The sequence below is a fragment of the Enteroscipio rubneri genome (assembly GCF_963929405.1).
In the GTDB taxonomy this organism is placed as follows: Bacteria; Actinomycetota; Coriobacteriia; order Coriobacteriales; family Eggerthellaceae; genus Enteroscipio; species Enteroscipio rubneri.
Window position 1 is genome coordinate 385,519 of the sequence record NZ_CAWVIN010000003.1, and the last position, 115,343, is coordinate 500,861.

General features: G+C 62.7%; 73 protein-coding genes (2 of these 73 only partly in view). 23 read left to right on the plus strand and 50 right to left on the minus strand.

Translation table 11 applies throughout. The features are described 5' to 3' along the window. The 9 genes from purB to ABGT83_RS08925 form a co-directional block, all read right to left on the minus strand. Window positions 1–410, minus strand: the start of a protein-coding gene (gene purB / locus ABGT83_RS08885) for an adenylosuccinate lyase (RefSeq protein WP_346687096.1). Its footprint begins 934 nt before the window's first position; 410 of the gene's 1,344 nt are visible here — the first part of the coding sequence; the start codon lies at window positions 408–410; the stop codon falls past the left edge of the window. A 138-nt stretch (window positions 411–548) separates the two neighbouring features. Further along, window positions 549–1,220, minus strand: a complete 672-nt coding sequence (locus ABGT83_RS08890; protein ID WP_346687098.1) for a potassium channel family protein — start codon at window positions 1,218–1,220, stop codon at window positions 549–551. A 44-nt stretch (window positions 1,221–1,264) separates the two neighbouring features. Continuing rightward, the gene (locus tag ABGT83_RS08895) at window positions 1,265–1,924 is read right to left on the minus strand and encodes a potassium channel family protein (RefSeq protein ID WP_103264706.1); all 660 of its coding nucleotides are present in this window, start codon (window positions 1,922–1,924) and stop codon (window positions 1,265–1,267) included. A gap of 232 nt (window positions 1,925–2,156) precedes the next feature. After that, window positions 2,157–2,951, minus strand: a complete 795-nt coding sequence (locus tag ABGT83_RS08900) for a CMP-2-keto-3-deoxyoctulosonic acid synthetase (RefSeq protein WP_346687099.1) — start codon at window positions 2,949–2,951, stop codon at window positions 2,157–2,159. A 332-nt stretch (window positions 2,952–3,283) separates the two neighbouring features. Continuing rightward, window positions 3,284–4,327: a PspC domain-containing protein gene (locus ABGT83_RS08905; RefSeq protein ID WP_346687101.1), complete on the minus strand. Its 1,044-nt coding sequence runs from the start codon at window positions 4,325–4,327 to the stop codon at window positions 3,284–3,286. Continuing rightward, window positions 4,324–5,658, minus strand: a complete 1,335-nt coding sequence (locus ABGT83_RS08910) for a hemolysin family protein (RefSeq protein WP_346687103.1) — start codon at window positions 5,656–5,658, stop codon at window positions 4,324–4,326. Before ABGT83_RS08910 ends, ABGT83_RS08905 begins: the two co-directional genes overlap by 4 nt. A 134-nt stretch (window positions 5,659–5,792) precedes the next feature. Then, entirely contained in the window at window positions 5,793–6,422 is a 630-nt protein-coding gene (gene trhA / locus ABGT83_RS08915; protein WP_346687104.1) for a PAQR family membrane homeostasis protein TrhA, read from the minus strand. Between the two features lie 209 nt (window positions 6,423–6,631). Beyond that, entirely contained in the window at window positions 6,632–8,689 is a 2,058-nt protein-coding gene (locus ABGT83_RS08920) for a PH domain-containing protein (protein WP_346687106.1), read from the minus strand. Continuing rightward, window positions 8,689–9,177 (minus strand): PH domain-containing protein, encoded by a 489-nt coding sequence (locus tag ABGT83_RS08925; protein ID WP_103264701.1) that lies wholly within the window; start codon window positions 9,175–9,177, stop codon window positions 8,689–8,691. Before ABGT83_RS08925 ends, ABGT83_RS08920 begins: the two co-directional genes overlap by 1 nt. A gap of 298 nt (window positions 9,178–9,475) precedes the next feature. Here ABGT83_RS08925 and ABGT83_RS08930 point away from each other — a divergent pair, with 298 nt between their 5' ends. Further along, window positions 9,476–9,919 carry a GatB/YqeY domain-containing protein gene (locus ABGT83_RS08930; protein WP_346687108.1) on the plus strand — a complete coding sequence of 148 codons (444 nt, stop codon included), beginning with the start codon at window positions 9,476–9,478 and terminating at the stop codon, window positions 9,917–9,919. An 82-nt stretch (window positions 9,920–10,001) separates the two neighbouring features. Here ABGT83_RS08930 and ABGT83_RS08935 read toward each other — a convergent pair whose 3' ends face one another. From ABGT83_RS08935 to ABGT83_RS08980, 10 genes are all read right to left on the minus strand, one after another. Beyond that, window positions 10,002–11,363 (minus strand): DUF4190 domain-containing protein, encoded by a 1,362-nt coding sequence (locus tag ABGT83_RS08935; RefSeq protein WP_346687109.1) that lies wholly within the window; start codon window positions 11,361–11,363, stop codon window positions 10,002–10,004. A 196-nt stretch (window positions 11,364–11,559) separates the two neighbouring features. Then, the gene (gene cydB / locus ABGT83_RS08940) at window positions 11,560–12,597 is read right to left on the minus strand and encodes a cytochrome d ubiquinol oxidase subunit II (protein ID WP_103264698.1); all 1,038 of its coding nucleotides are present in this window, start codon (window positions 12,595–12,597) and stop codon (window positions 11,560–11,562) included. Between the two features lie 2 nt (window positions 12,598–12,599). Next, window positions 12,600–14,057 carry a cytochrome ubiquinol oxidase subunit I gene (locus ABGT83_RS08945; RefSeq protein ID WP_103264697.1) on the minus strand — a complete coding sequence of 486 codons (1,458 nt, stop codon included), beginning with the start codon at window positions 14,055–14,057 and terminating at the stop codon, window positions 12,600–12,602. Window positions 14,058–14,225: 168 nt separating this feature from the next. Beyond that, a complete protein-coding gene (locus ABGT83_RS08950) occupies window positions 14,226–15,071 on the minus strand; it encodes an amino acid ABC transporter ATP-binding protein (RefSeq protein WP_346687110.1) in 846 nt (281 codons plus the stop codon). Between the two features lie 12 nt (window positions 15,072–15,083). Next, on the minus strand, window positions 15,084–16,511 hold the full coding sequence (locus ABGT83_RS08955; RefSeq protein ID WP_239926381.1) for an amino acid ABC transporter permease: 1,428 nt from the start codon (window positions 16,509–16,511) through the stop codon (window positions 15,084–15,086). 15 nt (window positions 16,512–16,526) lie between these two features. After that, window positions 16,527–17,333: an ABC transporter substrate-binding protein gene (locus ABGT83_RS08960; protein WP_103264695.1), complete on the minus strand. Its 807-nt coding sequence runs from the start codon at window positions 17,331–17,333 to the stop codon at window positions 16,527–16,529. 237 nt (window positions 17,334–17,570) lie between these two features. Next, window positions 17,571–18,968: an SLC13 family permease gene (locus ABGT83_RS08965; protein WP_346687112.1), complete on the minus strand. Its 1,398-nt coding sequence runs from the start codon at window positions 18,966–18,968 to the stop codon at window positions 17,571–17,573. After that, entirely contained in the window at window positions 18,881–19,162 is a 282-nt protein-coding gene (locus ABGT83_RS08970) for a hypothetical protein (RefSeq protein WP_346687114.1), read from the minus strand. Before ABGT83_RS08970 ends, ABGT83_RS08965 begins: the two co-directional genes overlap by 88 nt. Before the next feature lie 340 nt (window positions 19,163–19,502). Beyond that, window positions 19,503–20,630 carry an aldo/keto reductase gene (locus ABGT83_RS08975; protein ID WP_346687116.1) on the minus strand — a complete coding sequence of 376 codons (1,128 nt, stop codon included), beginning with the start codon at window positions 20,628–20,630 and terminating at the stop codon, window positions 19,503–19,505. A 173-nt stretch (window positions 20,631–20,803) separates the two neighbouring features. Then, a complete protein-coding gene (locus ABGT83_RS08980; protein ID WP_346687118.1) occupies window positions 20,804–21,682 on the minus strand; it encodes a LysR family transcriptional regulator in 879 nt (292 codons plus the stop codon). A 232-nt stretch (window positions 21,683–21,914) separates the two neighbouring features. Here ABGT83_RS08980 and ABGT83_RS08985 point away from each other — a divergent pair, with 232 nt between their 5' ends. Continuing rightward, entirely contained in the window at window positions 21,915–23,006 is a 1,092-nt protein-coding gene (locus ABGT83_RS08985) for a TDT family transporter (RefSeq protein ID WP_346687120.1), read from the plus strand. Here ABGT83_RS08985 and ABGT83_RS08990 read toward each other — a convergent pair. From ABGT83_RS08990 to mazG, 3 genes are all read right to left on the minus strand, one after another. Beyond that, window positions 22,945–23,688 carry a GTP pyrophosphokinase gene (locus tag ABGT83_RS08990; protein WP_239926375.1) on the minus strand — a complete coding sequence of 248 codons (744 nt, stop codon included), beginning with the start codon at window positions 23,686–23,688 and terminating at the stop codon, window positions 22,945–22,947. The two genes, ABGT83_RS08985 and ABGT83_RS08990, sit on opposite strands and share 62 nt — an antisense overlap. A 136-nt stretch (window positions 23,689–23,824) precedes the next feature. Further along, window positions 23,825–27,181 carry an EAL domain-containing protein gene (locus ABGT83_RS08995; RefSeq protein WP_346687123.1) on the minus strand — a complete coding sequence of 1,119 codons (3,357 nt, stop codon included), beginning with the start codon at window positions 27,179–27,181 and terminating at the stop codon, window positions 23,825–23,827. 205 nt (window positions 27,182–27,386) lie between these two features. Then, complete coding sequence (mazG, locus tag ABGT83_RS09000; RefSeq protein WP_103264690.1) at window positions 27,387–28,373, minus strand: nucleoside triphosphate pyrophosphohydrolase; 987 nt, start codon at window positions 28,371–28,373, stop codon at window positions 27,387–27,389. Window positions 28,374–28,463: 90 nt separating this feature from the next. Here mazG and ABGT83_RS09005 point away from each other — a divergent pair, with 90 nt between their 5' ends. The 4 genes from ABGT83_RS09005 (at window position 28,464) to ABGT83_RS09020 (ending at window position 31,585) form a co-directional block, all read left to right on the plus strand. Next, entirely contained in the window at window positions 28,464–28,937 is a 474-nt protein-coding gene (locus ABGT83_RS09005; protein ID WP_346687125.1) for a hypothetical protein, read from the plus strand. Window positions 28,938–29,084: 147 nt separating this feature from the next. Beyond that, on the plus strand, window positions 29,085–29,981 hold the full coding sequence (locus ABGT83_RS09010) for a VIT1/CCC1 transporter family protein (protein WP_103264688.1): 897 nt from the start codon (window positions 29,085–29,087) through the stop codon (window positions 29,979–29,981). 114 nt (window positions 29,982–30,095) lie between these two features. Further along, window positions 30,096–30,740, plus strand: coding sequence for a cysteine hydrolase family protein (locus tag ABGT83_RS09015; RefSeq protein WP_346687127.1), 645 nt, complete (start codon window positions 30,096–30,098; stop codon window positions 30,738–30,740). Continuing rightward, complete coding sequence (locus ABGT83_RS09020) at window positions 30,737–31,585, plus strand: TrmH family RNA methyltransferase (protein WP_103264686.1); 849 nt, start codon at window positions 30,737–30,739, stop codon at window positions 31,583–31,585. Before ABGT83_RS09015 ends, ABGT83_RS09020 begins: the two co-directional genes overlap by 4 nt. 237 nt (window positions 31,586–31,822) lie before the next feature. On the opposite strand, the gene ABGT83_RS09025 is transcribed toward ABGT83_RS09020, so the two are convergent. Next, window positions 31,823–33,652 carry an MDR family MFS transporter gene (locus ABGT83_RS09025; protein WP_346687128.1) on the minus strand — a complete coding sequence of 610 codons (1,830 nt, stop codon included), beginning with the start codon at window positions 33,650–33,652 and terminating at the stop codon, window positions 31,823–31,825. A gap of 249 nt (window positions 33,653–33,901) precedes the next feature. On the opposite strand from ABGT83_RS09025, the gene ABGT83_RS09030 reads away from it, so the two are divergent. Both ABGT83_RS09030 and ABGT83_RS09035 read left to right on the plus strand, forming a co-directional pair. After that, a complete protein-coding gene (locus ABGT83_RS09030; protein WP_204600459.1) occupies window positions 33,902–34,423 on the plus strand; it encodes a rhodanese-like domain-containing protein in 522 nt (173 codons plus the stop codon). A 158-nt stretch (window positions 34,424–34,581) separates the two neighbouring features. Beyond that, window positions 34,582–35,985, plus strand: a complete 1,404-nt coding sequence (locus ABGT83_RS09035) for an FAD-dependent oxidoreductase (RefSeq protein WP_103264684.1) — start codon at window positions 34,582–34,584, stop codon at window positions 35,983–35,985. A gap of 72 nt (window positions 35,986–36,057) precedes the next feature. Here ABGT83_RS09035 and ABGT83_RS09040 read toward each other — a convergent pair whose 3' ends face one another. Beyond that, window positions 36,058–36,489, minus strand: coding sequence for a universal stress protein (locus tag ABGT83_RS09040; protein ID WP_103264683.1), 432 nt, complete (start codon window positions 36,487–36,489; stop codon window positions 36,058–36,060). Between the two features lie 513 nt (window positions 36,490–37,002). Here ABGT83_RS09040 and ABGT83_RS09045 point away from each other — a divergent pair. The 3 genes from ABGT83_RS09045 (at window position 37,003) to ABGT83_RS09055 (ending at window position 39,550) form a co-directional block, all read left to right on the plus strand. Next, window positions 37,003–38,379, plus strand: coding sequence for an FAD-dependent oxidoreductase (locus tag ABGT83_RS09045; protein WP_346687130.1), 1,377 nt, complete (start codon window positions 37,003–37,005; stop codon window positions 38,377–38,379). A 192-nt stretch (window positions 38,380–38,571) separates the two neighbouring features. Next, window positions 38,572–38,721 (plus strand): DUF5679 domain-containing protein, encoded by a 150-nt coding sequence (locus ABGT83_RS09050; RefSeq protein WP_170042437.1) that lies wholly within the window; start codon window positions 38,572–38,574, stop codon window positions 38,719–38,721. A gap of 106 nt (window positions 38,722–38,827) precedes the next feature. After that, on the plus strand, window positions 38,828–39,550 hold the full coding sequence (locus tag ABGT83_RS09055) for an aquaporin (protein WP_346687132.1): 723 nt from the start codon (window positions 38,828–38,830) through the stop codon (window positions 39,548–39,550). Window positions 39,551–39,571: 21 nt separating this feature from the next. On the opposite strand, the gene ABGT83_RS09060 is transcribed toward ABGT83_RS09055, so the two are convergent. Continuing rightward, a complete protein-coding gene (locus ABGT83_RS09060; RefSeq protein ID WP_346687134.1) occupies window positions 39,572–40,507 on the minus strand; it encodes a LysR family transcriptional regulator in 936 nt (311 codons plus the stop codon). Between the two features lie 395 nt (window positions 40,508–40,902). Here ABGT83_RS09060 and ABGT83_RS09065 point away from each other — a divergent pair, with 395 nt between their 5' ends. The 3 genes from ABGT83_RS09065 to ABGT83_RS09075 are packed head-to-tail and all read left to right on the plus strand — an operon-like array spanning window position 40,903 to window position 44,208. Beyond that, a complete protein-coding gene (locus tag ABGT83_RS09065; protein ID WP_239926371.1) occupies window positions 40,903–41,916 on the plus strand; it encodes an acyl-CoA dehydratase activase-related protein in 1,014 nt (337 codons plus the stop codon). Continuing rightward, entirely contained in the window at window positions 41,906–43,174 is a 1,269-nt protein-coding gene (locus ABGT83_RS09070) for a 2-hydroxyacyl-CoA dehydratase (RefSeq protein ID WP_346687136.1), read from the plus strand. Before ABGT83_RS09065 ends, ABGT83_RS09070 begins: the two co-directional genes overlap by 11 nt. After that, window positions 43,171–44,208, plus strand: a complete 1,038-nt coding sequence (locus tag ABGT83_RS09075) for an acyl-CoA dehydratase activase (RefSeq protein ID WP_346687138.1) — start codon at window positions 43,171–43,173, stop codon at window positions 44,206–44,208. The genes ABGT83_RS09070 and ABGT83_RS09075 overlap by 4 nt, the downstream gene beginning before the upstream one ends. Before the next feature lie 74 nt (window positions 44,209–44,282). Here ABGT83_RS09075 and ABGT83_RS09080 read toward each other — a convergent pair whose 3' ends face one another. The 18 genes from ABGT83_RS09080 to ABGT83_RS09165 all read right to left on the minus strand — a co-directional run bounded on the left by ABGT83_RS09080 (window position 44,283) and on the right by ABGT83_RS09165 (window position 99,871). After that, the gene (locus ABGT83_RS09080; protein WP_103264679.1) at window positions 44,283–45,068 is read right to left on the minus strand and encodes a glucose 1-dehydrogenase; all 786 of its coding nucleotides are present in this window, start codon (window positions 45,066–45,068) and stop codon (window positions 44,283–44,285) included. A gap of 297 nt (window positions 45,069–45,365) precedes the next feature. Next, entirely contained in the window at window positions 45,366–47,321 is a 1,956-nt protein-coding gene (htpG, locus tag ABGT83_RS09085) for a molecular chaperone HtpG (protein ID WP_346687140.1), read from the minus strand. Window positions 47,322–47,460: 139 nt separating this feature from the next. Then, window positions 47,461–47,676 carry a helix-turn-helix domain-containing protein gene (locus ABGT83_RS09090; RefSeq protein ID WP_346687141.1) on the minus strand — a complete coding sequence of 72 codons (216 nt, stop codon included), beginning with the start codon at window positions 47,674–47,676 and terminating at the stop codon, window positions 47,461–47,463. Window positions 47,677–47,695: 19 nt separating this feature from the next. Beyond that, window positions 47,696–48,625: a PfkB family carbohydrate kinase gene (locus ABGT83_RS09095; protein ID WP_346687142.1), complete on the minus strand. Its 930-nt coding sequence runs from the start codon at window positions 48,623–48,625 to the stop codon at window positions 47,696–47,698. 70 nt (window positions 48,626–48,695) lie between these two features. Beyond that, complete coding sequence (locus ABGT83_RS09100; protein WP_346687144.1) at window positions 48,696–49,031, minus strand: cupin domain-containing protein; 336 nt, start codon at window positions 49,029–49,031, stop codon at window positions 48,696–48,698. A 211-nt stretch (window positions 49,032–49,242) separates the two neighbouring features. After that, the gene (locus ABGT83_RS09105; protein WP_346687145.1) at window positions 49,243–50,253 is read right to left on the minus strand and encodes a peptidylprolyl isomerase; all 1,011 of its coding nucleotides are present in this window, start codon (window positions 50,251–50,253) and stop codon (window positions 49,243–49,245) included. Continuing rightward, window positions 50,250–50,606: a hypothetical protein gene (locus ABGT83_RS09110; RefSeq protein WP_346687147.1), complete on the minus strand. Its 357-nt coding sequence runs from the start codon at window positions 50,604–50,606 to the stop codon at window positions 50,250–50,252. The genes ABGT83_RS09105 and ABGT83_RS09110 overlap by 4 nt, the downstream gene beginning before the upstream one ends. Continuing rightward, a complete protein-coding gene (locus ABGT83_RS09115) occupies window positions 50,594–51,001 on the minus strand; it encodes a hypothetical protein (RefSeq protein ID WP_103265816.1) in 408 nt (135 codons plus the stop codon). The genes ABGT83_RS09110 and ABGT83_RS09115 overlap by 13 nt, the downstream gene beginning before the upstream one ends. Before the next feature lie 26 nt (window positions 51,002–51,027). Beyond that, window positions 51,028–51,567 (minus strand): hypothetical protein, encoded by a 540-nt coding sequence (locus tag ABGT83_RS09120; protein WP_103265817.1) that lies wholly within the window; start codon window positions 51,565–51,567, stop codon window positions 51,028–51,030. A gap of 1 nt (window position 51,568) precedes the next feature. Next, entirely contained in the window at window positions 51,569–52,093 is a 525-nt protein-coding gene (locus ABGT83_RS09125; protein ID WP_103265818.1) for a hypothetical protein, read from the minus strand. Beyond that, complete coding sequence (locus tag ABGT83_RS09130) at window positions 52,093–53,151, minus strand: carboxypeptidase regulatory-like domain-containing protein (RefSeq protein WP_346687149.1); 1,059 nt, start codon at window positions 53,149–53,151, stop codon at window positions 52,093–52,095. Before ABGT83_RS09130 ends, ABGT83_RS09125 begins: the two co-directional genes overlap by 1 nt. Before the next feature lie 153 nt (window positions 53,152–53,304). Next, window positions 53,305–54,060, minus strand: a complete 756-nt coding sequence (locus ABGT83_RS09135) for a hypothetical protein (RefSeq protein WP_346687151.1) — start codon at window positions 54,058–54,060, stop codon at window positions 53,305–53,307. Between the two features lie 183 nt (window positions 54,061–54,243). Then, the gene (locus ABGT83_RS09140; protein WP_346687153.1) at window positions 54,244–54,858 is read right to left on the minus strand and encodes a hypothetical protein; all 615 of its coding nucleotides are present in this window, start codon (window positions 54,856–54,858) and stop codon (window positions 54,244–54,246) included. A 1-nt stretch (window position 54,859) separates the two neighbouring features. Further along, window positions 54,860–56,959 (minus strand): hypothetical protein, encoded by a 2,100-nt coding sequence (locus ABGT83_RS09145; protein WP_346687155.1) that lies wholly within the window; start codon window positions 56,957–56,959, stop codon window positions 54,860–54,862. A 59-nt stretch (window positions 56,960–57,018) separates the two neighbouring features. Next, the gene (locus ABGT83_RS09150; protein ID WP_346687157.1) at window positions 57,019–96,057 is read right to left on the minus strand and encodes a hypothetical protein; all 39,039 of its coding nucleotides are present in this window, start codon (window positions 96,055–96,057) and stop codon (window positions 57,019–57,021) included. A gap of 720 nt (window positions 96,058–96,777) precedes the next feature. Then, window positions 96,778–97,635: a LytTR family DNA-binding domain-containing protein gene (locus ABGT83_RS09155; RefSeq protein WP_103265884.1), complete on the minus strand. Its 858-nt coding sequence runs from the start codon at window positions 97,633–97,635 to the stop codon at window positions 96,778–96,780. Between the two features lie 705 nt (window positions 97,636–98,340). Beyond that, window positions 98,341–99,573: a tyrosine-type recombinase/integrase gene (locus ABGT83_RS09160; RefSeq protein WP_346687159.1), complete on the minus strand. Its 1,233-nt coding sequence runs from the start codon at window positions 99,571–99,573 to the stop codon at window positions 98,341–98,343. A 31-nt stretch (window positions 99,574–99,604) separates the two neighbouring features. Next, complete coding sequence (locus ABGT83_RS09165) at window positions 99,605–99,871, minus strand: helix-turn-helix transcriptional regulator (RefSeq protein ID WP_083551354.1); 267 nt, start codon at window positions 99,869–99,871, stop codon at window positions 99,605–99,607. 929 nt (window positions 99,872–100,800) lie between these two features. On the opposite strand from ABGT83_RS09165, the gene ABGT83_RS09170 reads away from it, so the two are divergent. Then, window positions 100,801–102,507 carry a DNA primase family protein gene (locus ABGT83_RS09170; protein WP_346687162.1) on the plus strand — a complete coding sequence of 569 codons (1,707 nt, stop codon included), beginning with the start codon at window positions 100,801–100,803 and terminating at the stop codon, window positions 102,505–102,507. Window positions 102,508–102,573: 66 nt separating this feature from the next. On the opposite strand, the gene ABGT83_RS09175 is transcribed toward ABGT83_RS09170, so the two are convergent. The 6 genes from ABGT83_RS09175 to ABGT83_RS09200 all read right to left on the minus strand — a co-directional run bounded on the left by ABGT83_RS09175 (window position 102,574) and on the right by ABGT83_RS09200 (window position 107,598). After that, window positions 102,574–103,650 carry an SAP domain-containing protein gene (locus tag ABGT83_RS09175; RefSeq protein ID WP_346687164.1) on the minus strand — a complete coding sequence of 359 codons (1,077 nt, stop codon included), beginning with the start codon at window positions 103,648–103,650 and terminating at the stop codon, window positions 102,574–102,576. Between the two features lie 650 nt (window positions 103,651–104,300). Then, window positions 104,301–104,579, minus strand: coding sequence for a hypothetical protein (locus ABGT83_RS09180; RefSeq protein ID WP_278852473.1), 279 nt, complete (start codon window positions 104,577–104,579; stop codon window positions 104,301–104,303). Beyond that, a complete protein-coding gene (locus tag ABGT83_RS09185) occupies window positions 104,576–104,914 on the minus strand; it encodes a cAMP-binding protein (RefSeq protein ID WP_278852475.1) in 339 nt (112 codons plus the stop codon). The genes ABGT83_RS09180 and ABGT83_RS09185 overlap by 4 nt, the downstream gene beginning before the upstream one ends. Window positions 104,915–105,079: 165 nt before the next feature. Beyond that, window positions 105,080–105,796, minus strand: a complete 717-nt coding sequence (locus tag ABGT83_RS09190; RefSeq protein WP_346687167.1) for a hypothetical protein — start codon at window positions 105,794–105,796, stop codon at window positions 105,080–105,082. Then, window positions 105,797–106,642, minus strand: coding sequence for a hypothetical protein (locus ABGT83_RS09195; protein ID WP_346687169.1), 846 nt, complete (start codon window positions 106,640–106,642; stop codon window positions 105,797–105,799). 164 nt (window positions 106,643–106,806) lie between these two features. Then, window positions 106,807–107,598, minus strand: a complete 792-nt coding sequence (locus ABGT83_RS09200; RefSeq protein ID WP_278852481.1) for a hypothetical protein — start codon at window positions 107,596–107,598, stop codon at window positions 106,807–106,809. 160 nt (window positions 107,599–107,758) lie between these two features. Between ABGT83_RS09200 and ABGT83_RS09205 the strand changes: the two genes are divergently transcribed. From ABGT83_RS09205 to ABGT83_RS09225, 5 genes are all read left to right on the plus strand, one after another. After that, window positions 107,759–108,109, plus strand: coding sequence for a helix-turn-helix domain-containing protein (locus ABGT83_RS09205; protein WP_290996626.1), 351 nt, complete (start codon window positions 107,759–107,761; stop codon window positions 108,107–108,109). 407 nt (window positions 108,110–108,516) lie between these two features. Further along, window positions 108,517–109,773 (plus strand): tyrosine-type recombinase/integrase, encoded by a 1,257-nt coding sequence (locus ABGT83_RS09210; RefSeq protein WP_346687172.1) that lies wholly within the window; start codon window positions 108,517–108,519, stop codon window positions 109,771–109,773. Between the two features lie 54 nt (window positions 109,774–109,827). Then, window positions 109,828–110,172: a type II toxin-antitoxin system RelE/ParE family toxin gene (locus ABGT83_RS09215; RefSeq protein WP_346687174.1), complete on the plus strand. Its 345-nt coding sequence runs from the start codon at window positions 109,828–109,830 to the stop codon at window positions 110,170–110,172. After that, window positions 110,165–110,437, plus strand: coding sequence for a helix-turn-helix domain-containing protein (locus ABGT83_RS09220; protein WP_346687175.1), 273 nt, complete (start codon window positions 110,165–110,167; stop codon window positions 110,435–110,437). Before ABGT83_RS09215 ends, ABGT83_RS09220 begins: the two co-directional genes overlap by 8 nt. Window positions 110,438–110,536: 99 nt before the next feature. Beyond that, window positions 110,537–112,198, plus strand: coding sequence for a hypothetical protein (locus tag ABGT83_RS09225; protein ID WP_346687177.1), 1,662 nt, complete (start codon window positions 110,537–110,539; stop codon window positions 112,196–112,198). Window positions 112,199–112,279: 81 nt separating this feature from the next. On the opposite strand, the gene ABGT83_RS09230 is transcribed toward ABGT83_RS09225, so the two are convergent. After that, complete coding sequence (locus ABGT83_RS09230; RefSeq protein ID WP_346687179.1) at window positions 112,280–113,401, minus strand: WYL domain-containing protein; 1,122 nt, start codon at window positions 113,399–113,401, stop codon at window positions 112,280–112,282. 165 nt (window positions 113,402–113,566) lie between these two features. Between ABGT83_RS09230 and ABGT83_RS09235 the strand changes: the two genes are divergently transcribed. From ABGT83_RS09235 to istA, 3 genes are all read left to right on the plus strand, one after another. After that, a complete protein-coding gene (locus ABGT83_RS09235; protein ID WP_346687181.1) occupies window positions 113,567–113,986 on the plus strand; it encodes a hypothetical protein in 420 nt (139 codons plus the stop codon). Window positions 113,987–114,069: 83 nt separating this feature from the next. Then, on the plus strand, window positions 114,070–114,315 hold the full coding sequence (locus tag ABGT83_RS09240) for a hypothetical protein (RefSeq protein WP_346687183.1): 246 nt from the start codon (window positions 114,070–114,072) through the stop codon (window positions 114,313–114,315). A gap of 161 nt (window positions 114,316–114,476) precedes the next feature. Then, window positions 114,477–115,343: the 5' portion of an IS21 family transposase gene (istA, locus tag ABGT83_RS09245; RefSeq protein WP_346687185.1), read on the plus strand. It continues 603 nt past the right edge of the window; 867 of the gene's 1,470 nt are visible here — the first part of the coding sequence; the start codon lies at window positions 114,477–114,479; its stop codon lies off the right edge, out of view.

Consider the following 115,343-nt stretch of genomic DNA (forward strand, 5'->3'; position numbering starts at 1 on the left):
CGGCGCTTGCACGTCTCGCCCAGCTGCTTGATGTCTTCGAGGATGATGTCGATCGCCTGCGTGATCTGGTAGGACAGCGCCGTGTCGCCCAGGTCGGACGAGGTCATGCCGTAGTGCACCCAGCGGCTGGGCGGCTCCTGCCCCTCGGGCACATCGGCGTCGATGTACTCGGCCATGTTCGTGGTGAACGCGATGACGTCGTGGTTCGTCACCTTCTCGATCTCGTCTATGCGCTCCACGGTGAAGTCGGCATGCGCGCGGATCCACGCGGCCTCCTCCTTCGTGATGCCGGACTGCCCCAGCTCGGCCTGCGCCTCGCACGCCAGCACCTCGATTTCCTTCCAGATGTTGAACTTGTTCTCAAGCTCCCAGATGGCGCCCATCGCCGGGCGCGTGTAACGGTTGATCACGCTGCTTCCTCTCCCGCTGTTTTTCGACGCAGCTATGATACCACGCGCCATGGCGGAAAGCGGATGCATGCGAGCGCCTTGCGCCTTGCGAACAGACGCAGTATCGGCAGATTCCACCATAGGGAGACTTGCGGAACCCTACAGCCCCTTGAAGAGCGCCCGCACCTCGTCGAGCACGGAAGCATCAGCCACGACGACGGCCTTATCGCCGGGAAACAGCACCGTTTCCTCGCTCACCACTTCCACGTCGTCTTTGGTGCTCACCGCCGCGATCAGGCTGTTGTCGGGCATTGCAATGGACGACGCCAACACGCCTGCTTCATTCGAGTGGTGGCGCATGCGAGGTACGACGACCTCCGACAGCAGCACGTCACCATGCGTGAGCGACGAAGCCACGCTCACGCTGCCAAGCAAGGTTTCCTCCTCGATGAGATTGGCGATGAGCGTCGTCGACGATACGCATTCGATGCCGACCTCCTTGAAGATGCGAAGGTTTTTCGGGCTGTTCACACGCGCAATGCAGCGCGGCACGTTGAACACGCGCTGAGCGATCTCGCACGATACGAGATTGTTGTCGTCTTGGCCGGTGGTTGCTACGAACACGTCGGCGCGACGGATGCCCGCATCCTCTTGATACTTCGAATCGCATCCATCGCCGTGAATAACCAAGTAGCGGCCCTCCAGCACCACCGAAAGCCTGTTTGCAGTGGTGAGATCCTTGTCAATGACAGCCACATCGTTGCCGCTTTGCAACAGCACCGAGGCCAGATACTCGCCGACTTTTCCGCCGCCCGCAATGACGATGTACATACCGCATCCTTTCGTGACGGGCGCAGGACGCCCTCATCCGGAGGTCAATCTTGAATGTACTTCGAGAACGACTCGATCAGCTCATGGCGCACGCAGGCGAGCACCGAGTCGCCGTTGTAGAGGATGGAATCGCGCGTAGGGATAGAACTTGCCGAACCATCACCGCGCTCGAACGCGATGATACGGATATCGTGGTCGCGCTCCAGCTCGGAGACGCGTATAGTACGTCGGTCCATCCACGTGAGATCGAGGGAAAAGCGCAATACCTCGAACTCGCCAAACGTATCGAGGTGCGATCCATGGCCTGATACGATCTTGCTGAATACATCCTCGGCCACGAGCGAGGTTCCGCACACGTAGTCGATGCCAAGCTGCATATAAGCGCGTTCGTGATCGGGGTTGTACAGGCGCGCGATGACATGCGGCACGTCGAACAAGCGGTTCCCTACCTCGGCCACCATCAGGTTCGTGTTGTCGGACTGGGTAACCGCGGCCATGACGTCGCAATCCTCGACGCCGGCCTTGATCAGCGTCTCCTCGTCAAAGCCCACACCTTGCACGGTGGAGCCGTTGAAGGAGCGGCCGAGGTTCGCGAACGCGTCGGCATTGCGGTCGATGACGCACACGTTGCTGCCGTTGTCCGAAAGCATGTTCGCCAACTGAGATCCTACGCGGCCGCAGCCGACAACGATCACGTTGTTCATGCAAGTCCTTTCATAAGGCGCCGAGCGGCGCCGCCTATGCTGTGTGCCATAGCATACTGCATATGCCGCACACGATGCCAGCGCCGGCATCGAACGGCAACGATCGCGAAAGACGCAGAATGCAGCCGCCTATGCTGCGTCCGCAAGAGAGTACCGCCATCATGCGCTGCGTCCGCAAAGAAAAACGGCAGCCGAACGACCGCCGCATACGCAAGGCCTCGCGCACAAAGCGCTAGATCATCTTCATTTGGGAGAGAGTGTCTTTGAACCAGTTATCGTAGTTCGGGGGGCAGTACTTCTGAGCGTTGCCGTATGAAATGGTGTAGCCATACATAGACGCGAGGCCAGCCACATGGGCGTTGATAGCTTCTTCCCAACTCGACCAACCAGATTGGCCCCAGCCCCATGCGTTGTAGGGCTTGAAGCAGTTCTCGCCCTTCGAGCTTTCGGTGTTGGAAATAGCGGGCGACCAGCGCGGATCCACGCTATTGTTCCAGGCGGCCTCCGCAAACACGGCCCCTTGTCCCGCAAGAGGCGATCCAGCCAGGTAGGAATCGATACGAGAGGTCCACTCGGCAAGGAAAGCATCTTTGCCAACCGACCAGTCGACGTCGCCAAGGGAGCCCATGGCCGATTCGGCCGACGTCTGCCGGGCGGCAGCCTTTGCCTGCTCGGCCGCGGCGATGCGCGCCTCTTCCTCGGCACGGGCAGCTTCCTCGGCAGCGATGCGCGCGGCTTCTTCCTCGGCCTCAATAGCGGCGATGCCTTGGGAAATATCGCGCGATGCCGTTTTGGTAAGCGACTCGCTCGCAGACGTGTCGGAGATAGGGGAAGACGCCATCGCATCCTCGTTGGAAGCGGCGACGTTCGATTCGAGGCCAAACGATGCGGCATCCTGAGAGGCTCCACTACCCGCGGAAGCGAAGCCGATGCCGATGCATCCCGCCAGAATACTCGAAGCGCATCCGACTGCGATCACCCGCGCGGCGAAACTCGATTTCCGTTGTTTGAACCGCTTCTGTGCCAAAACGTCGTTTCCCTTTCAGACCACAGCGCAGCACCCCAAACCGCCGAAGCGGTTGACAGCGTGGTTTGTTGTAAGGGAGGTTGCTGCCGGAATGGGCGATATGCTGTTGTGACGACGTCCATTTTAGCCGAGCGGCGGCCGAATATCAAAAAAGTGTGAAGAGGTGGTTCACGGTTTGTTCGCTTGACAAATCGCATTTTCCCAAAACTGCAGATGGCTCTGCACACGGAAAACATGGCAAACAAGCGAACGAACTATGCATCGTCGGCAGGCGGCATCCTGACTGAATCGAGAAGCGAACGGCAATCCGAACGACGCCCGGATGAAAAGGCTCAACCGAAGAAGGGAAACCGGTATTCGCGGCCGTACGGAGCCATGAGCACGAGCTCTCCCACGGGTCCCGGCACTCCGAACAACAGTAATCCCGCCGCGCAGAACACCGCGAACACCAGTGATGCCGCAAGCTTGAGGACGGACGATTTAAGAACGCAGCCCAGAACGAAGCACCCGAGCGCGATACAGAGCAACGGCCATACATGGGCGATCATAACGCCGATCGTGCGCCATGCGACGATGCCCAGGCTCATCGGCATCAAGGTCGCTCCGACGCAGAACACCACGAATCCGCCGGCGAACCCGTCCAGACGCCAACCCTCGGAATCGGGGAGCACCATGCGCAGAATGCCCAGGACAACGAGCACAAGCGGCCAGAACTGCCACCAGGATGCGCCGAGGACAAACTCGGATGCAAGCACGCTCACGCCAAGGGTCAGCAGCAACGATCCGATCAGGAGCGCAGTCCTCACGTGAACGTCCGCAGCCTCCCTGCGGTCGGACTCGTCGCGCTGGGGCGCGGGAACCCGCTCCTCTTGGACGGGCGCCGTATGCCGCGCAGACGCAACCTGCTGCGGGGCGAATCCCGGCGCAGCGGTATCGGGATAGGAGGGTACGTACGATCTCGGAGGGGCCGGCGCTCCACCCGGCATCGGCCGCGACCGAGCCATCGCCGGCGGCGGCTCGGGAGGCACATGCCCTGCACCGGGGTAGCCCGACAGGGAGCACCCCGTCATCGAGGCGGGAACGGACGGACGGGGAACCGCGGATGGATGTGATTCCCCGCAATCGACAGAGCCGTACGTGTCCGAGCGCACCGCGTGCGGCTCGACGTCCAAAGGCGCGAATACCTCGGGGGCCATGGGCACGGCGATCCATAAACCGACGTAAGCAAGCGCCAGCACGCCGCCCGAGGCAAGCGTCAGCACGATCGCCAGGATGCGTACAACCAGCGGGTCGACGTTGAAATACTCGGCGATACCGGCGCACACGCCCGCAATGAGCCTCTCGCGCGATCGATACAGCCGCTTCTCGTCTGTCACGCTTCCTCCTGATCGTGCCTTTCGAGAACGTTTTCCTCATCCGAACCGGACATGCGCTCGACCCGGATGGTCATAATGCGGCGGCGACGCATCTCCTGGATCTTGAAACGGTACCCGTCGAATTCGAACTCGTCGCCAGTCTGGGGAACCGAGTCGAGCATGCTCATAAGCCAGCCCGCAATGGTTTCGTAATCGTCGGAATCCCGAACAGGCCACCCGAGCTCTTCCGCCTCTTCAACAGGGAACCGACCGTCCACGATCCAAACGCCATCGCCCACCTGCTTGATGAATGGATTCTCGCGATCCGTTTCGTCCTCGATCTCGCCGACGATCTCCTCCACGATGTCCTCGATCGTTATTAAACCATCGGTGCCGCCGTACTCGTCAACAACGATAGCCATCTGTTGACGTTTCGTTTGCATCTCGGCAAGCAACGGGAAGATGTCCTTGGTCTCGGGCACGAACATTGCCTGATACGCGTATCCGACGATCGGGTCGTTCTCCTTGCCGTCCATGAGGGGTCCCACGAGATCCTTGTAATGGACGATGCCAACGATCCGATCGATATCCTCGTGGTATACGGGTAGGCGCGAGTAGCCCGTCCCGCGCATGCGATCAACAGCCTGGCGCACCGTGTCGTCGTCTTCGACGAGGATCATATCCACACGCGGCTGCATGATCTCGCGCACCGTCATGTCGCCGAGGTCGATAATCTCGTGGATCATGCGCTTCTCGTCCTCGAGCAGTTCGTCGTTGTCGGCGACCATGAACCGAAGCTCGTCTTCCGATACGCTCTGGCGCTCGTCGGCGCTCTTAATGCCCAGCAGGCGCGACAATCCATTCGCAGAAGCTGATGTGAGCGCTACGAGCGGCGACGCGACTTTCTGGAATATGGCGAGCGGCCCGGCGACAGCCTTGCTCACGCGCTCTGCATCAGCCAGCGCAATGCGCTTGGGCACGAGCTCGCCCACCACGATGCTCAGATACGACACGGCCAGGGTGATAAGAACAGGCGCGAGCGCAGGCGCGGCGAAGGACAGCCATCCAATGCCGAAGCCCGACAGCCATGAGGCGAACGGTTCCGAAAGATTCGTTGCCGCAGCAGCCGACGCAAAGAATCCCACGAGCGTGATGGCCACCTGGATAGTGGCGAGAAGCTGTCCTGAATCGCTCGCCAGATCGAGCGCGCGTCGAGCGCTCTGATCTCCCTCGTCCGCATCCTTTTGCAGCAGCACATGCCTGACGTTGACGAGGGCCATTTCCGACATCGAGAAATACCCATTGATGAGAACCAGCACGAACGTGACGACAATACTGACCCAAACTTCCATAGGTACTGCGTTCAACTCCTTCATAAGCGGTGGACGGCGCCGTCTACCTCCCTTATCGACGCCTGCGCCCGGCGACATCGGGCCTCCGGGGAATCATGGGGCTGTCATGCCCGCGCGCTCTTGCACGCGGCCGCCTACATGACGTACAACATGATTGCCAGGAATTGCAGAATGCTTCCGGCAAGGACCCAGAGATGGAATATCGAATGCATGTAGGGCACCTTCTTCAGAACGTAGAAGATGCACCCGATTGAATAGCAGACCCCTCCGCCCACGAGCAGCCATAGGCCGGGAGCGGGAATGGCTTGAACGAGAGCCGGCAAAAACCAGATGACGCACCAGCCCATGAGCAGGTACAGCACGGCCGACACCCAGCGCGGGCGAAACACCCAGAACGCTTCGCACGCAACCCCGACGAGAGCCACAATCCACACGAACGCACACAAAGCCGTCCCCCCGGCATCGGCAAGCGAGATGAGGCAGAAGGGCGTGTAGGAGCCTGCGATGAACAGGTAGATGCAGCTATGGTCGAGAATCTTGAATATCTTCTTCGCTCGCTCGGCGGTGAAAGCATGATACAGCGTCGACATCGTGTACTCGAGCAGCATCGTGAAGGTGTATACGAGCGCAGCGAACAGGTACACTCCGCCACCGTCGTCCAGAGCCCGCGCGACGAGCACGGGAATGGCCGCGATGGCAAGCAGCACTCCGAGACCATGCGAGACGGAGTTGGCCACCTCCTCGCCCGCCGTGTACTCGCGCACGCTGTGCTTCGTTGCGGCACGCGCTGAAACACCGGGAGTTCGATGTCCGTTCTCATGTGCATCATCTTCGGGCTTGAGCTGCGACGGTACCCAAACCGAAGGCGGGTGCGCCAATCCGCTAGACTCAGCCGATCGTTCGGGAGCAAGACTGCCCCGGTCGGCGCTCGAAGCGCCCCGCTTTTCGGTTGTCGCAGATTCGTTCATACTCGTCACTCTATCATAGTTCCCCGCGGCTTGATCCATTCGAGCCAGGCGGCCGCATCCTCTTCTCGAGCATCGATGAGTCTGATGGTCGTGCCTCCGATGCCCGCCGCCGTCCTCACGTTGATTGTAGCCGTACCGGCACGGCGCTGGAACGGATTCGTCTTCGTGTAGCCGAACTGTATCTTCTTGCGCGGGAAGCTGATGGTCTCGCGCGAGAAGCCGCCGTTGCTCACCTGCATGAAACGGCGATTGTACGCAAAACCCGAACCGCGATACCACAGTACGGCTCCCACCGCGTCCAGCGCGAACAGCACAAGGCACAGTGCGTAGCCGATGATGGCCCCCATGTTCGCAAGCCACACGACGAACACGTCCTTGGAGGAGGAGGACGATCCCATGAGCGCATTGATCGAAATTTGAGCGACAATGACGACGACGGCAAGCCAAAAGCCCGATCCCTGCAAAATACAGCGGCGGATGAGGGCGCGGCGCAACGCCACCCGCGCGACTGGCGTGTTCTCGGCCGGTACGTCGGAGAACTCGGGAATGATGCCCGCGAGTATCTCGGGCACGCGGCTGAGCTTCACGAACGGATGGATGACCAGTCCCTGCTGATTGAGGCCGTTTTGCTGCTCCTGCCCTTCCTCGGCAGCGTCTATCTTGCCAAGCGAAAGTTCGCAGTATCCGAGCAGACGGCGAACGAAGCCCTGTTTCACCACAACGGACTGCACGCGGTCGACATCGACGCCTTGGAAACGATGCTGCAGAAGACCGTGCTCTACTTCGATGCGGTTCGAACGTCGACAGGCGCGAAACCCACCGTAGGAAATACAGGTGCCCACAGCTGAAAGCAACCAGAGCACCACAGCCGCCACCACGAACGCGGCGATGCCGGCTGCCACGATGTTGCCGCCGAATAGACGCGCGCCAAACGTGGTCACATTTCCCACCATCGGTTCGAATGCTCCGAACAGCAACGGCGCGATCTCGCCGGCGAACTGCGCAACCGCACCGAAAATGCCGAGGACCACGACGATGAACGCCGTATTGTTCGAGAGCCCCGTAAAGACGAGCTCCTTGTTGGACATGCCGTATTCGAAGGTGACGCGACCGGTATCGACGGCGGCCCCTCCGAACACGCCGCGCACATCCTGCCAGATCTCGGCGGGAGCGTCCAAGACGTTTCCGTCGGCCACGCCGGCGCCTGCGTGCGCCGCAGCGGTTGCGGTTGGCACAGGGCCACCTTGAACCGCGATGCCGCTCTGTACGGCTGCCTGATACTGCTTGCGGGCGAACAGCTCGCGCCGCAGCTCCTCAGCCTTCGTCTTCTGCACGTACGGGACGGTGACAGCTTTGTTCGACGCACCGCCTGCCGTGTCGATGCTGACCGTGCACACGCCGAAGATGCGCTGCAGCAGCGTCGCGCGCTGGTCCACCGACTGGATGCGCTGATAGGGAACGTGGACGCGCTTCTTGTTGAAGATGCCGCGGAAGAGGTTGAACTCCTCGGGGCCCAGCTCGTAATAAAGATGCTTGTACGCGACCACCTGGTAGGCCGCCGTCAGCCCGACCACCAGAACGAACACGAGCACGACGCCGCCGATGATGAATATGAGCATAGGGAGGTCACCGCGCGTTATCGATTCCCCATCGGCCAGCGCGCCCACGATAGCCGAGAAGCCGGAGAAGAACATGATGACAAGCACCATGAACGCCGTGCTCAGGCTGCCGAGCCAGATATAACTATGGTGCACATGCTGACGCTCCGGCTGACCGAAAGGCGCTCCTTGCTGGCCGGCAGACGCAGCCGCAACGCCGATCGGAGGAAATCCAGGCTGAGATTGCGCGCCAGGTTGAGGCGGCAACGGCATGCCGGGCAAGGGCTGGACGCCGGGCTGATAGCACGGTTGCGCGCCGACCGGCATGCCGGGTTGGGATTGCGCGCCGGGCACCGGTTGAAGCGGCATGCCAGGCTGGGGCTGAGGCGTGACGGGTTGGGGTTGGGGCGGCATGCCGGGTTGACCGAACTCGCCGGGCTGGTGCTGCTGATGCGAATCCGTCATCACACGTCCTCCTGGGCCAAACGCGCAAGCTCGGCTGCACGATCGCGCAGCTGTTCAGCTTCTTCCATGCCAAGACCGGGTATCTCATGTTCGCCTGCGGCTGTAGCCACGGTGACGCTCGACAGGCCGAACGCCCGCAAGACAGGTCCTTGCCGCGTATCGGTGTTCTGAACGCGAATGAAGGGGATGATAAAGCGCTTGCGCCATATGATGCCGCGCGCGATGTCCAAATATTCGGGAGACATCTCGTAGCGCCACCGCACATACCGGATGGGCGGCAACACAACGAGCCATACGACCAGGGCGACGACGTAGGCGATCGCAACCGCAGCCAATACGATGAATATCCAGCCCGCAGGCTCCGCAACCGCCGCGATGGCAAACGGGATGAAGCAACCCAGGAACACGACGGTGAGCCAGATTGCGTCGTTGATGCGCCACACATTTTTGATCTTCGGATCGAGCTGGTTGGTGGGCAGGTCTCTCATAATCGTCCTTCGATCGCCTGTTTTCAGATAATCTAGACATACTACCAGAGCCACCGGACATGATTGAATCCGCTCGCGCATTGTCGCAAGGATTTTACGAGCCGCCCTTTTGGCTTGCACCGTTCATACCCCTGCGCACGCGGCGGTCGGCCACCGGACGCATCCGCAACGACGATCGGAGGCATACGGCGGTGCCCGCTGCGCACGCGACAGCAGACGGCGCACATGCCCGTCCGGCGTAAGGTATACTCGAAGCCGAAACGCATACGCGCGCAATCGGACAGGAAAGCGAGGATCTATGCGCTACGAGGAATTGAAGGACGAGATCAAGGCCGCCATGAAGGCGAAGGACAAGGTGCGCTTGTCGATCCTGCGACAGGTGCATGGCGAGATAAAGAACATCGAAGTGAACGAACGACGAGACATCCAGGATGCGGACGTAGACGCCATGCTCAAGCGCCTCATCAAGCAAACCGGGGAGACGCTCGAAGGCTCCATCAAGGCCGGAAACGACCAGGAACGAACCGACATGCTGGCCAGGCAGGTGGCCATCTTGGAAAGCTATCTGCCCGAGCAAGTATCGGGAGCTGCGCTGTCAGCCCTCATCGACGACGTTCTGAAGGAGACCGGAGCGACCACGAAGAAGGACATGGGCCGCGTCATGGGCGCGCTTGGAAAGCGCACTGCCGGCAATTTCGACAAAGCGGAGGCCGCCAAGGAGCTGGGGCAGCGCCTGGGTTAGGCACAGCGCCTCGCAGTCACACCACGCGGAGCGGAGGCGGGTCCTGACCGCCTCCGCTCCGCATCTAGGCGAACGCGGAAGATCAGTACAGATTGAACAGGTATTCCTCTTGCTCCGCCCATGCGTCTTCATCGATGACCCATTCGCCGTTCTGCTTGACAAACTCGATGCTCACATAGTATGTGGTCAAGTCGGTCGTTGATTCCATAGTGCTTTTGAGTATCTCGCCGATGCTTGCCATCGCAGCCGCTTCGTCCGTCCTGTCTATCTCGCCAGCGTCGACGGCGGCCTGGACGTTGTCCGAGAACTGCGAGGCCAGTTCATTGCCGTCGCGCTGCGTCACATCGGCGTAGACGGTGCCGGCATCGTCGAAGGGGTACGCGCCGTCCAGCTCGTAATCAAAATCAGAGACCATCCATTCGGCCAGCATGGAGGCTTCGACGCCCAGGTCCGACAAGCTGAAGCCGTTATCGTCCAGAAAGGACTGATCGATATCGGCGGCAAGTCGCTCCACAACGGCGGCGTCGACGTTCTTGTACGTATCGAGCCGTGCGCTCGCGGCGGATTCAAGAGCCGCTTCTTCCTCGGCGGCATCCGAGGAACCGCCGGCCGATCCGCTCGACGAATCGGCGATCAGACCGGAGGAAGAGGACGATACGGACGAATCGATCGCCTCATAGAAAGCGGTGCAACCGGCCACCATACCGACGATGAACCAGATGATCGAGAACACGATGCCGATGATGCCGCATACCTTGCTCGCGGTAGTCTTGCCATCTTTGCCGCTCAACTTCGCAGCCTTTGACGCAAGCACGATGGCAACGATGCCGAGCACGATGCCCACGATGGGCAGACCGCAGAAGATGATCGCCAGAATACCGCAGACAAGCGCACCTGTCGCCTTGCCGCTGCCGGACTGAGCTGGCTGGTAGTAGGGTTGAGGCTGGCCATAGCCGGGTGCGGGCGGTTGACCAGGCTGCTGAGGATAGCCGGATGCAGGAGGCTGGCCGTATGCCTGGGTGGGCTGGCTATAGGGTTGCGCGGGCTGGCCGTACGCTTGCGCGGACTGATCCGAAGCGGGCGGCGTTCCGTACGATTGCGTGGGCTGACCTGCGAATCCGGTCGGCTGCTGCGGCGCGCCGGCCGTGAAGGGCTGCGGTACCGTCGGCGGTACCGGCGCGGTAGGCGACTGAGGAGCGGCATCGCCCGGCTGGAAGGACTGGGCGGTCTGTGCGGACGGCGCGTCGGCGCCGGCAGCCTGCGCGGTCGACTCTGCAGGCAGCGACTCGTCTGCAGCGGCTTCGACCGCAGGCAGCGACTCGTCCGAGGCGGGCTCGGCTGCCGCGGCGGGCTCGGCCGGTTCGGCGGGAGCAGCAGGCTCGGCAGGCGGCTCGGGCGCCGGCTGCTCCGGCGCAGGCTGGTTGGGCTTGTTCTGATCGTCCATGGTTCGTCCTCACCTGTTGTCGTCGACGGCGCTGCGCGCCTACGATGATTAGATAGGGCCAGTATACCTTAACCGCGCCCATAAAAGATGGAAGTCGATGCGCCGGCCGATGCGCAGCGTCCATGCAGAAGGCCGCACCACGGCGGCCTTCTGCATGGCTTCGGCTCAAAGCCGATCGTGAGGTTTCATTCGCACATCAGTAGTGCGCAAGATCCTCATCGCTGACCCGACCACGGAACGTGCGGTAGATAATCACGTGGTACAGGAGCACGAGCGGCAGGCCGACGCACGTGATGATGGTCATCCACATGAGTGTGAGTTCGGACGACGACGCGTTCATCGCCGTGAGAGACGCTCCGACGCTCTCGGCCGAGGCCACCACGAAATTCGGAAACATCGACGTAGCCAACAGCCCGACCAGCATAAACGCAGAAGCCGACTGTGCGATGAACGCACCGAGATCGCACTGCTTCTTCAGTGAGAAGAAAAGCGAGACGCCGATGCCGGCAAGCACGAGCACCGCGAACACCCAACGCAGCGCGCCGAGCGCCGGGTCCATGGCAGGCTGGATGACGGCCAGCGCGTACACCGACACCAGCGCGAACAACACAACAGCCGCAATCTGCAAAGGAAGCCGCAGCTTGGCTGCACGCGCCTGCAAATCGGAAGGCTTCGGAGCCTTGAGCGAAAGCCATGCTGCGCCTTGCGCCATGAACATCGCCAAGCCCAGCAGGCCGCACAGCAGCGTGAACGGTGAGATCAGCCCAAGCAGCGGAAAGCCCGAATAATCGCCGTTGGCATCCATCGGAATGCCGGCGAAAACGTTGCCAACAGCCACGCCGAACAACAGCGCCGGCACCAGGGATCCGACAAAAAAGCACCCGTCCCACAACCTGCCCCACTTGGGATCGTGTCCGCGGTATTCGAGCGACACCGCACGCACGATCAGCCCGAACAGAACGAGCATGATAGCAAGGTAGAATCCGGAGAACGTCGTGGCGTAGGCGGCCGGAAACGCCGCGAACAGCGCACCGCCGGCCGTGAGCAGCCATACCTCGTTGCCGTCCCACACCGGCCCGATGCTGCGGCGCACGACGGCCTTTTCGGTATCGCCCTTGGCGACAAAAGGATATAGCACGCCCGATCCCAAGTCGAAGCCGTCAAGAACAAAGTAGCCCGCGATGAGAACGAATATGAGCATGAACCACAAGCCCTGGAAGAATGTAAGTTCCATTGCTACTCACCTTCCTTCGCCAGATCGTCGGAAACGCCGATCGCAGACGCCGTCTCGTCGCTGCCTGCAGGAACTTCCGCAGGCGCCGTGCTCGCTACGGGGCCCTCCTTGATGAAGCGTCCCATGACCCGCGCCCAGGCGACAATGAGGAGCAGGTACACGAGTAGGAACAAGGTCATGGTGATAAGCAGCTCAACGTTGGATACCGATTGCGATACGCCCTCGTTGGTCAGCAGGCTCACGCCTTCGGGGCCGGTCGCAGATGGATAGACCACCCACGGCTGGCGGCCGAGCTCGGCGGTGAACCAACCGCACTGAATGGCGAGCAGCGGAAACACCGGCGATACGACGATGAGCCGCTGCAGCCACTTCATGGATTTAATCTTACCTTTGCGTTGGAACAGAAGCGCCAAGAACACCGTGATCGCGATGAGCCCAAACATGGCCACCATCAGATGGTAGGTCTGGAACACGAAATTCACCGGAGCACCCTCAACATCGAGAGCTCCGTACTGCTCGCTTTTCGCAAGGTCGTTGAGACCCTGGAATTCGGTGTCCCACGTGCCCGTAGCCAAGAAGCTCGTGCCTCCGGGGATCGAGAACGGAGTGACAACCTGCTGGTTCTCTTCATCGACCCAGCCGAAGAGGTACAAATCGGGCGCTTCGCCTTCGTACATGCCCTCCATCATGGCGAGCTTGGTGGGCTGCTCTTCCGACACGACGACGGCCGACGAATGGGCGGTGCCCAGCATGACGACGGTCGTGACGATGCCCACCACGGCGCCGATCTTGAGCGTTTTCATGGCGAAGTCCTGATGGCGGCCCTTCAGCAGGTACCATGCGGCCACCGCCATGGCCACGAACGCGCCCATGATGAGCAGCGCCACCACGACGTGCGAATAGCGGGCAAGAAGCGACGGGTTGAACGCCGCGGCGAAGAAGTCGGTGATGACGGCCTTCGATCCGTCGGCAGCGAGTTCGGCGCCGGCCGGCGTCTGCATCCAGGAGTTTGCAATGAGAATCCACAGCGCGCTCAGGCAGGAACCGAGCCAAACGAGCCAGGCCGAGACAAGATAGAACTTCGCCGAAACACGCTTGCGGCCGAACAGGAGGATGCCCAGGAATACCGATTCGAGGAAGAAGGCGAGCAACGCTTCAGCGGCCAGCGGCGCACCGAAGATATCGCCGACGAAGCGGGAGTAGTCTGCCCAGTTCGTTCCGAAGGAGAACTCCATCGTGATGCCCGTGGCAACGCCGATCACGAACGTCGCGGTGAAGATCTTCACCCAGAACGTGGTGGCCGCAGCATCATGCTCGTTACGCGACCGATAGTACCGAGTTTCGTTGATGGCCAGGATCAGTCCTAAACCTATGGTCAGCGGCACGAAGAAGAAGTGGTACGCCGCCGTGCACGCGAACTGCACGCGCGCGAGCAACACAGGATCGGAGAGGAAATCCATTGCACACCCCCTTACTTTCTCAGTCGAAAGAACCTTTTGAGGGGTATTGTACCACCATTCGTGGATTTATGTTACTGATTTTATATCAATTTAGACTGCGCCGGTACCGCCCGCGAAAAACCCGTGTCCGCTGCGTCTCTCGTACCAGGCGAGCCGAAACCCCCGTCCTTACGAGATATGGCCGAGGAAGTCCTTCGTTCGGTCGGATTTCGGATGATCGAACACCTCTTCAGGAGAACCCTGTTCCACGATGAAGCCGCCATCCATGAATATGACGCGATCCGCAACGTCCCGCGCGAAGCCCATCTCGTGCGTGACGACGATCATGGTCATGCCGCCCTTGGCCAGGTTCTTCATGACACCAAGCACGTCGCGCACAAGCTCGGGGTCGAGAGCACTTGTAGCTTCATCGAACAGCATAACGTGCGGGTCCATGGCAAGCGCACGGGCGATGGCGACGCGCTGCTGCTGGCCGCCTGACAGTTCGGCAGGCTTGTAATCGATGCGATCCCCCAGGCCCACGTGCTCAAGCTGCTCGATGGCGACGCGCTCGGCTTCGGCCTTGCTCCGCTTGAGCACCTTCTGTTGGGCCAGCATGACGTTGGCCTTGGCGGTGAGGTGGGGAAACAGATTGAAACTCTGAAACACCATGCCCACTTTGGCACGCACGTTGTTGATATCGGTCTTCTTGGCGGTGATCTCGGTATCCTCGAAGAATATCTTACCGTCGGTGGGTGTCTCGAGCAGGTTCACGCAGCGTAGGAGTGTGGACTTGCCCGACCCCGATGGCCCGAGGATAACGACCACTTCGCCGCGGCGGATATCGAGGTCGATGCCCCGTAGCACCACGTTGTCGCCGAACGATTTGCGCAGGCCCTCGATGCGCACAACCGGTTTGTCGTTGGCTGCTCCCCCGTTGACCTGTGTCGTAGGAGCTGCGGACGAGCCTTCGGCGGCCCGGGCTCCTCCGCCTGCTTCGGACGCGAGGGCGTTCTCGTTGTTCGGTTTGCTCATGACCGCACCTCCCTAGTGGCTGATCCGGCCGCTGCCGGGAACCAGATCGTCGTCGATGGGCCCGGCGAACGTCTCGGACATGCGCATGCTGCGCGCCACGGCCACATCGGAATCGGGCACGACCGACGCCTCGGATGTGATGCTGCGATCGCCGGGGCCGCTCTTCTTGCGCTTGCGCTTACCGCGAGCGAGGCGCGCCTCCATCGAGTTGATGAGCTTCGTCATGGGAATGGTCACGATCAGATAGAAGCCAGCAGCCACGATGTAAGGCGTCACATTGCCTGTTGCGGCCGTGATGGTCTTCGCATACATCATGATCTCCATGACGCCGACGGCGGCCAGAAGCGAAGTGTCCTTGTACATGAGGATGAATTCGCTCGTCATCGTGGGAATGACGCGCCGCACGGTCTGCGGGATGATGACATAGAACATGGTCTGCGCACCATTCATGCCCAACGAGCGCGCAGCTTCGAACTGTCCTGTATTGATGGACTGAATGCCGGCGCGGAAGATCTCGGCCAAGTACGCGCTCGAATTGAGCACGAGCACGATGACGCCCAGCATGAACAGATCCATGCTGATGCCCATGAGCGGCAGCCCGAAGAACGCGATGTATATCTGGAGGAACAACGGCGTGCCGCGAACCACATTGATGTAGGTGGCCCCAATAGCACGCGGGATACGGCTTTTCGCCATCCGCAGAAACGACCAGAGCAACCCGAGCGGAATGGCCAGCGGGAAGCTGACCACAACGAGGCCAAGCGCCAGCAGCCAGCCGCTAAATACCGCGGGCACCGATGTGACGATAATGGTGGGATCGAAGAACAAGTGGAGGAACTTGTTCGAGTTCCACGCCTTCACCCAATCCTGCTCGCTCAGCATACTCGACAACTGCTCGGCAGGAGTGGAGCTGACAATGTCGATGACCTGGTCGGATGACGGCATGGCGAGGGTCTGTCCCTCGGCTGTGACATAGCTGCCCGCAGGCCCGTACGAGCCTCCATCGGCGGGCAGGAGCGTTCGGTTGCACTCCACCATGATAAGCGCACCGGCCGGCGTCGGCTCGGGGAACGACACAACGACCCGCGTCCCGTCTTCCACTGAAACTTCGGAACCGACGTCGAGCCGATCGAGCCCGTTGAGCACGGTCGTCTTCACGTTTGACGCCTCGACCGTCGAGCCGCCTGGCAGCTCGATGGTCACTTGCGACAGCGACTCGCCCTCATCGGACTGACCCTGCCAGGTAACACGGGTGGGCGTGGCCCCTAGGACGGCGTTTTCTCCATCCTGGTTCGATTTGGCCGTCCAGCGCTCGATCGTAAGCGCCTGCGCTTGCGCGGAAAGGGCGAACGACAGGACGAGCGCCGCGGCGAGGATGATCGCCGCGGCGCCGAGCGAGCGCTTCGTCGCGCTCTTCATGTGGTTACAAGTGGCGAGCATCGCGTGCAGACCGGCTTATCGGATCCACTGATTGGCGATTTCGTCATACTTCCCGTTATCGCGCACCGCCTGCAGCGCTTTGTTGAGCGCCTTCGTGAGCTCAGGATTGTCCTTGCTGACTGCGATGGCGTACTGTTCGCCCGTGGGGATCTCTTGGATTACTTCGCAATCGGTGTAGGCGTTTTTCACATAGTAGTTTGCAACCGGCAGATCGACGGCAACAGCATCGATACGGCCGGACTGCAGCGCGGCGAACACGGCCGTCATCTCGTCGAAGCCTACAACCTCGACGTCCTTGATGTTCTCGGCAGCCCACTCGTAGCCGGTCGTACCGGTCTGGGCGCCCACCTTCTTGCCGGCAAGGTCCGCGGCGCTCGTGTAGCCCGAGCCGGTCAGCACCGTAAGGCTCTGGTTCACGTCGCACACCGGATCGGTGAAGTCGACATCCTCGAGGCGGTCGTCGGTGATGGTGATGCCCGAGACGCCCACGTCGGCCTTGCCGCCGGTCTGAATGAGCGGAACGATGGTGTCGAACTTGGTGGAGGGCAGGTAGTTGCACTCCAGGTCCATCTCCTCGGCGAGGGCCTTCATGAGGTCGACCTCAAAGCCTTCGGGCTGGTCGCCGTTAAGATTCTCAAACGGCGGGAAATCGAGCGAAGCGGCAACGGTCAGCTTGCCATCCTCGATGAGCGCGTAGCCGGTATCGGATGAAGCGCTCGACGAATCCTGCTCGTTCGAACCGCCCGACGAACATCCGAAGAGGGCGAGCGTTGCGGCAAGCATGCCGGCAGCGACAAGCGCACCCCATTTCTTGATAGCCATGATCCTCCCCTTTCCACCGCGTCCACAAATCGGAACAAGAATGACGCAGCTACTTTACTATAAAACGCACCCCTTCAGTATAGAAGAGGTAACTTCCCCGAACGGGTGCTCGAAGCGCCTCCCGTACCCGCGAACGGTCGATTCTTGCGTGCGTACGGTTTAGCGCACTAAAGCGCTAGAGCGCATCGGACAAGCGAGCGACCAACCGATGACGCCGGCATAGTCGATGTGCGCCGGTTAGACAAGCGGCCAACAGACGAGCAGCAGCACTGCAAGGAACGCGACGTTGTATGCCGTGAATCGCGCAAGAAAGGCGCCCGAAGTATTGCGGGCAAGTTCGGGACGGTGCGGAAACGACGCGAGCACGGTGCGGTACTGGTTGAACGTGATGAGACTGGCAAGCGAGGCAACGAGCGTGCCCGCGCCGCCAATGTTCACGCCCACGAGCAACGCCTCGTAGCCGCCGGCGAAGTGCGAGAGCAGCACAGCGGCGGGCACGTTGCTGATAATCTGGCTCGTACCCACGCTCGCCAGAAGCGCGCTTTGTCCCATGAGTCCTGAAAGCAGGCCTTCTATCACGGGTATGCGCGCCATGTTGCCGGCAAACACAAAAAAGCATGCGAAGGTGAGCAGCAGCCCGTAGTCCACAGTCCGTAGCGCGCGACGGTCGAACACCGCAAGCACAAGCACAACGGCCGCAAGCGCCACCGGATAGGGCACGAGTCGAAACACCGAAGCAATGACGAGCGCAAGCAGCGAGAAGTAGACGACGACCCGCCGGCGCTCACGGGCGGTGATGCGCAGACGCGCGTCAGGATCGGAGCGGTCGGCGGACGCAAGACGGCCGCCGACAGGCTGCGGATGGGTGGCCAGATGCGGCTGGGCGGCTGGGTGCGGTTGGGCGGCTGGGTGCGGTTGGGCGACGGGCTGCGGATGGGTGGCTGGGTGCGGATGGGTGACGGGGTGCGCGCTCGCCCTCCCCTGTTTGGAAACGAATGTTTCACGCGAAACATTCGTTCGATACGATGGCACAGCGCGGATCTTCGCTTCTGCGCGATTCGCTTCCGAGGGGTTCCCTTCTGAGGGATTCCCTTCCGGTCGGCGCTTTGCTTCCGAGGGGTGCGCCTCCGCGTTGCTCGCTTTCGCTTCTCGCCTCGCTTCCGCGGGGTTCGCTTCCGATCGGTTCGCTTTCGCTTGTTCTCCGATCGCTTTCTTCTCTGGAGCTTGCGGCGGATCGGGCTTCAGGAATAGCGCGCAACAGAGCGCGATGAGCGCAACCGATACACCGAAGGGCAGCGCCATCGCAGCCAGGAAGTCACCCAGCGGGATAGAGAAGCGCTCGTAGAGGTACAGGTTTTGAGGGTTGCCGAAGGGCAGGATCATACCGCCCAGATTGGCCGCGAGGTTCTGCATGATGAACGCGAACGGCAGCGCACGCTCCCAGCCAGCCTTGATGAGCGTTGCTGCCGCCAGCGGCAGCATCATGATGAGGGCCATGTCGTTGGTGGCGAACATCGACAGCGCAAGCGTGGCTCCCACGAGCGCGGTCACCGCCGCGCGGCACGTCGCGAAACGCGCCACCACGAGGCGCGCGGCATGCTCGAAGAGCCCGATGCCGCGCAGCGCACCCACCACAGCCAGGATGCCAAACAGACACGCAAGCGTTTTGACGTCGAAGTAGCCAAATAGGCCTCGTCGAACGGCACGAACACCATGGTGATGAGCGCAGCCGCCGCCGACACGATGAGCACCATGCGAGTACGGACAAATCGGATGAGCGAGTCCATGGGCGCGCGCACGCGAAAACGCCCCCGAGCGTCGTTCGTCATCGGGAGCGTTCCGTCTTGCTGTGCCACCATGCATGCATCATGGGATCAGTGTAGCATGCTCGTGTACCGTGCTGCGGGAAGCGGCCGCGCACGAGCGCGCACACTCAGGGACTGCTGCGGGAGGCGGGCCTCGCACGAGCGCGCGCCCAGCGGTTGCAGCAAGAAACGAACCCCGCCCGGCGGTTGCGGCAAAAACCGAACCCCCACCAGAGCGCGCATGTTCCGTTGCGGCGGAGGCCAAGTCACATCCGAACGCATGCCCAGCGGTTGCGGCAGCGGGAGCCGAACCCCGAGCGCGCGTATCTTGCTGCTGCCCGGACGGAGCGATCGCGTCGTGGCGCTATCCTTCGAAGTGCTCGGCGGCAACCTCCAGCTGGCGGATGATATCGATGCCCTGCGGGCACATGGCCTCGCACGCGCCGCAGGCGCTGCAATCGGAAGCGCGACCGGGTACCGCCTGCCAAGAGTACAGGCTCTTCGCGAACGAGCGGTTTTCGGTCATGAGCTCGAGGTTGAGCAGGCCGAGAATAGCGGGGATAGCCACGCTCTGCGGGCAGTCCTTCACACAGTAGCGGCAATTCGTACACGGGATGGACGCCATACCGCGCAGAATCTCGGCCGCCTGGTCGAACGCCCGCTGCTCATCGGGGGAGAAGGGGCGGCTCGCACGGTAGTCGGCCACGTTCTGTCGTACTTGCTCGAGCGTAGACATGCCGGCAAGCACCGTGAGCACGTTCGGCATGTTGTAGCAGAAGCGGTACGCCCACGAGGCCAAGCTCGCTTCCGGGTTCGCCGCGCGCAGCACCTCAGCCACCCGATCGGGCAGCTCGACGAGCCGTCCTCCGCGCGCAGGTTCCATAATCACCACCGGAACGTTGTGCCTTTGCGCTACTTCCATGCAGCGACGCGCTTCGATCACCGGGTCGTCCCAGTCCAGATAGTTCACCTGCAACTGTACGAAATCCATATCCGGATGAACGGCGAGCAGCTCGTCGAGCGTGTCGGCTCCGTCGTGCATCGAGAAACCGACGTTCCTGATGAGGCCCTCCTCCTTCTTCTGTCGCGCAAAATCCCACATGCCGTACTCGTCGAACTTGGCGGTGCGCTCGCCGCCTACGTTGTGCAGCAGATAGAAGTCGACGTAGTCGAGTCCCATGCGCTCAAGCGATGTGCCGAGGTTGCTCTTCGCCTCCTCCGCATGGGGACTCGCCCATGCTAGGCACTTCGTCGCCACCGTATACGCATCACGCGGATAGCGCTTGACCAACGCCTCGCCGAGCGCCTTCTCGGACGCGCCTTCGTGGTAGACGAAAGCGGTATCGAAGTACGTTCCGCCACCCTCGATGAACGCATCCACCATCTGCGTAAACTGCTCGAGGTCGATGCTCTGCTGGTCGTTCGCGTCGAGCAGCGGCAACCGCATGCACCCGAAACCCAGCTTCGCTATGTTCTGAAAATCTGATCGCACCTGTGCTCCTCTCGTCGTGTGACGGGAGCAATCATAATTCCTGGAGCGTACTCCAAGTCAAGCGAAAAGCGGAACTTTATGGGCGAAGCGTTGTTTCACGTGAAACAATCGGGTGTTTCAGCACGCCTGTTCCATGTGGAGCATCGCATCGCTTCCCCGAGAGCGGCAGCGCTTCAGCGAACCTCGTCGAAGAGACGGCGGAATTCGGCCTCGAACGCGCTGTTCTTCAAGCGGATGAACGAGATGTCGTGCTCCACGCGAAAGCCCTCGAGCGGAACGACTCGCAAGCTGCCGGCTTCGAGTTCGCGCGCAACCGCCGCCTCGTAGAGAAACGCGATTCCCAAGCCGCGCGCAGCGAAGATCTTGATGACGTCGAGGCTTTCGACCATGCTTGTCTGCCGAAAGCCCTCAAGGGACAAATTCCGTGCAGCCAGCGCATGCTCAAGCACCGCGCGCGTGCCCGATCCCGGTTCGCGCACCAGCAGATGCTCCGACAGCAGATCCTCGATGCAGTACGCTCCGCACGTCAGCACATGCTCCGCCGCACACACGCATACAAGCCGTTCCCGCTGATAGACGTCGCATTCGTAGGCGCTCCGATCGAACATTCCCTCGACGAACGCGCAATCGATCTCCCCTGCCTCGAGCAGTGCCAGTAACTCGCGTGTGCCGCCCGAGCGCACGGTCGCGCGGATGTCGGGGCGTTTCGCCAGGTAGTCAGCAAGGGGCGCAGCCACCAGATACTCGCCAGCCGTGAGGGTCATCCCCACGCTCATGTCGATGCGAGCGCCCGAAACCGCGGCAGCAACCCTCTCGCGCAGCAGGCGCTCATCATGGTCCATGATGGACAACGTCGAACGCACAAGCTCGCCGGCCTCGGTCAACGTGAGCCGCTTGCCGCGGTAGTCGAACAGCCGCGCACCGTACGCCTTCTCCAAGTGGGCGATATGCTGCGAGACGGCGGGTTGCGTGATGTTGAGCGCTTTGGCGGCCCGCGTGTAGTTCATCGTTCGGCACACCGTCAAGAACGTCTCGACGCGAAAATCCTGCATAGCCGCCTTCCTCTGATTTCGTCCAACCGCCGCGTGCTCAACCGCGCCCGTTCTGGCGCAGCTCGATGCGCGTGCGTCCTCCGCCTCCGTATTCGCTTTCTTAATCATAATACAAATTTATTGATACATAAATATTTATTAGTTTTCTTTCTCCACGGCTCGTGAAAGAATAGCGCCTACGCGATTGAGTCGAACCCGCCGAGCGCTGCTCGACGACGAGAAAGGATCCGCCGTGCGCACCCTTATCGAACACGTTCCCATTCCCATCGCCGGTGTGGCTCTTGGATTTGCAGCCCTCGGCAATGTGCTTGCGCCTTCGGCAGAGGCGGCGCACATCGCATGCGGCGCGCTCTCGACAGCGCTCATTGCGCTCCTGATCGCGAAGATAGCACTGTTCCCTGCTTCGATCCGCGACGACCTGCGCAACTCCATTCTCGCCAGCGTAAGCGCCACCTTCTTCATGACGCTCATGCAGCTGTCCACCTACATGGCGCCTCTGGCCTACGTCCCCGCATTTGCGCTTTGGGGAGCCGCCATCGCGTCGCATCTCGCGCTTATGGTCGGGTTCTCGGTGCGCTTCATGACCCGCTTCAAGCTATCCGAAGTGTTCCCCACGTACTTCATCTGCTATGTGGGAATCATCGTGGCGTCGGCCACTTCCCCAGCCTTCGGAATGGAAGCCCTCGGACACGCGCTGTTCTGGATGGGATTCGCCTTCTATCTCGTACTGCTGGTCATGGTCACGTACCGGTACGTGAAACACGAGATACCCGAACCCGCTCGGCCTCTGTTCTGCATTTACACGGCCCCGATGAGCCTGTCTATCGCAGGCTATCTGGCCACAGCAGCAGACCCCAGCCCGCTGTTCGTCGGCATCCTGCTTGTGCTCGCGCAGGCGTTCTACCTGCTCGTGCTCACGCGCCTGCCGCGGCTTTTGCGCTTGAAGTTCTACCCCAGCTTCGCCGCCATGACGTTCCCCTTCGTCATCACGGCCACTGCGCTGGGGCAGGCGTCCGCATTTTTTGCATCGTCCGGAACACCGCTGCCGACCTTCGTCGACGCGCTGATCGCCGCCGAGACGGGGATCGCTACCGTGCTGGTGGCCTACGTGTTCGTGCGCTACGCAGTCTTCCTGCTCGGCCATGCCGAGCTGCCCGAACGCGGAACCGTAGGAGACAGTCGGCTGCTCACGCGCCTCGCAGCCCGCTTCGAGCGCGAACACGCCGATGCAGAGCCTCTGTCGGAAGCCGTTGCAGGCGAGGTCATTCCTCCATTTCCAGCGCGCGGGCCAGTATCTGCATACGCGCTTCGACATCCTCGATGATGCGGCTGCAATCCTTGAGCTCATCGTAGGAGTCGATACCCTCCACCTCGCTCACGGCCTTGTACTTCAAGTCATGCTCCAAGCTGGCCCAGAAGTCCATGGCGATGGTGCGCAGCTGCACCTCCACCGGTATGTACTCCTTCTTGTCGAGGAAGTACACCGGGATGCGCACGATAACGTGCAAACTGCGGTAGCCGTTCGGCTTGGGGTTCTTGATGTAATCCTTCACGGTGACGATGGCAAGGTCGTCTTGTTTACGCAAAAGCTCGAGCAGGTTGTACACATCGTGGATATACGAGCAGATCACACGCACGCCCGCAATGTCCATGATGTACTTCTCCATGTTTTCGAGCGTCGGCTCCTTGCCATAGCGCTCGAGCTTCTCGAAAATGCTCGCGGGTTTTTTGATACGCGACTCGATATGATGGATGGGATTGCGGTGCTTCTTCAGGCTGAGATCCTGATCGATAATCTCGAAGCGCACCTTCATCTCGCGCATCGCGGCTTGATACTTCTGGATGATCTCGCGCGTCCTTGCCTCGGCGCCATGCAAGCGCGCAAGCTGGCTCATGGATTCGCGCAGGTCCTCTTTCTCGGTGAATACCCCGCGCACGACATCGCGCGAAGGCGCGTCTTTGACCGATAGGCTTCGGCTCGCTCGGCGCTGCTTTCTTCCTGGCATGCTCCCGCTCCTCATACGTACGCTTTCGTATCATGATAGCCCCACGGCACCAAAGAAACGAACCGCGCACGCGATTTTGCCCAAATCGCCAGAACTGCTTTCCGCAGCGCAGGCTCGAAGGGAGGGGAGACGGGGCTCAGCCGACTCTCACCTGGTTCTTACCGGCGCGCTTCGCCTCGTACAGCGCCTTGTCGGCGCGGGAGAAGACACTGCGATACTCCCGATCGTCGGCAACCGTCTGCGTGGCCCCCACGCTCATGCTGACGGAAATCGGAGCATCCGGCGAACTCAGGCATATGCCTTCGACCGCATGGCGCATGACCGAAAACACCCGCAGCGCCGCCTTCATGTTGATATGCTTCAGCAGCACGACGAACTCGTCTCCCCCGACGCGGCCGACGATGTCGGTCTCACGGCAGTTCGCACGCAAGATGCTCGCGACCTCTCGCAAAAGCTCGTCGCCCTTCAAATGGCCGCACGTGTCGTTCACGACCTTGAAGTCGTCGAGATCGACTACGGCGAACACGCTGCTGGCCGCCAGATGGGAATCGGAGAGAGCGTCGTTGACAAGGTCGCGCGTTGAAGCGTGGTTGGACAGACCGGTGACAGCATCGCACTCGGCCTTCAAGCGCAGATCGCGTTCGGCCTGGATATTGTCGATAAGGCCGACGAGGTGCCACGAACTGCGTGCGTCCCCGACAACGAACAGGTTCGCTCGGTACCATCGGTACCCCGTACCGTAGTAGTCGGCGCGGTACTCGATGATCTGGTTGCTGGATCCCGCGCGCACCTGCTCGAACATCGACTTGACCGCCGCGACGTCATCTGGATGCACCTCGGTGCGGCCCGCCGTGCCGAGCACTTTCAGATACGAAGGAATGACCTGCAGTTCCATGCCGTTTCCCGTACGGTCAATATAGAGCTGCACCGTGTCGGACTCCGAATCGTAGTCAAAACTGATAGCGTGCGCGAGCTCGCTCAGAATGCGGAACCGCTCGTTTTGCCAAGCGCGCTCGCGGCGCTCACGCACGGCGTCCGTGACATCATTGAAGGCGCACTGAACGACGCCCGGGCCCTCCGTCTCATCAGCCAGGGCGAGAACGCCCTCGACCCACCGCTCTGTTCCGTCGCCACGACGCACGGAGCTGGTGAACGGGATAGGATCCGATCCCGACGTCAAACGCTCGACGGCGCTTCTCAAGGCCTGCGTGCCGCCCCTGCCAAACGGACTGCGCGACCCTTCGCGCGCAAGTTCGCGAAACTCGTCGTAGGATGCACAGCCGAATACGCGCCAGGCGGCGCGATTCGCCGACACGATAACGGGATCCCGCTCGACCGTAAACCGCAGGATGCCGCACGGGATAGCCTCGTAGAGCTGCCGCTCGCGCTCGGCTTGTCGCTTGAAGCGCAGATCGCGCTCCTTTTCTTCGGTTACATCCATAAGCGCGATCACCACATACGTCGACGTGGGGCCGCAATGCGCGAACGCCGCTGAAAGCAGGAGATAGCGCAGCTCTCCGTTGGCATGCCGCACGCGCACCGTGCACTCTGCCCGTCGTGCCCCCGCGCGGAGCTTTCCGATCACGTCGGCTACGACCGGACGATCGGAGGGTTCCGCGATCTGAAGTGGGTCGATACCGCAGAGCCGCTCGAACCTTTCGCGCGTCGTCCCAAGCAGTTCAAGGGCGGTGTCGTTGCAATCGAGCAGTGCAGCCTTGTGCTCTTCGATACGGAAAAACGCCAAACCGCCCGGCACGCCGTCCATCGCCGCGCGCAGCCGATCGCGCAACGCACGCTCCTCGGTGATTTCGCTCAGCGTGACGAACAGCGTCGACGTCACGCCGTCGCTCGACATCCGGCGCAGGCTCGTTCGTATCCACATCTCCCCGCCCGAGCGATGCACAAGCAGCTCGCTCACCCCTGCTCCCGCTTCGCCTACGGCGCGCTCCAGCGCCTCATCGAAGCTTTCGCGATCGATTGCGTCGAGCGGGCCGAACAGATCGTCGGGCGTGCGCGCAAACGCATCGGCCGAGAGGTCCAAAGCTTCGTGAAACTCGTCGTTCGACCTGATTACCTCGAACCGTTCGCCGTCATACTCCACGAGCGCAGCAGGACCTGCGAAATGGGCGAACACAAATCCCGCAAGCGATTCCGCATCCCATAGTACAGACGCTTCCGTGTTGAATCGACGTGCGGCGCGCGAATCGAAACGGCCGTGTTCGGCGTTTGCCATGAGCTCTTCAAACGAAGCGCGGTCGATCGGCTTGGAGAACAGAAAGCCCTGCATCATATCGCACCCGACGCTCGCCAAGAATTGCGCTTGAGATTCCGATTCCACGCCTTCGGCGATGACCGGCAGATCGAGCCATCGAGCCATGCGCACGACCGACGCGAGAATGACCCCGCCGCGCGTGTCGTTGCGCGCATCGAGGAACCGCAAGTCGAGCTTGAGCACATCCACCGGCACGTCTTTCAGGGCGTTGAGCGATGAATAGCCGCTTCCGAAGTCATCCATCTCGATGACGAAACCCGCCTGCTGGAGCAGCGCCACGGCTTCGGCCAGCTGTTTCGGATCCTCCATGTACGAACTCTCAGTGATCTCCAGATGGAGCAGATCGAAGGGTATATCGTGTTCTTCGACCAGGCTCACCAGGTATTCACATAGGTCCGACCGATAGATGTCCTTGCGCGAGACATTCACCGACAGCCGCGGCACGGAGCAAGCACCATCCGCTCCGGCAGCATCGAGCCAGGTGCGCAGGCAGCGACACGCCTCAGCGAAGATATAGTAGTCCAGATCTGAAACGAGGCCGGTACGTTCGAACACGGGAATGAAGTCGCTGGGGCCGATGATGCCCTTTTCTGGATGATTCCAGCGCGCGAGAACCTCGGCGCCCACAAGCCGGTTCGTGCCGTGCTGATACTGCGGCTGAAAATACAGCTCGAATTGGCCGGCCTTGAGCGCGTCTGCCATCTGGCCAGCCAGTTCCTGCTCCTGTACCACCGACTCGCGCAGAGAATCATCGTACATGGCGTACCGCTCGGATCCCGACTTTGCGGAGCGCAACGCCAGCAGCGCGCGGTCAGTCATGAGGCTCACATCCAATGACGGGTCGTCCACCCGGTACATGCCGATCCGCACGAAGAACGCAAAATCCAGCGGATACGCGCTCAGCCAGGAATCCAGCATCCCAAGCACGTGCTCGGGGTTGCCGGCATGTTCCGGCAGGCAGCAGACGAAATGGTCTCCGCGCAGATGAGAGGCGACGCTCTTCGCCGGCAGCGCCTGCCTGATCGAGGAGCCGATGGAGCGGAGCAACCGATCGCCTTCCTCGGTTCCGTAGCGATCGTTGAACACCTTGAAGCGATCGATATCTCCGTACAGAACCACAAACCGCTCGGAAGGATACGCGTCGATAAGCTCTCGTGCAGCCTGGTTGAAGCCCTGCCTGGTGGCGAGCCCTGTCAACGGATCGCGTTCGAACGCACTCAAGTAGGTGCGCCCCCCCCCCGGCTCATTCTGCGCGCAAACGAACCTCGGCTGCACCGTCTAACTGATCCGCCGCGTTGTTGCGCTGCAACCGTGCCGTCCACCCTCTTCCAGCTTCGCGACCGAGTTTCTTCTATCGCGTTGATCGCCTACTCATCTTGTCATTTTATACGACGCGCAGGCAATTCGGAACAGGATTGCCCTAGGCTCAACAGTTCTTTTTGGCTTCCTCCCACAACGCTTCGCGCTCTTCAGCTGCAAGCTCCTCCACCGAGCGACCGTCGACCTGCGCAGCGCTCTCCATGTAGGCCCAGCGTCGACGGAACTTGCCGCAGGTCGCGCGCAGCGCGCTCTCCGCGTCGACGCCCATGCGCCTGCCCACGTTCACGAGCGAGAACAGCACGTCTCCCAGCTCTTCTTCCACAGCGGCCACAGCGGCCTCTTGGATGTCGGCTCGGGCGGTTTCGTATGCGGCGTTTGCGTCGACCTTGCCGTTACCCGCCTTCGGCGCAGCCGCGTAGGCCTCGCGCAGTTCGCCAATCTCCTCGCGCACCTTGTCCCAGACGTCGTCGAGCGAGTCCCACTCGAACCCCGCCGAAGCGGCCTTGCGCGATATCTTTTGCGCCTGCATAAGCGCGGGAAAGCTCGTCGGCACGCCGTCGAGCAGGCCTTCCAACGATGACTGAAAGGATACGGACATGACGGAGCCTTCGGAAGCCGGTAGGGCGGAAGCCCCCTCTTGAGCCGATGCCCCGTCCGCGCCCGATTCGCCATACTCGCCGGCAGAGCCCGTGGAGGCTGCAGAGCGCTCGGCCAGCTTTACCCGGTCCCACAAATCGAGTACCTCGGAAGCGTTCGCGGCTTGCGCCTCGCCGAAGACGTGCGGATGGCGGCGCACCATTTTTTCGCTCACCTCAGCGCATACGTCGTCGATGTCGAACTCGTCCGAATCTGCAGCTATCTGGCTTTGCAGCACCACCTGTAGAAGCACGTCGCCCAATTCCTCGCGCACATGCGCCGTATCGCCGCGCTCGATGGCGTCGACAGCCTCGTAGGCCTCCTCGATCATGTTGTGCGCGATGCTTGCGTGCGTCTGTTCGCGGTCCCATGGACAGCCGTCGGGCGCGCGCAGGGCTGCGATGATGGCGACGAACCGGTCGAACGAAGGATGGTCGACGGGATCGATGGAGGGCATGGCGGGCTTCCTTTCTTCAGGTGATTGACAGCAGTATACCCCCGTGCGGGCAGCGTGGTATGCTGCACGACAAGGTGAAAGGACATTGGCATGCTCTCTACCCCCGATACGAACGCCCCAGCCGCGTGCAGATCCGGCGTGCAGCGCTCCGCGTGGTTCGCACGCCTCGCTTTTGCGGCAGTGTTCGTTGTGAACGTGCAGTGCGCGGTGCAGTTCGTGCTGTGGCCCGAGGCGTACACCAGCGGCTTTGAGCTGGCGGGCGTACCGGGCGCTACCGCCGTGCGCGGCCTCGGCATCGCGTTCCTCATGTGGAATGCCACCTACCCCGCCGTCATCGCAAGCCCCGCACGGTTCCGCGCGCTCGGCGTCGTCGTGCTGGCGCAGCAGGCAATTGGCCTCGCCGGCGAGTCGTGGATACGCCTATCCCTGCCCGCCGGGCACGAGGCACTCGCAGCCAGCATCGATCGCTTCGTCGTCTTCGATGCCGCCGGTCTCGCGTTGATGGGGGTTGCGTTCGCGTGGCTTCTGGTTGCCGACCGGCGCGCACGTCACGCCGCCCCTTAGACGGCTCCCGCCACCTATGCACGTGCGGGTTCAACGCGAAGTGTGACGGCCACGTCGCCCTTAGACGGCTCCCGCCACCCTTATGCAGATGGTTTCCGTTTCCCGTATACTGTGAAGTTGTTCGCACAAGAGATCGAGGAGCATCGCATGGTAACGGCCGAACAACCGCAACAGCTATCCGCATCGGCGCTCGCGCAGATCCGCGCGTTCCAGCAGAACGAGGCCACGGAGGCCGAGGTGTACCGTCGCATCGCCCAGCGCACGAAGGACGCGGGCAACCGCGACACCCTTCTGCGCATCGCCGACGAGGAGGCCAAGCACGCCGCCATCTGGCAGCGCTACACCGGCGAGGAGATGCGCCCGCAAGCTGGCAAGGTGCGCCGCTACGCGCTGATCGCGCTCGTGTTCGGCTTCACGTTCGCCGTCAAGCTCATGGAGAAGGGCGAGGCCAAGGCGCAGATCTCCTACGAGGAGCTGGCGCGCGAGGCCCCCGAGGCGCTGGACATCCGCGCCGACGAGGAGGCGCACGAGCAGGCGCTCCTGGCGATGCTCGACGAGGAGCGCCTGTCGTACGTGGGCAGCATGGTGCTGGGCATGAACGACGCCATGGTGGAGATGACGGGCACGCTGGCGGGCCTGACGCTGGCCATGCAGAACACGCGCCTCATCGCGCTGTCAGGCCTGATCACCGGCATAGCCGCCACGTTGTCGATGGCGTCGAGCGAGTACCTTTCGTCTAAGAGCGAGGGCCGTCCGGACGCGCTCAAGTCGGCCACGTACACGGGCATCGCCTACCTGGTGACGGTGGCGCTGCTCATCCTGCCGTATCTGTTGTTCGACGAGGCGCACTACCTGTGGGCCATGGGCACCATGATCGTTATCGTGCTGCTGATCCTGGTGGTGTTCAACTACTACATCTCCGTGGCGCAGGACCTGCCGTTCAAGAAGCGCTTCGGCCAGATGGCCGGCATCAGCTTGGGCGTGGCCGCGCTGTCGTTCGTCATCGGCATCCTGGTGAAGCAGTTCCTGGGCGTGGATATCTAGGAGCGAAACGACGGCACGTAGCTCGGGAGCCGCGTGCCGCAGCAGAGGCGCACCTGACGCGCCTCTGCCATGCGACGGCATAAGTGATGACGCAATTGTCTGAAGGAGCATTCCATGATCGACCCCCGCAAGGCAGCTCTGATCATCATCGATATGCAGCACGGCTTTCTCGACGCCGACTCCGCGCTCTGCGTGGCGGGTGCAGCTGCCACGGTGCCGACCTGCGCCCGCGCGCTCAGCCATGCGCGCGAACTAGGAATGCCCGTGATCCATGCCGTGCGAGCGTACGCCGCCGACGGCTCGGACGTGGAAGCATGTCGACACGAACTATGGCTCACAGGCGGACGACCCGTATCTCGAGCCTGCGACGAAGGCCGCTCGCTTGCCGAACCCGAGGCGCTCAAGCCGCAGCCCGGCGACCGCGTGGTGGTGAAGCCGCGGTTCTCGGCGTTCTTCGGCACGGGGCTCGATGTGATGCTTCGCCGCCTGGGTGTGAGCACGGTGGTGCTCATCGGCACGACCACGCCCAACTGCATCCGCACCACCTGCTACGACGCATTGTCGCTCGATTACAATGTGGCGGTCATCGAGGACTGCACCTCGTCGCGCACGCCGGCCGTGCAGGCGGCAAACATCGAGGACATGGCGCACATCGGCGCGCAGATGCTCACGTGCGACGCGTTCTGCAGGCGCGGCTTGGAAAGCGTGCGCGACGTGGTAGCCGAGGTGGCCGCGGCCGTGCGGGAGGCGCGCCCATGATCGTGGACGTGCAGACGCTTGACGACCCGCAGCTCGACGCATATGCGCGGCTGACCGAGACGCAGCTGCGCAGCCGGCTGGAACCGGAGCGCGGGGTGTTCATCGCTGAGTCGGGCAAGGTGATCGAGCGTGCGCTGGAAGCCGGGATGGAACCATTGTCGCTGCTCATGGAGGCAAAGTGGCTGCCCGCGATGCAACCGATGGTCAACAAGATAGGCGCGCGATGGGGCGACGGCGTGCCTGTGTTCGTAGCCCCGCACGACGAGCTGGCAAAGCTTACCGGGTTCGAGCTAACACGCGGGGCGCTCGGCGCGTTTCGTCGTCCTGCGCTGCCGAGCGTGGCCGACATCGTGCGCGAGGCGCGGCGCATCGCCGTGCTTGAAGACATTACTAACCACACGAACGTCGGAGCCATCTTCCGCTCGGCGGCCGCACTCGGCGTGGAGGCCGTGCTGGTGACGCCGTCTTGCTACGACCCGTTGTATCGCCGCGCCGTGCGCGTTTCGATGGGAACCGTGTTCCAAGTGCCGTGGACGCGCATCGGCGAGGAAACCGGCGCGGGCGCCACCGGTACGGGCGGCTGGGCCGGGGCGGGCGTGCCGTTGCTGCACGAACTGGGCTTCAAGACCGCGGCCTTTGCGCTGACGGACGACTCCGTGCCGCTTGACGACGCGGCGCTCAACGCCGAAGAACGCCTCGCGCTCGTGTTCGGCACCGAAGGCGACGGCCTTGCGCACGACACCATTGCGCGCTGCGACTACACGGTGCGCATCCCCATGGCGGCAGGCGTGGACAGCCTGAACGTTGCCGCCGCCAGCGCTGTCGCTTTCTGGCAGCTGCGATAGGAACGGGAGGCGTCGATTTTGCATAACACCTTCCGCCCTCCTCCTCGGGATAGCAGGCGGTTCGACGACATCAGGCGGCGTCCAGCAAAAGCTCGCGAACGCCTTCCATCCCCTGGAGCCGGATGTTAAACGGCATCCTGAAACCGGATGTCGGACGGCATCTCGAGGCAGGCTGCGATGGGCAGGGCATGACAGAGATTCCTTCGCCCCCCTTTGAAAACCGCACACTTCGAAACGCTACAGCGAGTCGTCGGAGACGTGGCCCGTGTGGTTTACGCTCTTGGCCAGCGGGTTCTCCTTGAGGGTGAGCATGAGGAGAAAGCCCACCACCAGCAGGGGCACCACGTACAGGAAGATGGGCACGAGCGCGTCGGAGTAGGCCGTGGTGATGATGTCGCGCACGGGGCCGCTGAGGTGATCGATGAACTGGGGCGTGATGCGGTTCATGCTGATGTTGTCCACACGCGGCAGCTGCGCAGCCAGATCGGCGGCGAGGCGCGACGTGAACAGCGCGCCCACGAGCGACGCGCCCAGCGTGGAGCCGATCTGCCGGAAGAAGTTGTTGGCCGCAGTGGCCGTGCCCACGATGGCATGCGGGAACTCGTTTTGCACGATGAGCACGAGGATCTGCTGCCCCAGCCCTATGCCGAAGCCCAGGATGAACAGGAACACGCCCGTCATCAGCAGCGACGTGTCGGGCGTCAGGCGCGACAGCAGCACGAAGCCCACCGCCGCCACGGCGCACGACGCGATGGGCATCCACTTGTAGCGCCCGGTCTTCGTGGCCAAAAAGCCCGTGCCCACAGCCGTGAGCAGCACGCCCGCCATCATGGGGAACGTCATGAGCCCGGCCTGTTCGGGCGCGAGGCCGTCCACGATCTGGAAGTACGTGGGCAGGTACGACACCGTGCCCATCATGCCCAGCATGATGAACATGCCCGTGATGGTGCACACCACGAAGTTGCGGTTCTTGAACAGCAGCATCGGGATGATGGGCTCCTTCGCCCGCCGCTCCACCAGCACGAACGCCACGGCTGCAACCACGAACAGCGCGAACAAGCCGATGATCTGCCACGACAACCAGGGATACAGCGTGCCGCCCCATGCGGTGGCCAGCACGAGCGACGATACCGAAACGGCCATGGCCATCATGCCGCCCACGTCCACCGGCGGGCGATCGTCGCGGCGCTCGGGGTTCGTGAGGAAGAACGCCACGGCGCCGATGGCCAGAAGCGCGAGCGGGATGTTGAAAGCGAACAGCCAGCGCCAGCCCGTCACCTGCACGAACCAGCCGCCCAGAAGCGGCCCCACCACGGTGGACACGGCGAACACCGATCCCATGACGCCCATGTACTTGCCGCGCTGCCGGGGCGGAATGATGTCGGCGATGGTGGCCTGCGCCAAGATGATGAGGCCGCCGCCCCCGAGCCCTTCCACGGCGCGACCCGCGATGAGGCCGTCCATGCTGGGCGCGAGCCCGCAGGTGGCCGAGCCCACGATGAACACCGAAAGCGCCACGATGAACAGGTACTTGCGGCCGAACAGGTCGCCCAGCTTGCCGTAGATGGGCATCATGATGGTGGACGCCAGGATGTAGGCCGTGGTCACCCACTGCATGTGATCGACGCCGCCCAGGTCGCCCACGATGGTGGGCAACGCCGTGGCCGTCACGGTCTCCGACAGCGTGGACACGAACATGGCCAGCAGCAGGCCCGCGAACACGGCCGCCACGCCGCGCTTGCGCGCGGGCTTGGGTTCGGCGGCGGGCACGTCGCCTTGGCGTGCTGAGGCGGCGGCCAGCTCGCTGGCGCGTTCGGCGGCGGCCTGCTCGGCGGCGGATGGATCGTCGGCTCGCTTGGCGGACTGAGCGCCGGACCGACCTGCAGGTTGATCGGCAAGCGGGTCGGCGGACTGCCGCACGGAGGCTTGCTCAGCGGATGGATCGGGGGCAGCACCCTTTGCGCGCGGATTGGCAGCCAACCCGCTTGCCGCTGTCTCCGGTTCTGCCGCCTCGCGCACCCGCGCTTCGTCTGCCGCTGTTGTACCCGTTCGGTCCACGCCTTCCATACCTGCTCCTTCGCCGTCGCATACCTGTAGCAAGTATCGATGAAGCGGCTAAGAAGATGATGGAGCGCAGCCCGCCGGAAAACGCACCGTGGCGGTTTTGAGGACGGAAGGACACGTGCGAAACTCGAACACAAGAACCCGCATGCTTTCGCTTGACTTTTCAATCTGTACTCTATATAGTTACAGTTATGAAATGTACACAAAGCTAGTACATTGAGCGATCGGCACGGGCAACGATAAGGAGGCGCAATGGACAGGCGCATGAAAAGCGAGACCCGAACAGGTATGACGGTTTTTACGTGCGCAGCGATAGCGGCGCTCGCGCTGACGGGAGCACTCGCGCTATCTGCCTGCTCGAACGCGCCGGCGGATTCCAAGGAGACGACGATGGAAGAAACGGGAGCCGGAAGCGCCGCCTCGCAGGCTGCAACGTCCAACGGCACGGCAGGAGCTTACCGAGCAATCACGGCAGGCGAGGCACAGGATATGATGGCCGGCGGCGACGTTACCATCGTGGATGTCCGCACACCGCAGGAATACACCGAGGGTCATATCCCAGGAGCCATCAATATACCGCTTGATCGCATCGGGACCGAGCAGCCAGCTGAACTCGCCGACCCCGGCGCGGAGCTTATCGTGTACTGCCGCACCGGCGTGCGCAGCAAGCAAGCATCGGACAAGCTGGTCGATCTCGGCTATGAGCACGTCAACGATATGGGCGGCATCGTCGACTGGACCGGCGACGTCGTTACCGGAGACCAACCGAACTAGCCTTGCGACGTTACCGGCGAACGCCTGGACGAGTCCGGCGACGTTGTTGCCGGCGACCAGCAGAACGAGCCCGGCATCGCCTCGAATACGAGCGCAGGACATCGAGCGAGCGAGCATCCGGCTTCGCGCCATCAGCAGCACAGACGGAAAGGATCATCATGGATCGATACGACGCGGCCATCATCGGCTTTGGAAAAGGCGGGAAAACCCTGGCGGCAGCGCTTGCGAAGAGCGGGCAGCGCGTTGCCCTCGTCGAACAGTCGCCAGAACGCTACGGCGGCACCTGCATCAACGTCGCCTGCATCCCCACGAAAACGCTCGTGCACGCCGCCGCCCTCTCGCAGGCGCGCGGCGGCTCGTTCGACGAGCGGGCAGAGCGCTACGCGGCGGCCATCGACGAGAAGAACCGCGTGACAGGCATGCTGCGCGAAAAGAACCGACGTAAGCTGGCCGACGATCCACAGGTGGACCTCATCGACGGCCGGGCGGCTTTCGTGAGCGCAACGCTTCTGGCCGTGCACCCCACCGCGTCCTCCGCCGACGATGATTGCGCGAACGGCTCGAATGAACCGCTCCTCATAGAGGCGAACCGCGTGTTCGTCAATACGGGAGCGCGCGCATTCGTTCCCCCCATCCCTGGCGTCGATGGGCCGCGCGTACATACCAGCGACACGCTGCTGAACGTGCGCGAGCTGCCGAAGCGCCTCGTCATCATTGGCGGCGGCTACATCGGTCTTGAGTTCGCCTCGATGTTCGCCAACTTCGGATCGACGGTGAGCGTGGTGCAGAACGAGGAAACGTTCCTCCCGCGCGAGGATGGCGACATTGCCGCAGCGGTGCTTGCCAGCTTGGAGGACCGAGGCGTGCGCGTCGTGCGCGCAGCCGCCATCGAGCGGATCGACGAGGGCGCTGGCGAGGCAACCGTCGTTATCGCGACCAAAGGCGAACGCGAGCAGTTGGCCGCCGACGCGGTTCTCGTCGCCACCGGGCGCCGCCCCAACGTCGAAGGCCTCGATGTTGAAGCGGCCGGCATCGAGCTCACTGACCGCGGGGCCGTGCGCACCGATGAGCGGCTGCGCACGAACGTCGAAGGGGTCTCCGCGATGGGCGATGTGGCGGGCGGACTGCAATTCACCTACATCTCGCTCGACGACAGCCGCATCGTGCTGGACGATATACTGGGGTCGGGCGAGCGCACCACCGAGAACCGCGGTGCCGTACCGTACAGCGTGTTCCTCGATCCACCGTTCTCCCGCGTAGGAATGACGGAGCAGGAAGCCCGCAGCGCAGGCTATGCGGTGCAGACGGCCCTACTCCCAGCGGCGGCCATTCCGAAGGCCCAGGTTCTGGGCAAGCCGGTTGGCCTGCTGAAAGCCGTCATCGATGCCGAGACCAATCTGGTGCTGGGCGTGCATCTGTTCTGCGAAGAATCGCACGAGATGATCAACCTGGCGAAGCTCGCCATCGATGCCGACCTCCCCTACCAGCGCCTGCGCGACGCCATCTACACCCATCCGACAATGAGCGAGGCATTCAACGACTTGTTCGCGGCAGTCGGCTAGGCAGCATCCCGGCATGCAGCGCGGCCCTGGCATATGCCAGGGCCGCGCTGCATTCTATCTTCGTTCGAGCTCCTACTTCGCAATGAGCACCGGTATCTTCGAGGCGTGCAGCACTTTATGGCTGACGCTTCCCATGTACTCTTTGAGGCCGCTCAGCCCCCTGTTGCCAACGATAAGAAGGTCGTAGGAACGCTGATCGACCAGTTTCACGATCTCCGTTGCCGGGTTCGCTCCCGTGAGCAGCAGCGAATCCACCCTTCCATGCAGGTCCTCCCCCATCTTCTCCTGCGCCTGGGCAACCATATCCTCGCCATCCTCGATCATCATGTCGAGAATTTCCTTGAAGTTCGCCATCTGCGCCTCATCAAGCAGCGGAATGGGGATGACGTAGACGATGTCGACATGCGCATGAGGATTGACGCGAGCCAGGTCGGCCGCGATCGCAAGCGCTCGATCGCCGCCCTCGGATTCGTCGTAGGCGACGAGCAGTTTGTCCATGGCCATGTGCGGTCTCCCTTCGGTCAGACGGCGCGTGCCGCCATGCGTGCACCTCCAGTATAAAGCTTTCTTTCCAGATCAGCTATACACAACACGCCAACAGCTTCGGCGCGATTGAGCGAACAGCATGAGACGGCCGCGGCCGGCGCCGGCCTCCCTCTGCGCCCGCAGGCACCTGCCTCCCCTGCAGCCGGCGCCCGCCTCCCTCTGCGCCCGCGGAGGCCCGCCTCCCCCTACTGCGGCGCGGGGATCCGCGAGCGCGAAGGCCCATGCGTGCGCATGGAACCCGCGAGAGTCGAACCCGGCGCCGCATGCCACGCGTCGGCGAGGCGGGGTGCGCGAAACGCTTCGCTGACGACTGCGCAACCGCTTCTGCGCGGACTCGAACCACGGCCGAAGAGGGCGTGCAGCTGGCCTACCATACAGAACCTGAGCCGGCGCGGAGGGCGCGCTTGGCGTACGTGCAGCACAGAGCATGCGCGAAGCCGCAAAGCGGCGCTCTGACGGAAAGGATCTTCCATGGAACACTTCGATGCAGCCATCATCGGATTCGGCACGGCGGGCCGCGCACTGGGCGCCGCGCTTTCAGACGCGGGGCACACGGTTGCCGTCGTGGAGCAATCGGACACGATGTACGGAGGAGCATGCGTGAACGTCGCCTGCATCCCCACAAAAGCGCTCGTGCATGCAGCGCGCGTATCGGCAGAGACCAGCGAGCTCGTCAGCCACCAGGAGGAGCGCTACGCAGCCGCCATCGACGATATGAACCGTATCCGCACCGCGGCCCGCGAGCGCAACTACCACTCCCTCGCCGACCGGGAAAACGTGCGGGTCGTCAACGGAACGGCCTCGTTCGTCGACCAGAACCGCCTGCGGGTGGCCGCGCAGGAAGACGCGTTCGAGCTCGAAGCGGACCGCATGTTCATCGACTCGGGCTCGTTGCCTCGAAAGCCCGATATCCCTGGCATCAACAGCCCGCGCGTGTACACGAGCGACGAGCTCATCGACGTGCGCGTGCTCCCTCGTCAGCTCATCGTCATCGGCGGCGGCTATGTGGGCTTGGAATTCGCTTCGATGTACACCGACTTCGGAGCGCAGGTCACGGTTCTCCAGCGCGGGGAGGCCATTCTCGAGGGAGAAGATGCCGAAACGGCGCAGGCCGTCCAGCGCAGCCTTGAGGCGCGCGGCATCAAGATACTCTGCAACGCCGACGTCCAGCGCATCGACGACGAGCACGATCAGGTGCTGGTCATCGCGAAGGTGCAGGGCGAAGAGAAGCGGCTTCCCGCCCATGCCGTTCTGGCAGCCATCGGGCGCGTGCCCAACACGGACGGCCTCGATCTTAAGGCGGCGGGTATTCGCCTGGACAAGCATGGCGGCGTTGCAGTTGACGAGCACCTGCGCACGAGCGCTGCGAACGTATGGGCCATGGGCGACGTGACAGGCGGCGCGCAGTTCACCTACCTCGCGTACGACGACTTTCGCATTGTGGCATCCGACGTGCTCGGCGATGGCGAGCGCACAACCGAAAACCGCGGATCCATACCGCACTGCACGTTCGTGCATCCCCCGTTCGCGCGCATCGGCGTCACTGCCGAGGAGGCGCGCGCTGCAGGTTTCACGACGCGCGTGTTCACCTTGCCAGCCACGAGCATATCGCAAGCATCCATCCTCCAGGACGAGACAGGCCTCATGAAAGCCGTGGTGGACGCGAACTCAGATCTCGTGCTGGGCATGGACCTGTTCTGCGAGGACGCCCAAGAGCTGGTCAACCTCGTCAAGATCGTCATGGACGCGCGCATTCCCGCCTCCGTGCTGCGCACGGCCATCTTCTCGCATCCTTCCATGACCGAGGCGTTCAACAACCTGTTCTCCGGCAGTCCCGTGCAAAACTGACCACGTGCACGCAAGCGCACAGCGGGGGTCGCATGTCGACCCCCTTCAACTTTATTTTACATTATTGACATGGGGTTTTTCCAAGCAGAGTATGGGTGTGTCCCAACCGCCCAGACACCCGAACGCAACTGCACAGGCGCTGTCGCGCGCAGCCGGGTTCCTGCGCGCCCAGACAAGAAAGGAAGACTCGCGATGACAATCGAAGCTTACTGCATGAAGTGCAAGGAAAAGCAGCACATGCAGAACCCCGTGCAGGGCACTACGAAGAACGGCAAACCTATCACGAAAGGCACCTGCCCGGTGTGCGGCAGCACGATCTGCCGCATCGGCGCCGCGAAGTAGCGCGCCCGGCGCTTCGCCGACGGAGCGCTTTCGAAGAACACACGAGAGCAACGAGCCGCGCGCCTGGGGAAGGGCGGTGCGGCTCGTTCGACGAGGAGGAACGACCATGGAAGCACCATCTATGAAGAAGTATGCGGCCGAGTGCCTTGGCACGTTCGTGCTGACGCTGTTCGGTTGCGGCAGCGCAGCCATCGCCGGAGCCGTGCTGGGCACGCTGGGCATCGCGATGGCGTTCGGTTTGTCCATTATCGCCATGGCATTCGTCATCGGCAACGTTTCGGGCTGCCACATCAATCCGGCCGTGTCGCTAGGGCTGTTCCTCGACAAGCGCCTGAGCGCTCGAGACCTCATCGGCTATTGGATAGCCCAGTTCATCGGCGGCATCGTCGCAGCTGCGGTGCTGGCGCTCATCATAAGCATGTGCGATCTAGGCGGCGTGCTGGTCACCGGCCTTGGCTGCGACGGCTACGAAGCCGCATCGGCCGTGGGCATCACCGTGGTGGGCGCGGTGATCGTTGAGATTATTCTCACCTGCATATTCGTGCTATCCGTGCTGGGCTCGACGGCCGACGAGCGCACGGCGCCCTTCGCGGGCATCATCATCGGCCTCACCCTCACGTTCGTGCACATCATGGGCATCCCGCTGACGGGGACGTCTGTGAACCCGGCGCGCAGCTTCGGACCTGCGCTCTTGATGGCATTGAACGGCGACATGACTGCGCTTTCGCAGGTATGGGTGTTCATCGTGTGCCCGCTTGTGGGCGCCGCCTGCGCCGCGGGCATCTGGGCGGCGTTCAAGAAGAAGAGCAAGGCCGCGTCCGCCGCGTAGGGCCTCTACGCCTAACCCGGCTCAGGCATCGCGCCCGCCACCTACCTGCATCGGCCCTTTACCGCGGCTGATGACCAGGAAGGCTCCGAGAAGAACCTGGTAGAGCCTCGTCAGCATGGGAGAGATTCGCTTCTCCATGCTGACGAGGCATACCGGTACCAGCATCGTATCGTCAGGCGCAAGGGGAATGATCGCCGTGTCGAGATGCATTTTGGCCATGACCTCGATGCCCGTCGTGAGGATGATGCCATCGCGGTTGAACATATGGTCGGTTATGTTCTCAAGATCCACGGAGGCGAATGCCAATCTGGGCGAGCGCTCGCGATACAGGGAAGCGATCGTGCGATTAGAATCGCTGAACCATGTGGGGTCCGCCACGATATAGGGTTCGAGGTCGGCGAGAGAGACGGTATGCTGCTTGGCGAGCGGATGGCTTTTCCTCATCATCGCCGCAGGCGCCAACATCCCAACGGTCTCGCATCGCACATCCGGATGCCGGTAGGAACCCAGAGTAATGAGGGCGTCGAGGGCTCCGCCGCGCAGATTCGCGAAGCCGCGCTCGCCCATGGCGAGCTCCATCGATGTTCTGCATCCCATCTGGCTTTCGACGAGTTGCGCAACGCTCTCGCGCAACTGCTCGTTGCCGTTAAACGGAGGCGTGTTCAAACCGAGGCACAGGCTTTCGCCCGCCTCGCGGCTCCGATACGTCTGCGAGAACACCTCGAGTTCGTCGAAACACGTGATCGCATCGAGAGCCCTCTGGTAGAACGCCATGCCGTATTCCGTGGGCTTCACGCCGCGGCAGCCACGCTCTAGCAGATCACCCCCAAGCTCGGTCTCAAGATTGGCGATGGCCTTCGAGATAGCCTGCACCGTCACGTACAGGTCTTTGGCCGCAGCCGACAGGCTTCCCTTGTCGACCGCCCCGACGAAGTACTTCACTTGTTTTATGTTCAAAACAGGTCCCCTTCGAAGAAGAATGCTCGATGACCGCCGCCCCTCGAGCGACTCTCGCTGTCAGATTCTATCGCTCATGCTCATTGATCGACGGGGGGCCGTTCTTATTCAACTTCTTTTTTAAACCTCCTGGTCACACGAATAAAATCCGGCGCCGGACCGCACGCCGCACCCCATTGCGCGCCCGTGCGCCCATGCGGGCCGGACCTCGGCCGCGCTTAGCCTGCTTCCGCACGCGTCTTTTCGCACCTGCGCGCCCATGCGGGCGGATGAGCGCTCGCGCTCGTTCTGTGCCGGATGCCAGCGCACGACGGGCGGTCTGCTATGCTATCGTCGCAACCTGCTCGCATCGCGGCGAGCCGAGACAGGGGCGTACGACAGGAGGACAAACGCGCGTGAACCCGCTCGAACTACTCAACCGACCGACTTTCGCCGACGTCGAGCGCATCGGTATGCCGCGCGCTCTGCTGCACTATCGCTACGGAACGCTCTGGACGACGTTCTTCGAGTCGCTCGGGCGCGAGGTGGTGCTGAGCGCCCCCACCACCAAGGACATCGTTGCGCAGGGCGACGCCCTGTCGCATGACGAATGCTGTTTGGCCTCGAAGATTTTTCTTGGGCATGTGGAGTCCCTTATTGGCGCGTGCGACGCCGTATTCATTCCGAGCATCGGCAACCTGGGACGGTTCAAGATGTTCTGCACGAAGTTCCAGGCCCTGCCCGACCTGGTTGCCAACACGTTCGCCGAGCGCGGGCTCAGGCTGGTTTCGTGCCTTGTGAACGAACTTGAAGGCGTTGGCATGCGGGAAGCGCTCGTCGGACTCGCGGCCGAATTCGGCGCCACGTCGCATGAGGCGAGGCGCGCATGGAAGACGGCTTCTCGTGCCCAGGAACACGCCGAGCGCGCAAAGACGGCGGCACAGAACCGCCAGCTCCTTCTGTTGGATCATGCACGGCGCAAACCGACCGGAGAAGAGAGGGCATCGGTCTCCATCCTGCTGGCCGCCCATCCCTATATCGCACACGACCCGTTCCTGGGCGGAGAGCTTGCGGACATGCTCGATCGACTGGGCGCGACGGTATTCCATGCCGACGCGGTCGACCGCGAGCAGGCTACGCGGGAGAGCTTCGAGTTCTCGCAAACGTTGCCCTGGATCGTGAACCGAGAAATCATTGGCGCCATCACCGCGTGCTACGAGCAGGTGGACGGCATTGTGCTGATGAGCGCCTTCCCTTGCGGCCCGGACTCCATGACCGACGACGCCATTGTTCGCTGCATGCAAGGCAAGCCCATCCTGAACCTCACCATCGATGCGCAAAGCGGCACCGCCGGCCTCGAAACCCGCGTGGAAAGCTTCATCGACATACTGCGCTACCAGAAGAAAGGGGGCTACGTGCATGGCTCGTGACGATGCAGAGGATGCACGCCGCAGCGCCGGCAATCGTTCGGAACCGTCGCGCTTCGCCGCGCGCCGCGACATCGGCCCGCTGCACACCGACCGAGGCCAGGAAGCGCGCGGCGTGCGCGTGGTCGTCGGCGGCGAGCGCGGCCCCTTCAAGCTGCTCCCCCAGAAGAAGCGGACCAAGCGCGACCGCCACGCGCGCACCCGCGTGGCGTTCTTCCGCTACAGCTATTACGACATCGCATTCAAATTTTTCGTAGAGCAGGTGCTCGATGCCGATTTCGTCACCCTTCCGCCCGCCACCAAGCGCACGATCGAGCTGGGTTCGCGCCACTCAAGCGACTTCGTGTGCGCGCCGTTCAAGCACATCCTGGGAGATTACATAGAGGCACTCGAGTTGGGCGCCGATGTGCTCGTGCAGTTCGCGGGGCCGTGTCGCCTGGGCTACTACGGCGAGTTGCAGCAGTCCATCCTGCGGGATCTGGGCTACGAGTTCGACATGCTCAATTTCGCGATGCTCACGGGCAAGCCCTTGACCGAGTACATCTCGACGTGCAAGAAAAAAGTGAACCCGGACGTATCGGTGCCTCACGGGGCGCGCAACATGCTGGCCGTGTTCAAGATGATCGAGAACCTGGACGAAGCGAACGACTACTACCTGGCAAACGCAGGGTTCGAGGCTGTACCTGGCTCGTTCGACCGCGCCCGCGCCGCGTACTTCGACGCCATGCGCTTGGCTGCCTGCGAGCGCGATATCGCAGAAGCGCATCGCGCGGGCATGGAGGCCTATCGCGCCCTGCCGACGAACCGCCCCGGTCGGGTGCTGCGCGTGGGCATCGTGGGCGAGTACTTCACCGCAGCCGATCCGTCCAGCAACCTCGATCTGGAGCGAAAGCTGCTCGGCATGGGTGTGGAGCTGCACCGGATGCTGAACATGACGAACCGCAACCTGCGCTACAACGAAAAGAACCTGCGCGCGAGCATCTCTGACTACGTGACGTACGACATGGGCCCTACCTCGAGCATGACCATCGCAGCTGCCCTCAAGTACGCGCAGGAGGGCTTCGACGGCGTCGTGCATCTGAAATCGGCAGGCTGCACGCCGGAAGTCGATTGCATGCCGGTTCTCCAGCGCATCAGCCGCAACACCGGCATGCCCGTACTGTACTTGAGCTACGATTCGCAAACGAGCGATACCGGCCTGGATACGCGGCTTGAAGCGTTCTACGACATGCTGGCTATGAAGAAGGAGCGGACACGATGATGGACTGCTACCTGGGCATCGATATCGGCTCTATCTCCACGAAGGGCGTCATCATCGATGATCGGCGGCGCATCGTCGCGCGCACGTACCTGTGGACCGAAGGCAACCCGGCCGACGCCGCGCGCCGCGTGGTAGCCGACTTAGGATCGCAGGTGGACCGCAACGCGGTGCGCGTGGGCGCCGTGGGAACCACGGGCAGCGCGCGACGGCTGGTGGGCGCCATGTGCGGCGCGACCGTGGTGAAGAACGAGATCACGGCGCATGCTGTGGGCACGACGTTCCTCCATCCCGACGTGCGCACCATCCTCGAAATAGGCGGCCAGGACTCCAAGATCATCTGCGTGGAGAACGGCATCGCCGTGGACTACGCCATGAACACGCTATGCGCCGCCGGCACCGGCGCGTTTCTGTCGAGCCAGGCACACCGCCTGGGCGTGGAGGTGGAGGAGTTCGGAAGCATCGCGCTCACGTCGAAGAAGCCTGCGAACATCGCAGCGCGCTGCACCGTGTTCGCCGAAAGCGACCTCGTGCACAAGATCCAGGTGGGTTATGCGCGCGAGGATATCATCGCCGGGCTCTGTCGCGCCGTGGCCACGAACTACCTCAACAACGTGGGCAAGGGCAAACAGATCGTCGCGCCGGTGGTATTCCAGGGCGGCGTGAGCAAGAACGCCGGCGTGGTGCGCGCCTTCGAGGACGAGCTGGGCATGGACGTGATCGTGGACGCCGACGGCCACCTCATGGGCGCGTTCGGCGTGGCGCTGCTGGCGGCCGAGGCCGCCCCGCGCATCACGAGCGCAGGTGACGCGAGCGGCAACGCCGGTGCGCAAGCCGAGGCGTTCGACTTCGACGCGCTGCGCTCGTTCGAGTTCGCAACGCGCGAAGTGGAATGCCAGAAGTGCGCGAACCGCTGCGAGATCATCTGCGTGTTCCGCAACGGAGCGATCATCGACTCCTGGGGCAACCGCTGCGAACAAGGCGCCGTCAAAACGGAAACGTGCGCGAAGGCGCCTTCGAGCAGCCTCCTTCCCTGACGAAGGGCATGCGACGGCGCCTTCGGGCAGCCTTCTTCCATCCGCGGGCGCTGCCGGGCGCCCAGCGGAAAGCTCTAGCCCTCGCCGTATTGGAAACCGGGGTAAAGCGTCATGCCGCCGTCGACGTAAAGCGTGATGCCGGTCACGTACTTTGCCTGTTCGGAGGCGAGCCATGCGGCTGCCGCAGCGACATCCTCGGGCTCGCCGATGCGATGCATCGGCACGAGCTTCTCGGTGGATGCGAGTGCTTTCGGGTCGGCGAACTTCGCCGCGTTGATGGGCGTGTTCATGGCGCCGGGCGCGATGGCGTTCACGCGGATGCCGCGATCGGCATACTCGAGCGCAAGCGTTTTGGTGAGCATGCCCACCCCCGCTTTGCTGGCAGCGTAGTCCGCGAAGTGCGGCCACGGAATGGCCTCGTGCACTGACGACAGGTTGATGACGACGCCCGACATGCCGAACTCCAGAAAGTGGCGAACCGCACAACGGCTGCCGATGAACACGCCGGTCAGATTCACGTCGATGACGCGCTGCCATTCTTCGACCGTGCGCTCATCCGACGGCATCTCGCTCTCGACTCCCGCGTTGTTCACCCATACGTCGATGCCTCCGAACGAGGACAGCGCATGGTCGCGGAGCGCCTGGATACCCGCTTCGGAAGAGACGTCCGCCTGAATCGCGGTTCCGGCGCCTCCGGCATCCTCGATAGCCCGAATCGTTGCGCGGGCGCCCTCTTCATCGGTGTGATAGTTCACCACGATATTCATGCCCTCGGCGCCTAAACGCTGCGCGATGGATGCGCCGAGTCCTTTCGAGCTTCCGGTGACTACCGCTGTTTTATCGTGCAGATCTTCGTACATGCCGGGCCTCCTGCCACATACCTTACGGGAGCGCGCCTTGCAGACGCGCTAGTGCGCAGGGTACCCAAAGCCCTATCGGCCCCACCTCTCGACCGGTCGATGTCATCCGACCGTCAGCGGCCCGTCGGGGGAAGTTTCTACAGAAGCGGCCGCCTTTCCACGACCCGATATGCCGCGCACTGCAAACAGGGCGCGCTCCGCAAGAGTCGCGCCCATGTGCTTGCAGGGCGTATGCTGAACGCCCGGATTATCGTCGTGCGCCGGCGAGATGTGTCCGTGCTCAGGATTCGCCGGGTCCTAGGCCATCAGCTTCGTGACGGCGTTTGCATAGGCTACCGGATCGTCGATGGGCATTCCTTCCACGATGAGCGCCTGATTGTAGAGGACCTCGGCGTAGAGCTTCACCTTATCGGCATCGCCGGCCTCCTGCGCAGCCTTCAGCACGTCGAACACGGGATGCTTCACGTTGAGCTCGAGTACACGCTCCGACTTCGGAGCTTCGCCGCCGTCGGGCATCTGCGCCATGATGCGCTCCATCTCAAGCGAGATCGGGCCGGCCGCCGAGATGCAGGCGGGCGCATCGGTGAGCCGCGACGACACCGCCACGCTGGTCACCGCATCACCGAGTGCGTCCTTCATGGCCGCGAACAGCGCCTCGTTCTCCTTCGCAGCCTCCTCGGCCTCCTTCTTCTCCTCCTCGGAGGCCAAATCGAGATCGCCCGACGCCACGTTCTTCAGTTCCTTCGGACCCGTGCCCTCGATCGGCTTGTCCTCTGCGTCAAGCTCTGGCTCAGGGCCGTACGTCATCATCGACTGGAAGCAGAACTCGTCGACATCCTGCGTGCACAGCAGAACGTCATAGCCCTTCCCGAGCACCGTCTTCACGACGGGCAGCTTGCCCAAACGATCGATGCTCTCACCCGCAGCGTAGTAGATGGCCTTCTGGCCTTCGGGCATGGCCTCGACATACTCGGGGAGCGTGACCAAACGCTCCTGCTTTGCGGAGTAGAACAGCAGCAGATCGGCCAGCTGGTCTTTCAGCATGCCGTAGCTCGTGTAAATGCCGAACTTCAGACCACGGCCGAAGTTCTCGAAGAACTTCTCGTACTCCTCGCGATCGTTGTCGCGCATCTTCTGCAGCTCGGACGTGATCTTCTTCTCGATCTTCCGTCCGATGGCGCGCAGCTGGCTGTTGTGCTGCAGCGTCTCGCGGCTAATGTTGAGCGTGAGGTCTTGGCTGTCAACGACGCCGCGCACGAAATTGTAGTGATCGGGCAGCAGCTCCTCGCACTTCTCCATGATGAGCACGTTGGAGCTGTACAGCGCAAGGCCCTTCTTGAAATCCTTGCTGTACAGGTCGAAAGGAGCGCGTCCGGGAATGAACAGCAGCGCGTCGTAGGAAAGCGCGCCTTCGGCATGGACGCTGAACGTGCGCGCCGGGTCGGCGAAGTCGTGGAAGTCGGTCTTATAGAACTCGTTGTACTCCTCTTCGGCGACCTCGGACTTGTTCCTCTTCCAAATGGGAACCATCGAATTGATGGTGTCCAACTCGAAATACGTTTCGTACTCAGGCGTGTAGTCGTCGCCGGCGTCCTCGGGCTTCGGCTTCTCGCGCGACTTGGACACTTCCATCTGCACGGGATAGCGCACGTAGTTGCTGTAGCGTTTAATGAGGCTCTTCAGACCGTACTCCGAAAGGAAGGTATCGTACGTGTCATTCTCAGAGTCGTCTTTGAGCGTGAGGATGATGTCGGTGCCGTGGCCCGCGCGCTCGGCCTCCTGAATGCTGTAGCCTTCGACACCGTCGCTTTCCCAAGCCCAGGCCTCGTCGCTGCCGTAGGCGCGCGACACAACACGCACGCTCTTGGCCACCATGAATGCGCTGTAGAAGCCCACGCCGAACTGGCCGATGATATCCACGTCGTCGCCCTGGGCCTCGGCGTTGTCCAGCTTGAAAGCAAGCGAATCGGAGTGCGCGATGGTGCCGAGGTTGCGGTCCAGCTCGTCCTTGGTCATGCCGATGCCGCTGTCGCTGACCGTGACCGTTCGGGCATCTTTGTCGTAACTCACGCGAATGGCCAGCTCGTCCTTGCCAAGCTGGACGTCCTTGTCGGTGAGGCTTCTGAAGTAGAGCTTGTCCACCGCGTCGGAGGCGTTGGAGATGAGCTCTCGCAGAAAAATCTCACGGTTCGTGTAAATGGAATTGATCATAAGATCGAGCAGTTTTTTGCTCTCTGTCTTGAACTTGCGCATGGTTCGCGTCGCATCCTTTCATGCATTAGCAGTCTAGACCTTCGAGTGCTAATAGGAGATTGTAGTCGGAGCTTTGGGCATGTCAAGCAGTCGGGTCGACCATTCCATACGATCTTCGCCCGGTGCAGGCGCTGCAGTGCTACATGCCCTTCAGCAGAAGCGGAAGCTCTACGTGGAGAGCATCCGCGATGCTCTCCACGATCGAGAATACCCGAGGGTCGCTTGCACCCGCTTCGATGCGGGCCAGCTCTTCGCAGAGCAGACCCGCCTTGACGGCCAGCTCCTCTTGCGTCATACCCTGCGCCGTGCGCTCAGCGGCAATGTTCAATCCCAGAATATACGAAGCTTTCGACACGTCATGCTCCATCCGCAGATCACACGCGTATGCCCAGGCTCGCGAACGTCTTGTCATCCAGCACGCCGCCCTCGACCTGACAGACGGCCGCCGCGGCGCAGTTCGCGATGGCAAGCGCGTCTTTCCATGTCCGACCAGCGGCGCGCGCTGCGACCAGCGCCCCCAGGTGCGCATCCCCCGCTCCGATCGAGTCGACCACGTCCACAGGCTCGGCCACCACCGTCGTGCAGGAGCCGTCGGCGAACACGGAGGCTCCGGCAGCTCCGGCCGTGATTACCGCCGCGTTCCCGCATTCTTGCGCGATGGCGAGGCCCGCCGCTTCGAGCGAGGAGCATCCCGTATAGGCGCGCGCCTCTTGATCGTTGAGATGCCACACAGGGTGTAGCGCGTTGATGCGAGCTGTCTTTGCGGGCCCCACTCCCAGGATGCGCGGCCCGGGCGCATAGTATAGCCGGATGTCAGCATGATCCTCGAAGAAGGAGATGATCGCGTCCCCGCCCGCCCCCTCGATCTCGTATCCGCTTGCAAGACCGTAGCCGAAGCAACTTGGGTCGAGTTCGTCGAACCAAGAGCGCTCGAAGTGCCTGTCGATTCCGGGCAAGGTGAGCATCGTCCGCTCGCCGTCCGGTTCGACCAAACATACGCACCCGCCGCTGTCGAGCACGGCGCCATCGCCGCGCGCGGGTACGCGCAGGGCTTCAAGGCCGCGCGCATGCAATTCGCGCTCGACGAAGCCAGCGAATATCCCCTCGCCCACCGGCGCGAACAGCGTATGCGGCACTCCCAGCTGGCGCAGCATGTTCGCCGAGTTGAAGGCGCAGCCGCCCACGCGCGCTCGCACGCTTTCCGCGACCGCGCCTTCGCCCGATTGCGGAAGCCGCGGCATATGGCAGACGAGGTCGACCATGATGGCCCCGACCGCGAGGATGGCTGGTGATGCAGCAGGCATGTCGCGCCCTTTCTTCGCCTTCGAGCGAGAGTCGGTGCAGGTACACCCGCAGGAGGGTGAGACGGCGACGTTATTTGCCGATGATCAGCGCGATGAGGACCACCGGCTCGTCGGAATCGTTGACCAGGCCGTGCGATTCACCGTCGTCGCAGAAGGTGACCGCACCTGCCGAGACCTGGCGTTCGACGCCGTTGTCATTGTAGGTGCCCGTTCCGCTCAGGATGTAGTACGCCTCCGCCTCGCCAACGTGCTGATGCGTTGGCAGCTCGCTGTGCGGCGCGACGGTGAGCTGGGCGAACAATCGGCACGTTTCCCCCATGCAACTCGGGTCGACCAGCACGTCCTTAACATAGTTGCGCGGCCCTTCGGTGACATCGATGATCTCGCGGGTATACGTGACACTCATGGCTCCCCCTTCAACGGCGTTTCGATTCGTCAAGTATAGCAAACCGCCGGCGCCGCGCCTCCCACAGGTCAACCAGATACAACGTGCAATTGTGCGCCCGGGAGCGTCGCCGCGGCCCCGAGGACCAGTCGGCCCAGGACGCCGCGGCCCCGAGCACGGGCAGGGCGGCCCGTCCCGTGCCCTCCCGGGCGGGCCCACGGGGCCCGAGGGGCTACTCGGATTCCTGGGGGACCTCCACGTTGTAGGAGGCGTCTTCGGGCATGTCGTTGACGACGATCTCGGCCTTCGACTTGAAATCGGCGAACCAGTCCCGGTAGCCGCCGTCGGAGGCTTCGCTTTCGAAGGAGGCGCGCGCAGCCTCCAGGAGGGCCTCGGGAACCTGGCCGACCTCGGTCAGGCCGCCTTCGGGGATGTCGAACTCATCGGTGCACATGACGAGGCAGACGCCCTCTTCGGTCTCGAACGGCTCGCTTACCTCGCCCGCCTCCAGGCCGGCCAGCGCCTCGGCGTAGGCCTCCCCCACCGGCGAGAGCGCGTCCCATCCCCTGTCGCCGCCGGCGGCGGCACCCTCGTCGGCGGCGCGCTCGTCGGCGGCGTCGGCGAACTGGACCTCGCCGGATTCGACGGCGGCGCGCACCTGCTGCGCCTCGTCGGCGCCATCGGCTGCGAACAGGATGCACGAGGAGCGCTTGGCCCCGTCGTAGCCGGCGGCCCGCTCGAGCAGCTGCCCGTCGTCAGGTGCGGCGGCCTCGGCGAAGGAGTCGGCGAGCGCCGTCTTGAGAAGCGAGAGCTCCACCTGGGCGCGGTAGGCCTCTTCGGTCGTGTGCGAGGAGGCGAGCGCCTCGCGCCAGGCCTCGTCGGACTCGTAGCCCTCCTTCGCCTTCTGCACGGCTTCGTCCACCTCGGCGGCGTCGGCCGACACGCCGCGCTCGTGGGCCGCCTGGCGCACCAGCTCCTCGTCGACGTAGTAGTCCACCACCTCCTGGCGGACGGATTGCGGGGTGTAGCCGTTGTCGGCCAGCCACGTGGCCCATGCGCCGTCGTCTTCCAGCGACGAGGTCGCGCGGAAGTCGTCGATGTAGGCGGCGACGGTCTCCTCGGCGACGGGCGTCCCGTTCACGGTGGCGGCCGGTGCGGCGCCGCCGCAGCCAGCCAGCCCGATCGCGCAGCTTAGGGCAAGCGCCGTCGCGATCACCGCGCGGGCGGGATTCGATGCTTTCATAAAACGTTTCCTTTCTCGTGCGGGGAAAGTCCCCCCTGTGTTTTCGGGATGGGCCGCCCTTCGCAGCCGGCGGCGTGCTCGGCAGTCTCGAGCAGGGCGAGGCCGGCCCGGGTGATCCGGTAGGAGTTCTCGGCCGAGGCGCCGTTGGGGTGGGTGCGCCGGGTCGCGTCGAGCGCGCCTTTGCGGACGAGGCGCTGCAGGGCGCAGCGCGCCTGGCAGGCGGAAAGCCCCGTCTTCGCGGCGACGTTCGCGATGGACACGACCGCGCCGCGCGGCCCGTCTAGGTGCGCTTGCACGCAGGCCAGGACCGCCAGCTCGCGCCCGGCCGACACCGACGACTTCACTCGCGGCACGGCCGTCGCCCCACATCCCGCCCGTCCGGCTTGCGGGGAGCCTCGTCGCGGCGCGGGCCCTCCCGCCTGCGGGCCTCGACGGGCCCGGGGCGAACCTCGAGCCTGCGGGCGGCGGCGTCGATCTCGTCTTGGAGGACCTCGTAGCCGGCCTTCGTGAGGACGTAGCGGTTCGCCCGCTGGCCCCCGTCCTCGTCGAAGCGCGCCTCCACCACGATAAGCCCCTCGCCCTGCAGCGCCCGGCAGGCGCTGCGCACGCGGCCCTCGGTGAGCGCGAGCGAGCGCGTCATCAGGCCGAAGGACGTGCCCTGGCCGGAGTTCTCCTCCGCGCGGACGGCCAGGTACGCAAGCACGCGCATCCTGGTCCTCTCGAGCGTCTTCCTATCCGTGCGAGCCATGTCTGTCCGCTCCTTTCAAACGCGCTTTACGAAACTGTCGCCTTGATGACGGTGCGGACGCTTCTTGTGCCCGCACTGATGGTCTGCGCGGGACCGATGGGCGAGGCGGACATCGTGAGCGTATCGGCCTCCCCGGGCCGGATGGATCCGGTGAGGAGCACCTCACCGGAAGCGCCGCCCACGGCCTGCTTGATGTTCTGGCCGTTGAGGGAGAGGACCACCTCATCGAGCAGGCGCTGGTCGTCGGTGGTCTCGTAGAGCGCCAGACGCACCGCCTTGGTGGAGCGGCTCTCGTTTTCCACGGCCACGCTCACGTCCCGCGTGCCCGCCTCGTCCAGGCGGCCCTCCTCGTCGGTTTTGATGGTCATCTTGATGTTGGAGGGCAGCACCACGCTGATGACGTCCTCCACCTCGCCCACCTTGCCCGTGAGCACCGTCTCGACCGCCGCGCCGTCGCGGTCGATGATCGCCTCCGCGCCGAACGCGGGGGCGGCGCAGGCGAGCGCGAGCGCGGCCGCCGCGCAGATCACCCTGCCGGGCGCTGCCCTGTACGTCAGTCTTTCCATGTCAGCCTCCCACCTTCACCTTCACTCCGGCAGCCACCGTGCCGATGTAGCTTTTGTCGTCTGTCCTGTACGCCTCCACCAGCGCCGTGCAGTCGTACTCGCCGGTGGGCACCATGGCGTCGAGTGCATCTTTCTCCACATAGGTCCCCGGCTGGAGCAGCCCGGTGGCGTACACCTCCTCGCCGGTGTCGTCGCGCACGAGCCTGAGCCTTGTGTACTTGGCGTTGCCGGCCGGGTTCTCGAACATGACGGCGCCCTCAGACGAGGGGGTCTCGAACGCCATGCGGGTGTTGACGGAAAAGCCGATCATGCCCTCGTCGAGCGCGCGCCGATCCTTTTCCGAATCCTCCTCGCCGAAAAGCGCGCCCACCACGATGTTGCTCTCCATGTCCTCGTCGGGCCGATCGTGCAGAGCGCACCACGCGCACGCGAGCGCCACCGCCAGCAGCAGCGCGGCGAGCGCGGCGATGCGCACACGCCGGGCGCGCCGGGCGTCGTCGGGCGGGTGCGGAAAGGGCGCGGCCATCAGCTGCTCTCTTTCCGCGATCCGCCGCCGGCGGCGGCCTCGGGGCCGGAGGCGGGGGCGTCGGGCGATCCGACCTGCGGGGCCTCGGGGGCCTCGGGGGCCTGCGGGGTGTCGGGGCCGGGGGCGTCAGCCTGCGAGCCGTCGGGCGATCCGGCCTGCGGGGCCTCGGGGGCGTCGGGCGATCCGGGGGCGTCAGCCTGCGGGGTGTTGGGGCCGGGGGTGTCGGGTTCGGGATCCTCTTCCTCGTCGCGCTTCTTGCGGCGGACAAGCAGGATGACGAACAGGACTAAGGCGAGCAGCGCAAGCAGCGCCGCGAGCAGCCACGGCCAGGGGCATGCCGAGCCCTCGTCGGACCCATCGGACTTATCGGAGGCGGAAGAGCCGGGCTTCGCGGCATCACCCTTCTTTGCGCCAGGCGCAGACGATCCCGCGCTATGCGGCGCGGCGGCATCGCCAGGCGCGGCGGCATCGTCGGCGGTTTTGGATGCGCCGTCGCGCACGTCCACGGTGGGCATGGGGTTCGCGGGAGGCCGCGTCGAGTCGTCTTCGCCGCCGACGTCTGGCTCACGCGAGGGCCCGGGGTCTTCTGCGGGCTTGTGCAACACCACATGCCACACCTCGCCGGCCAGGCCGTGGCACACGAACCGGGCGGTGAACGTGCGGTAGCCCGCCTTCGACACGGACACCGCGTAGGAGGCGTTCTTGGACAGGCCGGACACGCGCACATCCCCCTCAGATCCGGTGGTCTGCGAGGACGACCCGCCCTGCACCGTCACGGACGCGCCGGGGACGGGGCGCCCCGAAACGTCGAGCACGTGCACCTTCGCCGCGTACGTGACGGCCGGCGGCTTGGGGGCGTCCACCTCGACCTCGACCGTCACCTCCACCTTCGCGTCCACATCCACATCCACGTCGGCGGCCAGGGCCTGCAAAGGGGCACCCGATGCGAGCGGTACCGCCAGCGCGGCGACAAGGCACGCAAAAAGAAGCGGTCTCGCCGCCGCGCGGAGCCCGCTCGCCGGGGCCGTCCGCGCCGTTCCTTCTGCCTGCCTGGTCATGGTTCTACCTGCTTTCAGTCGCTTGGAGCCGGATCCCGGGGCGTCCCGGGGGCCGTTGATCGTGCAAATGCCTTACGCGGGGCATCTTCGGAGCGGGCGGCGAGGGGACATCCCTCGCCGCCCGAACGGTTTCGAACGCCTCGGAGCCAGAAGCTAGACCGTCGGCTTGGTGGAGGTCACCGTGAACGTCGGCTTGATCTGGAAAGAGTCGCCGTCGGTCCATCCGGCCGGGTTGACCTGGCCGTAGATCATCATGGCGTCGGATTCTTTCGGTGTCGTGCCGTCGGTGGAAGCCTCGATCTCGCCCTTGTTGTCCTTGTTGAACGGATAGTACTTCGTCGTCGAGGTGGTCAGCCAGTCGGTGTCCGTGCTGAAGTCGGCCGGCGCTTCGGCGACGGACTTGATGCCGATCATCATCTGATCGCGGTTCGACGCGGTGTAGGTGGGGGCGGTGTTTTTCAGGTCGGGCGTCACCGTCGTGCCGGGGGTGGCAGCCGACGTCGCGGCCACACCGGAGATGTAGGCGTACACCTTCACGCGCGAGAGGTTCTTCACCTTGTAGTTCGTGGGGCTCGTGAACTGGCCGTGCTTGTTTGAGGTGGTCGAAGCGCCGGAGCCGGTGTCGCCTGCCGCGGCGTCAGCGACACCCGCCGTCGCGCCGGGGTCGACGTTGAACGCCACGGTGGTGGGCATACTCACCGACAGCGTGGTGGCCTTGATGGTGCCGGTGAGCGTGGTTTCCGTGCCGTCGAGGCCGATGGTCTTGTCGTCTTCGGCCTTGGTGCCCGTCGAGTCTTGGGTCGCCTGCTCCGATCCGTTGTAGTTCGCCGCGAGCGCCGTTGTGGGCACGCATATCGCGGACGCGAGGGCGACGCTTAGCGCGAGGGCCCCTATCTTCGTCTTTCTCATATACCTTCCTCCTTCATTGCAGATGCTCTCCCCTTGCCGGGGCTTCGCTTGTGCGGCGCGGTGCCGCTTCGTCCCGCTCATGCCAGACGCACCACCTCCCTTTTTCCGGGAGGCTCGCGCCCTGCGCCGGGCGGGCCGGCCCCTGCGGGCCACAGATGCGTCGTCCTTTCCATGCAACGCCCCCTATCCCTGCACGTAGACCGTGATCTCGGCGGCCGCCTGGCCGATGGGGGCGTTGTCGGAGAGCTTGTAGGTCTCGAAGTAGGCCGTGCAGGGGTACTCCCCCGGCTCCAGATCCGCCTCGAGCGGGGCGCTTTCGATGTACTGGCCGGGATCGAGGTATCCCGACTGGTAGATCTTCTCGCCGTTGTCCTTGCGGTAGATCGCACAGGTGAAGCGGTTGTTGTTGATCTCGGCATTCTCGATCATGAGGTTGCCCGGGCTCGCGCCGTCGGGAAACGACGGCGTGACGTTGATGGAGAACGTGAGCATGCCCTCGTCGACGATCTTGTCGAGGTCTTCGAAATCGCCGGAAAGCGAGCCGACGCGGGCGTTGGCGTCGGGCAGCATGCCGTCGCGGTTCGGATCGGGGGAGGTCAGCCATAAAAACAGCGCGATGCCGGCCGCGATGAGCAGCAGAAGCAGGATGGAGAGCACCACCCATTTGCGCTGGGACTTCTTCGCGGGGGCGCCTGCGGGCGCGGGGCTCGCGGGGGCGCCTGCGGGCGCGGGGGCGCCTGTCGGGGCGGCGTGCGCGGGGGCCGCGGGATGCCGGGTTTCGCTTCGGTTCTCGTCCATGTCAGTCCCATCCTTCTATGCGCAGCTCGAGGGCCGCCGACATCGTGTTCACCTGCGTGGCGCCGGAATAGACGCCCACCTTCGCCGTGGCCCGATACGTCCCGGGGGCCAGATCCGCCGCGAGGGCCAGATCCTCCAGGTAGCTTCCCGGCGCCACCATGCGGGTGGAGCCCACCAGCTCGCCGGTGTCGTCGAGGTAGACGTCCATGCGGGCGGAGTACTCGTTTTGCGCGGGGTTCTCGAACTCCACGTTCACGACGTTGACGGGGCCCTGCGACGTGGGGATCTGGTTCACCACCAGCCGGTAGCTGCCGGGGGCCACCGGCGAGTCGGCAGCGTTGAGGCGGCCGGAGACTGCATGGGGGTCAGGCAGCAGATCGATGCGGTCCTGCACGGGCGCAGGCAGGCGAAACAGACCCAGCCACGCGGCCGCCACGAGCCCCGCCACCAGCAGGAGCAAGACCAGCAGCGCGATGCACGCGTTGCGCGCCGCGCGGGGCTGCTTCTGCTCGGGCGCGCAAGCCGCGGCGGCAGGAGCCGGGGATGCAACGGGCGCGGGCACGGTCGGGGCGCCGGGGCGTTCGGCGGCCTTCCCGCCCACCTCGGCCCGAGGGACCACAGCCTTGCGGGCGGCTTTGGCCTGCGCCTCTTCGGCTTCGTGATCGCAAACGGCTTGGGCGCCAGGTGCCTTTCGGGCCGAGGTGCGCTCCTTTGCGGCGCGCTCCTTGGCGGCGCGGGCGTCGGCGCGGGCCTGCCGCTTCCGCTCCTTCGCCGAGAGGGGCAGCGTCCCGGGCGCCGGCAGGGGCTCATCCGGCGATGCAGCCGGCATGCCGGAGGGCCCGGGAGCAGGAGCGGGTACGAAACCGGGAGCCGTGCGCACGTCGCGAACGGATGTTTCACGTGAAACATCCTCGAGCGCCGGGTCCTGCTCGGGGCGCGGGGCGGGCGCCACGCGCACGGGGGCGGGGGCCGCGGGGGCGGGCGCCGCATGCACGGGGGCGGGGGCGCTCGCAGGCGCATGCACGGGGGCGGATGCGACGGCGCAACGATCGATCGCCCGATGCTCTCGCGCGTGCGCGGAAGCCTCGGGGGCGGGCCTCGGGACGGGAGCCGGGGTCTGCTCGGGGCGCGGGGCGGGCACGGGTTGCGCGTTTCGGACGGGGGCCGGGCGCGGGGCGGGCACGGGGCCGCCAAGCGACTGGGCGTCGGCCAAGGCCCGCGAGGCGGAGGCCAGGGCGACCTGCGCGAGGGCTTCCATGTCCGGGGTGGAGGCGGCCTCGGCGCGCGCGGCAGCGTCGGCAAGGGCCAGGGCGGCGCGGGCGGCGTCGAGCGTTGCGGGTGCCTGCGGCAGGCCGCCTTGGCTCGCCGCCTCGGCGGCCTCGACGGCGGCAAGCGCGATGCGCCGTGCCATGGCAGCACGGCCGGAAGAGACGGGAGCCGGGAGGGGAGCCGTGTGCACGTCGCGAACGGATGTTTCACGTGAAACATCCCCGAGGGTCGAGGCGGGCTCGAACTCGGGGACTCTCGCAGCAGGCACAGGAGCGGCGGCCTGCACGGGGGTCGAGGCAGGAGCAGGCTCGGGCTCGAACGCGGGCATCGGCGCGGGGATCGGGGCGGCGGCCTGCACGGGAGTCGGGGCGAACTCAGGAGCAGGCTCGGCCGCACGCGCAGCCATGCTCGCAGGTTCGACCGCACGCGCGGGCCCCGCCTCCGCAGACTCGGCCACACGCGCGGCCACGCATGCAGACTCGGCCACACGCGCGGCTGCACTCGCAGGCTCGGCCACGCTCAGCGGCTCGGACGGCTGCGCGTCGGCGGCGGCCTTGAGGGCCTCGGTGCGCTTGAGGACGGCCTTCGCCCGCTTGAATGCGCTGCGCACGAGCTCTTCGTCGCGGGGGCGCGAGTCGGCCGCCTGCACGGCGCCGAGCGCCTCCAGTGCGCAGCGCAGCGCGTCGGTGGCCTCCTCGACTCCCGAGCCGGACTCGAGCGCGCGGCGCTGGAGGGCGTCGGCCGCCTCGAACGCGGCCAGCGCCATGCGGTTAGCCGCGACGAGCTTCGCCTCCATGTCCATGCCCTTCTTCTTGTCCTTCTTCTTTCCCATGCGATCCTTGCCTCAGTCGGATTCCCAGGAGGGGGGCTACCCCCCTCCTGGGCCGTGCTCTACGGGGTGGTGCTTGCCGCGTTGGCGGACACGTCGTCGGCAGACAGCGCCAGGTCGTATGCCACCTTGTAGGCGAACGTCCCGCCGTCGACCGACTCGCTGACGTACGTGCCGGTGTAGTCCATGAAGTACCGCCAGGTGAGCGGTGTCGCAGTGCCGGTCGCGGCAGCGAGCTGGAACGAAAGCGGAATAGTACCAGCCGTCCCGATGCCGGGGACGAAGTACACGCTGCCCAGCGATCCGGCGCTCACACCCTTCAGCCCCAGCTGCACCATGCCGCCTTCATCGCGTGCGATGGAGTCGTTGGAATCTGCAAGCGTCACACTCTCAGCCGCGGGAGCCAGGACGTCGGTGATCTTCACCGTATCCTGCGTGCCGTTGCCGTCGAAGTCGCCAACAATCTCATCGTCCTTCGCCACCGGCGCAACCGACGCGATGGAGCCGGTCACCGGTGCCGCGCCGGTGTTAGTCATGGCGCTTTCCGCGGCCGCATCGGCGTGCTTCACCGTGCCGTCGGGCTCCAGCTCGAACAGCTGGGCGTCCACGGGCACGTCGACCTGGTAGGTTTTGCTGGCAGGAGGCTCGACGGTAATCTGCACCTCGTAGCGCTTGCCGCTGTCAGCCACATCCAACAGGAAGTAACGCGCGGAGGCGGTGTTGTAGGCAGCGGCCGCGTACAGGTCCACCGTCGACACTGTGGAGCCGAGCGATGTGGAAGGCGCGTTCGACGAAGCCGTCGCGACGGACAGATCAACACGTGCGTCGCCGGTACCCGTACCGGCACCCACCTTCGCGTTAGCATTCGTGGTGCCAAACGTGCTGAAGCCGCTCTCCACGTCGGTCACCGCCGTCACTTCGACCGTACTATCGTTGGCCGGCGTGAACGACATATCAGCCTCGCCGAAGGAGCGCAAGAGCGGATTGGCAAGCACCGTGGTCACACCCGGGGTCACGGCCGCAAACGACTGGCTGGCTTGCTTGGCCTCGGTCGGGCTTGCGGGAAGCTTCACCGATGCCGCCAGCGTGGCGGGCGCGTCAAAGCAGGGGTAACCCAACGTATCCTCGGTATCGAGTGCGGTGTACCACACACGCGCCGAACCCGTGCGACCGGAGCCGTTGAGCGCATCGGCCGTGGAGCGAGCCTTCATAGCGGCCGTAGCCAGGCCGGTGGAGCTGTCGGTGACCGTGCCAGCGCCGAAGATCGTGCTGTCGTAGAAGCAGTTGGCCGTGGTGCTGGCCGATCCCGCGTTCTTCGACATGATGGGCTCCATCACGTTAGCACCTGCAATCGCGCCAGCGTTGTAGCAGCCCGAAAGAGCACCGCTCGCGTTGTACGAGTAGCAAATACCAGCCGCGCGGCTGACGACACCCGACGCAGACCCGCCGCCGGTGATGGCACCCAGGTTGTAGCAATCACTTATATGGTTGGTGCCCTCGTCGCGCACCCACCCAGCAATACCGGCAGCCGACTGCCCCGTGCCATCGTTGGCAGAGATGGCGCCCACGTTGCCGCAGCGCTCGATGGTGGCGGTGCCCAACACATCGGCAGCAATGCCAGCCGCCGACATGCTTGACTTGACAGAAGCCTCGTTCACGCAGTCACGGATAGCAGCCGAACCCTCTATCCACGCGGCAACAGCGCCCGTGTTGGCCTGAGCGTCAATGAGCGAATTCGCACCAATGGTCAGCCCAGAGATAGAACCTGTGCCGTTCAAAGCGCTGAACAGACCCTTGTCGTGGTAGACATACAAACCGTCGACCGTATTGCCGCCGCCGGAGAAGGTTCCGCTGAACGTGCCAACAGACTTCCACGGCAGCGCGTTGGTAGCGACAAGCGACGAGCCAGCCGTCACATAGTCTTTCGCGGCGCCGCTTTCAAGGGTGCCAAGCAGGCTGATGTCGCGTACGAGCACGACATTCGCATTGCCAGCGCCCTGCGAGCCGCTACCGTCCGAACCAGCTATGGTGCCGCCGTTCGTTACCTGGAAAGCAAACCAGGCGAACGCTTCGGGCGTTGCCACACGCAGCTGGTCGTTCGCGCCGGTGCCGCCGCCTGCAAGAGCCGGGGTGTCGCCCGACGCAGTAAGCGCAGCGGCATCGGAATACACCGTCTGTGCACCCGAGCTGCTCACACCCGTGAGGCGCAGGCGAGCTTCGGTTTGTATCTTGGCCACGTCGGCCCAGCTTAAGAACTCACGTACTTGCGTGTAAGGATAGCCGCCGTTTGTGCTGTCGGCACGCACCCAAGCGTAGTCGGCCAGCTTGATACCGTCGACCTCGGTAGTGCTGGTGGCCAGCACCTCGTTCAGCAGATCGGCGAAGGCGTCAGTCTTCATCTCGGCCGTGGTCTTACCCGTTACGCCCGAATCGACGCCCGGCTCGGCAGTGCCGGGGTCGGAGTTGTAGTAAGAGGATTCGACGGTGAAGTTGCTCCCGTACGCTATCTGATAGGCTGATTTACTAGCGTCGGCCACCGTGACGGTACCGGAGTTGTAGCTGTTCTTAACCGACGATGTGTCCTGAGTATGGAACAACCCTTTAGCTCCGCTCTCCCCGGCAACGATGCCGGTGTTGAAGCATGCCTCCGCTTGTATCTTGCTGATCGCGCTGCCAATGCCGGCGGCATGACCGTACATCACGTCGGAGTTGTCGACAGTACCCTCGTTCGAGCAGCGATAGAACGAGACCATGCACCCATTGCCCGAGCCGTAGCCCGTGATGCCACCGACATTCCCCGCCGCGCTCACTGGTGCCCGGTTCGTGCATCCCACAAACACAGGGTAGTAGCACGACTCGCCTACGATGCCTCCCGCAAAGCCGCGACCGTCCGAGCCGCCGGAGCCGCGCACTGCCACGCTCTCATTCACGAGGTTCGCGAAAATAGGAGATCTGTACGACAGAGTGGTGGACGCGAACGCGCCTGCGCGCGCCCAAACCTCTTGCCCGGCTGCATCCACCAAACCTGCGGCAAGCGTGAGGTTACGCATGGCTTCCGGATCCTTCAACAAGCCGTTGGTGGCGTAGAGGTGCTCGATGGTGAAACCGCCGCCGTCGAGGAGGGTACCCGTGGTGGTGTTCGGCCACACGAGAGCGTCCGTTATGTTGTCAGGAATGCCGTCAGCCCCGGTGGCGCCGTCAAGGTCGTTGGCGTCCGAGCCGACCGTAACGCCGGTGTAGGCAGTGCCGAACAGGTCGATGTTTTCGGTGATGAGGGCATACTTACCGGTGGTCTTGTACGCCCACCAGGCCAGCGCCTCGGGTGAGTCGATGCGGATTGCCTTATCAGCCGTTGAGCCGTCGTTCATGGAAGTATCGGGCTTGAAGGTACCCATGTCTTTGTCGGTGTCGTTCATCAGCTTGACCGTTTTGCCTTCGTCCACCGCCGTGGCCAACTCCTGCCAGCTGCTGAACACAGCGCCGTTCTTCACGGTTATGGCCAGGTCGGTCGTGCGGCCAGCGACCACCGTGTAAGGACTCTTGATAGCTGTTTCAACGGCTGGATCGGTGCCGGACTCGTTGCCGGTCAGCACGTAGCGGTGCTTCTTGGACGTATCGGTCGGCACGGCCAGCTTCACCTTCGAGCCGGCGTTTGCGTAGAACGTTTGGGTTGGCTCGGTCGTGTCGTCGCCAAACACCGCATCTTCGAAGTTCTGCGCCAGCGCAAGTACGCGCGGGTGCGCATTGGATACGCCGGGTGCCGGGCAGGCGTCGCCCGTGGAATCGAGCTCGCCGGTGGTCGCATTGCGGCCAACCTTCTGACCCCACACGTCGCGATGGACGTTGCCCGTGCTCGAACCGTCGGCCAACGCCGTGTCGAGCGCCCACGCCACCTGGCCGGAGGCCAGCTGGTCGGGAGTTACCGACGTGATGGAACCCAGCATACCCTCTTCCCCAGCGGCGGGCGTGAAGGTGATAGTTACGATGTTGTAATAGCAGTTCGTAACGGAAGCGAAGCTGGAATCAGCGTTCAGCGCATAGGTGCTGTCGCCGCTTACCGGGCCAGCGCTTAAGCAGTTGGACATGCTCCTGGTGCCCGAGCCGGCCGAACCACCGTGGATGCCCGATGCAATTCCGCTTGGTGCAGACACCGATCCCTTATTCAGACAGTCGGTTATTGTTATGTAGTTGCCTAGGGAGCCATAGCCGACAAGGCCAGCCGCACGCGGGGCGTAGGTGCTATCCCCCACCGCCGTAACGGATGCATAGTTGGTGCAGCCCGCCATCGATCCGGCGAACAATCCAGCTACGCCGCCCGCCGTAGCGGTAGCGGATACCTCTGCCTTGTTCCAGCATCCCTCAACAGTGACGCCCGTTTCGCCAGCGCCAACCAGCGCACCGGCAGTCTCGCTCCCGGAAATGGTGCCGTTCTGGCCGATGCCCAGGTTCTTGAGGGAACCCGAGAAGTAGCCAAACAAGCCTTGGACAAGACCTGCCCCGTCAAGGGTTCCGTCAAGATGCAGGTAATCTACCTCGAAGCCCTGGCCATCGACGGAGCCGGTAAAGATAGAGGTGCTCTTATTCGCGATAGGAATCCATGGCAGGGCGGTATCGGGCGCCGTCACATAATCGTACATTGCACCGGAAGCCTTCGTACCCTGCAGGCTGATGTTGGCCGCCAGCTTCACGTGCGCGTCGCGTGCTTTTTGCCTGATCCAACCGGTTTCACCTCGAATAGTATCGTCTTTGTTGACAGCGGACATAAACCACGCCAAGGCCTCGGGCGACGCAATGGTAAGCGCCGCGAGGCTGGTGGTGCCGTCGCCTGCAAGGGCAACAAGCGCGTCCGCCGGCACACTGGCTGCATCTGCAGCCTTCTTCCAGGTGCTGGAGGTGTCGTCCCAGTAGGTGAGGCGCAGTGCTTCCTCGGTTTGGTCGGCGCCCACTTCAGCCCAGGTGGCATAGGCGGCCGGCGTGGCGTACACGGACAAGTCGGCCGTACCCAGCGTAATGGGCGAAGTCAGCTTGTTGACATCGCTCACGTCAGTGGACGTGGAGCCCTTGTAGTACTTCATGAGTGCGCCCGTGGAAGGAGTAGGCAGCTTTGCCTTGTCGTTGGCGTTGCCGAAGACGGCAGCGGCAGGCTCGCTCGGAAGCGCTGCGGGGTCGAACACCGTATTCGCGCGGAACACGGCCGGGTGCGCAGAAGCATTAAGGAACGTCGGGAGCGCATCGCCCAGCGTGGTGTCAACCTCGCCGTCGTTGGTGCGGCCGACGTTCTGGCCCCAGGTGCCGCGGTGAGCGCCACCCACGTTGGCGCCTGCCTCGGTAGCCGTGTCAAGCTCCCAAGCCACCTGGCCGGAAGCGAACTGGTCGGCCGTGCGAGCCGCTTTGCCGTCTGCCAGGTCGGTAGCGGTGTCGGCCAGGTAGTAGCAGTTGGCCACGACACCAGTATAGGCGCCGACGGGATCCGCCGTAGTGCCGCTGACGGTGCCCGTGTTGTAGCAGTTCATAATGCCATCACCGTACGACGACCTGACGATGATGCCGCTAGCAGTGCTGGTGCCTCCATCATCGGGGCCGGCAACACCAGCTGTGACGGCGCCGGTGTTGAAGCAGTTCGTGATCTTGTTCTTGAAGCCGCCCCCGGCAATGCCGCCGGCATTGCTGTAGCCCTCGGCGGTTACGGCACCCGTGTTGGAGCAGCCGGAGACGTTACCCTCGTGGAGATAGCCGGCGATGCCGCCAGCGGCACTTGAATTATGGGGTCGTCCGGGCTCAGTAGAGATCTCGGCCGCGTTCGAGCAGTTGGTGAAGTTGACATAGGTCACGCTCCCGGCGAGCCCACCCGCGACCGTCTTGGAGCGCACGTAGCTCTGGCTGCCGATGGAGACGTTCTGTATGAAGTTGTCCTGAGCCGAACTGTCCGTCATGCCGAACAGACCTTGCTGGCTCTTCTCCGGCGCGTTGATGTAGAGGTGGTCGATCGTGTGACCCTTGCCGTCGAAGTGCGGAGCGTATTGGTTCATGGCAACCCAGTCGAGTACGTTTGCGTACTTGTCGGCGGCGGTGGCTTTTGACTCGTCGGCCGAGCCGCCATAATTCTTGCCCTCAAGGTCGATGTTTGCACCGAGCTTGGTGTAGGCGTTCTTGTAGGTGGTGCTTCCAGAGATGACCTCAGCGGGCGTGTTGTTGGTCTTGTAGGCGAACCACGCCAGCGCCTCGGGGCTGGGAAGCTCGATGGCCAAGTCGGCCGTGGTGCCGTTGTTGGTGGACGTGTCGGGCTTGTAGCCCAAAGGCTCGCCTGCCGTGGCGCCGGGCACGCGCTGGTCAATCTTCTCGTCAACGGTGAGGAACGTATCAATCCACGCGCCCACCTGAGACCAGTCGGTGGCGGCTTGCAGGGTCTCGCCCGTCGCACAGAGCACCGGGTAGCCGTTGTTCTCGAGCGTGCCCGCTGCTTCGTCGCCCGTGGCCTGGCGCCACGTGGTCATGTTCGCGAGGTCGGTCACGGAGGCGTAGTCGAACGCGCCGCTGTCGTTGGGCGTGGCGGACACGCGGCTGAGTTGGTAGGCCGCGCCCCAGCTCTTGAGCGCTGCGCTGGAGACACCCTCCACCTTGCCGTGGGCGTCGTCGCCGTCATGGGTGTAGCCGGGCGTGCTGCACCCGGTGACAGGCTTGGAAGCGTCCCCTGCGGAGGTTCCCGTGTCGTAGAGGCAGTTGTAACATTTGGAGCTATTGGTGTCAGCTGTGATGGCACCCCGGATGTAACCCTTGATGGGACCCGCATTGTAGCAGCTCACGTACTCCACAGCGCCGTATGCGCCGATGCCGCCGGCGCCGCCGTAAGCCTCATTGGCCGAAACGGCGCCGATGTTGAAGCAGTTCGAGACGGAGCCTGAGCCGGGACTGCCCACGACGCCGCCAACGTAATTGTATCCGCTGATCGCGCCCGCGTTGGAGCAGCCGATGATGCGGCCTTCGCAGGAGCCCGCGACGCCGCCGGCTATTTCGCCCGAAACCTCGGCCGCGTTCGAGCAGTTGGCGAGCTCGGTTGTCTTCGCCTGCCCGACGAGGGCGCCCACGTGGGTCTTGCCGCGCACGTAGCTCTGGGCACCCACGGATGTGTTCCGTATGAAGGAAGCATCTGCTGCTTCGGCCGTCGTGTTGCCGAACAGACCCTGGTTATCCTTGTCGGAAACATTGATGTACAGGTAGTCAATCGTGTGGCCCTGGCCATCGAAGTGCGGGGCCTTCTGGTCCATGGGCACCCAGTCGAGCACGCCGGCGTACTTGTCGGCCGCGGTGGCACCGGCGTCGTCCACCGTGCCGCCGTAGGCCGCACCCAACAGATCGATGTCGGCACCCAACTGCACGTAAGCGTAGTCGTAGGTGAGACCCGGGGTTGAGCCGTCGGAGTTGGTGATGTCCGTAGTGCTGTGCTGATTCACCTGGTAGGCGTACCAGGCCAGCGCCTCAGGCGTGGAAACCACGTAGGGGCTCGCTTCGGAACCCGCACCCGAAAGCGCTTTGAGGCCGGTTGAGCCCGGCACGTCCGCGGTGCGCAGATCGGCTTCGACCTGCTCGGCACCCACAGCCGCCCAGTTGTCGCGGAGGCGGCTGGTGATGTAGGGGAAGCCCTTGTTCGTACCGTCGGTGCGTACCCACTTGTAGTCTTTGAGATTGATGTCCCCTGCCACGGTGTCGCTGATGGAAAGCGGCCCGTCAAGGGTCGAGGCGAACCCGGCCGTCTTCATATCGGCGGCCGACTTGCCCTCCGCCGTGCCGGTGCCCGCACCGGCAGCGAGACTGGAATTGTAGTAGGTGGACTCACCGGTGAAGGTAGATGCTATCTGGTAGGCGGTTCCGCCGCTGCCGGCAGCCGAAACGGCACCGGAGTTGTAACTGTCTTTGACGACAGCGGAGGCCTGGAAGGAGAACAGCCCGGCAGCGCTTACGTCCGCGCTCACAGAACCAGTGTTGTAGCATGCTTCCGCAGTTGCATTATTGGCATAGCCGATGCCGTTGGCCATGGAGGGGTTCAGGCCGGGTGCGGCACTGATGGAACCTTCGTTCGCGCAGAGGTAGAACGTGGCCGAATCGCTCGGGTTTATGCCCACGATGCCGCCTACGATAGACGCCGCGCTCACCGGTGCCCGGTTCGCGCATCCCACGAACACGGATGTGCGTCCGTTCAAGCCCACGATGCCGCTGGCCACGCTGCCCGCATCGCCCGAACCGCGCACGGCAACACTCTGGTTCACGAGGTTCCAGAATTCCACGCTGCCCGCTGTTGCGCTGGTCGAAGCGAACGCTCCCGCATACGCCGAAGCTTGTCCGGAGGCATCCACAAGGCCCTCGGCCAGTATGAGGTCGCGCATCTCCTGCGCACCCTCCAGCAGACCGTTGGTCGCATGCATATGCTTAACGGTGTTGCCACCACCGTTCAAGCTCGCCCCTGTATTGGCGGTGCCTGTCCACAAAAGGCCGTCTTCGATGTTGCTGGGCGCACCCCAGTCGGTGCTCACCACGAGGTTGGCGTCGACGCCCGTGTAGGGAGTACCGAACAGGTCGATATCCGCCGTGATGATGGCGCTCCAGCCGCTCGATTTATACACCCACCAGGCAAGCGCCTCGGGCGTGGAAAGCTCGATGGCCTTAGCGTCTGTGGAACCGTCGTTCACGGAGGTGTCGGGCTTGTAGTTCAAGAGCTCGCCCGGCGTGGCGCCGGGCACCCGCTGGTCGATCTTCTCGTCGGTCATGATGAACGCGTCAACCCAGCCGCCCACGTCGGACCAGTCGGCGGCGGCTTGCAGGGAGGCTGCCGCATTGCCGTCGGCGTCGGTTGCGTCGAGCGCGACGAGCACCGGGTAGCCCTTGTTCTCGAGCGTCGCATCGACACCCGTGGCCTGGCGCCACGTGGTCATGTCGGCCGCGTTCTCCACGGAGGCGTAGTCGAGTCCGCTGCCGGCATTGGGCGTAGACGACATGCGGTTCAGCTGGTAGGCCGCGCCCCAGCTCTTGAGATCGGCGCTGGAGACACCGTCAATCTTGCCGGGAGTTTCTGAGTACTCGCCGACTCCGATGACGGCGGGTTTGCCCGCCGGTGTGGAAGCATCCTTGTCGTAGAGACAGTTGGAGAACATGTAGCCCGAAGAAGCCGTAATGGCGCCTGCCGTAACAGCACTTACCGGCCCTGCGTTGTAGCAACTCGTGGTGTAGTTGGACGCGGCTTCGGAGGTTCCCATGATGCCGCCGGCCTTGCCGTTCGCCGCAGTGGCCGTAACGGCTCCGACGTTGGAGCAATCCGCGAGGGAGGGGTTTCCGTTGCCGACGATGCCGCCGACGTTGGTTGAGCCAACAACCACGCCCACGTTGGAGCAGCCGCTGGTATAGCCGCGGGTTCCGCCGTTGGAACCCTCTATGCCGCCAACACAGCTCGCGCCCTCGACTTCAGCCGCATTCGAGCAGTTGACAATGCTGACACTGTTTGCCCCTCCGATGAAGGCGCCAACGTAATTGTTGCCGCGCACGTAGCTGTTTGCGCCGATGAAGGTGTTTGCTATGCGAGAGTCGATCTTCTCGTAGGAAGCATCTCCACGACCGAACAGGCCCTGGTAGTCCGCCGTGTCATCGGCTGCCGTGGCGTTGATGTAGAGATGGTCGATCGTATGACCCAAGCCATCGAGGTTGGGGGTGTGCTGCTGGATGGGCACCCATTCGAGCACGTTCGCGTACTTTTCGGCAGCGGCGCCTTTGCTGAGATCTTCCGATCCACCGTAGGCCGCGCCTAAAAGATCGATGTCGGCACCCAGTTGCACATAGCTGTAGGTGTAGGTGAGATCGTACGTCGTACCGTGACTGTCAAACGTGGGCGAAACCTCGAACATCGGATCGTTCACGCCGACGCCCGGCGTGTTGACGACGACTTTTGTTCCGTTTGTGTTCACCTGGTAGGCGTACCAGGCCAGCGCCTCGGGGCTGGAAATGACGTAGGGCTTCTCCTGCGTGCCGGAGCCCGAAAGCGCCTTAAGGCCGCTTGAGCCCGCAACGTCCGCGGAGCGCAGATCGGCCTCCACCTGCAGGGCACCCACGGCGGACCAGTTGAGGTTCTCGCGGTTGGCCATGAGGAAGGGATAGCCCGAGTTCGTGCCATCGATGCGCATCCACTTGTAATCATTGAGGTTGATGCCCGCTGCCGCGGTGGTGCTGGCGGCCAGCGGCGTGTCGAGGGTGCTCACAAATTCGGACGTCTTCATCGCATTGGCAGCCATGGGCGTTGCCGCGCCGGTACCTGATCCCGCGGTGACGTCCGAGTTGTAGAACACGTCCGTACCGGTGAAGGAGGGCGCTATCTGGCAGACGGCCCCACCGCTATTGGTGGCCGTAACGGCACCAGCGTTGTAGCTGTCTTTGACGGTGACAGACTCGCCCATACCGGAGTTGATGTAGAACAGCCCGCCGGCGTCTCCCTTTCCCGTTACAGAACCGGTGTTGTAGCATGCCTCCGCAACCACTTTACCACCAGCGCTCATGCCACCGGCATGGTAGGCACCCGAACCGTCGATAGTACCCTCGTTCGAGCAGAGATAGAACGATACTGCACCGCTCCCAGAAGAGCCCACGATGCCGCCGATATAGTTCTGTGCGTTGCTTACCGGTGCCCGGTTCACGCATCCTACAAACACACTTCCACTGCTGGTGCCGCCCACGATGCCGCCGGCACGGTCTCCCGAGCCACCCGAGCCGCGCACGGCCACGCTTTCGTTCACGAGATTTACGAAGATCGTGTTATTCACGCCGCTCGAAGCGAACGAGCCAACTACGCCCCCGAATCCGCCGGTTGCATCCACAAGTCCCTCGGCCATCGTGAGGTCGCGCATCTCCAGCACGTTATACAAGAGGCCGTCATAGGCATGCATATGCGTGATGGTGTTGCCGCCGCCGTCGAGGTGCTGATTCGTCGTCGAGGGAGTCGTCCACAAAAGACCCTTATCGATGTTTGCGGGTGCGCCCCAGTCGGTGGTTGTCGCCAGGTCGGCGGCAACGCCCATGTAGGGGGTACCGAACAGGTCGATATCCGCCGCGATGGTGGCGTACTTGCCAGTCGATATGTACGCCCACCACGCAAGCGCCTCGGGCGTGGAAAGCTCGATGGCCTTATCGGTTGCGGAACCGTCGTTCACGGAGGTGTCGGGCTTGTAGTTCAGATCCGCACCCGCCGTGGCGCCGGGCACCCGCTGGTCGGCCTTTTCGCCGGCGGCGACGAACGCATTCACCCACGCGCCCACCTTGGACCAGTTGGTCGCCTTCTGCATGTGGTCGGCCACGTTGCCGTCGGCGTCGGTGCCGTCGGTCGCGCAGGGCACCGGGTAGCCGTTGTTCTCCAGCGTGGAGCCTGAACCTGTGGCCTGGCGCCACGCGGTCATGTCGGCCACGTTGTCCGCGGAGGCGTAGCTGATAGAACCGTTGTCGTTGAGCGTTGCCGCAACCCTGTTCAGCTGGTAGGCCGCGCCCCAGCTCTTGAGGTCGGCAGTGGTGACGCCGTCCACCTTACCGGGGGTGTCTGCGCCGCTTCCCACTCCAATGATGGCGGGTTTGCCCGCCGGCGTGGAAGTTTCCTTGTCATAGAGGCAGTTAGAGCACCCTTCGGCCGAGCCGCTCGTAATGGCGCCTGCCGCCGTGGTGGCACTGACGCTTCCCACGTTGTAGCAGTTCGTGATCTTACCGGGATAATACCCTCGATCAGAAACGATGCCGCCAGCCTGTCCGTTCGTTGCGGTGATGCTGCCCGCGTTGAAGCAGTTGGTGAACGTGCCGTAGTTGCTGGTGCCCGCCAAGCCACCAACAAGCTTCTCGCCCGAAACCTCGGCCGCGCTCGAGCAGTTGATGAAATTGATACTCTCCGCAAATCCGGCGAAAGCGCCCACGTAGTCGTAACCGTGCACATAGCTCTCTGCGCCGATTGACGTGTTCTTTATGGAAGAAGGAATGTCGTCTGAGGCTTCCGCAAAGCTGAACAAGCCCTGGTTCCTCGCCGTAACGTCACCTGCGGTGGCGTTGATGTACAGGTGGTCGATCGTATGACCCCGACCGTCGAAGTTGGGGACTCTCTGGTTCATGGGCTTCCAGTCGAGCACGTTCGCATACTTCTCGGCCGACGTTTTGCCGGGAGTCTCGTCCACGCTGCCGCCGTAGGTTGTACCCAGCAGGTCAATGTCGGCACCCAGCTGCACGTACGCGTACCCATAGGGAAGGAAGGCTTCCGTGTTGTAATTGTTTATGTAGGTGGGAGAGGCTTCGAATGTCGGGTCGTTCACACCGACGCCGGGCGTATTTGTTACGCGGTTGCCATTCCTGGAGTTCACTTTGTTGGCAAACCAGGCCAGCGCCTCGGGGGTGGACACGACGTACGGGTTCGCCTGAGAACCCGCGCCCGAAAGCGCGTAGCCGTTGTCGGAGCCGGTCACAACTTGGGCGCGCAGGGTTGCCTCATCCTGCATAACACCCACGCCAACCCAGGATTCAATGTCGCCGGCGTACACGTCGAAATCGCCGTAGTTAGCGTCGGAGACATCGGCGGGAACGGTATAGGGGCTGGTTATCGTTGTCCCAGTGACGGACCCCAAGTGATAGCTGGAGTAGCCTGCGGGCAGTTCCAGCTTTGAGCCCACGTTCGCGTAAGCGCACGTGTTGCCCAACGTTGGTGTGTTGGACATGAACGTCGCACGCACCAATTTTGGCGCGGTTATCGACGCACCCAACAGCGGGTTCTTGTCGCTCGTTGATTGCGGCTTGCCATCCGGAATACGGTTGATAGCCTGGTGCCACGCATTGCGGTCGGCGGAGTTGTTGGCCTCATCCACCACACCGGTGGTCGCATTGGCGTGGTTGAGCCTCCACGTTACCTCGCCCGAGGCGAACTCGGCGGCGGTCTTGCCAATAAGGCCCGGCGCAGTGTCTGCCGGAGCAACAGCGGGGTTGTAGTAGATATTGGCACTCAGAGGCGTGGTTGCGTCAGCGTAGTCGCTTGTGCCGAACGCTGCGTGGGCGTTTCCACCCTCGTCGGCAACCGAACCTATGTTGTAGCAGTTGACGAAGACGGGCTGTCCGCTTGCCGAACTTGCTACGACCGCATCGATGGAACCCGCCAGGCCACCAGCACCATTGCCGGCATGCACGCTGCCGGTGCTGTAACAGTCGGAAACGCGCATCTTCGCTGCCGCGCACTGCCCCACCAGACCACCAGCGCTCGCACCGGTCGCGTTGACCGCGCCGGTGTTGCTGCAGCCGGTCAGGTAGAGAGCCGTGCTTTCCGTGGTGCCCACCAGGCCACCGGCATTCGCGCCGCTGGCGCTGACGTCGGCTGCGTTGGAGCAGCCATTCAGCGTGAGCACTCCGCCCGGCACGGCAGAACCTACGAGGGCACCCACGTTGTCGAATGCCGCCGCAGAGGAATCGTTGGAGCCAACGAAACCACTGGTGATGGCCACATCTTTAAGCGTAGCTTTACCCACGTAGCCAAACAGGCCGGAATTGTTCAGTACGCCATCGACGCGCTTGGTCTGGACGTACAGATGATCAATCGTGGCTCCCGTGCCAGCGAACCTCCCAATGAAGGGATGGTCGCTGCTCGCTCCGATAGATGTCCACGCAAGGGCGCTTTGGTGCTTCGCCTGCTGGGTATCGGCCGTTGCGAGCGAGCCACCGTAGGGGGCGCCCGTCAGGTTGATGTTTGCGGTCAGCTTCACGAACGCCTCGGCGTACGTAGTGGCAGCGGCACCGGTGATGGCATCGGTGGACGCCGTGTTCGCCTTGTAGGCATACCACGCGAAGGCCTCTGGAGTAGCCAGCTGGATGGACAGATCGGCATCGGAGCCGTTATTGGTTGAGAGGTTGGGCTTGTAGTTGAGAGGCGTGGCCGCTGTCGAATCGGCACCGGGCACGCGCAGGGTGTTGGTCTCGTCGGCGGTGAGGAACGTGTCCACCCACGCGCCTACCTGCGACCAGTCGGCGGCCTTCTGCATGTGGTCGGCCACAGCGTCGTTCGCGTCGATCGAGTCGATCCCGGTGAGCACCGGGTAGCCGTTGTTCTCGAGCGTGGCACCCTCGCCGGTTGCCTGGCGCCAGGTAGTCATGTTCGCGAAGTCAGTTACCGCGGCGTATTCCAGCGAGTTGTACGAGTTGATTGAAGCCGCAACCCGGTTCATCTGGTAAGCGCCGCCCCAGCTCTTGAGAGCCTCGGCCGTAACGCCCTCCACCTTGCCGTGGGCGTCATTTTTGTCGTAGATTCCGGCGGTAGCCGGTTTGGAAGCCTCGGTGACGTAGAGACAGTTGTAGCAGGGAGTGCCAGAGGAAGGGGGATAAACCACGATGGCAGCCGCTTTGTCGCCGGCGACGGGACCCGCGTTGTAGCAGTTCACAATTTTCTCGAACGTTCCTGCAGCGACGCCTCCGGCATACCCGGCAGTTGCGGTAACGGCGCCAGTGTTGAAGCAGTTCACCATATTGAAATACCCATAGCTAGCGATGCCACCGACGCAGGTTGTACCCGTGACGGCGCCCGTGTTGGAGCACCCGAGAATCTTGCCGTTCGCCCAGCCGCCCACAATGCCGCTGACGTACTGACCTTCGCCCACGACCTCGGCCGCATTCGAGCAGTTGGTGAAAGCGGCTTTGTCCGTGATTCCGGCGAGGGCACCAACGTTTTCTTTGCCGTGCACGTAGCTCTTGCTGCCGATGGACACGTTCTGTATGTACAAGCCGCTATCCATACCCTGCGCTTGGCCGAACAGACCCTGGTTGTCCTTGTCGGGAGCATTGATGTACAGATGGTCGATCGTGTGACCCAAACCGTCGAAGTGAGGGTCGCGCTGGTCTATGGGCACCCATTCAAGCACGTTGGCGTATCGCTCGGCAGCGGTGGGAAGGGTCTCGTCGGCCGAGCCACCATAGGCCGCACCCAGAAGATCGATGTCGGCACCCAACTGCACGTAAGCCTTGCCATAGGTGAGACCCGGGGTGGTACCGTCGGAGTTGGTAATGTTCGCGTTGCCGTACTGGTTCACTTTGTTGGCAAACCACGCGAGAGCCTCAGGCGTGGAAACAACGTAGGGGCTCGCTTCGGAACCCGCACCCGAAAGCGCTTTGAGGTCGGTTGCGCCCGGCACATCCGTGGAGCGCAGCGTAGCTTCATCCTGCTTGGCACCAACAATCGCCCAATCGGAGTGGTTGCGGCTGGCAAGGAAGGGGAACCCGCCGTTCGTGCCGTCGGCACGCACCCACTTGTAGTCTTTGAGGTTGACGCCCGCTGCCGCGGTGGCACTGGTGGCCAGCGGCGTGTCGAGCGTTCTCATGAACGCGTCAACCTTCATGTCGACAGCAGCCATGGGTGTTGCTGTACCGGTGCCTGATCCTGCGGTAAGGCCGGAGTTGTAGAACACGTCCGTGCCGGTGAAGGTGGGTGATATCTGGCAGGAGGTGGGAGCCGTAACGGCACCGGTGTTGTAGCTGTTTTTGACAATGGTGCCGGAGCTGCCGGGGAAGAACAATCCCGCAGCGTTGCTTCCTGCGGTCGCAGAACCCGTGTTGTAGCACGCCTCCGCATTCACGCTGGGAGCGCAGCCGATGCCGGCAACCGTGGTGGGGCCTTCACCGGCAATGCCGATGGCCCCTTCGTTGGCGCAGAGGTAGAACGAGGCTTCGGAAGCCACGTTGAAGCCGAGGATGCCGCCTGCGATGGACGCATTGCTCACCGGCGCACGGTTCACGCACATCACAAACACCGGCGTGCTGCCCATGCCGTAACCCGCAATGCCACCCGTGTAGATGCCACTGCCAGCCGTATTGCCCGCACCGCGCACAGCAACGCTTTCGTTCACCAGGTTCACGAACGTCGCACCGCTTGCCATGGTGGACGCGAACGCACCTGCGCCGCCCAGCGACGTTTGCCCGCTAGCATCTACGAGGCCCTCGGCCAACGTAAGGTCACGCATTTCTGCTACGTTCTTCAGCAGACCGTTGGTTGCATGCAGGTGCTTGACGGTGTTGCCGCCTCCGTTCAGGTGCTGCGAACCTGCGGTGTTGTCTGTCCACAGAAGGCCGTCTTCGATGTTTGCAGGTGCACCGTAGGAAGTGGTTGCTACCAAGTTGGCAGCAACGCCCGTGTAGGGGGTGCCAAACAGGTTAATGTTGGTTGTGATGGTGGCGTACTTGCTACCCATTTTGTAAGCCCACCAGGCAAGTGCTTCCGGGGTTGCCAGCTCGATGGCCTTATCGGTTGCAGAGCCGTCGTTGGTGGTGAGGTCGGGCTTGTAGCCCAAAGGCTCGCCCGCTGTGGCGCCGGGCACGCGCTGGTCGATCTTCTCGTCGGCCATGATGAACGCGTCAACCCAGCCGCCCACCTGAGACCAGTCGGTCGCCTTCTGCAGGGAGGCTGCCGCATTGCCGTCGGCGTCGGTTGCGTCGAGCGCGACGAGCACCGGGTAGCCCTTGTTCTCGAGCGTGCCCGCGGCTTCGTCACCCGTGGCCATGCGCCATGTGGTCATGTTCGCGAGGTCGGTCACGGAAGCGTAGTCGAACGTGCCGCTCGCGTTGGGCGTGGCGGACACGCGGCTGAGTTGGTAGGCCGCACCCCAGCTCTTGAGTTCCGCAGCCGTAACGCCTTGCGCCTGGTCGGCAGTGGCGCCGTCTTGCTTGGAGACATCTTTGTCGTAGAGGCAGTTATGGAGATAGGCGCCGTAGGGAACGCCTGCAATGGCGTACACGCTGTCTGTTGTTGACGTTATGCGGCCAACGTTGTAGCAGTTCGTTACCGGGCCGGTGGTGTACGCGACGATGCCGGCGGCAGATCGGTAGTCCCACGTGGTTTCGACGGCGCCAGCGTTGTAGCAGTTCGCGAACTCTTCGCTGACCTGGCCGGTCCTGCCGCAGATACCGCCGGTGTTGCCGCTTTTGCCTTTGATGTTGCCCGTGTTGGCGCAGCCGAGAAAGAGGCTGCTGGTGTTGTTGCCTGCGATGCCGCCGAGGTCGAAGGATCCTTCGACCTCAGCCGCGTTCGAGCAGTTGATGAGGTCGGTATCCTTCGCGTGCCCGACGATGGCGCCCACGGTGCCGTTGCCGCACACATAGCCCTCGGCGCCGATGGACGTGTTGCGTATGAAGGCGCCGTCTACAGCTTCGGCCGCCGTGGTGCCGAACAGACCCTGGTTGTCCCCCGAGACATTGATGTACAGGTGGTTGATCGTGTGACCTTGACCGTCAAAGTGCGGGGCCTTCTGGTCCATGGGCACCCAGTCGAGTACGTTTGCGTACTTGTCGGCCGAGGTGGCACCGGCGTCGTTCACCTTGCCGCCGTAGGCCGCGCCCAACAGATCGATGTCGGCACCCAACTGCACGTAGGCGTAGTCGTAGGTGAGGCCCGGGGTGGTGCCATCGGAGTTGGTGATATTTGTAGTGCTGTGCTGGTTCACCTGGTAGGCGTACCATGCGAGCGCCTCGGGGGTGGAAACCACGTAGGGGCTCGCTTCGGAACCCGCACCCGAAAGCGCCTTGAGGCCGGTTGCGCCCGACACGTCCGTGGCTCGCAACGCAGCTTCATCCTGTTCGGCACCCACGGCCGCCCAGTTGTCGCGTGCGCGGCTGGCAAGGTAGGGGAAGCCGCCGTTCGTGCCGTCGGCACGCACCCAACCAAAATCGCTCAGGTTGATGCCAGCCGCCGTGGTGGTGCTGGCAGCCAGCGGCCTGTCAAGGGTGGAGACGAACCCGGTCGTCTTCATGTCGGCGGCCAACTTGCCCTCCGCCGTGCCGGTGCCCGCACCAGCAGCGAGGCTGGAATTGTAGTAGGTATCGGTACCGGTGAAGGTTTTCGCTATCTGAAAAGCGGTGGGAGCCGTCACGGCACCAGCGTTGTAGCTGGCCGCAACCACAGCGGCGTTGCTGCCACTGACACCGAACAGACCCGTGGCACTCGCACTTGAGACCACGGAGCCGGTGTTGTAGCACGCTTCCGCAGTAACTCCTGCATCGCCGTGACCAATACCGCTGACAGTGGAGGCGTTCGTGCCGTCAACGGTGCCTTCGTTCGCGCAGAGATAGAACGAGGGCGTACCGCTGTAGTTCCTGCCCACAATGCCGCCGGTATAGTACTCCGCGTTGCTCACCGGCGCCTGGTTCACGCATCCTACGAACACGCTGCTGCCGCTGCTCTGACCCACAATGCCAGCGGCGCAGTCGCCCGAACCGCCCGAACCGCGCACGGCAACGCTCTGGTTCACCAGGTTGGTGAAGGTTGCATCCCGCGCACTTTCTGACGAGAACGCACCAGCATACGTCCCGAATCCTCCGGTTGCATCCACCAAACCCTCGGCCATCGTAAGGTCGCGCACTTCCAGCGCCTGATACAGAAGGCCGCTGAACGCATGCATATGCTTGATGGTATTGCCACGGCCGTCAACGTGCGCCTTGGTCGTGTCGGGAGACTTCCACAGAAGGCCGTCTTCGATATTGCTGGGCGCACCCCAGTCGGTGCTTGTCACCAGGTTGGCGGCAACACCTGTGTAGGGAGTACCGAACAGGTCCATGTCAGTCGTCATGGCAACGTATTTGCCGGTCGCTCTGTTCACGAGCGCCCACCAGGCTAGTGCTTCCGGCGTGGAAAGCTCGATGGCCTTATCGGCCGCGGAGCCGTCGTTCACGGAGGTGTCGGGCTTGTAGTTCAAGAGTTCGCCCGGCGGGTTGGCGCCAGGTCCACTTGCATACTCCAAGGGCTTGCGACTGTTCTCTCGCTCGCCGACGGTGATGAACGTATCCACCCACTCGCCCACTGCCCTCCAGTCGGCAGCGGCTTGCATGGTCTCTCCCGGAGCGCAGGGCACCGGGTAGCCTTTGTTCTCCAGCGTGCCCGCGGCTTCATCGCCTGTGGCCTGACGCCACGCGGTCATGTTCGCCACATTGTTCTCGTTGGCGTATTTCACGTGGTAGAAATTATCCTCGAGCGTACAAGAGACACGGTTCAGCTGGTAGGCAGCGCCCCAGCTCTTTAGCTCATCGGTTGTGAGACCCTCGACCTGACAGGGAACGTCACCGCCGCTACCAAGCCCGGTAACAGTGGATGCGCCTGCCGGTGTGGAAGTTTCTGTATTGTAGAAGCAGTTGTAGATACTGCCATTCGAGGTGCTTGTGATGGCACCCGCTGTGGCGGCGCTGACAGGCCCCACGTTGTAGCAGTTCACAAGTTCATGATCCACGCCTGGCGAGCGGCTTGAAATAATACCGCCAGCCTGGCCGTCCACTGCCGTGGCCGAAACGGCTCCTGCATTGAAGCAGTTCGCAATGTTGGAGTTTTCGGAACCGACAATGCCGCCAGCGAAGGTGGTGGAGGTAATCGTGCCCGTATTGGAGCAGCCGATGGTTATACCGCCGCGTAGGCTACCATTGTTGATGCCCGCAATGCCACCGACCTTGCTCTCGCCCTCGACAGTACCCGCGTTGGAGCAGTTGACGATGTAGACATCATCCGCAGATCCAACAAGGGAACCTACGTTGTTGTTGCCGTGTACGTAACTGTTCGCACCGATAGACGTGTTTGTTATGGAACATTTAATTTCGTAGGAGGCATCCAGGTAACCGCCATACAACCCCTGATTGTTCGCCGAGCTGTTGATGTAGAGGTGGTCGATCGTATGGCCTTTACCATCGAGGTTGGGGGTTCTCTGCTGGATGGGCACCCAGTCAAGAACGCCTGCGTACTTTTCGGCAGCGGTGCCTTTGCTGAGATCTTCCGATCCGCCGTAAGGCTCGCCCAGCAGGTCGATGTCGGCACCCAGTTGCACACAACTGTGTTTATAGTCAAGATTTTCCCGCGAACCGAAGCTGCCCCAATACGTGGGACTGATCTCGAACATCGGGTCGTTCACGCCGACGCCCGGCGTGTTGACGACGACCGTTGTTTTCTTAGTGTTCACCTGGTAGGCATACCAGGCCAGCGCCTCGGGGCTGGAAATGACGTAGGGCTTCTCCAGTGTGCCGGAGCCGGAAAGCGCGTAGCCGTTGTCCGACCCGGTCACAACCTGGGCGCGCAGCATGGCCTCGTTCTGCACAGCACCCACGTCCTCCCAGCTGGAGTACTGGCGTGCGGCAGTCAGGTAGGGGTAGTCGCCGTTCGTGCCGGCGGTGCGCTTCCACGAATAGTCGTGCAGGTTGATACCCGCCAGCTGAGCATTGTTGACCGACAGCGTGGAGTCAAGCGCCTCGGCGAAGGCGTCGGCCTTCATGTCGGCGTCGTCTTTGTGCACGGCGCCCGTAGCGTCGGCAAGCGTGGAGTTGTGGTACGTGTTTGTGGCAGTAGCCTTGTTGGCCACAGGGAATGCGTTTGTGGCCGCAACGGCGCCAGCGTTGTAGCTGCCCGTGAGGGGAACGCGGTTGCCAACAAAGCTTAACCCGGCCGCGTTGTTCTTCGCAGCCACCGATCCGGTGTTGAAACACGCCTCCATATTCAGGTAGTTGGCGGAGCCGATGCCGGCAGCAGTGGAGCCGTCTACGCCGGAAACATCAATGGCACCCGTGTTGGAGCTGAGACCGAACGACGAGGCAGTGGCTGAGCTGCCGCTGCTGAAGCCCACGATGCCGCCGGCCCGCTCGGCTGCGCTCACACCCGCCTGGTTCGCGCACAGCACGTATGCGGAATCGTCGCCGCCCAAGCCCACGATGCCGCCAGCATAGCTGCCCGCATCGCCCGAGCCGCGCACGGCCACGTTCTTGTTCGTCAGGTTCACGAAGGTGGCACCCGACGCGCCGGTGGAAGCGAACGCGCCCGCGGCTGCCGCGGACTGCCCAGAGGCGTCCACCAGGCCGTCGGCCAGCGTGAGATCGCGCAGAGAGAATGCATTAGTCAACAGGCCGTTGGTGGCATTCATGTGCGTGACAGTGCGCTTGCCACCATCGAGGCTTGTGCCCGTGGTGTCGTTTGTCCACGAAAGCGCATCGCCAATGTTGTTGGCGCCAGCGGCAACACCCGTGTACGGGGTGCCGAACAGGTCGATGTCACCTGCCAGACTGGCGTAGCCGGTAGAGCTGTACGCCCACCAGGCCAGCTGCTCGGGGTTGGAAAGCTGGATGGCCTTGTCGGCCGCCGAGCCGTCGCTTGTGGCGGACATTTCGGGCTTGTAGCCCAGCAGCGTACCGTCGGCCGGGTCGGCGTAGGGCACGCGAGCGTTGTCCAGCTCGTCGGCGGTGAGGAACGCATCCACCCAGTGGCCCACCTGGGACCAGGAAGAGGCGGTCTGCATACGATCCCCCGCCGTGCCATCGGCGGCGGCCGAGTCGAGCGCGATAAGCACCGGGTAGCCGTTGTTCTCCAGCGTGCCCGCGGCTTGGTCGCCCGTAGCATGGCGCCACGTGGTCATGTTCGCAAGGTTGGTTTCGGGAGTATAGCCGCCCGCGTCGGTAACCGCAAGGCGGTTCAGCTGGTACGCCGCGCCCCAACTCTTCATCGCCTCGGTGGAGACGCCCTCCACGCGGCCGTGCGCGTCGGCGACGTCGGTGCCGCCGGTAACGGGCGCAGCGGCGCCTGCCGGCGTGGAAGCGTCCTTGTCGTAGAAGCAGTTGTAGCAGTCGTCGTCAGTCATGTTGGGACGCATCGCGGCCGCCTTGCTGGCCTTGACGGGTCCCACGTTGTAGCAGTTCGCGAACCCGCCGGTTCCGAACGTCTGAATGCCGCCGGCTTGGCCGTCCGCATCGGTGGCCGTGACGGCACCGGTGTTGAAACAGTTGTCGAACGAGGAGTCGCAATAGCCGACGATGCCGCCCACCTTCGTTGTTCCTGTGACGCTGCCCGTGTTGGAGCAGTTCATAACGCTAAAGTCGTTGTAGCCGGAGACGCCGCCCACCTGCGCTGCGCCGTTGACATCACCCGTGTTGGAGCATCTGATGATGTCGCCGCGGGCGTAGCCCGCAACGCCGCCGACGTTCTCGCTCTTGCCTGCGACCTTAGCTGTGTTGGAACAGGCGGTGATGTTTTCGATGACAGAGCCCGCGACGCCGCCGATGTTTCCACCCTCGCCCGCGACCTCCGCCGCGTTTGAGCAGTTGGTGATGGTGCCGCCGTGGTACCCGGCGAGGGCACCCACGTTGTTGTTGCCGTGCACGTAGCCCTCGGAGCCGATGGACGTGTTACGTATGTCGCCGCCGTCCGTTTTGCCGATCAGACCTTGGTAGTCCTTCGTTGGGGCGTTGATGTACAGGTGGTCTACCGTGTGACCCTGACCGTCGAAGTCGGGGGTATTCTGGTTGATGGGCGACCAATCGAGCGCGCCCGCGTACTTGGCCGCAGCGCTGATTTCGGTGCTGTCAACAGAGCCGCCGTACGTGTCGCCCAGAAGGTCGATGTCGTTGCCAAGCTTCACAGGCACGTCGGAGTAGTGCTTGGTGCTGCCGGCGGATATGGTCTCGCTCGCAGGCGCGATGCTCGCCTTGTAGGCGAACCACGCCAAGCCCTCGGGGGTGGTTATGGTGAACGTGTCAGCCAAAGGCGCGGGCTTGATCTTGGTCGTGGTGCCGCTGGTGCCATAGGCCGGCGTCGTCGGGTCGAACGTTTCAACCCATGCGCCCACCTGTGCCCAGTCGGTCGCCTTCTGCATGGTGGTTGTAGGCGTGGTGCCGTCCTGCTCGAAGCCTTCGCCGTCAACCGCAATGAGCACCGGATAGCCGTTGTTCTCCGGGTTGCCCGTGCCATCGTCGGCCTTGGCCATGCGCCATACGGTCATGTTCGCGAGGTCAGCCACGGGGGCTTTTTCGTAGTAGCCACTATCGTCGGACACAAGCGTAATGCGGCTCAACTGGTAGGCCGCGCCCCAGCTTTTGAGGACATCGGCCGAGACAGCTTCCACCTCGCCGGGGGCGTCGTCGCTGCCACCACTGCCATTAAGAGTTCCGCTGAGGGTGGTGGTGCCGCTTGGCGTGGAGGCAACTGGGTCGAAGAAACAGTTGGTGCAGTAATTATCGGAGGGCACAATGGCAGCCGCTTTGGCAGCGCTAACAGAACCCGCATTATAGCAACTTGCAGCGTTGCCCGGCATAGATCCTGCGATGCCGCCGGCATAGCCGTCGGTGGCGGTGGCCGTGACGGAGCCGGTGTTGTAGCAGTTCGCCATGTCGTAGCCCATATAGCCTACGACTCCACCAACATATGTTGCACCACTGACGTTGCCCGTGTTGGAGCTGCCGAGGAAGAAAGCGTCATCGGTGCCGCCAAAGACGCCGCCGATATACATGCCACTACCCGAGACCTCGCCTGCGTTCGAGCAGTTTTCGATGAGGGGATCACCCGCATACGCGACAACAGCGCCTACTCTGTTTCTGCCGTGCACGTAGCTTTTTGCACCAACCGACGTGTTCCGCACGAAGCCCGACTTCACGGAGCCGAACAAACCCTGATAGTCCGCTGTGTCATCGTTCGCCGTGGCGTTGATGTACAGGTGGTCTACCGTGTGGCCTAAGCCGTCGAAGTGGAGCTTTCCTTGGTTGATGGGCACCCAGTCCAGCACGTCTGCGTACTTCTCGGCCGCGGTGGTTTTGGACTCGTCCGCCGCGCCGCCGTAGGCTGCGCCCAGAAGGTCGATATCCGCGCCCAGGCTGGCGCAGGCTTCGCCGTAGGTGATAGGCACTACAGTGCCGTCCCATTCGGTGTTCGTGCCCGCGGTCGCCTCGAACGTCGGGTCGTCTACGCCGGGAGCCGGCGTGTTGGAAATGCCGTTGCCACCCTGAGTGTTCACCTGGTTGGCGAACCAGGCAAAGGCTTCGGGGGTGGACAGGACGTAGGGGTTCGCTTCGGAGCCTGCGCCTGAAAGCGCCTTGAGCCCGCTTACGCCCGACACGTCCGTGGCGCGGAGCGTGGCCTCGTTCTGCGCGGCACCTACCGCCGCCCAGGAGTCGATGGCGCCCTCGCCCAAGTACACTTTGAAGTCGTAGGCGCTGCCGTCATTCGGCACCGTGTAGGGGCTGGTTATCGAGGTGCCGGTAGCGGTATCCAGGTGGTAGGACGAGTAGCCGGCGGGCAGCGCCAGCTTCGAGTCGTCGTTCACGTAGGCATACGTATCGGCCAGAGGAGGCGGAGCCACGAATGTTGCGCGGCCAACCGTTGTGGTGCCGTCCTCGGGTCTGCCGTACAGCGGCAGCGGATCGCCGGTGGTTTGCAGCTCGCCGGTGGACGCGTCGCGGGCGATGTGCTGGCGCCACGTACCGCTGTCCTCCAGGTTATCGGGATCGAACACGCCACTGTAAGAGGCGACGGCGTTGAGCATCCAGGTCACCTCGCCCGAGGCGAACTGGGCAGTGCTCTTGGCCGCAGTGCCCACCGTAGCGTCGGCGGGGGCGACGGTGGAGTCGTAGAAGATATTGCCGCACCGAGCGCTTGCGGGGCACGGGGTTCCGAAGGCTCCCGCAGCCTTCCCGTCGTCGGCTGCAACCGAACCGGTGTTGAAGCAGTTGGCGAAGGCGGCTTGTGCGCTTCCGCCCACGCTTGCCACGCCGTCGCGCACGGCGCCCACCAGGCCGCCAGCAGACGACGCCGCCTGCACGCTGCCCGTGTTGAAGCACTCGTTCACCGTAACCGTGGTAGATCCGCACAGGCCAATCAGAGCGCCCGCGTTTGCGCCATTCGCGCTCACATCCGCCGCGTTGGAGCAGCCCCGCAGAATGAGCGAGCCGGGCACGCTCTCGCCCACGAGGGCGCCCACGTTGCCGATCGCGGTCGTTGAACCGCTGTCAGCGCCCACGTAGCCGCTGGTTATGTTTACGTACGTGAGCGAGGCGTTGCCCACGTAGCCGAACAGGCCGGCGTTGTTCACGGTGCCGTCTGCGCGATCAGTCCGAACGCGCAGGTGATCGATCGCAACATACCCCATGACATCGCCGGTAAAGGGATGATCCCGATCGGCGCCGATGGACGACCACGCGAGGGCGTTTTGGTGCTGCACCTGCTGGGTGGCGCCAGGCGTCGCATCCAGCGAGCCGCCGTAGGGTGCGCCCGTCAGGTCGAGAGCGGTAGTGCTTCCCACCGTTCCCAGCGCAATGTACGCGCCGGCGTACGGGGTGGAGGTGGTGGGGATGTTCTCGGTCGGCGCGGTGTTCGCCTTATAGGCGAACCACGCGAAGGCCTCGGGGGTGGTAAACTTGAGGGCTTTGGCACTCGCAGAACCGGCACCGGTGGAGGTGTCGGGCTTGAAGTTCAGCGGCGTGCCGTCCGCTGGGTCGGCATAGGGCATGAGCGCGTTGTCCAGCTCGCCAGCAACGATGAACGTATCCACCCACGCGCCCACGTCAGCCCAGGTGTCGGCAGCCTGCAGGGAGGCCGCCACGTTGCCGGAGGCATCGGTCGCATCGATGGCGCAGAGCACCGGGTAGCCGTTGTTCTCGAGCGTACCCGCAGACGCGTCGCCGGTGGCTTGGCGCCAGACGGTCATGTTTGCGACATTGGTCTCGATGGTTTCGTTGATCATGCCATCGTTGTTGGTCGCTGTTTTCAGCCGGTTCAGCTGCGTCTCGGTCGAGACACCCTCCGCACGGCCGTGGGCGTCGGCGTCCTCTCTGCCCCCGGTGACGGGTGCAGCCGCACCGGCGGGCGTGGAGGCGTCCTTGTCGTAGAGGCAGTTGTAGCTTGCACTGACGTAGCTTGCGATGGCGGATGGTTTGGCGGCCTTGATGGGACCCGCGTTGTAACAGCTCTCGAAAGAGCCGCTCGGGCCGACCGCAATGCCGGAGGCGAAGCCGTCTGCGGCGGTTGCCGTGATAGCACCGGTGTTGGAGGAGCTGTAGACAGCGCAGTCTCCCGTAGCGACGATGCCTGCGGCATAATCGCTACTCGTAACGTTACCCGTGTTCGTGCAGGCGGAAGGATCGCCGCTGTCGCTGTACCCCACGATACCGGCGGCATCGTTGCCTTCAGCCACGATTTCGCCCGCATTGGAGCAGTTGACAGCATCGGCGTTATCCGTGCCTCCCATAATGGCGCCCACCCTGTTGTTGCCGTGCACGTAGCTTGCGTTGCCGACAGACGTGTTCCGTACGAATGAATAGCCCTCTCCAAACGGGGATTCAGAGTAACCGAACAAGCCCTGGTAATCGCTCGCAGGAGCGTTGATGTACAGGTGGTCGATCGTGTGACCCTGGCCGTCGAAGTGGGGAATTTTCTGGCCGATGGGCGTCCAGTCCAGCACTTTCGCGTACTTCTCGGCCGACGTGGCGCCGGCCGCGTTCACGCTGCCGCCGTAGGCCGCACCCAGCAGGTCGATATTGGCGCCCAGGTTGGCATAGGCGGAGTCGTAGGTGATACCGGCGGGCGCCGCGACGAACGTCGGGTCTTCCACGCCCTTCGTGTTGGTGATGGCGGCGGCGTGCAGGGTGTTCGCCTTGTTGGCAAACCAAGCCAGCGCCTCGGGGCTTGAAAGGACGTAGGGGTATTCCTTGGAGCCGGAGCCTGAGAGCGCCTTGAGGCCGGTTGCCTCATCCACCACCCTTGAGCGCAGCGCAGCCTCGTCTTGCGCGGCACCCACGTCTGTCCAGGAGGTAATGCTCAGCGTGGCATACACGGACAGGTCTTCCGTAGCCAGCGTGACGGGAGAGGTGAGCTTGTTGGCATCAACCGCATCGGCCGACGAAGTGCCCTTGTAGTAGTTCGGGATGGTACCCGTTGAAATAACAGGAAGCTTCAGCGTGGTGTTGGTGTTGCTGTACGTAGTAATGCCGGTAGCACCAGGGAACGCGGTGTTGTCGAACACCACATTCATGCGGTACACCGTCGGATGCAGCGTGGCATCGCGCAGCACCGGCAGCGGATCGCTCAGCGGCGCAGGTTCCGGTTCGCTGGTAATTGCATTGCGCGTTATTTTCTGACCCCAGGCGTTGTTGTGCGAGCCGTCCGCATTGGCGCCCGTGTCCAGCTCCCAGGCCACCTGGCCGGAAGCGAACTGGTCAGCCGTGCGAGCCGCTTTGCCGTCCGCCAGGTCGGAAGCAGTGTCGGCCAGGTAGTAGTTGTTGATGAGCCTCGGATTGGGATAGGGTACTCTCCCGCCGGCTATTTCATTAGCGTTGGAGCCGCTGACGCGCCCCACGTTGTAGCAGCTCTTAACAGTTTCGTCCGTTGAGCCTACAATGCCGCAGGCTTGGCCGCCCGTCGCGGTAACGGCTCCGGCGTTTGAGCAGCTCTCGAATGCGGCAGAGCTGTCGCCGGCAATACCACCAACGTACCCAGTACCCGTGACGCTGCCCGTGTTGGAACAACCCGAGAAGGCACCGTTGATGTTGCTGCCGACAACGCCGCCAACGTACGAACCCTGACCCACGACCTCGGCCGCGTTTGAGCAGTAGGAGATACTGGTGTTTCCCGCCAAACCGATAACGGCGCCCACATCTCCATCACCGCGCACGTAGCTCGCACTGCCAATGTGAACGTAACGCAGGTAGGCATCGTCTCCAGAGGCAGGCTGTGCTTTGCCGAACAACCCCTGGCTACTCGCCGAGCTATTGATATACAGGTGATCGATCGAGCCGTCTACACCTCCGCTGAAGTGGGGAGTTTTCTGGTTAATGGGAACCCAGTCGAGCACGTTCGCGTACTTCTCGGCCGCGGTGGTGCCGGACTCGTTCACGCTGCCGCCGTATTTTTCGCCCAGAAAATCGATTTTGCTCGTTCTGCCCAGCGACACGTGAGCGGCGTCAAAGGTGACGTCGGAGTCGCCTCCGGTAATAACCTCGGTAGGAGCAGTGTTCACCTTGTAGGCGAACCATGCAAGCGCCTCGGGGGTGTAAAGACTGATGGAATGGTCTTCCCGCCAGCCGTTGTCACCCGTGGACGTGTCGGGCTTGAACTTTTCCGAGCTGCCGGCTTGCGTGGGGTCGAAGTTCTCGACCCAGGCGCCCACATCAGCCCAGGAGGTTGCCGCTTGCAAGTGATCCACTGTGGTGCCGTCAGCATCGGTTAGGTTGAAACCGATGGGCACCGGGTAGCCCTTGTTTTCCAGCGTGCCTGCGGCTTCGTCGCCCGTGGCCTGGCGCCATGCGGTCATGCCGGCCACGTTGCCGTTTTGCGAGCCGCCCGCAGCGCCGCCGTTTAGCTGGTAGGCCGCGCCCCAGGTTTTCAACGCCGCGGTAGAGACAGCCTGCGCCACGCCATACGCGTCAGATTTGCCGTAAGCTGCAACAGTGACTGGCTTGGAAGCTTCTTTGTCGTAGAAACAGTTGGTGAGGACGAAGCTTCCCTGCGACGCAATAGCACCCGCCCTCGCGGCACTGACCGATCCTGCGTTGAGGCAGTTCTTGACAGCTGGTGAAGTAATCCCTCGTCCAATGATGCCACCTGCAAAGTACGTACTCGACGTAACGGTACCGATATTGGAGCAATTCGAAATTGACGCACCAGAACAGGTACCAACGATACCACCGGCGAAACCCCTCATAGTAGTAGCAACCGTCTTCGAAACGGTGCCCGTATTGGAACAGCCGGCGATACTACCCGGAGCATAGATTTGTCCCGCGATTCCACCGACACCACCCATGGACGAGCTATCGGAGTTCACAACTTCGGCCGCATTGGTGCAATTGGTAATGGTGAGCGAACCACCGCTGCCCACGAGGGCACCGACAAAGCTTATACCTTGCACGTAGCTCGCACTGCCGATGGACGTGTTCCGAATGAACGAGACCTCGGTGTCAGTTTTGCGCGCACTGCCGAACAGACCCTGGTTTTCTGCATTGCTGTTCATGTAAAGATGATCGACGGTGTGACCCTTACCATCAAAGCGGGGGTAATACTGGTCAATAGGTATCCACTTGAGCACGTTCGCGTACTTGTCGGCGGCGGTGGCTTTTGACTCGTCGGCCAATCCGCCATAGGGCTTGCCCTCCAGGTCGATATCCGCACCCAGCTGCACATAGGCATAATCGTACGTGAAACCAAGAAGCGTGCCATCGGAGTTGACGATGTTGGTCCTGCTGTGCTGGTTCACCTTGTAGGCGTACCATGCAAGCGCTTCGGGGGTGGAAATGACATACGGGTCCGCCTCGGAGCCGGAACCCGACAGCGCATAGCCGTTGTTGGAACCGACAACCGCCGTGGTACGCAGCGTGGCTTCGTCCTGTCCGGCACCCACAGCCTCCCAGGTACCGATACCTTCCATGTACACACTGAAGTCGCCGGTGCCAGCAGCAATTGCATAGGGGTTGGTTATGGTGGTGCCCGTGGAGGAATTCAGGTGGTAGGCCGTATAGCCTCTCGGCAGCGCTATCCTTGTGCCCTCATTCGCGTAGGCATACGTGTTGTCGAAAGGCGCAGGAATCATGAACGCCGCGCGCACGAGCTTCCCCGTGCGATCGGACTCATCCAGCACCGGGTTCGGTTCGCCGCCCTGGAATTCGCCGGTAGACGGGGTGCGTACGAGATACTGATTCCACAAAGCGCGGTCGGCAGAGGCATTCACATCGAGCACGCCTTCGGTGTTGGCGGCGTTGAGCAGCCACGCCACCTCGCCCGAGCCGAACTCGTCGGAGGTTTTTGCGATGGCCCCATCGTCTTTCGCACCATTTGTGGTGGGCGTTGTGGTGGAGCTGTAGTAGCAGTTGGACACGGTAAGATCGTTGGTTCCCGAGCGTCCTACTATGCCGTGAACATCGTTTGTGGAGGTGCTTGTTATCGCGCCCATGCTGTAGCAGTTGGCAATCAAGAACGAGCCGGTAACGTCTTCCTCAATTGATCCCAGCACACCACCGGTGCGAGCGTCTGCCGTCACAGATCCGGTACTATAGCTGTCGATGATGCGCAGCGAGTTGCCCCCCATGTAGCCCAGCAGACCACCAGCAGCGCGGTTTTCAGCAGTAATGGTGCCATACTTGTTGCTGCACCGTTCCATGACGATGCCTGCCGTGTCGCCCTCCACGTTCGCTACCAAGCCGCCGGCAAAGAAGCCCGCCGAGCTGATATCGGCACTGTTGTTGCAATCGGTTATTGTGAGCGTGGAGCCATCCAGAACCTGTCCCACGAAGGAGGCTGCTCCGCTATTCGTTTCCGTGGTAGCCACGAAACCGCTTTCCACCGACAAACCCGAAAACTTCGCATTCCCCACAACGCTGAACAGAGCTGCATTTTCGGCAGCTTGGGAAATGGTCAGGTGGCTGATGGAGGTTCTTGCTGTACGCGTACCGGTACCTGCGAACGTGCCGGTGAAGGGGTTGGCGGCGCTGCCCATAGGCACCCATTTGAGGGCGTTTTGGTGCTTCTCCTCTGGGGTGATGCCCGTCGTCGTGTCCAGCGAGCCGCCGTAGGACACGCCCGTCAGGTCGATGTTCGCCGTCAGCTTCACGTTCGCGTTGGCGTATGTGGTGGAACCGGAAATGGTTTCACTTGGCGTGGTATTCAGTTTGTAGGCGTACCACGCGAAAGCCTCGGGGTTGGTCAGTTGGATGGCCAAGTCCTCGGTCGTGCCGTTGTTGGTGGCGAGGTTGGGCTTGTAGCCCAAAGGCTCGCCCGCCGTGGCGCCGGGTACGCGCTGGTCGGCCTTTTCGTCGACGGTGACGAACACGTCAACCCAGTTGCCCACCTGAGACCAGTCGGCCGCCTTCTGCAGGGAGGCTGCCGCGTTGCCGGAGGCGTCGGTGCCGTCGAGCGCGACGAGCACCGGGTAGCCGCTGTTTTCCAGTGTGCCCGCGCCCGCGTCGCCCGTGGCCTGGCGCCACGTGGTCATGTTCGCGAGGTCGGTCACGGAAGCATAGTCGAGCGTGCCGCTGTCGTTGAGCGTTGTCGCAACCCGGCTGAGCTGGTAGGCCGCACCCCAGCTCTTGAGCACGTCGGTGGTAACGCTCTCCACCTTGCCGGGGGCGTCGGAATTAGCGCCGAACCCGACGGTGGCCGGCTTGGAGACTTCCCCATCGTAGAGGCAGTTATAGCATTGCGCACCGCCGCGGGTGACGACGGCGCCCGAATTAGCGTCGCCGCTGACAGATCCCGCGTTGTAGCAGCTTACGAGTTTCCCGTACGTTCCGCCGGCGACGCCACCGGCGTTGCCGGCACTCGCGGTGACGGTGCCGATGTTGGAGCAGTTCGACAAGTGGGCATAGCCGACGCCGTAGACGCCGCCGACGCTCGTAACGGCGCTGATGGCACCCGAGTTGGAGCAGCCGATGATTTTGCTTTCGTTGGTCCAGCCCACGATGCCGCCGACCGTGCCGACCGAGCTCTCACCCTTGACCTCGGCCGCGTTGGCGCAGTTGATGAAGTTGGTGTTGCCCGTACTCGTAGATCCAGCGATGGCGCCGGTGCCCTGGCCGCCGCACACGTAGCTCTTGCTTCCGACGGACACGTTCTGCACGTACGTGTTCTGACCCGCGGCGTACACTTTGCCGAACAGACCCTGATTATCCTTGTCGGGAGCATTGATGTACAGGTGGTCGATCGTGTGGCCTAAGCCGTCGAAGTGGGGGGCGTTCTGATCCATGGGCACCCAGTCGAGCACGTTCGCGTACTTGTCGGCCGACGTGGCACCGGCGTCGTTCACCGTGCCGCCGTACGCCTCACCCAGCAGGTCGATGTCGGCGCCAAGCTCTGCATACGCAGACGAATAGGTAAGGGCTTCTGCGGCACCGGTCGTGTCTACCTGCGTCGGCGCGGCGACAAAAGTCGGGTCGTCCACGCCGGAAGCTGCCGCGTTGTTGATGGCGAGCAGGCTTTGGGTGTTCACCTTGTTAGCGAACCAGGCCAGCGCCTCGGGGGTGGATATGACGTAGGGGTGTTCCTTGGAGCCGGAGCCGGAGAGCGCCTTGAGGCCGGTTGCGCCCGGCACGTCGGCGGCGCGGAGCGTGGCTTCGTCCTGCAGGGCGCCGACGCCTGCCCAAGAATCGGTTTCGCCGGTATACACTTCGAAATCGCCCGTACCAACAGCAATGGTGTAGGGACTGGTTATTGTGGCGCCACTCGTAGACCCCAGGTGGTAAACCGAATAGCCGGCCGGCAGCGCCATTTTCGAGTTCTCGTTCGCATAGGCGTACGTGGTAGTGGCCAGCGGCGCGGGTGACACAAACGTTGCCCGTACCAGTTTGGGAACGGTTACCGACGCGCCCAACAGCGGTGCCGGATCGCCGTAGGGTTGCAGCAGACCCGTTGTCGCATGGCGCGTGACACTCTGGTGCCACGCAGTGCGGTTGGCAGAGGTGGCGGGATTAAGCACACCGTCTGCGTTTGCGGCGTTCAGCTTCCAGGTTACCTCGCCAGAGAGGAACTCAGCGGCGGTTTTGGGTATGGCCGAACCGGCGTCGCCCACCGCGCCGGGAGTGGCGGTGGAGCTGTAGTAGCAGTTGCTTATTTTAAGAACGCCATCGGATGCCGTGTTGAGTCCCACAATACCGCCGATCTCGGCTGTGTTTGTGGATGTGATCGCGACCGCGCCAGTGCTGTAGCAGTTGGCGATGAGCAGCGAATCGCCTGCGGAATAGTTATCCGGCACTTGTCCCAACACACCGCCGCTGCCGAAGTCGCACGTCACGCTTCCTGTATTGAAGCAGTCGGCGATACGCAGAGAACCGCCCCCGAAATAGCCCAGCAAGCCACCGGCATTGTAACTCGAAGCTATGTTGCCCGTGTTGCCGCAGCGTTCCATGACGAGTCCGCTGTTCCGGTCGTCATCCACCCACGCGACCAGGCCGCCGGCATTCTCATCACCGGTGACGACATCGGCTGCGTTGCGACAATCGGTCATCGTGAGCGTGTATCCACTTGGAACCTGCCCCACGAGGGCGGCTGCATTGTAACCCGATCCTGTAGTGGCCACGAAGCCGCTGCCGATGGAAATACCCGTAAGATGCGCATTCCCGACTGAGCAGAACAATCCCGCGCCGCTAAGACTTTGCAAAATGGAGAGGTGCTCGATCGTGGTCCCCGTAGCCGTGAACGTGCCGAAGAAGTAATTGCCGGGTGCATTTATAGGCACCCACTTCAGCACGTCTCGGTGCTGCTCCTCTTGGGTGGCGGCACCGGTGTTGAGCGAGCCGCCGTAGAGTTCGCCCGTGAGGTCGATGGTGCCCGACGGCGCGTCCAGCTTCACGTATGCATTGGCGTACGTGGTGGAGCCGGAGGTGATTTCCGTTGGATTCGTATTGAGCTTATAGCCGTACCATGCCAGCGCCTCGGGGGTGGTCAGCGTGATAGGAGTGGCAGCCGCAGTGCCGTTGTTGGTGGACAGGTTGGGCTTGAGTTTGGTGGAGCCGTCGGCGGCCGTGGGGTCGAACAGCGCTACCCACTCGCCCACCTGACTCCAATTGGTTGCTTTCTGCATGGTGGTGGTCGGTGTGGTGCCGTCCTGTTCGACGCCCGCACCGCTCGCCGAGATAAGCACCGGGTAACCGTCGTTTTCGCCAGCTGAGGCCATGCGCCAGGTGGTCATGCCCGACACGTCGCCCTTTTTGGACGAGTCGCCGCCTGTGGCGCCGCCATTCAGCTGGTAGGGTACAGACCAACCCTTCATCTGGTCGGCGGTGAGAGCAACTTCGCCCGCATGCGGCGTCAAGCCTTCGATGTTGACATACGCGCTATCGGTCACGGTGATCCACGAGGCATCACCATTTGCGACACCGCTGCGCAGCGCGATTCCCGACGCGGCGGTCAAGGTGCCCGTGCTGTAGCACCTGTTGATTTTCACGACGTGACCACTGTTGCCGTTGTTGCCACGGGCGAATATGCCGCCAGCTCCACCACCCTCAGAGGTGCTGGTGGCACCACCCTTGCCGCTCATGTTGCCGCGGTTGTAGCAATCATTGATAGTAAGCGTGCCGTTGCTGTGCGCACTTGCCACGATGCCGCCAGCCTCGACCGAGCCAGTTGTGGCCGTTGAAAAGGCTGTAGCGTCACCATAGTTGGCGCACCGCTCAATCGTCAGGTTGCCTGTACTGGCCTCGCCGACGAAGCCACCCACGTAGCGATCGCCCGAAAGGGTCACGTTGGACGTGCAATCCTGGATGGTGGCGGTAGCCGTGGCACTACTTGCTTCAACGAAGCCAACGATGGAGCCGACGTAGGATTGAGCGCTGATACATCCGCTATCGATGTTCAGGTTCTTCACCGTGGAAGCGTTCAAGCTTTCGAACAGACCTTGCTTGTTGGTCGTGTTGGAAATGTAGAGGTTCGATATCGCGTGACCCTGGCCGTCGAAGGTGCCGGCGGCGTAGTTCTTGATGGGCGTCCATTGCAAGCAGTTCGCGAACTGCTCGGCCGGCGTGGCGGCCGATGGGTTCACGCTGCCGCCGTACGTGGTGCCCGTGAGGTCGAGGTCGGCAGTCAGCTTGATGGACACGTTCTTCCACGTGGCGGCGTTGGCCGCCAGCGCAGCCTGGAACCAGGCCAGCTGCTCGGGCGTGGAGATGAGCAGCGTGTTGGACGAATCTTTCTGTACCTTGGGAACCGTGATGGTGGATGAGCCGGTTGCCAGGGGGTTGGCGAGACCGGTGTCGATGGTGGCCGATGCAGTGGTCAGGTCGGCCTGCTTCGCGTAAATGGCCGCGCCCACTGCGCCCCAGTTGGCGTACGCCGAGCTTGAGCTGGCCGCTTTAATGCGCGGTATGGGATAGCCGTTGTGGCTGGCCGGGTCGCTCTTCCATTCGTAGACGTCGGAGATCATCTGACCATTGGGAACTTCGTAATGGCTCGAATATATGTCCTCTTTATTGAGGCGACAGAGTTCACCAATCTGCGCGTTCGCGTTGGTGGCAAGCGTAGTCGACTTCATATCCGTCGCCGACAGCGGAACCATGAAGCCCCCGGTCTGATTGCCATTTATGACTTCCTGAGGATTCGGAAGCACTTCCTGGTCATAGTAACTCAGTATGTTGTCGTTCGCGTTTCCATCGTTATCGATGCACGAGTCGTCATTCGTCGAAAACGCGTACGGTTGCGCATCATATCCACCGGAGCACAAACCCACCCGGCCGCCGCTGTAGGAGGCCGTAAAGAAACCAGTGCCGCCCTGATTGCCGCCCATTATGCCCGCGACAGAATCCGCGCCGTCCACGGCGATGGATCCGACGTTGGCACAGGCGGCCAACCGGTACGTCTCACGGTCGACGACGTCTTCGTACACGTATCCCACGATACCGCCGGCGAACGAGCCGTCCGCAACGGTGCCCGCGGCGAACGCTACATCGCCGAAGTTGGCATTCATGTAGGACTGTCCGGCTCCGGCGTCGGCACCGATGATGCCGCCGATAGAAGAGATTTTTCCGGTGCCTGGCTGGTTCGCCGTCACGTTCGCGTCGTTGATGCACCCGAGGCTCATGGTGAAATAGGTGTAGCCTGCGATGCCGCCGGCGATGGCGTTCTGGGCGGCGCCGTTGCGCACCACCACGTCCACACCCGCGTTTTTGCAGTTAGCGATGGTTGCATCCATGCCGAGAACGCCGGCGAAGGCACCCGCGTAGATATCGCCTTGCGGGCTCTCAGCCAGCACGACTCCCGACTCCAGCGTGAGGTCGCGCAGGTACGAATCGTGTGCGAGGCAGCCGAACAGGCCGGCAGCCCAGGGAAGATTGCCGGTAACCGCGTTGTCAACGTTGTTGACCAGCGCCGTTGCTTTCATGTTGCGAATACTGTTGCCCTGACCCGTGAAGGTGCCGATGTATCCCTTGTTTTCGGGGATTTCCGGTGCGGCTGCACCATAGTATTTACCAATAGGCACCCAGGTGAGAGCGTTTTGATAGCGCGCTTCGGAGGTTGACGCGCCCGCGGCAACCTGGCCGCCATAGCGAGTGCCGGCCAGGTCGATGCTGTTTGTGAGCTTGGCGGACGCCCGCTGCTCTTTCACGTTCGTGATGTAGCCAATCCACGCAAGCGCCTCGGCGGAATCTACGAGGTAGGGGTTCGCATCGGTGCCGTCACCCGCAGGCTTGATGACCTGGCCGTGGCCATCGGTGGGATTGAAGGATTCCACCCATTCGCCCACGTCTTGCCAGTCGGTTGCTTTGGTCATGGTTTCGCCTGCGGTGCAGGGAACGGGCATGCCGCCGTTTATGGGATTAGTTGCGTCGTCCATGCGCCAGGTGGTCATGCTGGTTATGGCGCCGTCGCTGGACGTGCCGCCGGTGAGGCCGCCGTTCATCTGGTAGGCCGCGCCCCAGGTTTTCAACTGGTCGGAGGTGAGGGAGGTGCCTTTGTCGTCGGTCGCCGTGCTGGAATAGTAGCAGTTGATGAACGTAGAGGAGGAAGAGGGCTTGTTGATGATCGCCTTGGTGGCGCTGCCAACGAAGTAGCAGTTTTCCATTGCCACCGTGTTGTTCGCGCGACCTACGAGCCCGCCGGTACCAGCATCGGTTCCCCCCGACGTAATAGTTGCGTTCGCGAAGGAGTTCTTGATGGTGCCGCCTCCGGCGTGGATATCGCCCACAAGGCCACCTGTCATGCCGTGGGTGCCGGCATCAACGATATGGATTGTCGCCGACACCACGCCGCACGATTCCACGGTGGCGCCAAGCAGCTGGCTGGCAACGGCACCGACGGTGCCGTACATCTCGCTGCCGGTGGCGAAGGTGGAGTTGATGTCCACGTTACTGAGCAGCACGTTTTTCACCACGCCGCCCGTGCCCACGAAGCCGAACAGGCCAATGCCTGCTCCGAAGACGAAATTCTGGTGCATGGTCATGTTGTCGATAGTGTAGCTCTTGCCGTCGAAGGTGCCCGAATAGTCTTCGGCAGCAGCACCGTGACCCATGGACACGATGGGTGTCCAGTTGAGCGGCGCGGCGTCGGTGCCGCCCCAGTCGGTGCCGGTGAGGTCGATGTCTGCGGTGAGGACTGCCGAGAGTTGGCGGTTCTGCTTGGAGGCGTCGATGGAGGACGTCTGCATCTTGCGAGACGTGCCCTCGTTCAGGTACGTAAACAGCGCCAACTGTTCGGCCGTGCCAATTTGTAGGCCACCCGCGTTGGTGTCGTAGGTGGGCAGGACGACGTCCTTGGCCGTGCCGTCTGCCTTGATGACGGAGACGGTTTCGCCGGAGGCCAAGCCCTTGCCAGCCGCGGTGGCGGCGTTGGCGATAGCCTCGCCCACATCCCCCCAGTCGGCATAGGTGGGGTTCGCCATCGTTGCTGCCTCGCCGGACGCGATGCGGATGGACAGCGGCATGGCGCCCTCGGCCAGCTCGTAGCCTTGCGGGAGCTTCGCGGTGAAGGTGGCGCCCTGCGTGGCGACGCTCTTCTGGTCGTAGTCGGCGCTCTCCCACGCGACATCGAGCGTCATGGCAGTGCCTTCGAGGGTGAGCGGGCCCGCCGACAGGGCGCGCCCCGTGTCCAGGATGGAGCGCTCGGGGGTGGTGTCGACGGCGTCGCCGGAGAGGGAGGGCTCGGGGGGCGCGGCACCCTCGTCGGGGGACGCGGCGTTGGCGGCGGCCTCGTCGGAGGGCGCGCTCTCGTCGGCTCCGCCTTGGGCGGCACCGTTGGCCGGCTCGGCGGCCAGCGTGACCACGACCTGCTTGGGCAGCAGGGCGGCTGCGGCCTCTTCGGCGCTCATGTCCGCAAGCGGCGCGAGGCTTGCCAGCGCGAGCTGTCTTCCGGAGCCGTCTGCGGTGTCGGTCACGTAGAGGGAGTAGTCGTAGGACTCCTGGCCGGGCACGTCCCATGAGGACACCTGCTTGGCGGGGGCCGTATCTGAGGGGGTGGGCTCGGCGTCGGGGGCGGGCTCGACGGGGCTCGTCTCCACGGTCTCGGACTTAAGGTTCACGCCGGGCTCGCGCCCGGCCTTGAGGTTGACCGGCTCGGCAGGTTCGGGGAAGCCGCATGTGGCGCCGTCGGCGGCGCCGCCCGTCCTCCACACGGCGTCGTCTCCTTCGCGCCCGGCGTTCAAGCGCTGGCTGGCGGCTTCGAGGTCGGTGGCGGACAGGGCGCCGTCGCGCTCGTCGAAGGCGCCTGTGTAGGACGCGCCCTCGTCGGCGGCGAGGTAGGCGCTGGCCGCATCCACCTGACGCGCGTAGGCCTCGGCGTCGGCGCCGGGGGCGGCCAGGTAGGCGGCCTTGCCGGCCGCATCGATGGCGCCGGCGCCGTAGCTGGTCTTGATCGTGCCCGCGCCCGCGGCGGCGATACCCGCGGAGGCGGAGGTCTGCTGGCGGTTGATTACCGCGCCCAGGTTCGCACAGTCCTCGATAGTCCCGTCGTTCACAGCGACGATGCCGCCGGCGAGCGCCTCGAGGTCGGATTCAGCCTCGGTCCCATCGGCGGCGGGGGCGCAGGCCTGCACGCTCATGCGGTTCACGACGCCTTGGATCGAGCCTTTGTTGACGGCGGCCAGCGCACCTGCCTGCGCGCCTGTCGCCGCCACGCAGGTGGCGCGGGCGCCCTCGGCGGCCATCTGGGCGTCGGTGAGGCCCAGCTGCAGCCACTCGATGCGACCGGTCTGCGTTATCTCTTGAAACAGGCCCGCGCTCGCGGTGGCGAAGCACAGGGTGCGGCCCTGGCCGTCCAGCGTGGCGGCGAGCACGGTGCCGCCCGGCCATGCGGCGTCCACGGGCCTCGGCGATTCGCCCTGCACCGCGGCGGGCGCCTGGGCCGTCAGATCGATGTCGGCCTCCAGCTTGGCGGAGGCGTCGGAGTGCAGAAGCGCCCACCAGGCGAAGGCCTCGGGGGTGGAAATGGTGTAGGGGTCGTCCTCGGAGCCGGTGCCGGCGGGCTTGAAGCCCTCTTCGGCCAGTGTGCCGTCCTCGACGCCGCGCGCCACATCGAGCCACGTGGCAAAGGCGGTGGGCGCCTCGGGAAGCGCGCCGTCGGCCTCGGCCTCAAAGCCCGGTGCTGCGCCCTCACCTGCCGCATCCGGGGAGGCTTGCGCGGACGGCTCGTCTGCGGAGGAGCCATCCTCGGAAAGCCCGCTGTTAACAAGCCCCCCCCCCGTCACATCCTGCGCGGCGTCTTGAGGGACGGCGTCTGCGGAGGGACCGCCAGCCGCGTAGGCGTCGCCCAGCGGGCTCATGGTGAGCACGAGGGCTGCCGTGAGCACGACGGAGAGGGCCTTGTCGAGCGCCGTGTGGCGCTCGACGTGCGCCCTCGGCTTCGACCGGTCGTCCGTCTTGTTGTCCGTATGCTTGTTCTGCATGGTGCTCGCCCCTTGCGACATCCGCCCGACAAGCGGTTGCAGGGGTGTCTTCGACAGCGCACTCTCCGGCGCCAGAACGCGCGAAAACGGGAAACGGATGCCCTTTCCCGCATGGTCGCGCGAACCCCCTGTCCGCTATTCAATTCATCGCTGATTCCCATAATCAACAGGCGGGGTAGCCTTTTCAAGGCCCCCGAACCAGATTGCTCGCGAATGCGGCTCCTGTGCTCGCAGGCGCAGATAGCCCATGCGGTTGCGTTATTGGAAACGGTCCCGAAGCGAGGGTGTGCGGCAGGTCGTATGCGCAGGATGCACCAGCCGATTCAAAACCACACGCCTTGCAGTAACCCGACGTAAACGAACGGATGTTTCACGTGAAACATCCGACGCGAAACGGAGGCGGTGTAGGACGCGGGAGTGCGAGTGCGAGAATTCGGGCGCGAGCTTCGAGAACTCGAGGGCATGAACCGAGACGCCGTTTGGGCGAACGAATGTTTCACGTGAAACATTCGATGCGAGCCGGAGACGATGGATCCCGAGCATGGTACACGAGAGCGCGTAGGACGCAGGGCGAGCGAGGGAAGGGCGCAAACCGCAAGGCGAGAGCACGAGCGACGGCGGCACGGGCGCGCGGGCGACGGGAGCACGGGCGGCGGCGGCACGAGCGGCGGCGGCACGGGCGCGCGGGCGACGGGAGCACGAGCGCGCAGGAGGGCGGGCCTATCCCTCGCGCAAGGGCTTTCCGGCGGCCCGCTCTACCGCCTCGGCAACCTCAAGGTAGCGCCGCTCCGCGATGGGGCGCGACGAGCCGTCGTCTAGGACGGCCTCGAAGCGACGCAGAACCGCGACGCGCTTCGCGTTCACGATGCAGCTGCGGTGGACGCGCACAAACGACGGGGGCAGGCGGTCCTCGATAGCGGCGAGACGCTCACGCACGGGGAACTCTCCCCCCTCCCAGACCACGGCGCTGCCAACCTCTGTCGCATCCAGACACAGCACGCGATCCTCGGTGACGTAGCGCGCACCCGCGCCGGGCACGTCGAAGGCAAGGCGCTTGTGGGAAGCGGCGGGCAGGGCCACGGCATCCACCACATAGCCCACGGCATCCTCGCCGGGGACGGCGGAACGGTCGAGGCTGGCGGGCACGTCGTAGGCGTTGGACAGATGCAGGTGCACCACCTTGGGGCCGGCGGGCGTCATGGCCCACACAAACGTCGCGCTCTGGAGAAACTCGAGCTCCGGGGCGGCGCTTCCCGGTACTCGCGCGCGGTACGTGCCGATCGCCACGCGCGCGCCGGGCAGATCGCGCACGCCCCACGACTCGTCGAACATCTCGGCGGCTGTGCCGTACTCGGGCTCCAGCATGCGGCGCATGTCCTCGGCGCTGCAGGTTCTCTGGCAGGCCAGTGGGCCGATCCATGTCATGTCGGGGGCCATGCGGCGCATGACTGCCACGATGTCGCGATTCACGTAATGATCGACCAGCACTTGGCGAGACATAGCCGCGATCGTGCGATCGGGCGGCCACGTTTCCTTTTGGTCGTCGGGGCGTCCGTCATTGTCGCGGTCCGCTTCCATGACACTTCTCCTTCCCCGCTCTCCGCCCGTCGCGCGGGCGCTCGCGCCTTATGGGTTGGAGATAGTAGCACAGGTTCGCGGCTTTGCACATGAGATAAATCGTGGGGAGGCACAGCGGTGACGGCTTCGACCAGCACCTCACAACCATCGAGAAAAAGCTGATAGGAGGCGTTTCCGCCCGATGCGGCCCGCTCAAGAACGCTTTGTTTTTTTCGTGACGAAAATTCTTGCCGGCCACACGGCGGCCGCACGGCGATCGCCCGGTTGTCTGCATGCCGGCAGCATGGTGATCGCCCGATTGCTGTATGCCGGCCACACGGCGGCTGCATGGCTTTCGCACGTCGGCTGCAAAGCGAACGCTGGCAGTCACACGGCGGCTGCAAAGCGAACGCTGGCAGTCACACGGCGGCAACATGCGATACATAAGCGCTTACTTCGCTCATAGCCCGCAGGTCAATGATGCAACCCGCATTCTTGCGACCCATGCCACATCAAAAAAGCCAGAAGCGAACTTCTGGCCTGGGATTATTGGTCGCGGGGACAGGATTTGAACCTATGACCTCCGGGCAAGCGAATGGCGCTTCTCGTATCACGAGGTCAACCTTTATATCCTCCCAGCTCACAGTGCGTATTTTGCGGTAATCGGATGCGCTCTGTGGCCATATAAATCACCGTAAATCACGCTGATACTCATTACCATACTCATCACTTTGCGCCTTCAGGACGCCGAAGCATCTCCACTAGAGACGAGATGTCGGTGAGGTCGGTGTAGTAGCTCCTGTTGACCTCCGGGCTGTGTCCGAAGTACGCCGCGCGCTGGATTTCCGGAACTCCCTTGTTCAGCCACTCGGTATTGAGCGTGGCTCGCCACACGTGAGTGGACACCTCGTTCAAGAGGGGAATGTCCAAAGCATCGGCAAGCTCGTGGTACAGCTTCTTGATGGCGTGCTCGGCGTTGTTCAAGTCCCACTCTTTACCGGGAGCGGCGGGAGCGGGGAACAAGAGCGCATCTGGTGCCTTCCCAGCCTCCTCGAGACGTTTCCGTACGCGCTCGGCAACGCGCTCGTCCAGCACGGGGATTGTGCGCCCCTTGTGCGTCTTCGAGGTCTCTTCGGTGACGGTGATGGTGAGCAGGCCGTCCTTCTCGCCCACGTTCCACCGTGCGAGCGTCCTCGCCTCGTTGATGCGGAGACCAGTTGCTGCCTGAAGCAACGTGATCTCCGTAACAGCGCGGCGCAGGTTGCTCCTATCCTCGGCGGAATAGCGGCCCCTCTTAGGTGGGGCAACGTCGGTGGGGTCGATGGAGAGCAGGTAGACAATGACCCGCTCGCGCTCGCTGGGGCTGAGCGCCTGACCGCCCGGGGCCTTGTTTGTGGCACGGTGTTCCGGCAGTCGCGGCTTGAAGCTCTTGAGCGGGTTGTACGCAATCACTTCGTCGCGCACGAGCGGCTCCAAGACGTATTTGCTCATCGTCTTGGAGCACTGGCGCGCGGTTGCGGTCCCGTTCCGGCTCGCAATGCCAGCAAGTGCTTCCTCGAGGTTACGCGGGCGCACGGCATCCGCGATTCGGAATCCCTTGAGCGCTTCTGCGGAAAGCTCGAGGACACGCTTGTAGCTGCTTTTCGTCCGGGGGCGCAGAACCGAATCGTCGGTCGCGGCGATGCTCGGTAAGACTTCCTGACGGATAAAGTCGCTCATGGAGGAGGAGCCCCTCCAAGCGGAGACGCTCCCTCCAGACGTGGCGATGAGCTCTTGGGCCTTGGCGTGCGCGCGCCTGCGAAGCTCGCCTTTCGAACACTTCCCTTTGGTGGTCCTGTTTAGAATGCGCCCGTTCATAAGGCGTACGCTCCACTGCATCCGGTAGCCGCCGTCGTCGGTCTTGACGATGGCGGCGCGCTCGATGCTGTTCTGGCCCGGTTCGAGTGCAACGCGCGGCATGGGGTCTCCTTTCTCTTTGGCTGCGCGTTGCCTACCGACGAGCGCCTGCGCTCGTCTTGCCGTCGCCCTCAACCAGATGGGAGTCGAGCCAAGCCTCGATATCGCATACGCGGTACAGCACCGGAGAGCGGTGGGAGCCGACCTTTATGTACTTGGGCCCGCGACCCTGCACGCGCCAATTGGAGAGCGTGCGGGGGCTGATGCCGAGCATCCGTGCGGCCGCTCCGTTGGTGACCGCGATTTGCTTCTCGGGAAGGATTCCCTTGTCGTGATTCTGAACGTACACAACCCTTGTCATGAAAACGCCTCCCAGCGTCAGGCACGCCGACGATTGCGGCGTGCGGCCGAGCTGGGAGGCGCGCCCATCGGGCACGATACGCGCGCCCGCGCTCCTCAGCGTGCGGAGCTCGTGGCTCCGCGAGCCGACCTGTGGCGGTCAAATGGCCCTGCGTGGCCCGCGCGGGTTTGGTGCGCCGGACGCGGCGTGGGGCGGCTCTCTTCCCCGGGCAATCTCTTAAGAGGCCATGGGCGGCCTCACATGCATCCCGTGATAACGCATCGAGGCGTCATTGCACGCGGCCATAAACGGCTAATACGAACGTATCCCGACGGGCGGCGACGGTCAAACGGCGCTCAATCCGCAAAGATTGATCGGCGTTTGCCGGGGAGACCGACGGGCAGGGCGAGGCCGGGCACCCCGCCCTCTCCGAGCCTGCTTTTGGGGCAAAAAAGTACACGGAAGCTACATGACGCCCCGGATTCTATGACGAGAGGGCCCGGCCGGGGTCTGGTTGCCGCCGTGGCTGCTCGCTTGCCGCCATGCCCACAGAACGGGCGGCACCCTTTTCGCCTGAGACTTGGGGCTCAGGGCTGTCCCGGTAGCCTCGGTAGCCCTTCCCGCCAAGGCATTACAGATGAAGTACACGGTGGAATTGCCTAGCTCCTGTGCTCTCGTCTTATCTGGAAAGAGGCCTACCGACCCTACCGTCTGTCTCTCGCCCTGCCTGTACGGCCGATTTGGAGGGCAAGAGACGGAAGGATAGCGGGGTGGCAAAGCCCCTCCCGGCCTCTCGGGCCCCGAGCGTCACGGAAAACACATAGGGCCATATCTGTTCATATATGAACAGATATGGCCCTGACCTGCTGTTTTACGCAAATTCACCCCTTTACGCACCTGTTTTCGGGCGGTACAAATCCCGTAATCCAATTCGATTCAAGGAGGCAAGAATGGAACTAACCCCGAACGAGCTGTACCACACCGTGAGCGAGGACTACCTCTCTGGGCTCGACGCGGACTGTCCGCCGCCGTTCTTCACCGTCGAGCGAGAGCTGCTCGCGGCGACGAACAACGCAATCGAGGAATGGAACCTCGGCCCGCGCGACCCGAGCGCCCCGGTGGGAGCGCCGAAGAAGGAGGCCTATCCCGAGCAGAAGCCGCCGAGCGAGTGCCTCTCCAAGCTCAAGACGCTGCTACCGCTTCAGGTCGCGCTCGCCATCAAGTACGTCCACCACGCCAAGCTCATCTGTCTCTCGGACAGGGAGGAGGATGGCAACTACGAGATTGGCGTGTACCAGACCGAGGGGCGGCTCGCCGGGTGCTACGACATAAGGCGCGACAACCTCCGGGCCCTCATCCGCCGCTATAACGTGACGATCACAAAACGGGGCATCGATGAGGTCGTCACGATCTTGCGGACGGAGTGCCCGAGGGTGATGCGCTGTCAGGATGCGGACCTCGTCCCCGTGAAGAACGGCGTGTACGACTATGGGAGCAAGTTACTGTTGGGCTTCGACCCGGATTTCGTTTTCACCACGAAGATAGACGTCGACTACGTGGACGGGGCGCGCAGCCCCGTTATCCACAACGACGAGGACGGGACCGATTGGGACGTGGCGTCTTGGATGGACTCCCTCTCGGATGACCCCGAGACGGTTCGCCTCCTCTGGCAGCTGCTCGGGGCGGTCATCCGTCCGAATGTCCGCTGGAACAAGAGTGCCTGGCTGTACTCCACGAGGGGGAACAACGGCAAGGGCACGTTCTGCACGCTCGCCCGCAACCTTTGCGGGCCGGAGGCGTGCGCCTCCATCAAGCTCAAGGACTTCGGGCACAACTTCATGCTCGAGCCGCTGACCCGCGTCTCCGCTATCATCACCGACGAGAACGACACGGGCACCTACCTCGACGATGCCGCCGCCCTGAAGTCAATCATCACGGGCGACCCGTTTCTCGTCGACCGGAAGTTCAAGGATGCGGTGTCGCTCAAGTTCAACGGGTTCATGATTCAGTGCATCAACGAGCTTCCCAAGCTCCGCGATAAGACCGATTCCATGTACCGGCGCCTGCTGGTCGTTCCCATGAACAAGTCGTTCGAGGGGCGCGAGCGCAAGTACATCAAGAGCGATTACCTCAACAGGCGGGATGTGCTCGAATACGTGCTGTACCACGTTCTCGCGGAGACGGACTACTACGAACTGGACGAGCCGAAGGCATGTCGCGAGCTTCTCGCCGACTTCAAGGGGTACAACGATGCCGTCCGTCAGTTCCTCGAGGACGTGTTGCCTGAGGCATCGTGGGACCTGCTGCCGTGGCAGTTCCTGTACGACCTGTACCGGCGCTGGATGGAGAGGTTCAACCCTTCCGGTAGGCCGGAGTCCAAGAACGCCTTCGTCAAGGACGTGAAACTGCTCGAGGCGGAGCTGGGCGAATGGGAAGTCACGCCCAACACCGTGCGCAGCGCGAACAAGATGGACTGGCCCGAGCCCCTCATCCTCGAGTACAGCGTGCGCGAGTGGATGAACATGGCGTATCGCGGCTCCGACCCCGGACGCATCGCCATGCCCGACCTCAAAGAGCGTTATCTCGGGCTTCTCCGCAACCCTCCCCACGGTGCTACGAATCATCCAGCGAGTGGCGCTGCGGGCGCGAACGATTAGGATTGTGCCGCGAGGTCGCAAAGATCGGCCGCGCTATGCGCGACAGGTCTTTGCGATCTGCGCGGCCTAGGCTTCACCCTTTAGCCGTTTCTGGGCCTTCGAATAAAGTCTTCCGAGTAAGGCGGTGTTCCCTTCCTTTTCTGCATGCACTATCCGTACGCACTCTTCTGGCGTAAAGACTTGCACCGGGGTTGACCGTCTTGAAGCTATTTCCAGAATCAGCGCATCCAGTCGCTCATCGTTGTAGTCGGCCTGTTTTGCGAGCTTGAAAATTCGTTTGATGATGCCGGGTGCTGATTTAACAAGAGAGTCTTTGTATGGGGCTATCTTGTCCGCCACATAGGCCCCCGCGCCGCCATTAACTGCACCGTTTAGGTCGATGCACTCGACCTCGACGGCGAGCCTGAGAGCGTCCTTGATTCTGCCCTCGTCTTCTACGAACTCGCTCATCCGCAGCCGCATATTTGCATAAAGGCCGTAGTTTCCAGCCGAGGCAAATCCGATGCTCTCCTTGTTCATATAGCCCCACATCGCATCTCTCCAGAAGGGGCTTTGTCCGGCATTTACAATTCCGCCGACATTCCAGATATCGAGGCCGTCAATAGGCTTGAGATGGATATACGGAATGTATCCCTCGGCGTCGAGAGCTTTCCCTCCGAGCTCCGTAAGCGCAAAGTACTTGTCAGAAAACGTTGCTTCGAGCAGGGACGCATCGGCAGATTCTACTAGCCGTTCAATCAAGGTGTCTTTCTTTCCGGAGGGAGAGAGGCCTGCTTGTCGGCAGCAATCCCTCAAAGCGTCCATTTTCGCATTCCGCATCGCCTCTGGGGCGCCGCCGGTTTTTAGATAGCCCCTCTGCATCAGCGAGGTTAATACGCCCTTGGGGTCTCTTACGCCGTATTTGTATCTCCAGAACCCCTGAAACTCCTGAATGCTGGTTTTGTAGCCTTGTGCATAGTGGAGCATCAAAATCTCGTGCGGGTAAAGTCCAGACGGGCCGGGGTTGAGAGACTTTATCCGCTTTTCTACCGGCTCGGGCTCGTCCGGAGCAACATGCTGATGCTCAATTATTTCGACTTTTGTGCGGATGGTTGGCTTCTTTTTCTTCCCGCCTCCAAATAAGGCTCCAAGCAGACCCATCATGCCCTCCCTGTTGTTGGCTTCACATATTGTATCAATCCGGTAGCTCGCTTTTCTTAGCTGCGAGCATCAGGACCTCTGCTGGAGGCTTGCACCACGCCGCGAGGTCGCAAAGATCGGCCGCGCTATGCGCGACAGGTCTTTGCGATCTGCGCGGGGACGTTGCGCCGAAAGGGCGGGCTGCCTCTGGGTGCCCGCTCTTTTCGTGTACGGCCTCTCTCTATGGCGGGGCGGCGAGCCGCCCCGCCGGGGCCTCTGCCGAGCGTACGGCGCTCGGCAGGATTGCGGCGTGCGCGCCGCAACCGGGGACTGTCGGCTATGCCGACCGCAGCGCAAGCTGCGTCAGTCCCCCTTATGCCCTTTTGCCTTTTTTGCCCCGAAGCGTACAGCGGAGGAGCCTAAGGCAGTTTCGCCTGATAAATGCCGCGAAGCGGCTGCGAAAAAAGAAGCGGGAATCCCGTGTTTGGTTTTCGCCGTTCGCGCAACTTGCGAAAGCGCATCCGAATCCCCTCGTTTACGAGCCGAGGGTCAGCGCTGTTTTTCGCTGGCAAATGCCCTGCGGTGACGACGTTTCGCATGGCCCCTTTAGCGAGCAGCTGAGTGAAAAAAATAGGGTGCGGCGATTTCTCGCCGCACCCATGGGGCACGAATGGCTAGTGAATCTCGGGGGCGGGCAGGACGGACCAGCTCGTGCCGAAGGTTTTCAATCCCCACACGTACAAGCAGAGCTCGCCGTCGTAGAACACCGGCTCGTCGGTGTGTTTCATGAGGAAGCTCGGGTCCTGCACGATGTACCACTGGAAGATTTCCTCCCAAGGCGCCCAGTTTCCGCTCATCAACTCCATCGGGCGATAGGCCATCTCGTTGGCGAGCACCATGCCGCCGCAGGTCTCCGCGAGGTCGGCGTACGTCTTTATCCCGTAGTCGCTCACCGTGCGCCTCCCTCCAGCTCCTCGATTGCCCGCACGACGCAGGCGCGGATGAACCGCAGCTCCCTGACCGTGATGTGCATGGAGAGCATGTCCGCGTCGAGCTCCACGCGCCCGAACTCGTCCACGAAGCGCCACTCCATCACGCTGTCGATGCACCTCAGGGTGCCCTCGAGCCCCTCCCTGTCCTCGAGGGGCTCCTTCCTGCGCATCGCGTTCCTCTCGCGCTCGAGCTGCTTGGCCTTCGCCGCGCTGATGCGCGCCGTGCGCTTGAGAACCTGTATGCGCCACTCCGCCTCTTCCTCGATGCTGAATTTCCTCTTGTCCTCGTCTTTCATGCTCAGCACCTCCCTTCGCGTGACCTCCCCGATGCCGCAGGCATACTCACGGCGCGAGACGTGATCCGCTGCGAAATCGGGGTCAGGCGCGACGGGATGAGGCTCGAAAAGAAAAGGCCGCACCCGTAATCGGGCGCGGCCTCGAGTGGGGGCATGTCCGCTCGGCTATTTCCGAGCACCGCAGTCGCAGTACTGGTAATCGACGTAGGATTCCGTCTCGTACCAGCCTTGGTCCTCCTGATGCGAACCGACCTGCACCTGCTCCGTTTTGGTCCGGTTCACGTAGTTTCCTATATAGCCCTCGGTCTTCATCTTCTCCTTGATGATTGCCGCGAGGTCGCTGCTCGTGAAACCGTTCTCGAACCAGTAGACGGCACCATCGCTGTACCACTGACCGTCCGAGTGCTGCGTGTAGAGCTGCGCTCCGTATACGGTTCGCGTCTCGAAGTCGGGCACCGTCACCATGTTGGATACCCACACCTGCCGCGTGGCGGTGTGGTCCTTCCATGTGTGCGTGTGGGCGGATGCTTGACCGCCGCTTGTGCCCCCGCCGCTCTCTGCGGGGCTTTCCGACTTGCTCGTTGCCGGGGGCTCGGCTGCGGAATCGCTGGGCTCGGTCGACGGGGCAGTGCTCTCGCCCTGGTTCCCGCCCTCGGTCTCGGCTTCGACATCTCCCGCCTCAGGTTCCTCGTCGGGCTCCGGGCTTTCCGTCTTGCCGGGTTCGCTCGAGCCTCCCTCCGCCTCCTGCGCGGGCTGCGGAGTCAGCGCCGTGGTCGAGCACGACATACCCGCGACCGCAAGACAGATCGCGGCGAGCAACGCCGCGACCAGCGCGGCGGCATGCCGCTTGTGGGTCTTGACCCAATCGCTAACTCGGACCACCTAGTCCACCTCGATGCCCTCGGTATCAGGTGTGTCCAGCTCGTAGATTGAGTCCCATCCGTCAACGACGGTGTACAGGCCCGTGTAGCCGCCGAAGAGCGTGTCGTAGACGGTCTGGGTGCCCGTGACCTTGAGCTCGATGGACACCTCCTTCTCTTCGTAGAGCGAGCCGTCCAGAACCGAATCGGGGGCGCTTCCTATGGCCGACCCGGAATAGAAATACCCGCCGTTCAGAGTCCTCGAGTCGAAGCTGAGCGTCTCGGACTGCGTGTTGTTCCCGGTTCCGTCCGTCTCGATGGCGAGCGAGTAGGGGACGGCCTCCGGCTCCTCGTATTCGGCCGCCTCGTTAATCTTCTGCCCTTCGGTCGCATTGGCGATGGCATCCTGATAGAACCCGGCATCCTGCTCGTAGTACTCAAGGGATTCGGCCGTTTCGTCGATGGCGGACTGCTTCGTCGCGTCGAACCGTTCGCGGTTCTTCTGGGCGGCGAGGTCCGCAATCTCATTGTTCGAGAGCCCGTCGAGGTCGCCGAACGTAAGCGCCTCGTAGGACGTGCCCCCGTTCATCGCTATGCTGTCCGTTTCGTAGCGGGTCACGTTGCCGCTTCCGTCGAAGACGAGGACGGCCGAGACGGTCGTGTCCTTCTGTGGGAAGTCATCCGAGCGGCACTGCATCCAGACGCCTTGCTGAGCAAACGCCTGCGATGCTCCCATGGACTCGCTTGGGGCCTCGGAGGCTCCCGCGCCGCCCTCTGCGCCGTTGCATCCCGCAAGCCCGAGGCCCGCCACAGCAACCGCCCCGATGCCGAACAGCTTCAGAACGCCTCTCCTCGTGTATTGTTTCATGACTCGTTCCTCTCTATATATCGACTCCGCTTCCCTTTTCCGACGGAATGCGCCTGCGCATGCTTGTCGAACGATCGTGGAGGCGTCTCCACGCCCGTTCGGGTGGCCGCTGAGTCCGTGGCGGTTTCGCCACGGATCTGAAACGGCCCCTCTGTGTACGTCTCTTATCGCCTTCCCATGGCGTTGCTTATCCAGTCGAGACTGCTGCTCGCGCTGGCGGTGTTAGCGTTAATCTGCTGCGCCTGATTGAGAATTTGACCCTGCATGAAGAGGTTGCCGAGCTGGAGCATGTTGCCTATGCGCTGCTGCTGGAGAATCTGCTGCTGACCCTGTTCCATGCGCCGCTGGTGACGCTCGGTCTCGTAGAGATTGACCATCTCCTGCACGGTGCTCGCGCGGTGGTTGCGTACGGCCGTAAGGAAGAAGTCCACGGCGTCGATGCTGTCGTAGTCCATCGGGTACCATGGCGCGACCTCCGCGGCCCAGCGCTGCTGCGTGGTGAAGATTTCCCGCTTCGTCTGCTCGATGCTTTGCGCGAGGGCTTGGTTGTTCGCCTCGACCTGGGCGTTGTTTCGGTCGATGGCGGCGTTCTTCTGGGCGCGGCTCTTGTCGGCGGACTTCGCGATGACCTTGTAGAGGACCGCGCCGATGACGGCGGAGACGGCAAGGTTGATGACGTTCCACACGGTCACCTGAAGCTCCATGCCGCCCGTCGTGAAGAATGGAATGGTGAACGGGTAGGTGACCGCCTTCAGCGGGGTGCTCGTGATGAGCGCGAACGCGATGAGGAAGCCCGCGATTGCGTAGAGCACGGGGTGGCGCTTCGACTTCTTCTCCGTCTTGGCAGCGAACTGCGTGGTGAGCTGGTTGATGCGGTTCTGGAGGTCGACCACGCGGTGCATCAACTCGTGCGCAGTTGCGACGCGTGGCAGCAAGTCGGCTGTCTGCTCGTTCATTCGTCTAACCTTTCTTCTCATATACGGCCCTGCCCGGCGGCCACCCGGCGCATCCTCGATGCGCATGCGCCGAACTTTAACTATATAGGCATAAAACAGCCTATCGAAGCTATTATAGACAAGAAAAATCGCTCATAGGATTCAAGGTGACTTGATTCCGATGGGCGGTGATTGCATGAAGTACTTCGAGATAGGCCAACGTATCAGGCGGTACCGCAAAGCGTGCGGGTTGTCGCAGGAGGCGCTGGCGGGAAGGGTCGGCATCTCCGTCACGCACATGAGCCACATCGAAACCGGAAACACCAAGCTGAGCCTGCCCGTGCTCGCGAGGATTGCCGAAGAACTCTCGGTGGGAACGGATGCGCTCCTGACCGATGGGCCGAAACCCGACAAGGCCGCGCTCTCGGCGGAGGTGCAAGAGATTCTAGTCTCGTTCGAGGTGGATGAGCTGCCCGTGGCGATTGAGGTGCTCCGAGCACTGAGGGATTCGCTTGCCAAGCGCAGGGGATAGGCTACGTCCTCAAACGATACTCATTACCATACCTATTACCCTGTCTGTTTCGAGCGCTTGATAAAAGAAAACCTCCTAGCTGATTTCCCAGCTAGGAGGGCAAATTCATGGTCGCGGGGGCAGGATTTGAACCTACGACCTCCGGGTTATGAGAAAACTTATCCAGTGGACAGATTGTTTCACGATTTCCTATTTTCGCAGGTCAGAAGCCCGTCAAAAAATCCTGATAGCCATGGCGTTTCAAGATGTTTCAGCATTTTAGCCCAAAATTAGCCCAAATTTGCCCATAACAGTACGTTTGTGTACTGTGACCGAAGACGGGCAAAGGAGTCAGTAAACGCCGCTTGACGCGGCCGGTCTTCGGCGGTGCCTTCTTTCCCATGCGAACCGAAGGAAAGGAGTATACGATGTCGGGAAGAAGCTCATTGTCCGGCATAGGGTCGGTGGAGAAGACGGGCAGGAAGAACACGTGGCGCATCAGGGTCGCGCTCGGCAAGGACCCCGTGACGGGCAAGTACAGGAAGTCTCCCAGCCGCACCGTGCACGGCACCAAGTCGGAGGCGACCAAGGCGCTGATGGAGTACCGCGCCGAGATCATGGACGCCTCGGCGGTGAGGCCGAGCGACATCACCGTCGGGGAATACGCGGCGCGCTTCCACGAGGAGCGCGAGCACGAGTTCAGGAGCCCGCTCGCCTGGAACCGGGAGGCCTACGAGATCAAGCGGATAGCCGAGGCCTTCGGCGCGTACCGCCTGCAGGAGCTCGACACCTTCACCTTGAGGAACGCCTACTCCAGGATGCGCAAGGAGGGCGCGACCGAGAGCAGGCTGCACCGCGTCCACCAGAAGCTCTCCCAGATCATGAACCAGGCGGTCGACGACGGGCTCGTAGCCAAGAACCCCTGCTCCCCCATATCCATCCCCAGGCCGAAGCCCAAGGAGCGGCACAGCCTCACGGTGGGCGAGGCGCAGAGGCTCAACTCCACCATCCTCGGGATGCCCGTGAGCGCCCAGCATTGCGCGGTGCTGCTCGCCCTGCACACGGGCATGAGGCGCGGAGAGGTGCTCGGCCTCACCTGGGAGCACGTCCACTTCGACAAGCGCAAGCTCTACGTCGCCCAGCAGTACGCCTGCGACAAGGTCCCGAGGGACCCGAAGAGCAAGAAGAGCAAGCGCTGGATCTCCCTCGACAGCGAGATCGTCGCGTACCTCGAGGAATGGAAGCAGGTGCAGAGGTCGGAGCTCGAGGCCAGGAAGAGGAGGCTCGAGGGCGAGGACACCGACGCGATAGCGATCCCGCAGACCGAGAAGAGCCCGGTCGTCAGCAACGTCTACGGGGGCTACTACGACCCGAACATCTTCGGGAGGTGGTTCCGCGAGTTCTGCGTGGAGAACGGCTTCGGCGAGCAGGGGCGCGCGATCAGGTACGTGGACTCGCGCGGAATCCCCCGCATCAAGAGGACGGGATACGAGGGGCTGAAGTTCCACGAGCTCCGTCACACCCAGGCGACCTTGCTCATCAGCAACGGGGCCGACATCAAGACCGTGCAGAACAGGCTCGGCCACAGCACCGCGGCGCTCACCATGGACATCTACGCGCACGCCATCGAGCAGAACGACCGCGAGGCGGCCGACGAGATCGGCGAGCTGCTGGGGGGCGAGTGAGCCCGGTTCGATTGCCTGAAATTATCATATTTGATAAGATTAGAAGGAGCCTTGATGTACGAGGTCAACTACTACGAGGACGGCAGGGGCAGGCGCCCCGTCGAGGAGTTCATCGATGACCTGCCCGCGAAGATGAAGGCGAAGGTCTTCGGAAGGCTCGAGCTCCTGGAGGAGCACGGGCCCGCCCTGGGGATGCCGTTCTCCAGGCATCTCGACGACGGGATATTCGAGCTGAGGACCGTACAGGGAAGCGACATAACGAGGGTCCTCTACTTCTTCGTCGCCGGAGGGGAGATAGTGCTCACCCACGGCTTCGTCAAGAAGACGCAGAAGACCCCCGCGAGGGAGATCGAGCGGGCAAAGAGGATGCGCGAGGACTGGTGGTCGAGAAATGAGTGATTTCAGGAAGCACCTGGAAAGGTCCCTTCAGGACGAAGGGTTCGCATGGGAATGGGAGGAGCAATCCGCGGAACGCGACGTGATGTGCCGGATTGTTGAGGCGAGGACGGAGCAGGGGCTCACCCAGCAGGAGCTCGCCGAACGATGCGGGATGAGGCCCTCCAACCTTTGCCGCCTCGAAAACGGCAACGGCAACCCCTCCGTGGCGACACTTGAGAAAATAGCCCGAGGGCTTGGAAAGAAACTCGAGATCAACTTCGTTTGATTTCTTTCAGCCAAATCAGAGTGGATGTCGCGTGCCTAAGCTAGGATTGGTTGCAGATTAAAAGACGATAGACCGATAATTCCTGCAGGTAGGTGGACAATGAATACCGATGCGCTCTATGACAAATTCACTCGAAAGGCCATCGTCGGCCTGGAAAGCTCAAAGAATATTTATACGGCCGATATGTTTTCTGACTGTCTCCTTTTCGACATCGGCGATCCTGGATATTATGAAATGTCCCGTCTCTTGAGCAACTGGAGAGACTCGATTCCCACCCTATTTTCAGAGCTCATGAGGAGCATAGCAGAGTGCTATTCATATGAGACCTCGGACCTGCCTTCCTCGATGTGGCCAAAAACTGGGTTTCTGTTCCGAAAAGCCTCCCGAAGATTAGGCTGCGTTGTCCTCTGGCCCAACCTCAAGTACAGTCCCCTAGACGACAGAAAAGATAACGTCGTATTCTCCGCGCTCCGAATGGTGCAAGAGAACGGTCTAGATGCTTTTCAGTTGGTATGGCTCGCAAATGACGACGAGTCAGAACTAAACGACCACATCGCAAGCTGCAATGAGGCGTTCTCGCACAAAGGCGTAGAGTATATTTCCGCGCTCGACTGGTTTTCTCAAATGTTCGGCAACGATGAAACTAGCAAGCTGAAGGACGTAGCGGCAATGCTGAGGATGAAGGGAAGAAGCGTTCAGCGCATCACGACAGCTCCTCTACCAAGCAAATTGGAGCTCCTTCGCTTCCAGAGCGATATGCGAAGTTCCTACAAAAGCGAAATCATGAAGAAGACCGAAAACAGACTCGTAGAGAAAGGCTTCGACCCGGACGATCTGGAGATCATCAAAAGCAATCTCGTTGCCAACGAGAGATGCGAGGTTTTATTCGGAGGCAAGGACTTCGCCGAAAGTCTCCTTGCCTCCGAATGGAGATTTAGGCTCAACTTCCTTTCCGAAAACATCGAGCAAACTGGCACCGTGGCGGGGTACATCAAGTCAGTAGAACAGCTAATGTTTGGCTTGCTGACCCTATGGGCAGACAAAGGCCTGGAAGCCGCATTTGGGGCCGGCTCAAAGCGCGAGCCGCTTACTTCTGCCTTTATCGAAAAGAAAAAGAGAGATGCAAGCCTAGGAGCTTTACAGCACCTTTTTGCTAGCTGGAAATACTCGTATTTCAATGAGCAAATTTACGACCCTCGATTGAAGCGCAATAAAGTACGTGAGCTTCTCTGGAATTGCTTAGATGATTTTCTTGACAATACGAGAAATGGCAAGTTCCATAAAAGCAACTTCAAAGACCTTGGCGCGGTAGCGGCGATACGCGACTGTGTCTTCGACATAGCCTATATTCTTTTAGGAAGTATATGCCTCGATGAAATGCAGCTGGATACTTTGAATTCTTGGAAGCCCGTGGACAATCTCGAGTTCCACTATTATGAGGCGATGCGCTCGAGTTTGAACCAGCAGTTAGACGACAATGGGTGCGGACCAATCAAAAAAGCCCATTTCTTTGCAGATGGCAGGCAGAGCGAGAGGGGCTTTTGGATTATAGCGTTGGGCTACTCCATAGGTGAAGCTGTCCTGGTTGCGCAGCATTACTGCAAACTGCCAGAGGGGCTTTCCTTCGATGAGCAGCTTGCCCTTGTCGATAAAATGATCAAACGCTACATTCAATCCGACTGCGCTAATAGCGATATCCCATCGCTTATCGACGCGTACCAACTCTATGAATCGTACGGCAATCGATGTGTCTCTCTATAGGGTACCCGAGAGGATTCGTTGCTCGGGCACTTTCAAATGCAATTCTCCCTCACATGTGCCCGAATCACTTATCCAGACTCGTCATTCAACAGCTCCGTAACTATCTAGAGCCGTTTGATACGCCTCTTTGAATTCAACCCTTAATCCCGCCGGCTTCACGATCAGCGCATCCGCTCCAAACTCAAAAAAATAATTCCTAATCTGCATCTCCGTGCAGTCGAACTCTAGCGTCGACCCCGACTCATCATCCAAGCGCCTTACTGGCTGAGGCCGACCATGGAGAATCTGATCGAACCTCTTTGCGCCCTTCCGACTTAGCCTTATGACAGATGCCTCCTCGTCTCCGACCAAATACTGCGTGCCTCTCTTGCGGAGCGCAGCTTTCAGCTCCCCGAGTTCCGCTTTGGTCACCTTTCCCGAAGCGTAGTACGATGCCGTACGAATGCGGATGTTTTCAATCCTGCTTATCCGGAAGCTCATCGGTTTATAGGATGACTTGCTGCCCGATATCCTGCCGACTCCCACGAGGTAATGGTAGTTCCAGCCAGCATCTGGCATGACCGCATAGGGCTTGACATCAAACTTTCTCCCGTTGCGAACGAGGGTCACCAGATGACGGTCCTTGATCGGCTCGTCGATGACCACAGCCAGCTCTTCGAGCAGGTCCCCAAAGACGATCCCCTCCCTTTCGTAGCAAGTCTTCGAGGCGTAATCTTCCATCAGCGCCTTGAGATACGCGCTTCTCGACCCCCCATAGTGCTCCTCCTCCTCCCAGCGTTCGCCGTCCGTCGGGTATAGCTGCGCGTATACCGAGTCGCGTATCCGAACGAGGCTCGATTCTCCTTTCTCCAGACTGTTTAGCCAATCATGGAGCTTGGAAGAATAGCTAGAAACGAGAGAGCGTATCACCCCTGCCTCATCGTCAGTCAGGTCGACCTTCTTCGATTCGAAGAACTCGAGCGTCTTGTCGAGCGGATATGCTTTCCTGTATCTCGAAAGCTGGACCTCCCTCTCCAAACTCTCCCCGTAGCTCCTCGAGGCGGCCTCTATCGACGCCCTCGATTCGGACGCGAACGATTCGAATATCCGACTGACAAACCCTCCCATCGACTCCTTGGCTCCGAAGGACGACATATCCGCCTCGATTGTCGAACGTGCGTGGCTGCTGAGATTCAAGCGAAGTCGCTGCCCTGTCTTATCCATACTCAGATTTCCTATTCATGTATATGTAACGAAATATAGTTATTTTTAATGATATATATCTAATACCGTAACTTCATCGTACAACAATTATCTCATATTGTTCCTATACTCCCCCCAAGCCTAAAATTTTCTCAGACGGTAAAACCTGATCTGGGGAGGTCAATCATGGCAGAGATCATCAACACGAACATGGCGGAAAACCTTGGCACCACGCTTGCCGGAACGGTGGGGGCGTTCAAGTCCGGCGTGGAGAGCAACGGGGCGGTTTCGCTCGAGCGCATCAAGACCTGCGAGAACAACGCGGTCACCTATCGCTCGATGCTCGAAAGCGACAGCTATACCTTCGAGCAGAAGCGGGAGATCAGAGGCTGGCTCGAAGAAGAGTGCGGGAAGCAGGAGGCTATCGATGAGAAACGCCACGAGCGGGACCAGGAGACCCTCGGCGTTCTCGCCACGCTGGGAGTGGTCGCTACGGTAACAATCGTCTCCATCGTCGACCCTCTTGCCGCGAAGAAGGTCTCGAAGCGGGCAATCGAGTTCATCCCGAAGGTCCTCAAGGGATTCAAGGAACTCAAGGCGGCATAGATCCTTCCGATTCGCGAAAAACGCAAGCCCTCTTATGCGCGGAAACGCCGCGCACCCCGTCCACCCCACGAAAGGAGGCCCACATGGGCAAACCGACAGTCCACTTCCCCAAGCCGGGAACGAGAGTCGCCTACCGCGAGGCGATGGAGGCCTACGACAGGCTCGAGGAGCGCATCCTGAAACTCGTGTTCGAACCGAGCTTCGCGCAGAGCGCCGGCGCGTACGACCTCCTGCAGACGATCGAGGGGGTCGCCGAGAAGTACGGCCTCTCCGGCACCGAGAAGATGGCGAGGGCGCGCGGCTCGCTGCGGAGTGTTGATGTGCAATAAGGATTGGTCCGAGTGAGCGCCGGTTCCTGAGCGACGCGTGCACCAAAAAATGAGCAGTTTCAGCATGAGGGCCGCGCCCCCTGGGACCAGGGGCGCGGCCTTCGCCGTATGGTTGTTCCGGGCGTGTGCTTTGGCGAGACCGCCCGGAAGGGATGGAGGAGATGACCGTGCCCCTGGATGTAAGGAATGATATACGCTCGATGGACGCGGGAGGGGTGCCGAGGGCGGAGATCGCGCGCAGGCTCCGCCTCAGCCGCAACACCGTCGCCCGCTACGCCGACATGGCCGACATGTCGCCGGAGCCGCCCGTGCCCGCCGACAGGCCGCACCCCGCGATAGACCCGCACATCGGCTGGATCGACGATCTGCTCGAGGCCGACCTCGGTGCACCGCGCAAGCAACGCCACACCGCGAAGAGGATCTACGACCGCCTCGTGAAGGAGAGGGGCTACGGAGGATCCTACTCGTCCGTGCAACGCCACGTGCGCAGATGGAGGCTCGAGCGCGCGACCGGAGTGAGGGGCGGCTTCCTCGAGCTCGAGTGGGCGCCGGGCACCGCCCAGGCCGACTACGGCAACTTCGAAGCGGTGGTCTCCGGGGAGAGGCTGCGCTTGAAGCTGCTGGCGCTCACCCTGCCCCACTCGAACGCGCGCTACGCCGTCGCCGGCATGTCGCAGCGCTCCGAATGCATGTGCGCGGGCCTGGCCGACATCTTCGGGTGGATCGGGCGCTCGCCGCGCGAGCTCGTGCTCGACAACGCCACCGAGGCCGGCCGGCGCGTCCGCGGGGAGGTCACCGAGTCGCACCTCTTCTCGCTGTTCCGCGCCCACTACCGCATGGGAAGCCGCTATTGCAATCCCAACTCCGGCAACGAGAAGGGCTCCGTGGAGAACGCCGTGGGGTTCCTGAGGAGGAACCTCCTCGTGCCGGTGCCCCGCGTCGGCTCCCTCGACGAGCTGAACGCGCTGCTGCGCGACGGGTGCGACCGCCTGAACGCCGCCTCGCGGGCGCGTGACGGCCGGCCCGTG

What these genes read in the sequence shown, in the direction of transcription:
- ABGT83_RS08890 (WP_346687098.1), bottom strand. Translation starts at nt 1,220, where the DNA reads ATGTACATCGTCATTGCGGGCGGCGGAAAAGTCGGCGAGTATCTGGCC.
- ABGT83_RS08895 (WP_103264706.1), bottom strand. Translation starts at nt 1,924, where the DNA reads ATGAACAACGTGATCGTTGTCGGCTGCGGCCGCGTAGGATCTCAGTTG.
- ABGT83_RS08910 (WP_346687103.1), bottom strand. Translation starts at nt 5,658, where the DNA reads ATGGAAGTTTGGGTCAGTATTGTCGTCACGTTCGTGCTGGTTCTCATC.
- ABGT83_RS08920 (WP_346687106.1), bottom strand. Translation starts at nt 8,689, where the DNA reads ATGACGGATTCGCATCAGCAGCACCAGCCCGGCGAGTTCGGTCAACCC.
- ABGT83_RS08925 (WP_103264701.1), bottom strand. Translation starts at nt 9,177, where the DNA reads ATGAGAGACCTGCCCACCAACCAGCTCGATCCGAAGATCAAAAATGTG.
- ABGT83_RS08930 (WP_346687108.1), top strand. Translation starts at nt 9,476, where the DNA reads ATGCGCTACGAGGAATTGAAGGACGAGATCAAGGCCGCCATGAAGGCG.
- ABGT83_RS08935 (WP_346687109.1), bottom strand. Translation starts at nt 11,363, where the DNA reads ATGGACGATCAGAACAAGCCCAACCAGCCTGCGCCGGAGCAGCCGGCG.
- cydB (WP_103264698.1), bottom strand. Translation starts at nt 12,597, where the DNA reads ATGGAACTTACATTCTTCCAGGGCTTGTGGTTCATGCTCATATTCGTT.
- ABGT83_RS08945 (WP_103264697.1), bottom strand. Translation starts at nt 14,057, where the DNA reads ATGGATTTCCTCTCCGATCCTGTGTTGCTCGCGCGCGTGCAGTTCGCG.
- ABGT83_RS08950 (WP_346687110.1), bottom strand. Translation starts at nt 15,071, where the DNA reads ATGAGCAAACCGAACAACGAGAACGCCCTCGCGTCCGAAGCAGGCGGA.
- ABGT83_RS08955 (WP_239926381.1), bottom strand. Translation starts at nt 16,511, where the DNA reads ATGCTCGCCACTTGTAACCACATGAAGAGCGCGACGAAGCGCTCGCTC.
- ABGT83_RS08960 (WP_103264695.1), bottom strand. Translation starts at nt 17,333, where the DNA reads ATGGCTATCAAGAAATGGGGTGCGCTTGTCGCTGCCGGCATGCTTGCC.
- ABGT83_RS08970 (WP_346687114.1), bottom strand. Translation starts at nt 19,162, where the DNA reads ATGACGAACGACGCTCGGGGGCGTTTTCGCGTGCGCGCGCCCATGGAC.
- ABGT83_RS08980 (WP_346687118.1), bottom strand. Translation starts at nt 21,682, where the DNA reads ATGCAGGATTTTCGCGTCGAGACGTTCTTGACGGTGTGCCGAACGATG.
- ABGT83_RS08990 (WP_239926375.1), bottom strand. Translation starts at nt 23,688, where the DNA reads ATGCCAGGAAGAAAGCAGCGCCGAGCGAGCCGAAGCCTATCGGTCAAA.
- mazG (WP_103264690.1), bottom strand. Translation starts at nt 28,373, where the DNA reads ATGCCCTCCATCGATCCCGTCGACCATCCTTCGTTCGACCGGTTCGTC.
- ABGT83_RS09005 (WP_346687125.1), top strand. Translation starts at nt 28,464, where the DNA reads ATGCTCTCTACCCCCGATACGAACGCCCCAGCCGCGTGCAGATCCGGC.
- ABGT83_RS09010 (WP_103264688.1), top strand. Translation starts at nt 29,085, where the DNA reads ATGGTAACGGCCGAACAACCGCAACAGCTATCCGCATCGGCGCTCGCG.
- ABGT83_RS09015 (WP_346687127.1), top strand. Translation starts at nt 30,096, where the DNA reads ATGATCGACCCCCGCAAGGCAGCTCTGATCATCATCGATATGCAGCAC.
- ABGT83_RS09020 (WP_103264686.1), top strand. Translation starts at nt 30,737, where the DNA reads ATGATCGTGGACGTGCAGACGCTTGACGACCCGCAGCTCGACGCATAT.
- ABGT83_RS09025 (WP_346687128.1), bottom strand. Translation starts at nt 33,652, where the DNA reads ATGGAAGGCGTGGACCGAACGGGTACAACAGCGGCAGACGAAGCGCGG.
- ABGT83_RS09030 (WP_204600459.1), top strand. Translation starts at nt 33,902, where the DNA reads ATGGACAGGCGCATGAAAAGCGAGACCCGAACAGGTATGACGGTTTTT.
- ABGT83_RS09035 (WP_103264684.1), top strand. Translation starts at nt 34,582, where the DNA reads ATGGATCGATACGACGCGGCCATCATCGGCTTTGGAAAAGGCGGGAAA.
- ABGT83_RS09040 (WP_103264683.1), bottom strand. Translation starts at nt 36,489, where the DNA reads ATGGCCATGGACAAACTGCTCGTCGCCTACGACGAATCCGAGGGCGGC.
- ABGT83_RS09045 (WP_346687130.1), top strand. Translation starts at nt 37,003, where the DNA reads ATGGAACACTTCGATGCAGCCATCATCGGATTCGGCACGGCGGGCCGC.
- ABGT83_RS09050 (WP_170042437.1), top strand. Translation starts at nt 38,572, where the DNA reads ATGACAATCGAAGCTTACTGCATGAAGTGCAAGGAAAAGCAGCACATG.
- ABGT83_RS09055 (WP_346687132.1), top strand. Translation starts at nt 38,828, where the DNA reads ATGGAAGCACCATCTATGAAGAAGTATGCGGCCGAGTGCCTTGGCACG.
- ABGT83_RS09070 (WP_346687136.1), top strand. Translation starts at nt 41,906, where the DNA reads ATGGCTCGTGACGATGCAGAGGATGCACGCCGCAGCGCCGGCAATCGT.
- ABGT83_RS09075 (WP_346687138.1), top strand. Translation starts at nt 43,171, where the DNA reads ATGATGGACTGCTACCTGGGCATCGATATCGGCTCTATCTCCACGAAG.
- ABGT83_RS09080 (WP_103264679.1), bottom strand. Translation starts at nt 45,068, where the DNA reads ATGTACGAAGATCTGCACGATAAAACAGCGGTAGTCACCGGAAGCTCG.
- htpG (WP_346687140.1), bottom strand. Translation starts at nt 47,321, where the DNA reads ATGCGCAAGTTCAAGACAGAGAGCAAAAAACTGCTCGATCTTATGATC.
- ABGT83_RS09095 (WP_346687142.1), bottom strand. Translation starts at nt 48,625, where the DNA reads ATGCCTGCTGCATCACCAGCCATCCTCGCGGTCGGGGCCATCATGGTC.
- ABGT83_RS09100 (WP_346687144.1), bottom strand. Translation starts at nt 49,031, where the DNA reads ATGAGTGTCACGTATACCCGCGAGATCATCGATGTCACCGAAGGGCCG.
- ABGT83_RS09105 (WP_346687145.1), bottom strand. Translation starts at nt 50,253, where the DNA reads ATGAAAGCATCGAATCCCGCCCGCGCGGTGATCGCGACGGCGCTTGCC.
- ABGT83_RS09115 (WP_103265816.1), bottom strand. Translation starts at nt 51,001, where the DNA reads ATGGCTCGCACGGATAGGAAGACGCTCGAGAGGACCAGGATGCGCGTG.
- ABGT83_RS09120 (WP_103265817.1), bottom strand. Translation starts at nt 51,567, where the DNA reads ATGGAAAGACTGACGTACAGGGCAGCGCCCGGCAGGGTGATCTGCGCG.
- ABGT83_RS09125 (WP_103265818.1), bottom strand. Translation starts at nt 52,093, where the DNA reads ATGGCCGCGCCCTTTCCGCACCCGCCCGACGACGCCCGGCGCGCCCGG.
- ABGT83_RS09130 (WP_346687149.1), bottom strand. Translation starts at nt 53,151, where the DNA reads ATGACCAGGCAGGCAGAAGGAACGGCGCGGACGGCCCCGGCGAGCGGG.
- ABGT83_RS09135 (WP_346687151.1), bottom strand. Translation starts at nt 54,060, where the DNA reads ATGAGAAAGACGAAGATAGGGGCCCTCGCGCTAAGCGTCGCCCTCGCG.
- ABGT83_RS09140 (WP_346687153.1), bottom strand. Translation starts at nt 54,858, where the DNA reads ATGGACGAGAACCGAAGCGAAACCCGGCATCCCGCGGCCCCCGCGCAC.
- ABGT83_RS09145 (WP_346687155.1), bottom strand. Translation starts at nt 56,959, where the DNA reads ATGGGAAAGAAGAAGGACAAGAAGAAGGGCATGGACATGGAGGCGAAG.
- ABGT83_RS09150 (WP_346687157.1), bottom strand. Translation starts at nt 96,057, where the DNA reads ATGCAGAACAAGCATACGGACAACAAGACGGACGACCGGTCGAAGCCG.
- ABGT83_RS09155 (WP_103265884.1), bottom strand. Translation starts at nt 97,635, where the DNA reads ATGGAAGCGGACCGCGACAATGACGGACGCCCCGACGACCAAAAGGAA.
- ABGT83_RS09160 (WP_346687159.1), bottom strand. Translation starts at nt 99,573, where the DNA reads ATGCCGCGCGTTGCACTCGAACCGGGCCAGAACAGCATCGAGCGCGCC.
- ABGT83_RS09165 (WP_083551354.1), bottom strand. Translation starts at nt 99,871, where the DNA reads ATGACAAGGGTTGTGTACGTTCAGAATCACGACAAGGGAATCCTTCCC.
- ABGT83_RS09170 (WP_346687162.1), top strand. Translation starts at nt 100,801, where the DNA reads ATGGAACTAACCCCGAACGAGCTGTACCACACCGTGAGCGAGGACTAC.
- ABGT83_RS09175 (WP_346687164.1), bottom strand. Translation starts at nt 103,650, where the DNA reads ATGATGGGTCTGCTTGGAGCCTTATTTGGAGGCGGGAAGAAAAAGAAG.
- ABGT83_RS09185 (WP_278852475.1), bottom strand. Translation starts at nt 104,914, where the DNA reads ATGAAAGACGAGGACAAGAGGAAATTCAGCATCGAGGAAGAGGCGGAG.
- ABGT83_RS09195 (WP_346687169.1), bottom strand. Translation starts at nt 106,642, where the DNA reads ATGAAACAATACACGAGGAGAGGCGTTCTGAAGCTGTTCGGCATCGGG.
- ABGT83_RS09200 (WP_278852481.1), bottom strand. Translation starts at nt 107,598, where the DNA reads ATGAACGAGCAGACAGCCGACTTGCTGCCACGCGTCGCAACTGCGCAC.
- ABGT83_RS09205 (WP_290996626.1), top strand. Translation starts at nt 107,759, where the DNA reads ATGGGCGGTGATTGCATGAAGTACTTCGAGATAGGCCAACGTATCAGG.
- ABGT83_RS09210 (WP_346687172.1), top strand. Translation starts at nt 108,517, where the DNA reads ATGTCGGGAAGAAGCTCATTGTCCGGCATAGGGTCGGTGGAGAAGACG.
- ABGT83_RS09215 (WP_346687174.1), top strand. Translation starts at nt 109,828, where the DNA reads ATGTACGAGGTCAACTACTACGAGGACGGCAGGGGCAGGCGCCCCGTC.
- ABGT83_RS09220 (WP_346687175.1), top strand. Translation starts at nt 110,165, where the DNA reads ATGAGTGATTTCAGGAAGCACCTGGAAAGGTCCCTTCAGGACGAAGGG.
- ABGT83_RS09225 (WP_346687177.1), top strand. Translation starts at nt 110,537, where the DNA reads ATGAATACCGATGCGCTCTATGACAAATTCACTCGAAAGGCCATCGTC.
- ABGT83_RS09230 (WP_346687179.1), bottom strand. Translation starts at nt 113,401, where the DNA reads ATGGATAAGACAGGGCAGCGACTTCGCTTGAATCTCAGCAGCCACGCA.
- ABGT83_RS09235 (WP_346687181.1), top strand. Translation starts at nt 113,567, where the DNA reads ATGGCAGAGATCATCAACACGAACATGGCGGAAAACCTTGGCACCACG.
- ABGT83_RS09240 (WP_346687183.1), top strand. Translation starts at nt 114,070, where the DNA reads ATGGGCAAACCGACAGTCCACTTCCCCAAGCCGGGAACGAGAGTCGCC.